Annotated in this window: 104 protein-coding genes (1 of these 104 running past the window's edge); 79 read left to right on the forward strand and 25 right to left on the reverse strand. The window is 37.9% G+C overall.

The genetic code is table 11. The features are described from left to right. Window positions 1-337 carry the 5' end (the start) of a M3 family oligoendopeptidase gene (locus IGK27_RS02030; protein ID WP_002399760.1) on the reverse strand. 1490 nt of this gene lie to the left of the window's left edge, so 337 of the gene's 1827 nt are visible here — the first part of the coding sequence; its start codon is at window positions 335-337; the stop codon falls past the left edge of the window. Between the two features lie 127 nt (window positions 338-464). Here IGK27_RS02030 and IGK27_RS02035 point away from each other — a divergent pair, with 127 nt between their 5' ends. From IGK27_RS02035 to IGK27_RS02045, 3 genes are all read left to right on the forward strand, one after another. After that, window positions 465-974, forward strand: coding sequence for a VanZ family protein (locus IGK27_RS02035; protein ID WP_002366143.1), 510 nt, complete (start codon window positions 465-467; stop codon window positions 972-974). A gap of 130 nt (window positions 975-1104) precedes the next feature. Continuing rightward, complete coding sequence (locus tag IGK27_RS02040) at window positions 1105-1833, forward strand: YebC/PmpR family DNA-binding transcriptional regulator (protein ID WP_002361233.1); 729 nt, start codon at window positions 1105-1107, stop codon at window positions 1831-1833. Window positions 1834-1885: 52 nt separating this feature from the next. After that, complete coding sequence (locus tag IGK27_RS02045; RefSeq protein ID WP_002384891.1) at window positions 1886-2356, forward strand: C-GCAxxG-C-C family protein; 471 nt, start codon at window positions 1886-1888, stop codon at window positions 2354-2356. A 75-nt stretch (window positions 2357-2431) separates the two neighbouring features. On the opposite strand, the gene IGK27_RS02050 is transcribed toward IGK27_RS02045, so the two are convergent. Next, on the reverse strand, window positions 2432-2605 hold the full coding sequence (locus tag IGK27_RS02050) for a hypothetical protein (RefSeq protein ID WP_002355495.1): 174 nt from the start codon (window positions 2603-2605) through the stop codon (window positions 2432-2434). 112 nt (window positions 2606-2717) lie between these two features. Continuing rightward, window positions 2718-3692, reverse strand: coding sequence for a ring-cleaving dioxygenase (locus tag IGK27_RS02055; protein WP_002361234.1), 975 nt, complete (start codon window positions 3690-3692; stop codon window positions 2718-2720). A gap of 30 nt (window positions 3693-3722) precedes the next feature. Here IGK27_RS02055 and IGK27_RS02060 point away from each other — a divergent pair, with 30 nt between their 5' ends. Continuing rightward, window positions 3723-4295: an alpha/beta hydrolase gene (locus IGK27_RS02060; RefSeq protein WP_002358653.1), complete on the forward strand. Its 573-nt coding sequence runs from the start codon at window positions 3723-3725 to the stop codon at window positions 4293-4295. Between the two features lie 65 nt (window positions 4296-4360). Here the strand turns inward: IGK27_RS02060 and IGK27_RS02065 are convergent, their stop codons facing one another. Beyond that, the gene (locus IGK27_RS02065) at window positions 4361-5887 is read right to left on the reverse strand and encodes a UDP-N-acetylmuramoyl-L-alanyl-D-glutamate--L-lysine ligase (protein WP_075320380.1); all 1527 of its coding nucleotides are present in this window, start codon (window positions 5885-5887) and stop codon (window positions 4361-4363) included. 203 nt (window positions 5888-6090) lie between these two features. On the opposite strand from IGK27_RS02065, the gene IGK27_RS02070 reads away from it, so the two are divergent. The 4 genes from IGK27_RS02070 to IGK27_RS02085 all read left to right on the forward strand — a co-directional run bounded on the left by IGK27_RS02070 (window position 6091) and on the right by IGK27_RS02085 (window position 10510). After that, window positions 6091-7740 carry a putative polysaccharide biosynthesis protein gene (locus IGK27_RS02070; RefSeq protein WP_002364837.1) on the forward strand — a complete coding sequence of 550 codons (1650 nt, stop codon included), beginning with the start codon at window positions 6091-6093 and terminating at the stop codon, window positions 7738-7740. Window positions 7741-7848: 108 nt separating this feature from the next. Next, entirely contained in the window at window positions 7849-8583 is a 735-nt protein-coding gene (locus IGK27_RS02075) for a pseudouridine synthase (protein WP_033626587.1), read from the forward strand. Window positions 8584-8716: 133 nt separating this feature from the next. Beyond that, window positions 8717-10132, forward strand: a complete 1416-nt coding sequence (pepV, locus tag IGK27_RS02080) for a dipeptidase PepV (RefSeq protein WP_002358655.1) — start codon at window positions 8717-8719, stop codon at window positions 10130-10132. 144 nt (window positions 10133-10276) lie between these two features. Then, window positions 10277-10510 carry a hypothetical protein gene (locus tag IGK27_RS02085; RefSeq protein ID WP_033626586.1) on the forward strand — a complete coding sequence of 78 codons (234 nt, stop codon included), beginning with the start codon at window positions 10277-10279 and terminating at the stop codon, window positions 10508-10510. A 164-nt stretch (window positions 10511-10674) separates the two neighbouring features. On the opposite strand, the gene IGK27_RS02090 is transcribed toward IGK27_RS02085, so the two are convergent. Further along, window positions 10675-11694, reverse strand: a complete 1020-nt coding sequence (locus IGK27_RS02090; RefSeq protein WP_002355505.1) for an acyltransferase family protein — start codon at window positions 11692-11694, stop codon at window positions 10675-10677. Window positions 11695-11930: 236 nt separating this feature from the next. On the opposite strand from IGK27_RS02090, the gene IGK27_RS02095 reads away from it, so the two are divergent. From IGK27_RS02095 to IGK27_RS02115, 5 genes are all read left to right on the forward strand, one after another. Beyond that, the gene (locus IGK27_RS02095; RefSeq protein WP_002361238.1) at window positions 11931-12884 is read left to right on the forward strand and encodes an ABC transporter ATP-binding protein; all 954 of its coding nucleotides are present in this window, start codon (window positions 11931-11933) and stop codon (window positions 12882-12884) included. Further along, window positions 12885-14402 (forward strand): ABC transporter permease/substrate-binding protein, encoded by a 1518-nt coding sequence (locus IGK27_RS02100; protein ID WP_002355507.1) that lies wholly within the window; start codon window positions 12885-12887, stop codon window positions 14400-14402. Between the two features lie 141 nt (window positions 14403-14543). After that, window positions 14544-14999, forward strand: coding sequence for an arginine repressor (argR, locus tag IGK27_RS02105; RefSeq protein WP_002355509.1), 456 nt, complete (start codon window positions 14544-14546; stop codon window positions 14997-14999). Between the two features lie 33 nt (window positions 15000-15032). Further along, window positions 15033-16553, forward strand: a complete 1521-nt coding sequence (locus IGK27_RS02110) for a phosphoglucomutase (protein ID WP_002386142.1) — start codon at window positions 15033-15035, stop codon at window positions 16551-16553. 10 nt (window positions 16554-16563) lie between these two features. Beyond that, window positions 16564-17118, forward strand: coding sequence for a GNAT family N-acetyltransferase (locus tag IGK27_RS02115; protein WP_002361240.1), 555 nt, complete (start codon window positions 16564-16566; stop codon window positions 17116-17118). Between the two features lie 123 nt (window positions 17119-17241). Here IGK27_RS02115 and IGK27_RS02120 read toward each other — a convergent pair whose 3' ends face one another. Continuing rightward, on the reverse strand, window positions 17242-18105 hold the full coding sequence (locus IGK27_RS02120) for an RluA family pseudouridine synthase (RefSeq protein ID WP_002364824.1): 864 nt from the start codon (window positions 18103-18105) through the stop codon (window positions 17242-17244). A 342-nt stretch (window positions 18106-18447) separates the two neighbouring features. Between IGK27_RS02120 and IGK27_RS02125 the strand changes: the two genes are divergently transcribed. From IGK27_RS02125 to IGK27_RS02145, 5 genes are all read left to right on the forward strand, one after another. Continuing rightward, a complete protein-coding gene (locus IGK27_RS02125) occupies window positions 18448-20634 on the forward strand; it encodes a PBP1A family penicillin-binding protein (RefSeq protein ID WP_002355517.1) in 2187 nt (728 codons plus the stop codon). Window positions 20635-20696: 62 nt separating this feature from the next. Next, window positions 20697-21038 (forward strand): YlbF family regulator, encoded by a 342-nt coding sequence (locus IGK27_RS02130; protein ID WP_002355518.1) that lies wholly within the window; start codon window positions 20697-20699, stop codon window positions 21036-21038. Window positions 21039-21193: 155 nt separating this feature from the next. Beyond that, the gene (locus tag IGK27_RS02135) at window positions 21194-22429 is read left to right on the forward strand and encodes a DNA repair exonuclease (protein ID WP_002364822.1); all 1236 of its coding nucleotides are present in this window, start codon (window positions 21194-21196) and stop codon (window positions 22427-22429) included. Then, window positions 22426-25137, forward strand: a complete 2712-nt coding sequence (locus IGK27_RS02140) for an ATP-binding protein (protein ID WP_033626380.1) — start codon at window positions 22426-22428, stop codon at window positions 25135-25137. Before IGK27_RS02135 ends, IGK27_RS02140 begins: the two co-directional genes overlap by 4 nt. Next, a complete protein-coding gene (locus tag IGK27_RS02145; RefSeq protein ID WP_002355522.1) occupies window positions 25134-26078 on the forward strand; it encodes a 3'-5' exoribonuclease YhaM family protein in 945 nt (314 codons plus the stop codon). Before IGK27_RS02140 ends, IGK27_RS02145 begins: the two co-directional genes overlap by 4 nt. A 39-nt stretch (window positions 26079-26117) precedes the next feature. On the opposite strand, the gene IGK27_RS02150 is transcribed toward IGK27_RS02145, so the two are convergent. The 3 genes from IGK27_RS02150 to IGK27_RS02160 form a co-directional block, all read right to left on the reverse strand. Further along, window positions 26118-27146 (reverse strand): peptidylprolyl isomerase, encoded by a 1029-nt coding sequence (locus IGK27_RS02150; protein WP_002371473.1) that lies wholly within the window; start codon window positions 27144-27146, stop codon window positions 26118-26120. Between the two features lie 163 nt (window positions 27147-27309). Further along, a complete protein-coding gene (locus IGK27_RS02155) occupies window positions 27310-27654 on the reverse strand; it encodes a YtxH domain-containing protein (protein ID WP_002355526.1) in 345 nt (114 codons plus the stop codon). Beyond that, window positions 27655-28080: an HIT family protein gene (locus IGK27_RS02160; protein WP_002355527.1), complete on the reverse strand. Its 426-nt coding sequence runs from the start codon at window positions 28078-28080 to the stop codon at window positions 27655-27657. 215 nt (window positions 28081-28295) lie between these two features. On the opposite strand from IGK27_RS02160, the gene IGK27_RS02165 reads away from it, so the two are divergent. From IGK27_RS02165 to trmB, 4 genes are all read left to right on the forward strand, one after another. Further along, window positions 28296-29033 (forward strand): ABC transporter ATP-binding protein, encoded by a 738-nt coding sequence (locus IGK27_RS02165; protein WP_002363160.1) that lies wholly within the window; start codon window positions 28296-28298, stop codon window positions 29031-29033. Window position 29034: 1 nt separating this feature from the next. After that, window positions 29035-30246 carry an ABC transporter permease gene (locus IGK27_RS02170; RefSeq protein WP_002371475.1) on the forward strand — a complete coding sequence of 404 codons (1212 nt, stop codon included), beginning with the start codon at window positions 29035-29037 and terminating at the stop codon, window positions 30244-30246. 128 nt (window positions 30247-30374) lie between these two features. Beyond that, entirely contained in the window at window positions 30375-31154 is a 780-nt protein-coding gene (locus IGK27_RS02175) for a phosphotransferase family protein (protein WP_002355531.1), read from the forward strand. Window positions 31155-31227: 73 nt separating this feature from the next. Beyond that, window positions 31228-31872 (forward strand): tRNA (guanosine(46)-N7)-methyltransferase TrmB, encoded by a 645-nt coding sequence (trmB, locus tag IGK27_RS02180; protein WP_002355532.1) that lies wholly within the window; start codon window positions 31228-31230, stop codon window positions 31870-31872. A 60-nt stretch (window positions 31873-31932) separates the two neighbouring features. Here the strand turns inward: trmB and IGK27_RS02185 are convergent, their stop codons facing one another. After that, window positions 31933-32679 carry a MurR/RpiR family transcriptional regulator gene (locus IGK27_RS02185; RefSeq protein ID WP_002363162.1) on the reverse strand — a complete coding sequence of 249 codons (747 nt, stop codon included), beginning with the start codon at window positions 32677-32679 and terminating at the stop codon, window positions 31933-31935. 177 nt (window positions 32680-32856) lie between these two features. Between IGK27_RS02185 and pfkB (IGK27_RS02190) the strand changes: the two genes are divergently transcribed. From pfkB (IGK27_RS02190) to bph, 5 genes are all read left to right on the forward strand, one after another. Beyond that, window positions 32857-33783: a 1-phosphofructokinase gene (gene pfkB / locus IGK27_RS02190; protein ID WP_010818275.1), complete on the forward strand. Its 927-nt coding sequence runs from the start codon at window positions 32857-32859 to the stop codon at window positions 33781-33783. A gap of 4 nt (window positions 33784-33787) precedes the next feature. Continuing rightward, window positions 33788-35206, forward strand: coding sequence for a PTS fructose transporter subunit IIC (locus IGK27_RS02195; RefSeq protein ID WP_002355535.1), 1419 nt, complete (start codon window positions 33788-33790; stop codon window positions 35204-35206). Window positions 35207-35232: 26 nt separating this feature from the next. After that, window positions 35233-35694 carry a fructose PTS transporter subunit IIA gene (locus tag IGK27_RS02200; protein WP_002358680.1) on the forward strand — a complete coding sequence of 154 codons (462 nt, stop codon included), beginning with the start codon at window positions 35233-35235 and terminating at the stop codon, window positions 35692-35694. Then, entirely contained in the window at window positions 35691-36668 is a 978-nt protein-coding gene (gene lacD / locus IGK27_RS02205) for a tagatose-bisphosphate aldolase (protein ID WP_002413705.1), read from the forward strand. The genes IGK27_RS02200 and lacD overlap by 4 nt, the downstream gene beginning before the upstream one ends. Before the next feature lie 188 nt (window positions 36669-36856). Further along, complete coding sequence (bph, locus tag IGK27_RS02210; RefSeq protein WP_002355538.1) at window positions 36857-37390, forward strand: biofilm phosphatase Bph; 534 nt, start codon at window positions 36857-36859, stop codon at window positions 37388-37390. Window positions 37391-37477: 87 nt separating this feature from the next. On the opposite strand, the gene IGK27_RS02215 is transcribed toward bph, so the two are convergent. Continuing rightward, window positions 37478-37909, reverse strand: a complete 432-nt coding sequence (locus tag IGK27_RS02215) for a GNAT family N-acetyltransferase (protein WP_033626381.1) — start codon at window positions 37907-37909, stop codon at window positions 37478-37480. Window positions 37910-37984: 75 nt separating this feature from the next. Between IGK27_RS02215 and IGK27_RS02220 the strand changes: the two genes are divergently transcribed. From IGK27_RS02220 to IGK27_RS02245, 6 genes are all read left to right on the forward strand, one after another. After that, window positions 37985-39199: an AI-2E family transporter gene (locus IGK27_RS02220; RefSeq protein ID WP_002384914.1), complete on the forward strand. Its 1215-nt coding sequence runs from the start codon at window positions 37985-37987 to the stop codon at window positions 39197-39199. Window positions 39200-39373: 174 nt separating this feature from the next. Beyond that, on the forward strand, window positions 39374-40753 hold the full coding sequence (locus IGK27_RS02225; protein ID WP_002363168.1) for a hemolysin family protein: 1380 nt from the start codon (window positions 39374-39376) through the stop codon (window positions 40751-40753). Window positions 40754-40926: 173 nt separating this feature from the next. Next, the gene (locus IGK27_RS02230; protein WP_033626382.1) at window positions 40927-42501 is read left to right on the forward strand and encodes a peptide chain release factor 3; all 1575 of its coding nucleotides are present in this window, start codon (window positions 40927-40929) and stop codon (window positions 42499-42501) included. A gap of 175 nt (window positions 42502-42676) precedes the next feature. Further along, entirely contained in the window at window positions 42677-43120 is a 444-nt protein-coding gene (locus IGK27_RS02235) for a DUF3290 domain-containing protein (protein WP_002355544.1), read from the forward strand. Window positions 43121-43135: 15 nt separating this feature from the next. Continuing rightward, window positions 43136-43783, forward strand: a complete 648-nt coding sequence (locus tag IGK27_RS02240; RefSeq protein WP_002355545.1) for a DUF421 domain-containing protein — start codon at window positions 43136-43138, stop codon at window positions 43781-43783. 66 nt (window positions 43784-43849) lie between these two features. Beyond that, window positions 43850-44920: a hypothetical protein gene (locus tag IGK27_RS02245; protein ID WP_010820664.1), complete on the forward strand. Its 1071-nt coding sequence runs from the start codon at window positions 43850-43852 to the stop codon at window positions 44918-44920. Window positions 44921-44962: 42 nt separating this feature from the next. Here the strand turns inward: IGK27_RS02245 and IGK27_RS02250 are convergent, their stop codons facing one another. Both IGK27_RS02250 and IGK27_RS02255 read right to left on the reverse strand, forming a co-directional pair. Beyond that, window positions 44963-45277, reverse strand: coding sequence for a DUF1827 family protein (locus IGK27_RS02250; protein ID WP_002355547.1), 315 nt, complete (start codon window positions 45275-45277; stop codon window positions 44963-44965). Window positions 45278-45471: 194 nt separating this feature from the next. Beyond that, the gene (locus IGK27_RS02255) at window positions 45472-47712 is read right to left on the reverse strand and encodes an ATP-dependent Clp protease ATP-binding subunit (protein ID WP_002386935.1); all 2241 of its coding nucleotides are present in this window, start codon (window positions 47710-47712) and stop codon (window positions 45472-45474) included. Between the two features lie 301 nt (window positions 47713-48013). Between IGK27_RS02255 and IGK27_RS02260 the strand changes: the two genes are divergently transcribed. The 3 genes from IGK27_RS02260 (at window position 48014) to ptsP (ending at window position 50369) form a co-directional block, all read left to right on the forward strand. Continuing rightward, complete coding sequence (locus IGK27_RS02260; protein ID WP_002366170.1) at window positions 48014-48205, forward strand: hypothetical protein; 192 nt, start codon at window positions 48014-48016, stop codon at window positions 48203-48205. 170 nt (window positions 48206-48375) lie between these two features. Next, window positions 48376-48642: a phosphocarrier protein HPr gene (locus IGK27_RS02265; protein WP_002355551.1), complete on the forward strand. Its 267-nt coding sequence runs from the start codon at window positions 48376-48378 to the stop codon at window positions 48640-48642. Then, window positions 48642-50369: a phosphoenolpyruvate--protein phosphotransferase gene (gene ptsP, locus IGK27_RS02270; RefSeq protein ID WP_002361251.1), complete on the forward strand. Its 1728-nt coding sequence runs from the start codon at window positions 48642-48644 to the stop codon at window positions 50367-50369. The genes IGK27_RS02265 and ptsP overlap by 1 nt, the downstream gene beginning before the upstream one ends. A gap of 44 nt (window positions 50370-50413) precedes the next feature. On the opposite strand, the gene IGK27_RS02275 is transcribed toward ptsP, so the two are convergent. The 3 genes from IGK27_RS02275 to IGK27_RS02285 are packed head-to-tail and all read right to left on the reverse strand — an operon-like array spanning window position 50414 to window position 54693. After that, complete coding sequence (locus IGK27_RS02275) at window positions 50414-51493, reverse strand: DUF916 and DUF3324 domain-containing protein (RefSeq protein WP_002404767.1); 1080 nt, start codon at window positions 51491-51493, stop codon at window positions 50414-50416. A 35-nt stretch (window positions 51494-51528) separates the two neighbouring features. Next, the gene (locus IGK27_RS02280; RefSeq protein ID WP_002358689.1) at window positions 51529-52266 is read right to left on the reverse strand and encodes a WxL domain-containing protein; all 738 of its coding nucleotides are present in this window, start codon (window positions 52264-52266) and stop codon (window positions 51529-51531) included. Window positions 52267-52320: 54 nt separating this feature from the next. Further along, window positions 52321-54693: a hypothetical protein gene (locus tag IGK27_RS02285; RefSeq protein WP_430596426.1), complete on the reverse strand. Its 2373-nt coding sequence runs from the start codon at window positions 54691-54693 to the stop codon at window positions 52321-52323. A 263-nt stretch (window positions 54694-54956) separates the two neighbouring features. On the opposite strand from IGK27_RS02285, the gene tig reads away from it, so the two are divergent. Together tig and IGK27_RS02295 are read left to right on the forward strand one after the other, a co-directional pair. Next, the gene (tig, locus tag IGK27_RS02290; RefSeq protein ID WP_002355556.1) at window positions 54957-56240 is read left to right on the forward strand and encodes a trigger factor; all 1284 of its coding nucleotides are present in this window, start codon (window positions 54957-54959) and stop codon (window positions 56238-56240) included. Window positions 56241-56351: 111 nt separating this feature from the next. Further along, window positions 56352-57014, forward strand: coding sequence for a hypothetical protein (locus IGK27_RS02295; RefSeq protein WP_002355557.1), 663 nt, complete (start codon window positions 56352-56354; stop codon window positions 57012-57014). 46 nt (window positions 57015-57060) lie between these two features. On the opposite strand, the gene IGK27_RS02300 is transcribed toward IGK27_RS02295, so the two are convergent. The 4 genes from IGK27_RS02300 to IGK27_RS02315 form a co-directional block, all read right to left on the reverse strand. Beyond that, window positions 57061-58983 (reverse strand): PTS fructose transporter subunit IIABC, encoded by a 1923-nt coding sequence (locus IGK27_RS02300; RefSeq protein WP_002382993.1) that lies wholly within the window; start codon window positions 58981-58983, stop codon window positions 57061-57063. Between the two features lie 23 nt (window positions 58984-59006). Continuing rightward, on the reverse strand, window positions 59007-59924 hold the full coding sequence (pfkB, locus tag IGK27_RS02305) for a 1-phosphofructokinase (RefSeq protein ID WP_033626384.1): 918 nt from the start codon (window positions 59922-59924) through the stop codon (window positions 59007-59009). Next, window positions 59921-60673: a DeoR/GlpR family DNA-binding transcription regulator gene (locus IGK27_RS02310; protein WP_002381250.1), complete on the reverse strand. Its 753-nt coding sequence runs from the start codon at window positions 60671-60673 to the stop codon at window positions 59921-59923. Before IGK27_RS02310 ends, pfkB (IGK27_RS02305) begins: the two co-directional genes overlap by 4 nt. A 138-nt stretch (window positions 60674-60811) precedes the next feature. Beyond that, entirely contained in the window at window positions 60812-62371 is a 1560-nt protein-coding gene (locus IGK27_RS02315; RefSeq protein WP_002368023.1) for a ClC family H(+)/Cl(-) exchange transporter, read from the reverse strand. A 164-nt stretch (window positions 62372-62535) separates the two neighbouring features. Here IGK27_RS02315 and pcrA point away from each other — a divergent pair, with 164 nt between their 5' ends. Together pcrA and ligA are read left to right on the forward strand one after the other, a co-directional pair. Then, complete coding sequence (pcrA, locus tag IGK27_RS02320) at window positions 62536-64794, forward strand: DNA helicase PcrA (RefSeq protein WP_002363179.1); 2259 nt, start codon at window positions 62536-62538, stop codon at window positions 64792-64794. 125 nt (window positions 64795-64919) lie between these two features. After that, window positions 64920-66950 (forward strand): NAD-dependent DNA ligase LigA, encoded by a 2031-nt coding sequence (ligA, locus tag IGK27_RS02325; protein ID WP_002358699.1) that lies wholly within the window; start codon window positions 64920-64922, stop codon window positions 66948-66950. Here ligA and IGK27_RS02330 read toward each other — a convergent pair. After that, entirely contained in the window at window positions 66947-67162 is a 216-nt protein-coding gene (locus IGK27_RS02330; protein WP_002382998.1) for a hypothetical protein, read from the reverse strand. The genes ligA and IGK27_RS02330 overlap by 4 nt on opposite strands. Here IGK27_RS02330 and IGK27_RS02335 point away from each other — a divergent pair. The 8 genes from IGK27_RS02335 to IGK27_RS02370 all read left to right on the forward strand — a co-directional run bounded on the left by IGK27_RS02335 (window position 67128) and on the right by IGK27_RS02370 (window position 74002). After that, on the forward strand, window positions 67128-67214 hold the full coding sequence (locus IGK27_RS02335; protein ID WP_306173767.1) for a hypothetical protein: 87 nt from the start codon (window positions 67128-67130) through the stop codon (window positions 67212-67214). The genes IGK27_RS02330 and IGK27_RS02335 overlap by 35 nt on opposite strands. A gap of 317 nt (window positions 67215-67531) precedes the next feature. Then, a complete protein-coding gene (gatC, locus tag IGK27_RS02340) occupies window positions 67532-67837 on the forward strand; it encodes an Asp-tRNA(Asn)/Glu-tRNA(Gln) amidotransferase subunit GatC (protein ID WP_002355569.1) in 306 nt (101 codons plus the stop codon). Further along, on the forward strand, window positions 67837-69306 hold the full coding sequence (gene gatA / locus IGK27_RS02345; RefSeq protein ID WP_002358701.1) for an Asp-tRNA(Asn)/Glu-tRNA(Gln) amidotransferase subunit GatA: 1470 nt from the start codon (window positions 67837-67839) through the stop codon (window positions 69304-69306). Before gatC ends, gatA begins: the two co-directional genes overlap by 1 nt. Then, the gene (gene gatB / locus IGK27_RS02350) at window positions 69306-70736 is read left to right on the forward strand and encodes an Asp-tRNA(Asn)/Glu-tRNA(Gln) amidotransferase subunit GatB (RefSeq protein ID WP_002358703.1); all 1431 of its coding nucleotides are present in this window, start codon (window positions 69306-69308) and stop codon (window positions 70734-70736) included. Before gatA ends, gatB begins: the two co-directional genes overlap by 1 nt. A gap of 18 nt (window positions 70737-70754) precedes the next feature. Continuing rightward, on the forward strand, window positions 70755-71843 hold the full coding sequence (locus IGK27_RS02355; protein ID WP_002355572.1) for a diacylglycerol kinase: 1089 nt from the start codon (window positions 70755-70757) through the stop codon (window positions 71841-71843). A gap of 199 nt (window positions 71844-72042) precedes the next feature. Beyond that, window positions 72043-73416 carry a 23S rRNA (uracil(1939)-C(5))-methyltransferase RlmD gene (gene rlmD, locus IGK27_RS02360; RefSeq protein ID WP_002366181.1) on the forward strand — a complete coding sequence of 458 codons (1374 nt, stop codon included), beginning with the start codon at window positions 72043-72045 and terminating at the stop codon, window positions 73414-73416. After that, complete coding sequence (locus IGK27_RS02365; protein WP_002355577.1) at window positions 73417-73545, forward strand: hypothetical protein; 129 nt, start codon at window positions 73417-73419, stop codon at window positions 73543-73545. A gap of 139 nt (window positions 73546-73684) precedes the next feature. Then, entirely contained in the window at window positions 73685-74002 is a 318-nt protein-coding gene (locus IGK27_RS02370) for a thioredoxin family protein (protein ID WP_002355583.1), read from the forward strand. 42 nt (window positions 74003-74044) lie between these two features. On the opposite strand, the gene IGK27_RS02375 is transcribed toward IGK27_RS02370, so the two are convergent. Beyond that, window positions 74045-74890 carry a helix-turn-helix domain-containing protein gene (locus IGK27_RS02375; RefSeq protein ID WP_002392183.1) on the reverse strand — a complete coding sequence of 282 codons (846 nt, stop codon included), beginning with the start codon at window positions 74888-74890 and terminating at the stop codon, window positions 74045-74047. 398 nt (window positions 74891-75288) lie between these two features. Between IGK27_RS02375 and ptcA the strand changes: the two genes are divergently transcribed. The 9 genes from ptcA to IGK27_RS02420 all read left to right on the forward strand — a co-directional run bounded on the left by ptcA (window position 75289) and on the right by IGK27_RS02420 (window position 84751). Next, window positions 75289-76308 (forward strand): putrescine carbamoyltransferase, encoded by a 1020-nt coding sequence (gene ptcA, locus IGK27_RS02380; protein ID WP_002355587.1) that lies wholly within the window; start codon window positions 75289-75291, stop codon window positions 76306-76308. A 66-nt stretch (window positions 76309-76374) separates the two neighbouring features. Beyond that, complete coding sequence (locus IGK27_RS02385; RefSeq protein ID WP_002355588.1) at window positions 76375-77751, forward strand: APC family permease; 1377 nt, start codon at window positions 76375-76377, stop codon at window positions 77749-77751. After that, a complete protein-coding gene (gene aguA, locus IGK27_RS02390; protein WP_002355589.1) occupies window positions 77744-78841 on the forward strand; it encodes an agmatine deiminase in 1098 nt (365 codons plus the stop codon). The genes IGK27_RS02385 and aguA overlap by 8 nt, the downstream gene beginning before the upstream one ends. Window positions 78842-78852: 11 nt before the next feature. Beyond that, the gene (gene arcC, locus IGK27_RS02395) at window positions 78853-79782 is read left to right on the forward strand and encodes a carbamate kinase (protein WP_002355590.1); all 930 of its coding nucleotides are present in this window, start codon (window positions 78853-78855) and stop codon (window positions 79780-79782) included. A 196-nt stretch (window positions 79783-79978) separates the two neighbouring features. After that, window positions 79979-81565, forward strand: a complete 1587-nt coding sequence (locus IGK27_RS02400) for an amidase family protein (RefSeq protein ID WP_002361263.1) — start codon at window positions 79979-79981, stop codon at window positions 81563-81565. Window positions 81566-82119: 554 nt separating this feature from the next. Continuing rightward, the gene (gene pnuC, locus IGK27_RS02405; protein WP_002413802.1) at window positions 82120-82818 is read left to right on the forward strand and encodes a nicotinamide riboside transporter PnuC; all 699 of its coding nucleotides are present in this window, start codon (window positions 82120-82122) and stop codon (window positions 82816-82818) included. Window positions 82819-82826: 8 nt separating this feature from the next. Continuing rightward, window positions 82827-83471 (forward strand): deoxynucleoside kinase, encoded by a 645-nt coding sequence (locus IGK27_RS02410; protein ID WP_002355594.1) that lies wholly within the window; start codon window positions 82827-82829, stop codon window positions 83469-83471. Window positions 83472-83829: 358 nt separating this feature from the next. Then, window positions 83830-84252 carry a hypothetical protein gene (locus IGK27_RS02415; protein ID WP_031323925.1) on the forward strand — a complete coding sequence of 141 codons (423 nt, stop codon included), beginning with the start codon at window positions 83830-83832 and terminating at the stop codon, window positions 84250-84252. A gap of 112 nt (window positions 84253-84364) precedes the next feature. Continuing rightward, on the forward strand, window positions 84365-84751 hold the full coding sequence (locus IGK27_RS02420; protein WP_002358717.1) for a DUF1149 family protein: 387 nt from the start codon (window positions 84365-84367) through the stop codon (window positions 84749-84751). 46 nt (window positions 84752-84797) lie between these two features. Here the strand turns inward: IGK27_RS02420 and IGK27_RS02425 are convergent, their stop codons facing one another. After that, the gene (locus IGK27_RS02425) at window positions 84798-85133 is read right to left on the reverse strand and encodes a hypothetical protein (protein WP_002358719.1); all 336 of its coding nucleotides are present in this window, start codon (window positions 85131-85133) and stop codon (window positions 84798-84800) included. 297 nt (window positions 85134-85430) lie between these two features. Here IGK27_RS02425 and IGK27_RS02430 point away from each other — a divergent pair, with 297 nt between their 5' ends. From IGK27_RS02430 to IGK27_RS02500, 15 genes are all read left to right on the forward strand, one after another. Continuing rightward, on the forward strand, window positions 85431-86822 hold the full coding sequence (locus tag IGK27_RS02430) for an L-cystine transporter (protein ID WP_002355598.1): 1392 nt from the start codon (window positions 85431-85433) through the stop codon (window positions 86820-86822). 132 nt (window positions 86823-86954) lie between these two features. Then, window positions 86955-87335, forward strand: coding sequence for a VOC family protein (locus IGK27_RS02435; RefSeq protein WP_002363195.1), 381 nt, complete (start codon window positions 86955-86957; stop codon window positions 87333-87335). A gap of 152 nt (window positions 87336-87487) precedes the next feature. Beyond that, complete coding sequence (locus IGK27_RS02440; protein ID WP_002355600.1) at window positions 87488-88654, forward strand: serine hydrolase domain-containing protein; 1167 nt, start codon at window positions 87488-87490, stop codon at window positions 88652-88654. Window positions 88655-88752: 98 nt separating this feature from the next. Beyond that, a complete protein-coding gene (locus tag IGK27_RS02445) occupies window positions 88753-89463 on the forward strand; it encodes a DUF1003 domain-containing protein (protein ID WP_002355601.1) in 711 nt (236 codons plus the stop codon). 590 nt (window positions 89464-90053) lie between these two features. Beyond that, entirely contained in the window at window positions 90054-91004 is a 951-nt protein-coding gene (locus IGK27_RS02450) for a rhodanese-related sulfurtransferase (RefSeq protein WP_002358723.1), read from the forward strand. Window positions 91005-91182: 178 nt separating this feature from the next. Further along, window positions 91183-91566, forward strand: coding sequence for an LPXTG cell wall anchor domain-containing protein (locus tag IGK27_RS02455; protein WP_033598624.1), 384 nt, complete (start codon window positions 91183-91185; stop codon window positions 91564-91566). Next, complete coding sequence (locus tag IGK27_RS02460; RefSeq protein WP_002355605.1) at window positions 91566-92297, forward strand: WxL domain-containing protein; 732 nt, start codon at window positions 91566-91568, stop codon at window positions 92295-92297. Before IGK27_RS02455 ends, IGK27_RS02460 begins: the two co-directional genes overlap by 1 nt. Window positions 92298-92313: 16 nt before the next feature. Beyond that, a complete protein-coding gene (locus IGK27_RS02465; protein ID WP_002355607.1) occupies window positions 92314-93093 on the forward strand; it encodes a WxL domain-containing protein in 780 nt (259 codons plus the stop codon). 19 nt (window positions 93094-93112) lie between these two features. Further along, a complete protein-coding gene (locus tag IGK27_RS02470; RefSeq protein ID WP_033626632.1) occupies window positions 93113-95212 on the forward strand; it encodes a lectin-like domain-containing protein in 2100 nt (699 codons plus the stop codon). Between the two features lie 22 nt (window positions 95213-95234). Beyond that, window positions 95235-95975, forward strand: a complete 741-nt coding sequence (locus IGK27_RS02475) for a WxL domain-containing protein (protein ID WP_033626631.1) — start codon at window positions 95235-95237, stop codon at window positions 95973-95975. 75 nt (window positions 95976-96050) lie between these two features. Next, window positions 96051-97145 (forward strand): DUF916 and DUF3324 domain-containing protein, encoded by a 1095-nt coding sequence (locus tag IGK27_RS02480; RefSeq protein ID WP_033626630.1) that lies wholly within the window; start codon window positions 96051-96053, stop codon window positions 97143-97145. Between the two features lie 201 nt (window positions 97146-97346). Continuing rightward, entirely contained in the window at window positions 97347-97796 is a 450-nt protein-coding gene (locus tag IGK27_RS02485; protein WP_002381257.1) for a hypothetical protein, read from the forward strand. A 3-nt stretch (window positions 97797-97799) separates the two neighbouring features. Beyond that, window positions 97800-99248, forward strand: coding sequence for a helix-turn-helix domain-containing protein (locus tag IGK27_RS02490; protein ID WP_002358731.1), 1449 nt, complete (start codon window positions 97800-97802; stop codon window positions 99246-99248). A gap of 109 nt (window positions 99249-99357) precedes the next feature. Then, window positions 99358-101262 (forward strand): heavy metal translocating P-type ATPase, encoded by a 1905-nt coding sequence (locus IGK27_RS02495; RefSeq protein WP_002391769.1) that lies wholly within the window; start codon window positions 99358-99360, stop codon window positions 101260-101262. 35 nt (window positions 101263-101297) lie between these two features. After that, on the forward strand, window positions 101298-102017 hold the full coding sequence (locus IGK27_RS02500; protein WP_002361276.1) for an MgtC/SapB family protein: 720 nt from the start codon (window positions 101298-101300) through the stop codon (window positions 102015-102017). A 47-nt stretch (window positions 102018-102064) separates the two neighbouring features. Here IGK27_RS02500 and IGK27_RS02505 read toward each other — a convergent pair whose 3' ends face one another. Continuing rightward, window positions 102065-102802 (reverse strand): amino acid ABC transporter ATP-binding protein, encoded by a 738-nt coding sequence (locus IGK27_RS02505; protein WP_002355616.1) that lies wholly within the window; start codon window positions 102800-102802, stop codon window positions 102065-102067. A gap of 1 nt (window position 102803) precedes the next feature. Beyond that, window positions 102804-104972, reverse strand: a complete 2169-nt coding sequence (locus tag IGK27_RS02510; RefSeq protein WP_002355617.1) for an amino acid ABC transporter substrate-binding protein/permease — start codon at window positions 104970-104972, stop codon at window positions 102804-102806. Window positions 104973-105250: 278 nt separating this feature from the next. Here IGK27_RS02510 and uvrB point away from each other — a divergent pair, with 278 nt between their 5' ends. The 7 genes from uvrB to IGK27_RS02545 all read left to right on the forward strand — a co-directional run bounded on the left by uvrB (window position 105251) and on the right by IGK27_RS02545 (window position 115325). Beyond that, window positions 105251-107248: an excinuclease ABC subunit UvrB gene (gene uvrB, locus IGK27_RS02515; protein ID WP_002355618.1), complete on the forward strand. Its 1998-nt coding sequence runs from the start codon at window positions 105251-105253 to the stop codon at window positions 107246-107248. Between the two features lie 117 nt (window positions 107249-107365). Continuing rightward, window positions 107366-110185: an excinuclease ABC subunit UvrA gene (uvrA, locus tag IGK27_RS02520; protein WP_430596427.1), complete on the forward strand. Its 2820-nt coding sequence runs from the start codon at window positions 107366-107368 to the stop codon at window positions 110183-110185. Window positions 110186-110356: 171 nt separating this feature from the next. Continuing rightward, complete coding sequence (locus tag IGK27_RS02525; RefSeq protein WP_033626628.1) at window positions 110357-111151, forward strand: YusW family protein; 795 nt, start codon at window positions 110357-110359, stop codon at window positions 111149-111151. Between the two features lie 165 nt (window positions 111152-111316). Then, window positions 111317-112204, forward strand: a complete 888-nt coding sequence (rapZ, locus tag IGK27_RS02530) for an RNase adapter RapZ (RefSeq protein WP_002355625.1) — start codon at window positions 111317-111319, stop codon at window positions 112202-112204. Next, the gene (locus IGK27_RS02535; RefSeq protein WP_002355627.1) at window positions 112204-113199 is read left to right on the forward strand and encodes a gluconeogenesis factor YvcK family protein; all 996 of its coding nucleotides are present in this window, start codon (window positions 112204-112206) and stop codon (window positions 113197-113199) included. Before rapZ ends, IGK27_RS02535 begins: the two co-directional genes overlap by 1 nt. A 33-nt stretch (window positions 113200-113232) precedes the next feature. Next, window positions 113233-114168, forward strand: coding sequence for a DNA-binding protein WhiA (gene whiA / locus IGK27_RS02540; protein WP_002358736.1), 936 nt, complete (start codon window positions 113233-113235; stop codon window positions 114166-114168). A gap of 233 nt (window positions 114169-114401) precedes the next feature. Further along, window positions 114402-115325 carry a PEP phosphonomutase gene (locus IGK27_RS02545; protein WP_002361282.1) on the forward strand — a complete coding sequence of 308 codons (924 nt, stop codon included), beginning with the start codon at window positions 114402-114404 and terminating at the stop codon, window positions 115323-115325. The last annotated feature ends 18 nt before the right edge of the window (window positions 115326-115343 follow it).

Here is a 115343-nt window from a genome sequence, read left to right on the forward strand (position 1 = left end):
TTTCAGCTAATTGAATCGCTGGCAACAGATTGTATAAATCGCCTGATAAAATTTTGGCCTTGGTATCATTAGTATTAGCAGAAATTAAAGCAGTTAAAAAACTATTACATTGTGAAAAGCCATTTGAGATTTTCCCTTGTAACGTTAAGATTTCAGCAAATTGTTCTTTGCCTTGGGCACTTTCTGGTGTCCATTCTGTGATTAATTGATGGTACTCTTTTGTCTGTTCGGTTAATTGAGTCATTCGTTGGCTAAGTTCTTTGGACTCGCTCCCATTGGGGAAAATACTGTCTAAATCCCATGTAATAGAATAGGTCATATCCAATCCTTCTTTCATTTTTTTCTTTTCAGTATATCATAAGACCTAAGAGAAGTTGTTTCTTTTTCCCTCGAAACCGACTATAATAAAAAAGAATTTTCCGTGGCAGGCACGGGGCAACTTGAAACCAAGAAAAGAGGATTATATGAAAAATTATTTGAAAGATAGTAATTTATATTTAGTCATTGCGTTTGTAATTATGGCCATTTTATTTTTCAGTTCATCACAGACGTATGAACAGCAATCACAAGTTGGTCTTTTAGATAAACTTCTGAGCAGTCATCCTTTTGAAGAACAATTAAAAAATATTTCTTTTCAATATGCTGGCAGTGAAGTGAGCATTCAAGCTAGTGGTTATAGTAAATTTGTTGAATTTTTTATTCGTAAGGGAGCCCATTTTGGTACGTATTTTCTATTAGGTGGTAGTTGGTTTATTGGATTAGTGCCAAGAATCAAAGGTCTGTTTTTAACAGCTGTTGTTTCCTGGCTAGCTGCTACTGGCTATGCAGGTTTAGATGAATTTCATCAAATGATCACAGGCGGAAGGACCCCTCTTTTTCAAGATGTTATGTTGGATGCCATGGGTGCTTTGACAGCCATCGTTATTTGTTTGGTGGTTCATGGTTTGAAGAAAAATAAAAAAAGAAGACGCTAATTTAGAAGAGCTTCGTTTATTCGTCAGAAAGATGGATAAGCGAGGGTCTTTTTTTGGTAGCGCTTGTTCCTAACTGAAAAGAAGAGTAGAATAAAGGAGAATAGTAACGAAAAGTCAGGAGGAATCAAGGATGTCAGGACACAGCAAATGGAGCAACATTCAAGGGCGTAAAAATGCGCAAGATGCCAAACGTGGGAAAATTTTCCAAAAAGTTTCAAGGGAAATCTATATGGCGGCAAAAGCAGGTGGCCCTGACCCCGCAATGAATCCTGCTTTACGTTTAGCAGTCGATAAAGCTAAGTCAGCCAATATGCCCAATGATAATATTGCGCGCGCCATAAAAAAAGCCAGTAGTGCTGGTGAAGGGGAACATTATGACGAGGTAACTTATGAAGGATACGGGCCAGGTGGCGTGGCAGTTTTAGTTCATGCACTAACAGATAACCGCAACCGAACGGCCACCAATGTTCGCGTCGCGTTTACTCGAAATGGTGGCTCTTTAGGTGAAACGGGTTCGGTGAATTATATGTTTGATCGTAAAGGCTATATTGTCATTAAGCGAGAAGATCATGCAATTGAGGAAGACGACATGCTAGAAGTCGTTTTGGAAGCAGGCGGCGAGGATTTAGAAACATCACCAGAAGTATTTGAAATTTACACAGCACCAGAAGATTTTACAGCGGTTCGCGATGCTTTAGAACAAGCAGGTTATTCATTAGCACAAGCTGAATTAACAATGGTTCCGCAAACCTTACTAACCTTGAACGATGAACAAAAAGCGCAATTAGAGCGCTTGGTTGACAAGTTAGAAGACGATGATGATGTGTCAGAAGTATTTACCTCTGCAGAAAATCTATAAAATAAAGGGATGCTTGGCATCCTTTTATTCATAAAATGAAAGCGGGTACAGAATGGAGGGCATTTTGAAAAAGAGAATTTGTTTACAAGCAATCAGGGAAGAAGCGGAAGCCTATTATCGTAACGGTGATTTTTATTGCTCGGAAGCGATTGTGGCGACCATTCGGCAACACTTCGATGCGGAGATTCCCATTGAAGCTGTGGCCATGGCTTCTGGGTTTCCTGTAGGTGTTGGAGGAGCGAAGTGTATTTGTGGTGCTCTTTCAGGCGGGGTTATGTGTCTGGGCTACTTTTTTGGTCGGACAGAAGCCAAAGGAGAACAAGTAAATAAAACGATGGCTTTAGCCAACGAATTGCATCAAAGTTTTCGACAAAAGCATCGAGTGGTTTGCTGCAGTATTTTGACAAGTAAAATGACGATGGGTTCACCTGAACATATGGAACAATGCATTGGCTTTACTGGAGAAATCGCTGAAACAACCGCAAAAATTATTGCACGAGAACTTGCTTACGAATTAGTCTAGTAAAAAATGAGAGAGGAGCAACCAGATTCATTCACCTGAATCTGGTTGCTCCTCTCTCATTTAATACGTAATCAATTAACCAAGTACTTTTTCATAAGCTTCCACTTGAGATAAGACACGTTGGAGCTGTAATTCATTTTCAATATAGTTGATTGAATTACCTAAATCTTCTTGGCGGTTTGTTTCTAAACGATCGACTTCTTTTTTTGCTTCGTTCAATAAGTGTAGAACTTCTTCCTTAGATAACATGTACTCACCTCCTTGCGCAGTTCATCTACTATTAGTGTACTCCTTTTTTTCAAAAAAGGGCAATAATAGGATATTAAAAAACAAAAATAGCGGTTCGAACCGCTATTTTTGTTTACTCATGGCGTTGTTGTGCTAAAATCGCTTCGATTCGTTCTCTTTGATCTGCCAAAAAGTGAGGCAAATAAAGGGGGATTTCATCAAAGTTTGAACTTTGATTTTCATAGGCTTCGGCATCTAGCAGGCCTTTTTGTGTGGCTACTTCAAATAACAAGTGGTTCGGTTCTCTAAAATACAATGATTTGAAAAATTCGCGGTCTTTAATTCCTGAGTTTGTAAAATTCTTTTCCTCTAACAGGCTATCAACTTGCGTTAATTCTTGCGTATCTTCCACCCCAAAGGCGACGTGATGAACGCCACCAATTCCTTCAATGGCAAGCGGATTGGTACGGTCATCAATGATATGCACCTCTTGATAAAACTGTGGATGATGATTTTCCAGAACGGTTACTTCATGCGCAGTTTCAAAAAAAGGTACTGTTTCTTTTTCATGCCAATGTAAATAATCCACTAAAGGTTGTTTGGTAGCTGCGGCATATTGGACGCGTAATTGAATTGCATCAATGCCTAAAATTGCATGTTCTACTGGAATTTCAGCATGTTCAGCTGGAAAATAATCTTCCGCATTTTCAAATTCACGTAACGGAACAAGCGCCATTTGCGTATTATCGGGCGCTTCAAAACGCAAAATTGGGTGTTGGTTAAATGTTTCCACACCATAGTGGCAGATACCCGCTTGCTCAAGACGTTCTGCCCAAAAATCCAAAGAGGCGCGCGTTGGTACTTTTAAAATAGTTCGTTCAATCGTATTTGTCCCAAAGGATTGATCTTGGCCATCATTCAATTCAAAAAAAGTTAATTCGGTACCTGTTCGTTGCTCATTATCTGAGAAAAACAAGTGATACATGGTGTGGTCATCTTGGTTGATCGTTTTCATTAGTAATTTTAATCCCAGTGTATTATGATAGAAGTCAAATGTAGGCTTTATCAATCGATTTAAAATAGAGATGTGATGAATTTGTGCATACATAGTAAAATTCCTTTCTTGGAGGTTTATTAAATGAAACAATTTTTTCAAAAAGGGTCGAAACCTAATCAATTAGTTGTCGCTTTCCATGGTACTGGTGGCAATGAATATCAATTATTAACGACCATCGCAACCCTTTATCCAGAAGCGAGTGTTCTAAGTTACTTAGGAACAGAAGGTGTAGGCGAACAGCGACGCTTTTTTGCGCCATTAGTCAATGGAGCATTACCTCGTGCTAACTTTGATGAGCGAGTGACTGCGTTTCTAGAAGAAGTTTGGCAACCGCAAAAGTTATACGATGAAGTTATTTTTATAGGGTACTCTAACGGTGCCAATTTTATTTTAGGCCTGTTAGAAAAGAACCCGACTATTGCTAACACTGTTATTTTACTGCATCCAAGCAATTTAGGCTATCAATATGTATCTGGTGAGTTTGCGACAAAAGTGATTGTCACAACAGGGGCTCAGGATGAGTTGAGTATTCCGGGACAAGTTCTTTCTTTAGCTAACCAATTAAAGAAACATTTTCCAGTTGACTTTTTGCTCGTTGATGGCGGTCATGGCTTATCAGAAGAAGAAGTAACGAAAATAAAAGAAGTTCTTTAAAAAACAAGCTGCAACCTTTGCTGATAAGTGGTTGCAGCTTGTTTTTTTATGTGTGTTTAAATAATTTAGTTCTTTTTATTAATGAAAGCTTCCGCAAGGGCAAAGTCTCCTGCGTAAGGTTCATCTACGCCGTTTACTTTTTGATAAAGGTCGGCGCCTTTACCAGCTAAGACAATCGCATCATCAGCCGTTGTGCTTAAAGATAATGCGTGAGCAATTGCTTCGCCACGATCTAAAACGGTGTAAACAGGCATTTCTTTGGTAATATGGGTTTGAATTTCTTGGCAAATTTTTGCTGGATCTTCACTGGCTGGGTCATCGGTTGTTAGGACTGCAACATCAGCCAATTCAGAAAGAACCCTACCAAAGTCTTTGCGGCGAGAAATCGCTTTGTCTCCCGTGCTACCGACAAGAACAATTAAGCGGCCGTCAGGATGTTCTTCACGGACAAAGGTTAAAAGATTCTTCAAACTGTCATAGTTATGAGCGTAATCAACATAGACGGTTGCACCGTTGGTATTCGTTAAAGATTCCATCCGGCCAGGGACGGTGGTTGCTGCGATCCCTTGTTGACACTCTTCTTTTGAAGCTCCCACAAGGACACTAGCAATCGCCGCACTTAACGAATTACCTTTGTTAAAATCACCACCTAAACGAAGGTGATAAGAGCCAGCCAATCCTAACGCATCTGCAGGACTTTCAACGATAAAACGTAAGGAATCCTCTGAAGAAACAGCGAATGAATAGTCAACTTCTGAAGCTGGCTGACTGCCATAGACAATGGCAGGGACTTTTTGCTGTTGTGCGGTTTCTTTAAGTAATGGAAAATAATCAGCTTCGTGATTCAACACAATGACTTTAGAATGTGTAATCAATTGACGTTTGCAATAAAAGTAATCGTCAAAGGTTGGATGTTCAATTGGACTGATATGGTCGGGGGTAATGTTTAAAAAAATGCCGACATCAAAAAATAACTTGTAGACACGATTAGTTTTGTAGGCTTGGGAAGAAACTTCCATAATAAAATGAGTCATCCCGTTAGCAACAGCGGTTGCCATCATTCGATACAAGTCCAAAGATTCGGGTGTAGTCAAGGCAGATTTAAAGAATGTTTTGCCATCTAATGTCGAATTCATGGTAGAAAGCAAGGCTGTTTTTTGTTGTGTAGCAACATCTAAAATATATTTGGTGAAATAAGCCGCTGTTGTTTTACCTTTGGTTCCAGTAAAGCCAATCAGTTTTAATTTATTTTGTGGATAATCATAAAAAGCCATGCTTAACACAGCCATTGCTTTTTTAATGTCAGTCACGATAATTCCTAGTTGTGCTGGAACCTCATAAGGCACCTCAGAAACATAGATTTCTAGGCCGTCTTTTACAGCATTTTCTAAATAGATTTCTTTAAAGTTTAATCCTTTACAAAAAAAGAGTGTTTCTGCTGTTACGTCTCTCGAATCGTAAGAAAGAGCCATTACTTCTCGTTGACCTAACGTGTCGGAAAGAGTCAAGTGCCAGCCTTCTGGTGAAATAAATTCTTTTAATAAATCTTCTTTTTCTAAGCAATCGCGAATTGCGAATAATGAAATCGTCACTTTTTTTGCCTCCAAACGTTTCAACGAAATTTCAAAACTGATGTCATTATAGCATTATTTTTCTTTTAAAAAAACCATCTCGTTAGCGTGAGAAAATCCATGAGAAATGTTAAAATAGGATAATTCTTCGAGAAAGTCGTTGCATATCCCAAGATGAACAATTAAAATAAAGAAAGCATACTCAAAGAATATTGGAGGACAAAATGATCAATCAACCAAATTCAGTTGATCAACCAATCCTGACGAACCAAGAAAAAATGGTCAAAGGCTCAGCTTGGATGACAGCTAGTAATATTATCTCCCGCATGTTAGGGGCGATTTACATCATCCCCTGGTACGCTTGGATGGGCGAGCACGGAAACGAAGCGAACAGTTTGTTTTCAATGGGGTATACGATTTATGCCTTATTCCTAATGATCTCTACCGCCGGAATTCCAGGTGCGATTGCCAAGCAGACCTCGCATTATAATTCATTGAACGAATATAAAATTAGTCGACAGCTTTTTTATCGTGCCTTACAACTAATGGGTGGCTTAGGTGTGGTTTTTGCTATTGTGATGTATTTGGCATCTCCGGCATTAGCAGCTTTGTCTGGCGGAGGACCTGAATTAGTTCCAACGATGCGTTCATTAAGTTTAGCCGTTTTAGTTTTCCCAAGCATGAGTGTCATTCGCGGTTATTTCCAAGGAAATCAAGAAATGATGCCCTTTGCTTTATCACAAATTGTTGAACAAGTAGCACGAGTTTTTTACATGTTATTAACTGCTTTTATTATCATGAAAGTCTTTGAAGGTAATTACGTTACAGCGGTGACCCAAGCCACTTTTGCGGCATTTATTGGGATGCTCGCAAGTTTTGCGGTTTTAGGTTATTACATGTACAAACAAAAACCATTATTTGATTATTTAGAAGAACACAGCGCCAATGAACATGAAATTGCTCCAAAAGAGTTATTGATTGAAACTTTTAAAGAGGCGATTCCTTTTATCGTAGTTGGCTCAGGAGTGACTGTCTTTAAACTTGTCGATCAGTTTACTTTCTCAAACTTTATGCGTTTGTTTACGGATTATTCAGATACCCAATTACGAGAGCTTTTCGGTATTTTTAATGCCAATCCGGACAAATTAACCATGATTGTCGTGGCTTTAGCAACTTCGATTTCGGCTACTGGATTACCGTTGATTACAGAAGCGGTCACCTTAAAAAATCACCGTGAGTTAGCGCGTTTGATTAGTAATAATTTACAACTTTTTGTGTTTGTAATGTTGCCAGCAACGTTTGGTATGATTGTTTTAGCGCAACCACTATACACTGTTTTTTACATGCCAGATGCTTTAGGCACTTCTTTATTAGTGCAAGCTTGTTACGCTAGTTTATTCTTGGGCTTGTATATGTTAGTGTCAAATATGTTGATGGGGATGTATGAAAATCGTGACGCAATGCGTTATTTAGGAATTGGTTTAGCTGTGAAATTAATCGTGCAATTCCCCGCAATCCGTTTATTTGAAGTTTACGGTCCGTTATTAGCAACGATGATTGGCTTTACGGTTTCTTGCGTATTGATTCTAAGAAGAATTCGTCAAGTGACACGTTTTAATTACAAATTAACCTTACGGCGAACATTGTTAATGTTCTGTATTACAGTCATCATGATGATTATCGCTTTGATTTTCCGTCAGTTCTTGTATCTATTTTTAGATCCAACTAGACGTTTCCAAGCCTTCATTATCGTTGTAATTGTGGCTGCTGCAGGAGGCGCTTTTTATGGCTATTCGGTCTTGAAGATTCGCTTAGCTGATCGTTTATTAGGGAAAAATGCCGCAAAATTACGTGCAAAATTCAATATTAAATAATAGCTGATTGAACTCCTTTCAGCAGATTCTCTTAAGAGACAAGGCTTGAGACATCGATCGATTCGATTTATGTCCCAAGCTATTTTTTTAAAGGAAAGAGGAATGACGATGCGTTTAGATAAATTTTTAGCCGATGTTGGTATCGGTAGTCGTAAAGAAATCAAACAATTGTTAAAGAAAAAAGTCGTTACGGTGAATGGTGACGTCGTAAAAGAAGCCAAAGCACAAGTAAATGAAGAAACAGATCAAATTGCCTTGGTGGGAGAAATTCTTACGTATCAGAAATTCTTTTATTACATGTTGCATAAACCACAAGGTGTCATTTCTGCGACGGAAGATCAGCGAGATGAAACGGTAATTGACTTGTTAACTGATCAGGATTACCGTGCCGACTTGTTCCCAGTTGGTCGCTTGGATAAAGATACTGAAGGCTTGCTTCTATTAACAAATGATGGCCAGTTAGCGCATCAATTATTATCACCCAAAAAGCATGTGGATAAAGAATATTTAGCTGAAGTTGAGGGACTTGTGACAGCGGAAGATTGTCAACTGTTTGCGCAAGGATTTGCCTTGAAAGATGGAGAAATGGTTAAACCAAGTCGTTTAGTCATTGAGACGATCAATGAGGAAGAAGGGACTTCCGTAGTCCGTTTAGTGATTCAAGAGGGGAAATTCCATCAAGTCAAACGGATGTTAGCCACTGTAGGCAAACCTGTGACGTATTTAAAACGATTACGAATGGGCGAACTATGGTTGGATGAAACGTTAGAACTAGGGGGATATCGGCCCTTAACAGAAGCCGAATTGCAACAACTACAACCTAAACAATCATACCTCAATTAAAATAAACAAAAACCCAGCCCTTTCTGCGGAAAAGATAAAAATTTTCTCGAAAAATAGTGTCGGGTTTCTTTCTTTTTCTGCATAAAATGGTATGATTGACTATGTAGAACTTTATGAATAGGAGTGACAACAAATGACAATTGATTGGACAAAAGAAGTCGAAGCACGTAAAGACGACTTATTAGAAGATTTACAAAACTTATTACGGATCAACAGTGAACGTGATGATGCACAAGCAACACCTGAAGCGCCCTTTGGACCTGGACCAGTTGCTGGCTTAAAACACATGTTAGCGTATGGTGAACGTGATGGCTTTACGGTGAAAAATGTCGACAATTACGCTGGACACATTGAATATGGTGAAGGCGACGAAACGTTAGGGATTTTTGGTCATATGGACGTTGTTCCTGCTGGTGATGGTTGGGAAACAGATCCTTATGAACCAGTCATTAAAGATGGCAAAATTTATGCACGTGGTGCAAGCGATGATAAAGGCCCAAGTATGGCTGCTTATTACGCAATGAAAATTATCAAAGAATTAGGCTTACCCGTGTCTAAAAAAATCCGTTTCGTAGTAGGAAGTGACGAAGAAAGCGGCTGGGGCGATATGGATTACTATTTCCAACATGAAGAAGCGCCAGACTTTGGTTTCTCACCAGATGCTGAGTTCCCAATTATTAATGGGGAAAAAGGAAATGTGACGATTCGTTTAACTTTCCGAGGCGGTAACGGTGCTGATTATAAATTAGAAAGCTTCAAATCTGGCTTACGTGAAAACATGGTTCCGGGAACAGCAGATGCTGTTGTAACGGCTGCTTCAGCAGACGAAGCGGCTTCACTAGCTGCTAGCTTTGAAACATTCATCAAACAAGAAGCAAAAATTTCAGGTAACGCAGAACTTTCAGATAAAACAGTGACTTTCCATGTAGTTGGTAAAGGTGCTCACGGTGCTAGCCCACAATCTGGAATTAACGCAGCGACTTTCTTGGCAACTTTCTTAAATGATTACAGCTTTGCAGAAGGCGCATACAGCTTTATTAATACCATTGCTGAATTTATCCATGAAGATTTTTATGGCGAAAAATTAGGTGTGGCTTTTGAAGACGAAAAAATGGGTAAATTGACAATGAACGCTGGGATTGTTAACTTTGATCCAGAAAATCCTGAAAATAGCTTAGTAACATTAAACTTCCGCTATCCAAAAGGAACTTCAGCAGAAGAATTACAAGCAAAAGTTCAAGCAACAGTCGGTGAAACGGTCACTGCAACACAAGGAGATCGCAACCAAGAACCGCATTATGTACCAGTTGATGATCCATTGGTGGCAACGTTACTACAAGTTTACGAAGACCATACAGGCGAAAAAGGCCAAGAACAAATCATTGGTGGCGGTACTTATGGCCGCTTATTAAAACGTGGTGTTGCCTATGGCGCAATGTTCCCTGGCTACACAGACACAATGCACCAAGCCAACGAATTTATGGAATTAGATGACTTATTCCGAGCAGCTGCTATTTATGCAGATGCGATTTATCGTTTAGCGAAGTAAAGTAAAAAAGCTGTTTTCGATTTTCGAAAACAGCTTTTTTTTGCAATTTTTGCCTTTTAAAAACCCAAAATCAGAACCGTCAATTTACTGAAAATTTCTTGCAAATCAAAGGATCCCACGATACGATAAATAGGAGAAAAGGCAATGAGTGAAACACTTATTGTTAACTATTTAATCAAAGGACGTGTGAAAATGAACGTAGAAGAATTAGTTCAAAAAGCAAAAGATTTAATTGGAGAAGGTAACGTGGAACATGCGCAACAATTCATTGAAGAACATAAAGATGAGTTAGGCGAACACTATCATAAAATTACAGCGATGTTAGCTGATACAACGGCCGATGGTTTGTTTGATAAAATTAAAGGATTGTTTCAATAGTTGAAAAAAATCTGAGATAAAAGTGTTTAGCTCCAAAAACCAAGTAGGTACGATGATTTCATCTGTTCATGCTTCACAGTGAAACATTGCAACTCTCGCCGTTTAACAGTTTTTGAGCGTGGAGCAAAAATCCAAAGTGATTTTTGTCCCACGCTCTTCTTTTTTTATTTAACTTTTAACCATTGTTTTGGCAACACATACGCAATTGGATTAAAAAGATAATCCGCTCCCCGTTTCACCACAGGCATATTCGTAATAGCTAAAATGAAGAGGGCTAAGAAGAAAAGTGCCAGGATTCGGAAAGTAAACCATTCTTTAAAGAGTGTGTCTAATTGCAAACCACTTTCCAACAGAATAATTAAGGGCATATGCAAGAGATAAGGGTAGAGGGTATCTTTTCCGAGGGCGCTTAAAGGTAACTTTCGTTTCGGCAATAATGCAAACCAAGAAAGAGACACCAATGCTGCAGCAACGTAAAAGAACAGCTGAATGAAACTACTGTATTCAAAGGCCGGACTAATTTCAGCGTAGGAAGCCCAACCAGTTAAGAAGCCCCAAAATTTCGTTGCCAATGACCATTGACTATTTACAAATAAAAAGGAGCTTAAAATTACGCCTATCGCTGCCCATTTGACTTTGCGATGATCTAAAAAGGTTTGTAGCTTTTGAATATCCATTAAGTAGCCACAATAAAAGAAAGGGAAGAAGCCCAGAGTCCGTCCTAAAGACAAGAAACCTTCCACAGGTAAATAGCCTGAGGCGCAGCCGATAACAATGATGATTGGCAACATGATTTTCGGCTGAACGCGCTGAAGAAAGATGGTAATTAAGTAGAAACTTGCTAAGGAAAGTAAGTACCAAGGAACGCCTGTTTCGTTCAGTAAATCAAAATTCATTTTATTTGCAAAGGCGAAATTAGCAAGCGTAATCAACAACTTCGCTAAGAGATAAAGCCAAACAAAGGAAAGTAAGCGTAGATATTTTCGTTGTTTAATTGCATGTTTACTAAAGAGTCCAGAGACAAAAATAAAGGCTGGCATATGGAATGAATAGATCCAAAAGTTGATCGTTTCCATGAGTCGTGAAGGAGAAGCTTCACGATCTAAAATATGCCCAAAAATCACTAAGAAAATTAAAAAAAGTTTCACGTTGTCCCATTTATAAATTCGCTTGTCGTTTTCCATAACGATCACTCCTTTTAGTAGAAAACAGTTCACTTTTGTTTAAGGCAGAAGAGGACAATTTTTCCATTCATTGAGTAGATAATTGTAGATACGAACCGGCAGCTGTTAAATGAGCCCCCACATACTTGCGCTTAAAACAAAAAATTAGGCAGGATGTTAGTCTTAAATTATACTGAAAGAGTGACGATCCTCCAAAGATTTTGTTTATTAAGAAGTGAAAGATGCGGTGAAAATAAATGATAAAATTTCAAAATGTTTCAAAAGTATATCAAGAAAATGCCGTTTTGTCCGATGTGAATTTAACAATCCAACAAGGCGAATTTTTTGTATTAGTAGGGCCGAGTGGTAGTGGAAAAACGACGACTTTGAAAATGATTAATCGGCTCATTGAGCCAACGACAGGTGAAGTGGCTCTCAATGAACAAGCGGTAACCAACTACCCTTTACGTGAATTACGACTAAAAATTGGCTATGTTCTTCAGCAAATTGCCTTATTTCCTAACTTAACCGTGGCGGAAAATATTGAGTTGATTCCTGAAATGAAAAAATGGCCCAAAGAGCAACGCAGAGAGCGAACCATTGAACTATTGAAAAAAGTTCAGCTGGATCCTGAGGAATATCTGCATCGTAAGCCAGCAGCGCTTTCAGGAGGCGAACAACAACGTATCGGGATTTTACGCGCCATTGCAGCCGAACCAGAAGTGATTTTAATGGATGAACCTTTTAGCGCGCTAGATCCGATTTCAAGACATCATCTTCAACGTTTGGTGAAAGAACTTCATCAGGAATTAGCGAGTACCATTGTTTTTGTGACCCATGATATGACTGAAGCTTTACTGTTAGGGGAGCGCATCTGTATTATGGACGCTGGCAAAATTATTCAAGTCGATACGCCAGAAGCCATTCAAAAACATCCGAAAAATAATTTTGTCGGTCAATTTTTCAAACAATCTTCGCCAGAACTAGCGAACTATTGTGGCGCTGACTTGACTGCATTTTTAGAAGCCGCAGATGAGACGATTGAGCCAGTGCCAACTGTTTTCATGGAAACCAATTTAAAAGAGATTGTCCAACTCATTAATGCACAAGAGAAAGCAAATTTAGTAGAAAAACAACAAGTTTTAGGGTGTATCACCTCAAAAACGATTACTCGTTTTATGGAACAGCTGTTGGAAAGCGAGGGACAGTAGATGCAAGCACTGATTGAAACTTTTTTCGCTCGAAAAGAAGAATATCTGCAAGCGTTAATCGAGCATATGCAATTGTCCTTTATCTCGTTATTATTCGCTGCGCTGATTGCAATTCCTTTAGCCATTTATTTAACAAGTCATCGTAAGTTAGCGGAAAGTCTGTTACAAGTGACTGGGATTTTCCAAACCATCCCTTCTTTAGCCTTGCTAGGCTTACTGATTCCGTTAATTGGTATTGGTCGACCACCGGCAATTGTTGCGCTAGTGATTTATGCCTTATTCCCAATTTTACAAAACACCTATACTGGTTTGACGGAAATTGATCCTTCGTTAGAAGAAGCTGCAGAAGCATTTGGGATGAGTAAAAAAGAAAAACTGTTTAAGTTTGAGTTGCAAATGGCGTTACCATTTATTATTTCTGGGATTCGAACGGCTACCGTTTTAATTATTGGTACGGCCACGTTGGCGGCGTTAATTGGAGCAGGTGGTTTAGGGACCTTCATTTTATTAGGAATTGATCGAAATAATTTATCGTTGATTTTTATTGGAGCCCTTTCATCGGCTGCACTAGCAGTCTTATTTAATTATGGAATTCATTGGTTGGAAAAAGCGAATGGGCGGCGACTAATCATTGGCGGTACTATTTTAGGCCTTTTGTTAGGTGGTTCATTTTTCTGGAATCAACAAACTTCTTCAAAGGAAAAGCAGCTGACAATTGCTGGCAAATTAGGAGCGGAACCAGATATTATTATTAATATGTATAAAGCCTTAATTGAAGAAAATAGCGACATTCAGGTGACGTTAAAGCCAAACTTTGGCAAGACTACTTTTTTATATAATGCCTTGAAATCAGATGAAATCGATCTTTATCCGGAATTTACAGGAACAGTGATCGAAACCTTTTTAAAAAATCCTCCTCAGCTAGACAATCAACCTCAAGTAGTCTATGAAGCGGCACGCGCTGGCTTGAAAAAACAAGAAAACCTTACTTTGTTGAAACCGATGCGCTATGAAAATACGTATGCCGTCGCAGTTAAGCGCTCATTTGCAAAAGCGCATCAATTAAAAACGATTAGTGATTTACAGAAAATTAGCAATCAGTTGAAAGCAGGTTTTACGTTAGAATTTATTGATCGGCAAGATGGTTATAAGGGATTACAAGAAAAATATCATTTAAATCTGAATGTCCAATCGATGGAACCGGCGTTACGCTATCAAGCGATTAATAATGGTGAGGTAAATGTGATTGATGCCTATTCAACGGATAGTGAATTGAGACAATACGATTTAGTAACGTTAGAAGATGATCAAGCGCTATTTCCGCCTTATCAAGGAGCACCACTTATTAAAACAGCAACGTTGGAAAAATATCCAGAATTAGCAGAAATATTGAATAAATTGGCAGGAAAAATTAGCGAAGAAGAAATGAGTGAAATGAATTATCAAGTCAATGTGGAAGGGCAAGATCCTAGCATAGTGGCGAAAGACTATTTAAAAGAAAAGAATCTTCTTAAATAAGTATTTTTTACTGAAAAAGACTGGTATATAAACATTTATCCAGTCTTTTTCAGATAAATAAAGAGTTTAATGTGAAAAGTACCTGTATTTTTACTCATTTTTGGATATAATAAAAGAAATGAATGGAGAGGAGTGGTCTATATGAAAAAAGCAGAACGTCAACGTTTGATTAAACAATTAATTATGCAACAAGAAATTGAAACACAAGATGAATTAATCACTCGTTTGGAAGAACTTGGCGTCCGAGCCACTCAAGCGACTGTTTCAAGAGATATCCGTGAAATGAGTATTGTTAAAACACATGGTGCAGATGGTCGTGTCAAATATGCAATTTTTTCTCAAGCACAAGGCACAAGCAGTGAAGAGAAATTACGAGAATCAGTAAAAGATTCAGTTGTTCGAATGGAGCGAGTACAATTTATTGTCATCTTGCATACAGAGATGGGAAATGCCGATGTGGTGAGTAACTTTTTAGATGAAGTAGCTTATCCAGAAGTGGCTGGTACAGTGGCTGGTGCGGATACAATTATTGTGATTACACGTTCAGAAGAGGATGCGGAACACTTTATCGAACGCATCGAAAATATGATTTTTTAAAATTGAAAGCATCAATAGAAGGGAGTTTTTTTCTTGGTAGAATTGAAAGCGCTACAAAATGGTTCGGATATTCGGGGAATTGCTTTGGATACGGAAGAGCAAACTGCAACATTAACCGCAACAGCAGTAGCCGAGATTGCGGTGGGCGTGGTTCGTTGGTTACAGGATAAAAAACAGCTGCCACGAAAGGCACAACAGCGCCTGACAATTGCAATCGGACATGATAGTCGTCTAACGGCGGAGCCGATTAAGCAAGCATTAGTAGATACGTTTCTTTCATTAGGTATTCAGGTGATTGACGTTGGTTTAGCTACGACGCCTGCTATGTTTATGGCTACTCAATTTCCAACGCTTCAATGTGATGCAGCGATTATGATCACAGCTAGCCATTTGCCTTACTACTTTAATGGCTTGAAGTTCTTCACAGCAGAAGGTGGAGCAGAGAAAGAAGATATTCGGTATATTTTATCTCATACTGATCCGCTGACAGCCAATGAAAATGGCACACTGATGAAGCAAGAGTTACTGCCAATTTATGCGGAGCATTTGGTGGCAAAAATTCGCCAAGGAATTCATTCGCCAGAAGAGAAACCTTTACAGGGCTTTAGAATTATCGTTGATGCGGGTAATGGGGCTGGGGGCTTCTTTGCGGAGCAGGTTCTTCAAGTTTTGGGCGCTGATACGACGGGATCACAGTTTTTAGAACCAGATGGGCATTTTCCTAATCATGTACCTAATCCAGATAATTCTGAAGCAATGAAAAGTATTCAAACAGCTGTTTTAGCTAATCAGGCAGATTTGGGCATTATTTTTGATACAGATGTAGATCGTTCGGCCGTAGTGGACCAATCAGGTGAGGTACTAAACCGAAATAATTTAATTGCTGTTTTAGCGGCAATTGTTTTAAAAGAAGCGCCTGGTAGTTATATTGTGACAAATTCGCCAACCTCAAGTCATTTAAAAACATTTATTGAAGAAAAAGGCGGCCAACAGATTCGTTATATTTCTGGTTACCGAAATGTCATTAATAAAATGATTGAATTGAATCATGGGGGCTTTCAGACGCCGTTAGCCATTGAAACCAGTGGTCATGCAGCGTTTCAAGAAAACTACAATCTGGATGATGGTGCATATGTCGTGGCGAAAATTTTAATGTTGTTACCAGAATTGAAACAAAACAATCAAACGTTAGGTGATCTGATTGCTACATTGAAGCAACCGGCAGAAACCAACGAATTTCGCTTCAAAATTACTGCGGAGGATGTGACTTGTTATGGGCAACAAGTCTTGCGAGACTTTGAATTGTTTGTAGAAAATCAAGCAGACTTTGCTGTGGACCGTGAAAACCAAGAAGGTGTTCGGGGAAACGTGTCTGGTCAATATGGCAGTGGGTGGTTTTTGCTACGCTTAAGTCTGCATGAACCGTTGCTTGTTCTTCAGGTAGAGAATGACCAAAGCGATAAAAATGCGTGTGTCATCGAAAAAATTGCCACTTTTTTACAAAAATACGAGGAAATAGATAGTCAGCAAATAGAAAATAATTTAGGAAATTAAAGGTGTTCTTATGGAAAATGTCTTAAAAGGAAAACACATTGGCTTTTCTCATTTTAGAGAAGAATATATCGAACATATTGCAAAACAGCAATGGGATAATGAATTGCTTCGGCATTTGAGCTGGGATGCTTTACATCCGTGGGGGCTTGAAGAATGGAAAGATTTCACGATTAATAAAGGAGAAGATGATCGATTTCTATTTGCTATTTTAGAAAATACGACAGAGAAATTTATTGGTTGGGTCTCGTTGTCTGATGTACAGTTGAAAAATAGAGGGGCCAATTTAGGGATTGCTATTTTACAAAAAGAGCAACGTGGTCAAGGATATGGCTTTGAGGCGGTGTCTTTAATTTGTAAATTTGCTTTTTATGAATTGGGCTTGCACAAAATCAGATTAGCTGTCAATAGTAACAATCAAAAAGCGATTCATGTTTATGAAAAAGTAGGCTTCAAAAAAGAAGGAATTGATAGAGAAGCGTTATTTCAAGATGGCCAATGGCTGGATATCTACAATTACGGAATTTTACAAAAAGAGTGGCTACAAATGATTAAGGCTGAGAGTTAGCTCAGGAACTGTTTAACACCAAGACACTGAGCAAACGCAGATATGCCGTTCTCAGCAGTGAATGTGCGGTAAAATAAAAAAACAGAAGAAATCGGCGGTTACCGTCCGATTTCTTCTGTTTTTTTACCATAGGCCAGGCGCTGCAGTCACAACGATTTGTTTTTTTGTAAACGGATGGAGTAAATGAAGTTGTGAAGCATGGAGCATTAAACGAGCTGCCTGCGATTTTGGGTTGTATAACGGATCACCAATAATTGGATGCCCTTCGCTAGCTAAATGGACCCGAATTTGGTGCGTCCGACCTGTTTCTAAAACACAGGTAACTGCGGTTTGATTGTTAGAAAGAGCTTGGACCACTTGGACATGTGTAATCGCTGAATCCCCTTTTTGAGGATCAATCCGTCGTTTCCGGCGATCATGTCGATCACGACCAATCGGCTGATTGATTGTCTGTTCTTTTTGGTTAAAGTGACCAGCTACAATCGCTTGATATTGACGGTAAATTTGTTTTGTTTCTAATAAACGCCCTAAAATAGGTAAGACAAAAGGATTTTTAGCAAAGACAATCGCACCACTGGTTTCTTTATCTAATCGATGAACGACATAAGGGACCTGATTTTTCTCAGCTAAATAGGCAGCAACATGATTTAACAAGGTGTCTGTTTCCTGTGGCTGATTTGGATGGGTTTTAATGCCATAAGGTTTATTTACAATCATTAAATGTTCGTCTTCATATAAAACCTTCACACGCGTTGCTTCCCCCAAATGAATAGTGGGACGCACATAATCGGTTTCTTCAAACGTTAAGGTGACACAATCGCCAGCTTGGACTGGAAAATGAAAAGCAGCTGTTTCTCCGTTGATTTTGACATTTTTTCGCGTGCGTAAAAAATGGCGCACTTTTCGAGGGACTAGCCACTCATTTTCTAATAGTTCTTTTACAGTCATTGTTGAAAAATTTTCAGGTAATCTCATTGAATATTCCACCAAATCCCACCTTTCACTGATTCGCTATTTAGTGTAACAAAGCTACTCAAAAGGTCAAGTCAGAACGGAAAAAAAGCTGAAATTTGTTAGAAAGGCAGTTCCTTGAGAGATTCTTAAACAAATTTACATAAAAAACGAAGAAAAGCATGATAGAATAGAGGCTAAATAAAGACTCGTTTCTAAACGTAAGCAATTATTTACCTCTAGTGAAGGCCACATTTCCTTTGCTACAGCGAAAAGATCATTGAAATTGTTTTTCAAGAATTTTTCATGCTTTAGACCTAGGTCGTACCCACAAGAATATGGTAGACTTAGCCAAGAAACGTAAATAGAGGGAGTACTATGGACAATCTTAAACAATTTTTTAGTAAAGTCGGTGTCGGATTACGTCATTTTTGGACGTGGATAAAGCCTTATTTAATACAATTCCATCAAGCCAGAAAGCGGATTTGGAAAAAGTATCAAATCAATAAAATTTTCTTGTTAATTGGTTTGGTAGTCGCTTTAGGTGCCAGTATTTATTTATTTTACTTAGCCAAGTCCGCAAACGTTGAGACCCTAAAATCGGGGCTAAGTGAATCAACACGTGTTTATGATGAATCAGGAGAGGAAGTCGGAAAATTATTCGGGCAAAAAGGGACTTTTGTGGAACTGGATAATATTTCTCCTTATATTCAAGATGCGGTTATTTCAACTGAAGATCGCGGGTTTTATCAACATAAAGGGTATTCCATCAAAGGGATTGCCCGTGCGGTTGTTGGAAAATTGACCTTTGGGAAAATCGGTGGCGGTGGTGGCGGAAGTACAATTACGCAGCAATTAGCCAAAAATGCTTACTTAACGCAAGAGCAAACGTTAGATAGGAAAGCCAGAGAATTATTCTTAGCGATTGAAATCGAAAAGAAATATTCGAAAAAAGATATCTTGGCAATGTATTTAAATAATTCTTATTTTGGTAATGGTGTCTGGGGCGTGCAAGATGCAGCTCGTAAATACTTTGGCGTGGATGCGTCCCAAGTTACAGTGGGGGAAGCCGCAACGCTAGCGGGCATGTTAAAAGGGCCAGGAATTTATAACCCAATTGATTACATTGACAATGCCACAGCGCGACGGAATACCGTTTTACAACTAATGGTCGACAATAAAAAACTATCTCAAGAAGAAGCCAATCAAGAAGCGAGTGTTAACTTAGCGAGTCTATTAAATGACACCTATGTTGGCGACGAAAATAGTTACAAATATCCATATTATTTTGATGCGGTAATTGATGAAGCGGTCAATCGTTATAAATTTAAAGAAGAAGATATTTTAAATAAAGGCTACAAGATTTACACGTCTTTAAATCAAAAATATCAAGATGCGATGGATGCAACTTATAAAAATGATGCACTATTTCCACCCAATGCAGAAGATGGTGCCATGGTTCAAAGTGGCTCTGTAGCCATTGATCCGAAAACCGGCGGCGTGCAAGCACTGGTGGGCGGTCGAGGGGAACACGTTTATCGAGGCTTTAACTTTGCAACGCAAACAAAACGTTCACCAGGCTCGTCCTTAAAACCAATTTCTGTCTATACACCAGCTTTAGAGGCTGGCTATAAACCAGACTCTGTTTTAGAAGATAAACCACAAGATTATTATCCAGCGCAAAACTATAGCCGCACGTACAGTGGAGAAGTTCCTATGTATCAAGCCTTAGGAGAAAGCTTAAATTTACCAGCGGTGTGGTTATTACATCAAATTGGTTTAGATAAAGGCTATGAAAAAACAGAGAAATTTGGCATTCCGTTATCAGAAAAAGATCGATATTATGGTTTAGCACTTGGGGGATTACAAACGGGTGTTTCGCCACTAACTATGGCGGGAGCTTATAGTGCCTTTGCCAATGAAGGCTATAAAACTGAAACGCATTTAATTACAAAAATCGTCGACTCAACTGGCGCAATTGTAGTTGATAATACTAAAGTCAAGAAAGAACAAGTCATTACCAAAGATGTTGCAGACGGGATTACAAGTATGTTACTAGGGGTCTTTAGTTCTGGGAGCGGGGTCAACGCACAACCAGCAGGCTACGTAATGGCTGGTAAAACAGGTACGACAGAAACCAACTTCGATAGTAGTAAAACGAACGATCAGTGGGTGATTGGTTATACACCAGAAGTTGTCATTGCTACTTGGTTAGGCTTCCAAGAAACCAGTAAAACCCATTATTTGGAAGGCAGTAGCGCTACGTATGCCTCACAGGTGTTCAACAGTCAAGCCAGTGGCATCTTGCCACAAGTCAAACAAGCACAATTTCCTGTCGCGGATGCTTATGCCACAGGTGGGAAAGTTGTTGATAGCAACGATAGTTTAACTGGTGGTGCCAATTCTAATTGGCGGGATAACTTGAAAGACTTTGGAAATTCTGTTCAAGACGGCGCTAGCAATTTCGGAGATACATTGAATGAAGTTGGGGGACAAATTAAAGACGGCGCGAAAAAAGTCAAAGACAAGATTGAAGGAATTTTCGGAGGCTTATTAGGAAATTAGTTGGGAAAACCTAAGAGAAATGGTACAATAAAGATGAAACTATTGAGAAAAGAGGGATTCCATTGAGTAACATTTATGATACAGCCAATCAGATTGAACGTGAACTACGTGAGTTAGACGAATTTAAAGCATTACAAGCAGCGTATGAAGAAGTAAAAGCAGACGAAGCAGCTTACACATTGTTTAAAGAATTCCAAGGATTCCAACAAGGACTTCAAGAAAAACAAATGCGCGGCGAAGAATTCACGGATGAAGATGCTGAAAAAGCACAAAGCATTGCAACGAAAGTGCAAGAAACAGCAGTTATCAACGAATTAATGCAAAAAGAACAAGCGTTTAGCTTAGTTGTCAATGATTTAAACCGAATTATCATGACTCCTGTGCGTGATATGTATAACGATTAATTTACGTAATTGAACTCTGACAAGTTGTCTATAAGACAATTTGTCAGAGTTTTTCTTTTACTGAAAATAAAAAAACGAACAAATTTTCGTATGTTTTTACTGACCAAGCTGGCAGAAAATGATATGATAAAGGGAGGAGAAAAGGAGGGGAAACGATGAAACTATTGCATACAGCTGATTTACACATGGATCGGTCTTTTGAAGGGTTAACTGGGATCCCGACAGCCTTAGCGAAGCGCTTAAGAGAAGCTAATCAACAATTGTTAATGAATATCGTAACAGTTGCCATTCGAGAAGCGGTGGACTTGGTTATTTTTGCAGGAGATACGTTTCATCAAAGTCAGACCTCTATTTCAATGCAAGCCCAATTGATGGCTGCATTAGAACAGTTGAAACAAGCAGAAATCCCTGTGATTCTAACATTTGGGAATCATGATTACTATAAAAAAGACCGCTATTGGTTTTCTTTTCCAGACAATGTTTTTTTATTTGAAAAAGAAATGGTTGAGACACTGTATTTTGAAACGAAAGCGGGCGAACAAGTGGCTGTTTCAGGGTTTAGTTATGAGCATCCCTGGATTGATGAAAATAAAGCACTAGAATTTCCTATCAAACAAGCAGAATCTGATATTCATATTGGGATTTATCATGGAGACACCAGTCGGAAAGCGCAACAAAATTATGCTCCGTTTACATGGAAGGATTTAAAAGCCACTGGCTATAATTATTGGGCATTGGGCCACATTCATCAGCCGCAAATTGTTAGTGAACAACCGCTAATTGTTTATCCTGGAACACCTCAAGGACACACGAAAAAAGAACAGTCTTTACAAGGGGTTGCAGTGGTCACACTTTCCCAAAATCAAGCGACTGTTCAATTTGAAAAAGTCGCAGAAATAGATTGGACGAATGAAGAAGTATCTCTTGCGCAATGTCGTGACACCCAAAGCGTTTTGTCTTATCTTGAAACCAGTTTGCTGACGAAGTGGCATGCGCATCAGCAACAGCAATTGATGGCGTTGACACTGAAAGAAACGCAACATTTGGATGTGACCGTGGTGCAAGCCATTGTCAATGGTGAACTATTAAGCTACTTACAGCAGCAGCTTTTACAAAAAACGCAAGGTGATTTTTTTGTTTATCGCCTAATATTGCAAGCAGAGGAACCAACGAAAGAACCGATCTATTTATCCGCTAGTCCCAACTTATTAACGGCATTAGAAAAAACATACTTAGATCCAGTTATTTTTGAAGATACCACCAAGGAATTGTTACGTTATCCAGAATTTGCTGGAATTTTTTCAATGGATGAGCAGTGGCGATTAGAGAGCTTGCGCCTAGCACATGAGCAAATTAATGAAGACTTTACTATTCAGGAGGACCCACTATGAAATTACTTGCAGTAGAGATTGTGGGCTTTGGAAAATGGCAACAACAGAAAATTACATTTGAATCTGGTAATCAATTGCTGTACGGCGCAAATGAAGTTGGCAAGTCCACATTGTATCAATTCATTCAAGCAATGCTGTTTGGTTTTCCCACAAAGGGCAAAAGAAAACGCGATTACGCACCTAAAAATGGTGGCTCGTATGGTGGTCGTTTGTGGTTGGCACATCCTGTGTTTGGGGAAGTTCAAGTCGAGCGTTTTAAAGAAAAAAATAAAGGGCAAGCAATCATTTATTATCAACAACAAATGGGAGATGAAAAAACCTTACAGCAAATGTTACATCCGCTAACGAAAAAGTTATTTCAAGAGGTTTTTACTTTCCAACAAGAACAATTAATTACGAGTGACAAGTTGACAGAAGAGGAACTGCAAACATCCTTGTTAGCCATTGGTGTTTCTGGTAGTCAACAACTTTTGACTTACCGAAATGCGTACTTTAAAGAAGCACAAAAAATCTTTAAAGGTAAAGGACAGCAGCCATTACTCAATCAGAAGTTGGCGGCTTATCAAGAACTAAAAGAGCAAATTCAAGAGAAAGAAGCGCAGCAACAAACTTTTCAAAAATTAGAAGAAACGATTCGCGAAACAGAACAACAGCGAGTGACACTGCAACAGCAATTAAAAGAAACGCAACAGGACTTGTTACAGGTTGCGGAACAGCAACGTCACTTTCCCTTGTACGAAGAATGGCAGTCGCTACCTGAAGAAACAGAGAACGTTGTTTTAGTAAAAGAAGACCAAGTTCAATTAGAAGAAACCTTTCAAGAATATATGTACCTAGACAAAGAACGACAACGTTTGACCAAAGAGTTATCTCTTCAGTCAGAAGCGCTCGATGTTCCAGAAGGGTATGCTTTTTACCTAGAACAAGAAGCATTGATTCAACAATTGTTGAATCAACGCTATGATATGCAACAATTGATGACGGAATCGGAATGGATGACCCAAACCTTTGAGCAAAATCGTCAAGAAATGGTCCTTTTAGAGAACGAATGGTCATGGTCGCCTGAACGACCACCACAGCTTTTTTATGACAACGAAACCGTTCAAAAGTGGCGCCAACAACAAGTTGCGTATACGCAAGCTCTTCAAAAAGGACAAGAACAGAAAGCATTCTTGGCTTCTCAAATTGAAAATCTGGAAGACCAGTTAACGGATTTTGAAAAAGCGCATGCCGCATTTTTTGGTGAAGCGACGCGTGCCCAAAAAGCGCAGAAAACAAGTCAACCACTTTGGTTATTGCTAGGAAGTATCCTTGCATTACTCGGTTTCTTTTTGCCAAGCCCTTTAAAATGGGGCCTAGTTCTCGTGGGAGTTAGTTTTATCGCGAAAGAAGTGCTTAGCTACGCTACTAGAAAAGAAGCTTCCTCTGATGAAGTGAAAGAAGAGTGGCAGACGAAACTTTCGCAACTAGATTATTTAAATGAACAGTTCCAACAGGCGCTGAATCAAGAACGTGAGGCACAACTGCAAGTGGAACAACTTGAACAAGCAGTAGCGGAGCAAGCCCAAGTCCATCAATTAGGAAAAATGCAACAAATTGATACTTTAATGAATCAGCGGGAATTGATTACGCGCTATTTATTGCTTGTTCAAACAAATGAAGAACTCATGAGTCAATTGAAGGAAAATCAACAAAAACGCCAAGTATTTGAAGAACAAATCTTCCCATTGATGACGCATTTACCCTTGCAAGGAAAGAGCCTTTCCGAAAAGTTACACTTTTTAGAAGGATTTGCTGAAGAAATGGAGAAGGTTCGCTTTGCTCAGGAGTATCAAGCAGATGGCTATCTCAAACAGCAGTTACGAGAGTTGAAAACTAAACAGCAAGAAGCATTAACACGAATTCAGCCTTTACTAATTCGTTATCGGATTCTATCAATCGCTGATGTTCCAAGTAGGATTCAACAGCTGACCACTCAGCAAGCTCAAGTTGGTCGTGGGCAAGAATTAGCGACACAATTAGGCAATCTGTTTCCAGAAGCGGTAACAGAAGCAGCGTTAAAAGACCGTTCTTTACAACTGGCGCAGCAACAAGCACTGGAAGAAAGTCAGTTAAATAAAATACAAGAACAGTATCAAGCGCTGATTTATGAAAAACAACAATTAATGACGGATGGTACCTTAGATGAGTTGTATCAACGACAAGCAATTTTAAAAGCGGAAATCAAAGAACTAGCTCAACGTTGGTCTGGGTATCAACTAGCGGGACAACTGCTAATGGACCTATTAACAGAGCTTTCGGAACAACAATTGCCCAGCTTATTACAGTATGCATCAAGCTACTTTGCACTTTTAACAAATCAGCGTTATCAATCAATCCAAGTAGCCGAAGGTCAACTAGTTGCGGTGACGAAAGAACAAGAAATGTTTTATTTACATGAATTATCAACTGGCACTAAAGATCAATTGATGATGGCTGTTCGTTTTGCCTTTTTAGCAGTCCAAGGCGAGCAACTGATTTGTCCAATTATCATTGATGATGGCTGGTTACACTATGATCATCAAAGAAAAGCCCAATTAGCTGAATTATTTACTAAATTTGGTCAAAAACAGCAAGTCATTTGTTTTTCTTCTGACCAAGAAATGGTAAGCTATTATCAGGACTTACAACAAAGAGTAATTGCGTTAGAAGGAGGAAGCGTCAAGTGAAAAAATTACGTGAATTAACAGTAGAAGAACTTTTTGAATCATTTGTTCTAATTAAAAATGCCGATGTACGTGTAGCTAAAAATGGGAAAAAGTTTATTGCCTTTACCTTTCAAGACACATCTGGCACGATTGACGGAAAATATTGGGACGCCTCTGAGGATGAAATTACACGATTTACTGCGGGAAACGTTGTTTTACTGAATGGGAAACGAGAAGTTTATCAAAATAAACCCCAAGTAAAAATTTTACACATGCGTTTAGCGACAGCAGAGGAACCAAGCCAGCCAAGTTTATATATGGAACGAGCGCCTTTGAAAAAAGAAGAGATGGTCGAGGAAATCAATCAAGTGATTTTTGAAATTACCAATGCTCATTGGAATCGTATTGTGCGCTATCTCATGACGAAATACCAACAAGAATTTTATGAATTTCCTGCAGCCAAACGGAACCATCATGCTTTTGCGAATGGCTTAGCTTACCACACTGTCTCAATGTTGCGCCTAGGCAAAGCAATTGCTAAGGAATATCCTGAAATTAACACGTCACTATTATACGCGGGGATTATTTTACATGACTTAGGAAAAGTTTTAGAACTATCTGGTGCTATTACGACAGAATATACGGTGGCAGGGAACTTAATTGGTCATTTAGTTTTGGTGGATGAGGAAATTACCAAGGCGTGTTTGGCTTTGAAAATTGATGATCGAGAAGAAGACGTTGTCGTTCTTCGGCACATGGTCTTAGCCCACCATGGATTGTTGGAATATGGATCACCTGTGCGACCAAGAATTATGGAAGCGGAAATCTTACATCAAATTGATACCATGGATGCGTCCATTCAAATGATGCTAGGGGCCATTCGTCAAACACAGCCTGGGGAGTATACGGAACGAATCTTTGGTTTAGATAACCGCAGTTTCTATGTTCCAAAAGATAAATAAAAAAAGGGAGTGGTCAATCGACCACTCTCTTTTTTATGCTTATTTAGAAGAAGATTCTGTTGTTTTGCTTGAAGAATCTGTTGCTTTTTCAGAGTCGCTTGTTTTGGTATCGCTTGTTTTAGAATCACTTGATTTTGATTCTTTTTTCTCTGAAGAAGCGCTTGAAGATTCAGTTTGCATGTAGCCTGCTAAAGCGTTCTTGAAGGCATCATCTTTAATTTTCACATTGGCCGCTTTTAATTCGTCACTAATGACTTTCGAAACAAATGTTTGATCGGCTAATTTTGTTTCTTCAGCAATTTTCTTGATCTCTTTTTCATAAGGTTTCATGTCATTGCCTTTTGCTTTGTTTTTCGTCATTTTCACTACATAGTAGGTTGTTTGGTAGGTTTGCATATTTGTTGCAGCAATTGGTTCTGACACTTCGCCATCTTTTAATTTGAAGGCAGCTTCTTTAACTTCGGCAGGAACAGTTGTTGCTTGTGAATCAAATTTAATTTTACCGCCATCTTTTTTCGTAGCAGTATCTGTTGATTTTTCTTTAGCAATTTTTGTGAAATCGCCGCCGTCAGTGATTTCTTTCTTGACAGCTTTGGCATCATCTTCTGAAGCAACTTGGATAATTTGTGCTTCTACTTCTGGATGGAAACTTGCCCAAGCTGTTTTTAAGTCTTCATCTGTAATTTTTAAGTGGGCTTTTAGACCTGCATCATAGGCTGCTCTTTGTTTTAACTGTTTCTTGAATGTTTTTTCAGTTAAACCAGCTTGTTTTAATGCATCAGAGAACTTTCCACCTTGTGCTTCTACTTGTTCTTTGGCTTCGTCAAAGTTTTTTTGAATATCTTTGTCAGTTACTTTGTCGCCATATTTTTCTTCAAAGACTTTATAAATAACCATTTGGCTAAACGCTTGTTGGCTAGTGCTTTGTTCTTTAATTTGGTTATAAAAATCATCAACAGTAATTGTTGAACCTTTCATTGTTGCGATATCTTTTGAACCGCTTGAACACGCTGCTAAACTAAAAACGGCCATTGCGCCCGCTGCAGCTAAGATTAGTTTTTTCTTCATTCTCTTATGCACTCCTGTTTTTTTTAGTTTTATTTCTGTTATAACTATACCATACCTTATTTTGAAAAAGAAAGAGTCTCAGGCATAGTTTCAAACAAAATTCGTATTTACGTCACACTTTTTATTTTTTTAATAACAAAAGAAATAATTAACATAAAAGACTTTACTTTTGCTTGTTGGTTTGTGTGTCAGGTAATTCAGCCGTGATTTTAGCAATTTGTTCTTTAATTTGAGCAATCCGAGGTTCCGCTTGGAATTTGAAATCAGTGATTTCTTGTTGCAGGTCTTTTGAAAATTCAGTTGCCAGAGGAACGTTTTCTTCGACAACTGCCAAATTTCGTTGCACCTGATCCCAGTCATTCGTGACTTGATTTTTCAGTGAACGATAGTCCTCTAGCTCATTGATTAAATGTTGGCGTGTTTCTTTCCCGCTTCTTGGAGCAGCCAACAAGCCGCCAATGGTACCAGCAGCTGCGCCAAAAAAGAGACCTTTAATAAATTTTTTCATTTAGTTCACCTGCTTTGCAATGGTCTCAGCAATTTCTTGCATCGCTTCGGCGGAATAGTCCTCTTGATGGTTGCCAAAATGAATAGAGAAATCATCTTCTTTTGAATAACGGGGAATCAAATGAACGTGGGAATGGAAAACGGATTGATAAGCCACTTCCTTATTGTTATTTAAAATGTTTAATCCTTCCATTTCTGGAAAAGCTTTTTCTAATGCTCGTGCTACTTTAGGAATACGAGCAAAGACGTCGCTTGCTAAAACGTCATTATATTCAAAAATATCAGCAACATGTTGTTTTGGAATCATTAAGGTATGCCCTTTGGTCACTTGTGTAATGTCTAAAAACGCGTAGACTTTCTCGTCTTCATAGACTTTATAACTTGGGATTTCGCCGTTGATAATTTTACAAAAAATACAATCATTCATGAAAAATTCCTCTTTTCTCTAGGTTCTTTCCTTTACTTTACCACAAGTTGATTTCTCTGTGGATGAAAAAGTACGTGAGTTCGCTAAAAAGTTCGTTTCATTTCGTGTATAATAAGAGAAAGAAAAAAATCCATTTAATTAAGGGAGTAATTTTTGAATTCTTGGTTCGCTTAGGGTTTAATAATGGTAGAGAGAAAAGGTTGGAGGCAAAAGAAATGAGCTTAACAATTGAACATTTAACAGGAGGTTACGGCCATATTCCTGTCTTAAAAGATATTAATTTTGACGTCAAGTCTGGTGAAATGGTTGGTTTAATTGGCTTGAATGGTGCGGGGAAAAGTACCACCATCAAAAATATTATTGGGTTACTTACGCCGCAAAAAGGCAAAATTATGATTGACGGGGAAACATTGCAACAAGCCCCTGAAGAATATCGTAAAAAAATCGGGTATATTCCGGAAACACCTTCTTTATATGAAGAATTAACATTGAAAGAGCATATCGAAGTAACGGCCTTGGCTTATGATATTCCATTAGAAGAAGCGTTCAAACGAGCAGAACCATTACTAAAAACGTTCCGTTTAGACAATAAATTGGAATGGTTTCCTGCTAATTTTTCAAAAGGCATGAAACAAAAAGTCATGGTACTTTGTGCATTCTTAATTGAACCGAGTTTATATATTATTGATGAACCTTTTCTAGGCTTAGATCCTTTAGCAATTCATGCTTTATTAGAATTAATGGATACGATGCGTAAGCAAGGGGCAGCGATTTTAATGTCCACGCATATTTTAGCAACAGCTGAAAAATATTGTGATCGCTTTGTGGTGCTACACGAAGGGAAATTACGGGCAAACGGTACAATGGCTGAATTACGTGCAGAATTTAATTTACCAGAGTCTTCTTTAGATGATATTTATCTTGCCTTGACGAAGGAAGAAAAGGTGGGGTAACATGGGCGAATTTTTTAGTCAACGTTTGTCACGGCATTTCAAAAAAATGTCCAAGTACTTGCGCTATATTTTAAATGATCATTTTGTTTTAGTCTGTATGTTTTTATTAGGCGGATTAGGTCTGTACTATTCCCAGTTGTTAAAAGAATTACCTCGTGATTTTGTTTGGGGCAGACCGTTAATTCTATTGGGCTGGCTGCTACTCATTCAAGTTGGTAAGTTGGCTACTCTGACAGAAGAGCCAGACAAGGTTTTTTTATTACCAAAAGAAAAACAATTCGCTGCTTATCTGAAACGAGCGCTACGCTACTCTTTACTTTTACCGATTGTGGTCAGCTTTCTAGGAAGTGGCCTATTGATGCCGTTGATTGTAGTCACAACAGGTTGGTCGTTTCAAACCTTCTTTTTATTTTTGGTCATGCTAGTTTGTATGATTTATACACATCTTAGTTTACAAAGCTATGGGCTCTATCATCTTTCGTCAACCACTTACCGTAGTTGGTGGTTCGTTTGGTTGATCAGTAGTCTCTTGATTATGACGGGAGCTATTTACTGGACGCCTTGGGTTGGTGTGATTGGTGGCATCATTCTGGCCGTTTGTTTATCGAGTATTTGGCAAAATAAGATGAAACAGAGTTTCTTGGATTGGGAAAAAATGATCCAAAAAGAACAAAACAGAATGCATAGAATTTATAAATTCATTCAGCTGTTTACAGATATTCCTGAAGTGAGTAGTACAGTGAAACGCCGTAAATACTTAGATCCTCTCCTCGGAGTAGTCAAAAAAACATCTGAGAACACGTATGCTTACTTATTCATTCGGAGCTTTTTACGAGGTAGCGAATATAGTGGCTTATTGTTTCGTTTGATTTTGGTTGGTGGCGTGCTACTCTTCTTTTTACAAGAATTCTGGATTGCGTTGGTAGTTGCTTTATTGTTTGTCTATTTAATCGGGTTCCAGTTGATTCCCATGTACACGCAATTTGATTATATGGTGATGACACAGTTATATCCAATTTCAATAGAAAAAAAACAAGCAGCGATTCGCCGGTTAATTAGCGGCGCATTATCTGTTGCGGCCATTATTTTTGGTGGGATTGTCTGCCTTCGTTTAGGCAGTTTGCAAAATAGCTTGATCATTCTGGGTGCTTTAATTGTAGAAGTTGTGATTTTCACTAAAATGTATGTTCCAATGCGCTTGAATAAGTTATAAAGATGAGAAAACCCAGCAAAATTTACAAAAGAACCACATAGAAGCTTGACGAAGCAAGGTTTGGCGACTAAAATGGTAATTGCTGTAAAAATTGCAATAAAATTGTGTTGAGATAGGAGATAATTTCCATGGAATTTCAGTTGGATAAAGACTGGCGTCTGCAGCCGATAAAGGGCGCAACTGGTCAAACATACATGGGAATAAAAGAAACAGAGAAAGTGTTCATTAAACGAAACACTTCTCCACTTCTTGCAGCATTGTCTAAAGAAGGGTTAGCCCCGAAGATGATTTGGACAAAGCGGACAGCGAATGGCGACGTACTAACAGCCCAAGAATGGCTGGAAGGACGTTTATTACATGCGGACGAAATTGGCAAACGCAATGACGTGATTGACGTGTTATACCAATTGCATCATTCCAATTTGCTGAAAGACATGTTGAAAAAAATTGGTGGCGAAGTTTGTACCCCGCTAACAATGTTGAAAGAGTATAAGCGTCAACTACCTAAAGAATTAAAACGAAACAGTTATTTAAAAGAAGTAATCACTTATTTATATAATCATTTACCAGAATATCCAGAGACTAGTTATGTAGCTGTCCACGGCGATGTGAATCATCGGAATTGGTTAGTCTCGAATAATTATCTCTATTTAGTAGATTGGGATTCTGTGATGGTCGCGGACCCAGCGGTAGATTTAGGAATGATTTTGAGTCATTATGTCCCTCGTTCCGGCTGGAATCAATGGTTACTATCTTATGGTTTAATCCCGAATGAAAGTACGGTTCAACGAATTTATTGGTATGGTTTATTTAGCTTTTTACAAGAGATTGTTCGTCATCACCAAGAGGGCGAAAGAAGAGCAATGACTGCAGAAATTTTACAATTAAAACGAATGTTTAGTAGTTAAACTAATTCATTATAACATCCACACAGGCTGGCGAATTTCACCAGTCTGTTTTTAAAAGAAAGGAATTTTAAATATGCGTGTAAGAAATAGACCCGGAGCAGCAGAATATATGGCAAAATATCCACAATATGTGGTAGAAGGTCCTGAAAAATGGCAAGGGAAATGGCAAGAACGTTTTGGCAATAATCATCCCATCCACATTGAAATTGGTTCAGGTAAAGGTCGTTTTATTTATGAAATGGCTAAAGCACATCCTGAAATTAATTATATTGGTATCGATATGCAATTAAGTATTTTATCGATTGCATTAGATAAGCTAGTGGCCGAGCCGTTACCTAATCTACAGTTATTGCGAGTAGACGGCGAAGCATTAACAGAATATTTTGCTGAAAATGAAGTAGATTTAATCTATTTAAATTTTTCAGATCCTTGGCCAAAGAAAAAACATGAAAAACGTCGTTTAACGTATAAAAACTTTTTAGCGACAGATGAAATTATCTTAAAACCAAATGGAGAAATTCATTTTAAAACGGATAATCAAGGGCTCTTCGAATACTCATTAAGTAGCTTTTCTAAATATGGCATGATTATTGAACGTGTGTGGCTAGATTTGCATAATAGCGAGTTTGAAGGCAACATTATGACAGAATACGAAGAAAAATTTTCTAGTCGTGGTCAACGAATTTATCGAGTAGAAGCACGTTTTGTTGCAAAATAAAAAACAAGCATTCCTTTATTTTAAGTGAAGGAATGCTTGTTTTTTATTATTTAAGAAAGCCTAAGTTGTCGTTCTTAAAGCATAGGCGTCCAATAAAATTCTTGCCAGAATGGATAGTGGTAACCGTGAACGCACTTCATAATCGGGGAAAAAGGAGCCTTCTGATTTGAAGCCTACGAACGGAATTTCAATGTATTTCATTAAACTAGAGTGTTTGCTTGCAGTTAAAAGGATAGTCCCAATTTCTGAGTCGTAACAGTTTTTACCAGCGACAACTAATTCTTGGGTTTCTCCGTTTAAAGAAACAAAAAGAGCCACATCTTTTTTTGATAACTTTTTACTAATATTTTTAATAATTTCTGGATCCGTATGCAGTTCACAGTATTTGCCAGCCAATTGAAACTTAACCATCATTTCCTGAGCAATTAATTCTGAAAAACCTCTAGCAAAGATAATAATCCGTCGAGAAGCTTTGATTTTTTGGATCGCATCTTCGATATTACCAATTTCAATCATGTTAATCGTGCGAGTTACTTCTTCTTCATTCTTTAAAATGGCTGTCCGAATTCCTCGGTCTACTTTTTCTAATGCTGAAAAATTTATATTTTGGTTTTCTTTATCTTTCAAGTGATGCTTGAAGGATGTGAAACCTTCATAGCCTTTCTTTTTCATGGTTCTTACAATCGTCGCAGTTGATACGTTGGCTCGTTCGCTTAATTTTACAATGGAATAATCAGGGATTTCTAAAATATGTGTTTCGATAAAATGCCAGAGATATTGCTCCGACTCACTCAATTTTTGTTCCATAATGGCCAGCCCTTCTTTCTTTCACTAAAAAACATTTATAAGCCTATTTTTAATGAAAAAAAATAAAAAAGCTAGAGAAATTATGAAATTGTAAATGTTTTCTATATTTTTGCGAAAGAATGAAAACCTTTACATGGTATTTTGAGACATAATAAAGAGGAGAAAGGAGGAACTACAGTGACTATTTATACATGTACATTAAATTTAGCCATTGATTTATTTATCGAAACAGAAGAGCTAGTTCCTTTTGTCGTGAATCGCACGAAGGAAGATGATATTCAAGCAAACGGGAAAGGAGTCAATGTTTCCCTAATTTTAAAGATGTTAGGGATTGATAATACCGCTTTGGGAGTCAAAGCTGGTTTCACTGGGAACTATGTCGAGGATTATTTAAAAGAAAAAGAGATAACCACTGATTTTATCGAAGTCGCTGGCACAACGAGAATCAATGTGTTTACAAAAGTTACCCAAGATCAAAAGGAATACAAATTAGTCAATAAAGGACCAAAATTATCTGAAGAACATGTACAACGTTTTTTGAAAAAAATTTCAGAGTTACGTAAAGGGGATTATTTGTGCGTATCAGGAAGTTTACCACAAGGGGTTTCGCCAAGTATTTTGATTGAAATTAGCCGAATTTGTTTTGAAAAACAGGTGTTCTTAATCTTAGACAGTAGTTATGAAGAAATTTTAGATTGTTTGCCTTATCAACCATTTTTATTGAAACCAAATGAAGAAGAACTTCAAGAGTGGTTTCATACAGAAGTGCAGACTAAGGATGATTACATTTTTTACGGACAAGAATTACTGAAGCGGGGAGCCAAAAATATTTTACTTTCTTTAGGTAGTGAAGGGGCTTTATTTATGAACAATGAAAAGGTTCTTTCAGGTAATTCACCAACTGGAATGGTTGTAAATACAGCTTGTTCAGGGGATGCAATGTTAGGTACCTTTTTAGCTGGCTGGCATCAAGGATTTTCATTGGAAAAAAATTTAAAAAGAAGTATTGCAGCAGGTAGTTCAACAGCATTTCGCAAAGGATTGACAGATTTTTCAGATGTTCAGGAGTTAGAGCAACAAATAAAGATTCAAGAGGAGGAATAAACAGATGGCTACGTATCAATTAATAGCTGCTACAGGTTGTCCGACGGGAATAGCGCACACGTATATGGCACAGGAGGCATTGGAACAAGCTGCGAAACGTAAAGGTATTACGATTAAGGTTGAAACACATGGTCAGATTGGTATAGAAAACGAGTTAACACCTGCAGAAATCCAAGGAGCGGAGGCAGTCATTATTGCCGCCGACAAAGACGTTCAAGCAGAACGTTTTGCTGGGAAACGAATTATTGATGTCCCTGTCAGTGTGGGGATTAAAGAAGCAGATCGCTTAATTGAAGAAGCGCTCGCAGGAAAAGGATCGATTGCGGCCGAAAACCAAGCAGTGGATGAACTTGAACAGGAAACACAAATTTCTTCAGGAAATGTTGGACATAGTATTTATAAAAACTTAATGAATGGCGTCTCTCACATGTTGCCGTTTGTAGTAGCAGGCGGCGTTTTAATTGCTCTTTCTTTTGCTATTTGGGGTATTTATTCATTTGATCCAGAAAGTAGTCAGTATAATGCTACCGCTGCTATGTTAAAAAGTATTGGTGATGCCTCAATGGGCATGATGGTGCCAATCTTATCTGCGTATATCGCAGAGGGGATTGCCAAACGACCTGGTTTGGTTGTGGGCTTTGTCGGTGGTTTGATTGCTAACACTGGTGGTACTGGCTTTTTAGGAGGGATATTATCTGGTTTCCTTGCTGGGTATTTCATTCTTTTATTACAAAGAGTATTTAAAGGTTTGCCTAAATCATTAGATGGTTTAAAAGCAATTTTCCTTTATCCAGTCATTGGCGTTGCAGTTATTGGTATCACTATGTCTTTATTAGCAGATCCGATGAAAGCTGTTAACGAAGGAATGATGAGCTTTTTAGCTAGTTTCCAAAACTCCAGTCCGTTGGTTTTAGGAATTATTGTGGGTTGTATGTGTGCCTTTGATATGGGAGGTCCAGTTAATAAAGCGGCCTATGTTACTGGGACGGCACTCTTAGCTCAAGGAAATACTTCTTTTATGGCAGGAGTTTCTGCTGCCTGCATAGCGCCACCTTTAATTACAGGCTTTGCTACATTATTCTTTGGAAAATACTTTGACACAAATGAACGCAATGCGGGGCTAGTGAACTTTATTTTAGGCTCCACACATATTACAGAAGGCGCTATTCCGTTTGCGGCAAAAGACCCATTGAAGGTTTTACCAATTATGATGCTCGGATCTTCAATTGCGGCAGTCTTAACGTATATGTTTGGGGTACAAGTGCCAGCACCTCATGGAGGCTTTCTTGTTTTACCAGTTGTTACTCACGCTGTTCAATGGGTTCTGGCAATTTTAGCTGGTTCATTGGTAGGCGGTTTATTGCTAGGTTTTGTACAAAAAAGTAGAATCGCCAAACAAGAGCAATCGTTATCAAAAAAATGAAATAACAGGAATTAGGAGTGGATGGAATGGCTTTTATTAAAGAAAATCATATTTTTTTAAATCAACAGTTACAAACGCAAGAGGATGTTTTTCACTTTTTAGCAAAAAAATCAACAGAATTGGAAGTTGCTCAGGACGCACAGGAAGTTTTCGATAAACTGAACGAGCGAGAACAAGAAGGAACAACGGGGATGATGAATGGATTTGCGATACCTCATGCAAAAGCAGCAACGATTCAACAAGCGGCCATTATCATCGTTACCTTGGACCAAGGTGTTGAGTGGCAGAGCCTTGACAACCAATTAACGGAGTTTGTGATTGCGCTGTTTATTCCAGATGCCGAAGCTGGCACGACACATTTGAAATTACTCTCTTCTGTTGCGCGCCTCTTATTAAGAGAAGAAGTTACTTCTGGACTGAAACAAGCAAGTTCGCCAGCTGAAATTGCTACGTTACTAAATAATCAATTAGGAGAGGGAACAGAATGAAAAAAATTAGTGAACAAAAACGTAAACATTTAGAAAATCTGGTAGATGATCAAGGGATTATTGGCGCACTAGCCATTGATCAACGTGGGGCCTTAAAACGCATGATGGGAAAATACAAAGAGGTGACTGCGCAAGAAATCAGTGACTTTAAAGTATTAGTATCTCGTTGCTTAACACCAGAGACTTCAGCAATTTTGTTGGATCCAGAATATGGCCTAGCTGCTGCTGAAAATCGAGCACAGACTTCAGGTTTGTTACTTGCGTATGAAAAAACGGGCTACGATGCTTCGACACCAGGACGGTTACCCGATAGTCTTGATGTTTGGTCGGTTAAGCGTTTAAAAGAAACGGGCGCAGACGCGTGTAAATTTTTACTTTATTACGATGTTGACGAAAGTGAAGCAATCAATGAACGAAAGAAAGCTTATATAGAACGGATTGGTTCAGAGTGTTTAGCCGAAGAAATTCCATTCTTTTTAGAAATTGTCTCTTATGATGCAAACAATTCGGATAGTGCTTCAAAAGAATACGCTAAAGTAAAACCGCACAAAGTAATTGAAGCGATGAAAGAATTTTCAAAGGATCGCTATAATGTTGATGTTTTAAAAGTAGAAGTCCCTGTGAATATGAATTTTGTAGAAGGTTTTGGCACTGAAAGTCTTTATAGCCAAGATGAAGCGCAGGCTTTTTTCAACATGCAAAGTGAAGCAACACAACTTCCATTTATTTTCTTGAGTGCAGGGGTTAGTGCTACGATGTTTCAGGAAACATTGAAATTTGCAAAAAAAGCAGGTTCCTCGTTTAATGGAGTCTTATGTGGTCGCGCAACTTGGGCAGACGGCGTGCTTCCATTTGTTCAACAAGGTGCTGAAGCAGCCGTTGCGTGGCTTGAAACAACTGGTAAAACAAATGTTGACGAATTAAATCAGGTTTTAAGAGAGAGCGCAGTATCAGTCTTTGAAAAAATCCAGTAATTAAGCTGAAAATATTTACTGAATTTGAACTATTTGGTCATCTGAATTAAATTTTTTCAGAAATCGTCTTCTTTAAGTGAACTCAATGTACGCAAACTCAAAAGATATGATATAATTATTTCGATATCGATGTATGAACACCCAAAAAGTAACATTGCTTTACTTTATTTGGGGAAAGTTGGGGTATTATGGGAATTCCTAAAGAAGGCGAGTTTGTAACCATTCAGAGTTATAAACATGACGGACATTTACATCGAACGTGGCGTGATACGATGGTACTAAAAACGAGCGAGTATTCTTTAATTGGTGTGAACGATCACACGTTAGTAACGGAATCCGACGGACGTCGGTGGGTGACTCGTGAACCAGCCATTGTTTATTTTCACAAGAAATATTGGTTCAATATAATAGCAATGATTAGAGAAAAGGGGGTTTCGTATTACTGCAATCTGGCTTCGCCATATGTTTTAGATGACGAAGCGTTGAAGTATATTGATTATGATTTAGATATCAAGGTTTTTCCAGATGGTGAAAAACGTTTACTAGACGTTGATGAATATGAATTTCATAGCAAACTAATGGATTATCCAGAAGATATTGACTTCATTTTAAAAGAAAATGTCAAGACTTTAGTGGATTGGATTAATAACGAAAAAGGCCCCTTCTCGCCCGAATATGTAGATATCTGGTATCAACGTTATCAACAGCTATCAAAAAAATAGCCGATGTAAACAGCCCACAAAAGGAGCTTGGAGCATTAGCCAAAATGGCTAATGCTCCAAGCTCTAAATTTTCCGATTTAATTGGTGTTATAGTTCTTTATTCATTTCGTAGTGTTCAATGCCAGCATCCATAAAAGGTGCTCCTGTTTTTTGATAACCTAAACATTCATAGAAGCCTACAGCGGTGACTTGTGCTCCTAGAGTAATCTTGTGGTAGCCTTGTTCTTTGGCAAAATTTTCCGCCGCTTCCATAATCATTCGTCCATAGTCGGCGCCACGGTAAGCTTTTTCAACGGCCATTCGTTGTAATTTCATAACGCCATTTTCTAGTGGAAGCAAGCGACAAGTTGCGACAGCTACATGATCCGTGTACAAAACAAAGTGAATACAACGTGCTTCATATTCATCGATTTCCATCTCTTCTGGTACCCCTTGTTCCGCTACGAATACGCGTTGACGAAGCCGGACAGCATCTAAATAAAGATCACTCATGGTATCTTTTGTTTGAGCTACATGCATAGAAAAACCCCCAAGTTCAGAATCTGTTTCTATTTTATTATACCACGAAAAAGTTCTAGCAATGAAGTATTCTCAATGACTGAGGGGGGAAGGTGTGATAAAATAAAACAGCAACAATTGAATAAAAATAAAGGAGGAGCCGCTGTGATTAATCGATTTAAAGAATCGAAATTATTTTTCTGGTCAGTTGAATTACTTGTCGTGGCCATGCTATTATTTATTGCTTCGAAAATTAATTTCTTATTTGCACCGATTGGGACATTCTTTTCAACGTTGTTTGCCCCAGTCTTAGTAGCAGGCTTTTTGTATTATTTACTAAATCCTGTGGTCAATCTACTAATGAAGACGAAAATGAAACGAATTTATGCCGTCTTACTAGTATTTTTATTACTAATCATCGCATTAGTTCTGATCTTATTAACAATTATCCCTAAGTTGGCAGATCAGCTAGCTAGTTTAGCATCAAGTATGCCGGATTTCTTTAAACAAGTGGAGACCTGGATTTATGAGATTGCGGAGTTACCTATTTTTAAACAAATTGATTTAACAAGCTATATTGAAAAAATGGATATTTCTTATGCAAATATTATCCAACAATTTTTAAGTAGTTTATCAAGTAGCTTAGGTTCAATCGTATCAACTGTGGCGTCAACCACCATTGTTTTGGTCACTGCGCCATTTATTTTATTTTATATGTTAAAAGATGGAGACAAGCTAGTACCAGCGATTCAACGTTTTTTACCTGAAAAAAGAAAAGATGATATCGTGGATCTTTTAGGACAATTGAACCAAACCTTATCCAGTTATATTAGTGGACAAGCGATTGAATGTTTATTTGTCGGTACATTTACGATTATTGGGTATTCATTGCTTGGCGTTCGTTATGCCTTTTTATTTGGTGTCATTGCCGGCTTTACGAATTTGATTCCCTATCTAGGACCTTATCTAGGATTAGCGCCTGCTGTCTTAGTGACCATCTTTAATGAACCCGTCAAAGCAGCCTTATGTTGTTTAGTGGTGCTAGTGGTTCAACAATTGGACGGAAATATTATTTATCCAAACGTTATCGGAAAATCTCTAAAAATCCATCCATTAACGATTATTTTAATTTTATTGGTAGCAGGAAATTTAGCAGGTTTGCTAGGTATTTTCCTCGGTGTCCCATTTTACGCAATCTGCCGGACCATTATCTACTATGTTATTGATATGGTCAAAGCGGGTCGTAGTGAAAAAGTTACCAATGCTGTTCTTTTAGGGAATGAAACAAATACGAAAGAAAATAACGGTTAATGATTGAATCCGCTAATCTTTCGTGCTATGATTTTATGGATTAGGATAGAAAATAACCTGTCATAATACTGATTGTGTCTGTTTCTAAGCCTAACCATAAAAAGAGGAAGAACGTTAAAAGAGTACGAAAGTACAGCCTCGGAATTATCAACAATTAAGGAGAGAGAGAACATTATGAATAATGCTGACCCTGAGAGTCAGTCGCTAATTGCGCAACTTCTATTATTAGTCGTGTTGACGTTTATCAATGCCTTTTTGGCAGCGGCGGAAATTGCAGTCGTATCTGTTAACAAGAATCGTGTGGAACAAAAAGCGGAAGACGGCGACGCAAAAGCTCAAAAATTGCTTAAGGTATTGCAAGACCCCAATAACTTTTTATCCACAATCCAAGTAGGGATTACTTTGGTTAATATCCTATCTGGTGCTTCATTAGCAGAGACTTTATCTAGTCGTTTGGCCCCTGTATTAGGTGGCGGCGCCGCAGCTAAGAGTCTTGCCAGTATCATTATCTTAGCATTGTTAACGTACGTTTCTATTGTATTTGGTGAATTATACCCTAAACGAATTGCTATGAATAAATCAGAAGAAGTCGCTCAATTGACTTCTGGTGCAGTCCGCTTTTTAGGAGTTATCGCGCGTCCCTTCGTTTGGTTGCTATCGGCTTCGACCGATTTATTATCCAAAATCACACCAATGACTTTCGATGATGCCGATTCGAAGATGACACGAGATGAAATGCGCTACATGCTTGAAACAGAAGGTGTTTTGGAAAACGAAGAACTAGAAATGCTACAAGGTGTCTTTTCATTAGATACAAAAGTGGCACGAGAAGTAATGGTTCCTCGGACAGACGCATTCATGGTTGACATCCAAGATGATGTCCAAGAAAACATCAATTTAATTTTAGGAGAAAATTATTCTCGGATTCCTGTTTATAGTGAAGACAAAGATAAAATTGTTGGTATTTTACATACCAAAACGTTACTAAAAGCTGCACGTAATTTAGGCTTTGAAAACATTGAATTAGGCGCGATTATCCAAGAACCATTATTTGTCCCAGAAACCATTTTTATTGATGATTTACTTTATGAGTTAAAACGAACACAAAACCAAATGGCGATTTTACTAGATGAATATGGCGGTGTTGTCGGTTTAGCAACACTAGAAGATTTACTAGAAGAAATCGTTGGTGAAATTGACGATGAAACAGATGAAGTAGAAAATTTATATACACAAGTGGCCGACAATGAATATTTGGTTCAAGGACGCATGTTAATTGACGAATTTAATGAAGTATTTGAAACAGATTTACACATGAGCGATGTTGATACAATGGCAGGTTACTTAATTACAGCATTAGGAACCATTCCTGATGAAGGGGAAAAACCTTCTTTTGAAGTGGGCAATATTAAGTTAACTGCTGAAGAAATGGAAGGCACACGTTTGCTAGTCTTACGCGTTCATTTCTACGATGAAGAAACTGTCGATGAAGAACCAGAAGAAAATCGTCGTTTTTTCCGTAAAGAAATGGAAGATGACGAACCAAGACGTTAAAAATAACCTGTGACATCAGTCGTTTTGACTAATGTCACAGGTTTTCCTTTTAAAAAACAGCCAACAGCAGCTCTTTATTCTCATGGCTTGACATGATATACTAGCAAAGGTTAATCAAAAATTATGCTGAAGAAAATAAATAAATAAACATCACAAGTGATAAGGAGATTTTTATGACGATCAATCAAAAAGAAGCAGTCGATAGTCGCCGTACGTTTGCGATTATTTCCCATCCGGATGCTGGGAAAACAACGATTACTGAACAATTATTATTATTTGGGGGCGCCATCCGCCAAGCTGGAACAGTCAAAGGGAAAAAAACAGGGAACTTTGCCAAATCTGACTGGATGGAAATTGAAAAACAACGGGGAATTTCGGTAACGAGTTCTGTGATGCAATTTGACTATCAAGACAAACGGATTAATATCTTGGACACCCCAGGGCATGAGGATTTCTCAGAGGATACGTATCGGACCTTAATGGCCGTGGATAGTGCTGTGATGGTTATTGATAGTGCCAAAGGGATTGAAGCACAAACGAAAAAACTTTTCCAAGTTGTTAAAAAACGTGGTATACCAATTTTTACTTTTATTAACAAATTGGACCGTGACGGACGGGAACCATTGGAACTTTTAGAAGAATTGGAAGAACTATTGGATATTGAATCTTACCCAATGAACTGGCCAATTGGTATGGGAAAAGGCCTAGAAGGTCTATACGATATTTATAATGAACGCGTGGAATTATATCGTCCAGAAAATAATGGCGGGGAGCGTTTTATTCCTTTAAAAGATGGCGATATCCCAAGCGATTTATCATTGCACAATAACAGCGTTTATCAACAAGTGTTGGAAGATGTTGAGTTATTGGTAGAAGCAGGCGATGAATTTAGCGAGGAAAAAATCGCTCGTGGTGATCAAACGCCAGTCTTCTTCGGTTCTGCTTTGACAAACTTTGGGGTTCAAACATTTTTAGAAACCTTCTTACAATTTGCGCCTGCGCCACATGCGCATAAAACAGAAGAGGGTGGCGAAGTAAGTCCTTATGAAAAAGAATTTTCAGGCTTTGTCTTTAAAATTCAAGCGAATATGAACCCAGCCCATCGTGATCGAATTGCCTTTGTTCGAATTTGTTCAGGTGTTTTTGAAAGAGGCATGGACGTGACTTTAGGTAGAACAGGCAAAAAAGTCAAATTAAGTAACGTGACGCAATTTATGGCGGATGCCCGCGAAAACGTCACAGAAGCTGTTGCAGGCGATATTATCGGCGTGTATGACACAGGAAATTACCAAATTGGCGATACTTTGTATGAAGGGAAAATGAATGTTCAATACGAAGAGTTGCCGTCATTTACACCTGAATTATTCATGAAAGTGACTGCCAAAAACGTGATGAAACAAAAATCTTTCCATAAAGGAATTTACCAACTGGTTCAAGAAGGAGCCATTCAATTATACAAAACATATTTAACAGAAGAATATATCATTGGCGCAGTAGGTCAATTGCAGTTTGAAGTTTTCCAATACCGAATGTCCAATGAATACAATGCTGAAGTGGTAATGACGCCAATGGGTTCTAAAATTGCCCGCTGGATTAATCCAGAAGATTTAGATGAACGCATGAGCTCTAGCCGAAACATTTTGGCACGGGACCGCTTCGACCAACCATTGTTCTTATTTGAAAACCAATTTGCGGAACGCTGGTTTGCGGATAAATATCCAGATGTTGAACTGAAAAGTTTGATGTAAAATTAATTTGTAATCAATCAGTAGCTGAATCTTTAGAAGATTGAAGCTCGGCGCAGTCATTCTCAAGATGATTGCGCTGAGCTTTTTCTTGTTATAAGGTATTAAAGCAGGCGTGATTGTTTTTTTTGAGATAGAATACTTATTATAACGAACCTATCAAGGAGTGGACAAGAACATGAATTTTTATGGCATCGAGTATTTAAAAAGCCAATCTAATTTAAATGATTACTTAAAGTATTTTTTTATTTTTGCTTTGTTAATCGGGCTAGTCATTGTATTTAGTTTTTATGTGCGACATCAAATTCAAACGAAATATCGTGAATTAAGTATTATTATTTTTTTATCATTATTATTTGTTTTAGGGGTTCAATATTCCAATTATCAACTGAACCAAAATCAGCATTCACAATCTTCACAAATGGTACATTTTGTCGAACAAGTGGCACAGGAAAAAAAGGTTTCTCCAGAAAAAGTTTATGTCAATGGTACACAATTGGCTGACGGAACCATAGTTAAAATTGACGAAGTGTTTTATAAAATGAGTTTAAGTACGGATCAGCAGTCTTATACGTTACAAGAAACGTATTTATTAACACCAACGATTGAAATCATAAAGTAAAGTGAGGGAAAATTAATGCAGTTTTATAGTCCAATTATTATTAAATTTGCTTTAGGTATTATTTGTTTAATTGTCCAAATTAATTTGATGGGAAAAGGCAATTTGGCGCCCACATCGGCTATGGACCAAGTGCAAAACTATGTATTGGGGGGTATTATTGGTGGTGTTATTTATAATGATTCAATTACGGTGCTCCAATTTGTATTAGTGTTAATTTTGTGGACATTATTAGTCTTAATTTTAAAATTTGCAAAAGAACACAATCGCTATGTGAAGCAAATTGTGGATGGTAAACCCATTACTTTAATCAAGGATGGACAGGTTGTGGTGAAGGAATGTTTGAAAAATGGTATTTCTGCAAATGATCTAATGTTTAAATTACGAGCAAATGGTATTTATGAAGTCCAGCTTGTTAAACGGGCGGTTTTAGAACAAAATGGTCAATTAACAATCGTCGAATATGGCGATGAAAGTATTCGTTATCCGATTATTGTGGACGGTCAAGCCAACATGGATGTCCTAGAGTTAATCAAAAAAGATGAGCACTGGCTATTAACGCAAATCCAAGAACAAGGATTCCAAAGATTACAGGAAATCTATTTAGGTGAGTATTTATCTGGACAGTTAAGTTTATCGCCGTATGAAGAAAAAACGATTTCTTAGCTATACTTTTCATTCTACTTATATTAAAATTAAATGGTAATTCAATGAGTTTTAAAAGGAGGAAAAATGAAAACTAAAAAGATAGTTGTCGGGTTATTTTGTTCAATGATTATTTTAATGGGGTGCCAACCAGATCAACGAACTGAAAAAATGAAAGAAAGTACTGAAGCAGAAGCAGTCCAAGTAACGAGTGGTGCCTCGGCAGCCACTAATGCCACTTCTGTAAAGCAGGAGGAGCAGACAAACACGAATGATCAACCGAAGGAGAGTGCTGCCAAAGTGAGTTATGAGCGTAATGGACATACCTTTGAAGTTGATGCTGTTTCTGGCGCTACAGTAGAAGCTAATAATGGACAATCAGGAATTAGTCCAGAAGAAAAAGCTCAGAAGATGTATTGGTCAGGTCGTCCAGAAATCGGGGAAGTTCAAGGGGATTATTATCATCATGAAGTCGTGTTTGATGGCGGCTATACGGCTTTAATTGATGTAGTTGTTAAGGATCAACAAATTCAGTTAGTAGAATTTGATGAACGTGGACCTAAAAACTATTATTCTGAAGAATGGGCAGGAGTGACAAAACGTTTATCCGGCTATGCAAATTTTCAAGCGAACAACGCCCGAACCGATCAATCGTTAGTGACCGTTGTTAATACGATGACTTTTCTAGAAAATCAAATGGTTACCGAAAATCGTCTAGATGGCGCATTCCAGACAGCCAAAGGTCAATCCAATAGCGCTAATAATGGCTATCTTCCTGCTGCTAGGGCTTTAGCCAAGGAAATCAAAGAACCTTCAAAAGAACATTATACAAGTCTAACAGAAGATTTTGGGGAGGGGCTTTCTGGACGTTTAACGGTTATTACGTTAAAAGATTCAGGGAAAATAACCGATCTTCGTTATGATGAATATTTTGCAGATACAGAAGAAGAGATTAAAGATGCGAAACTGAAGGCTTATTCTCGCCAATCAAAATACTTTTCAAAAGATTATGCTCAAAAATCGGGGGAAAATTTCAAAAAAGAAGTGGATGACTTAAGAAAAAAAGCAATCGAGGAAAATAAATTAGTCAGTCCGACAAATGAGGAAGCCTGGTCGGAAAATTATCAAAGGCTTGTAAAAAAAATAACGTCACAATAAATTAAAAAAAATGCCGAAGTGGGGAAACTTCGGCAGTTTTTTTTAGTTTTCCATGAGGGAAACTTTTAATGGAACAGACACTTCGGTCACATGGTTTAACTCAATGATAGAAATTTCATCTGGGTCATAAGCCTCTTTAGGTAATCGTTTTAACAGTTTTGCTAAAATTTCTTTTACTTCTGTCGGACGAATGCGACGATTTTTATTCATAATCAGAACTTCCACATGGTGAGCTGCTTCTGAATAGACAGCGGTCGTGTTTCCTGCTGAGTAGACTTTTACAAAGTAAGCATCCGTGTTTTCCAATTGTTTATTTACTAATTGTTTGTAGCTATTGGTCACATTCACTAATTTCATTTTATCACCTCATTATAGTTGTGTGCTGCAAAAGAGCGTTTCCAATTATGTACAGGAGTTCCAGATTGAATTTTTTCTATGAGGAACAAGTATACGAATATCTTTCTTCTATTATAGTTTTTTTTGATGAAAATAAAAAGTGAAAAGCATAAAAAAATCCGCACGCATTGTTATTAATGCGTGTGGATTTTTGATTATTCTGCTTGGTCAGATGTTGAAGTTTCTGTTTTAGTCACTTCTTGTGCGCCAGTTACGATAATTTTACCTTCGTTATCTAACGCTGCGACTAATTGATGATTTTCAGGATGATCTAGATAGTATTCAGCAATGCCGTCTTCAATTTGTTCTTGAATCGTTCGGCGTAAAGGACGAGCGCCCATTGCAGGATCATAACCTAAATCAACGAGTTTCTCTTTGACTTCTGTTGGAACCTCAATGTGTAATTTTTGTTTAGCTAATAAGCCATTTACTTCTTCTAACATCAAGCTAACAATGTTCATCAGGTTTTCTTTGCTTAATGCTTTGAATTCGATAATACCATCGAAACGGTTAAGGAATTCGGGGGTGAAGAAGTTGTTCAATTGACCTAAAACAGATTTAGTCACACCTTCACGGGCAGCGCCAAAGCCAACGTTGGCTTCCACAGCACCTGTTCCAGCATTACTTGTCATGATAATGATGGTGTCTTTAAAGCTGACCGTACGACCTTGTGCATCTGTTAAACGACCATCGTCGAGAATTTGTAAAAACATGTGTAAAACATCAGGATGCGCTTTTTCAATTTCATCCAATAAAATTAAACTATAAGGATTACGACGGACTTTTTCTGTGAGTTGTCCAGCTTCGTCATACCCAACATAGCCTGGAGGAGAACCAATCAGTTTAGAAACACTGTGTTTTTCCATATACTCACTCATATCAAAACGAACCATCGAATCTTCTGAACCGAATAGCTCAAAAGCTAATTGTTTTGCTAATTCTGTTTTACCAACGCCTGTTGGCCCAACAAATAAGAAGGAACCAATTGGGCGGTTTTGTTTGCCTAGGCCTACACGATTGCGACGAATCGCTTTAGCTACTTTATCGACGGCATCATCTTGTCCGACAACATGAGCTTTTAAGTCAACAGCTAAATTTTTCAATTGGGTTTGTTCTTTTTCTTTTAAGTCACCGACAGGAATGCCAGTTTTTTGTTCCACAATGGCTTCAATATCTTTTTCAGTGATGACGGGTGTTTCTTCATCGCTGATTTGTTTTTCTTTCATTGCTTGTAATTTATTGATTTGATCACGATAATAAGCCGCTTTTTCAAAATCTTCTTCTGCGGAAGCTTGTTGTTTTTGTTGTTCCGCTTCTGCTAATTTTTTATCAATTGTTTTTGGATCGACGAGTTGAATAGTTAGATTCATTTTTGAACCAGATTCATCTAACAAGTCAATCGCTTTATCTGGTAAAAAGCGATCTTGAATGTAACGATTGGATAAGTTTGCTGCTGCGTTAATCGCTTCATCTGTATATTTAACATGATGATAATCTTCATAACGTTTTTGCAAACCATGTAAAATCGTTATGGTTTCGGCAACGGTTGGCTCATCTACTTGGACTGGTTGCATCCGACGTTCTAAGGCAGCATCTTTTTCAATAATACGGTACTCATTTAAAGTTGTGGCACCGACTAATTGTAATTCACCACGTGCTAAGGCTGGTTTTAAAATATTGCCAGCATCCATATTGCCATCACCAGCAGCACCAGCACCCACAATTTCATGGACTTCATCAATAAATAAAATGACATTTTCAGCTTCAGTGATTTCTTCAATCAATTTTTGCATCCGTTCTTCAAATTGTCCGCGAATACCAGTTCCTTGAACAAGTGAAACCACATCTAAACGAATGACTTCTTTGTCCAATAATTTTTGGGGCACATCGCCATCGACAATTTTTTGGGCTAAACCTTCGACAACGGCTGTTTTACCAACACCTGGTTCACCGATTAAAACGGGGTTGTTTTTTGTACGGCGATTTAAGATTTCAATGACACGCTTAATTTCTTGGTCACGTCCTACCACAGGATCGATATCTCCTTGGCGTGCCGCTTCGGTGATGTTAATCCCATACTCGCCTAGTAAACCTTGACCAGCGCCAGCGCCTCCGCGAGGGGGTTGACCTCCATTACCACCATCACCAAATTGAGTGGGTGGTGTTTGTTGTTCATAAGGATTACCTTGTTGCATTTGGCGAGAAAGAGAACGATATAAATCGTCTAAACTCCCAAAGCCAAAAGGGTCTTGTCCCATATTTTGAGGGGAATTATTTGCTTGATTTTTTAATTTTTGATAGCAGCTTTGGCAATAGTCCAGTTGTTTTCTTTGACCATTCACATTTGCATATAAATGAATTGTTGCTTCATTTTGTTGACAATTTTGACAAATCATTGAATGAAACACATCCTTTCAAAATAACTGAGGCCAGAAAAATAGCTGTTTGCTCTATTATTTCTAGTAAACAAACCATTTTTCCTCAAACCAGCCAAGTACTAGATAGCAAGAATAAATTCTGTCTATAAAACCACTTGACCATTTTTGACCTTTGAGGTTATTATAGCATTTTTTGTAAGAGAATCAAGTAAAAGACCTTGTTTAAAAAAAGGCAAAGATTCGATTTTTTTACAGACAATTGCGCCATTTTCAAGTAAACTATAAGAGTTGATATTTAAGAGAAAGAGTGGTGAAATCAATGGCTGAAAATCCTTTTGTAGAAAAAATTGCTTCATTAAAAGCTGGAGAAATCTCTGAATTAATCGTGGAGCAAAATGAATTTTTCCAATTTCGTGATGCTTGGATTTCTTTACCTGACCGCGCGGAAATTGTTGGAGAAGCGGGGTTAAATGGACGAATCATTTATCGTTACCAAAAAGAGGAAGAATAGTCAGTGCAAAACATCACGAAATTTAAGCAAAAAGTGTTGTGTAAGATAGAAAAAAATGGTAATCTTAGAAACTGAAAGGGTCTTTTTTCGAGTAGACGTTTGATTTTAGCGTATCAAGAAAGGAAAACCCTAACATAAAAATTTTTTATTTACGAAGGAGACCGATTTATATGGAAAAGAAAGAATTTCACATTGTAGCAGAAACAGGAATTCACGCACGTCCAGCTACTTTATTAGTACAAACTGCAAGCAAATTTAACTCAGATATTAACTTAGAATACAAAGGTAAATCTGTTAACTTAAAATCAATCATGGGCGTTATGTCTTTAGGCGTTGGTCAAGGTTCTGACGTAACAATCACTGTTGATGGTGCTGACGAAGCTGAAGGAATGGCAGCAATCGTTGAAACATTACAAAAAGAAGGATTGGCTGAATAATGTCTGAGATGCTAAAAGGGATTGCCGCAAGTGATGGCGTTGCTGTTGCTAAAGCTTACCTGCTAGTTCAACCTGACTTGTCTTTCAACAAAACTTCCGTAGAAGATACTGATGCAGAAGCAACTCGCTTAGACGATGCTTTAGCAAAATCTACTGAAGAGTTGCAAGCAATTCGCGACAAAGCAGCTCAAAGCCTTGGTGAAGCAGAAGCGCAAGTTTTCGATGCTCATTTAATGGTTTTATCTGACCCAGAAATGGTTGGTCAAATCAAACAAAATATCCAAGACAACAAAGTCAATGCAGAAGCTGCCTTGAAAGAAGTTACGGATATGTATATTGGTATGTTTGAAGCAATGGACGATAATGCTTACATGCAAGAGCGTGCAGCAGATATTCGTGACGTTGCCAAACGTATCTTAGCACATTTATTAGGTGTGACTCTTCCAAATCCTTCAATGATTAACGAAGAAGTAATCGTGGTTGCCCATGACTTAACACCTAGTGATACTGCACAATTAGACCGTACGTATGTTAAAGCCTTTGTTACAGACATCGGCGGACGTACTTCTCACTCAGCAATCATGGCTCGTTCGTTAGAAATCCCTGCAATCGTTGGTACAAAAGAAATTACTGACAAAGTAAAAGCAGGCGATATTTTAGCAGTGAACGGAATCATTGGGGATGTTATTATTGACCCAACAGATGCTGAAAAATCTGAATTTGAAGCAGAAGCAAAAGCTTATGCAGATCAAAAAGCAGAATGGGATAAACTAAAAAATGCAGAAACAGTGACAGCTGACGGCAAACATGTTGAGTTAGCTGCAAACATTGGTACACCAAAAGATTTAGAAGGCGTACACAAAAACGGCGGCGAAGCTGTTGGTTTATATCGTACAGAATTCTTATACATGGATTCATCTGACTTTCCAACTGAAGAGGACCAATACCAAGCGTATAAAGCAGTTCTTGAAGGAATGGAAGGAAAACCAGTTGTGGTTCGTACAATGGATATTGGTGGGGACAAAGAGCTTCCTTACCTAACATTACCACACGAAATGAACCCATTCTTAGGTTACCGTGCATTACGTATTAGCTTATCAGAACTAGGTGACGGCATGTTCCGTACACAAATGCGTGCATTATTACGTGCGTCTGTTCATGGTAACTTACGTATCATGTTCCCAATGGTTGCTACTTTGAAAGAATTTAGAGCAGCGAAAGCAATCTTTGAAGACGAAAAACAAAAATTAGTCAACGAAGGTGTTGAAGTTTCAAACGATATCCAAGTAGGTATTATGATTGAAATTCCAGCAGCTGCCGTATTAGCTGATAAATTTGCCAAAGAAGTAGACTTCTTTAGTGTTGGAACCAACGACTTAATCCAATACACAATGGCGGCAGACCGTATGAATGAACGCGTTTCTTACTTATACCAACCATACAACCCATCAATCTTACGTTTAATTAAAAATGTAATTGATGCAGCACACGCTGAAGGTAAATGGGCTGGTATGTGTGGTGAAATGGCGGGCGATCAAACAGCTGTTCCATTACTATTGGGTATGGGCTTAGATGAGTTCTCAATGAGTGCTACATCTATCCTTAAAACACGTAGCTTGATGAAACGTCTAGACACAACTAAAATGGCTGAACTTGCTGACCGCGCATTAAAAGAATGCGACACGATGGAAGAAGTCGTTGCATTAGTTGAAGAATATACAAAATAATTAAGTGATTATGAAAGCACATCGACAATTGTCGATGTGCTTTTTTATTGTTGCGCTTCACGTATTTTTTTCTTGAAATAATAAATCGTGCTTCCCAAAATGAATAGAAAAACCAGCGTGATGCTACTCACCAGTTTCCAAGGGAAATTGGTGTGTTTTTCAGGTGGGAGGTTGACGGCGGTAGCATTGTATTTTTTAGCTTCTTTTTCTTGGATGACTAAGTGTTTTTCCCACGAATAGTCTTGATAGCCATCGTTTACTTTGATTTTTACAGTATAATTTCCAGGAACAAAAGGTTGTTCCTTTAAGTCAATCCGATAATTAAAATTTGTATTAGGGGCCATTGTTAACGACTCTTGGTGATTTTCGTAGCGAGGTTTAGCTTCTTTTTCATAATATAAAGAGGCATCGACTTGTAATTTTTTAATCATAGCCGCTTGTTTGTTTTGGAGATTCATTAATACGCGGTTACGACCGTTAGCTTGATCGGTTTTTACTTCATTTAAAGATAATTCTGGCTGAACAGGTTCATCTGTTTCACTAAGTAAGACGCCGACTACATAAGAAAAACGATTATTGATGGCCACACCGTTTTCTGAGTGAGCAGGTTGTTCATCTGACTTTTGTTCAAAGTAGAGTCCTCCTAAAACATACCCATTAAATGGTTTTTCCGGTAAAATAAGCTGACATTCAACAGTCTTGGTTGAGTGTTTAGGTAGTTGGATTTCTTTTGGTAATTGCGCAATCTCATTAAAAGTAAAAGGTGCAGATGGGTCTTTTTTTGTTTCAGCATGAGAATAATCTGCCAAGCCATTATCATTAGTAATCGCTGCATTGGCTGAAGCTAGCACGGTAATGTCGTTGGCTGTTTGATTCGTTAGTTCGATTTGTAGCTTTTGTGTTTGGTTTGGAGCGACACGTAGATCAAAATAACTTGTTTCTTTGGTTCGTTGATTGTCGGGTAAAATGGCTTTTACAGAAAAAGTCATTTCGCTTGCTTCTACAGAATAAGAGCCAATAAAAAATAAAAAAATGATGATGCTAACAGCATGAAGCCATTTAAAAAGCTGCTGATTCATAGTGTGCACTCCTTTTTGACAATTTTTTATAACAAGGTATTGCATGAAACAACTTCATGCAATACCTTGTTTGTTTTCTTTTAAAGTGGTGTATCATCCAAAATCCAAGTAAGCGTTGTTTTATATTGTTTAGCTGCAACTTTTTTCGTTGTCGCAGGAACAGTTAATTGAATGCCTTGAGCAGCGGTCGCTCCGCTACCAAAAGCTAATGTCCAAGTGCCCATTCCTGTTGAAAGAGCGGCAGTCGCCACAGGAGAAGTGGCGGCACCAGTTGGATCCAAGGTTACTGGGACCGTTAATGGCGCCAAAGAAAGTAACTGTGTTGAATTGGGTGTTGCTGCTAAAAAGGTCAAGGACGCATTATCCAAAACAGCGGGTGTTGAATCACTTGTAGCAAATTGCGCACTCTGTTTAACTGATAATTTCCAGCCAAGATTTAGACCACGTTTGTCAGTTACTTGGACATAGTTTGGCACGCTAATTAAATCGCCAGTACTATTTTGTACTTGGTCCAGTTGTGCCGAATAGATTGCTGTTCCGGCTTGAATTTGTTTTGATCCAAAATGGATATTTGAAACATAGTCAATACTAAGGGGTCCGGCTGTACCAGGTTGATGAGGATCAGCAGGATTAGGTGTCACAGGCTGAGAAGGGTTCGTCGGGTTGACAGGTGGCGTGACAGTATTATCAAGAGCAAACGTAATATCAGCGTTGGATTGAATAGAAGCGACTTGAGCTGCTTCAACTTTTGGACTATTTAAAAGCATAAGAGGCGTAGCAACGAACAAAATGCTTGAAATGCGCACGATCTTTTTCATTTTTTATTCCTTCTTTCTTGTTTATTTTTAACTTTTAAAAAAGCTAAATCCTAATTAGAGGGGTGTATCAGAAAGAATCCATTGTAATTCGGCAGTGTAAGATTCTTTGACCGTTAAATTAAGGTCAGGAGCAACGCTTAAAAAAAGTCCATTTTGTTGGTTCCAAGGAATTTCTACATTGTTATCGTCCGTTGCGGTGTATTGATAAACTTCGGTTGCTAAAGAGGAGATAGGAAAATCACTGCCATTTTTTCGATAAATGAAAGCTTGCTGGATCGTTTTATTTGTAGAAGTTGAATGCATGGGCTGACTCTCTCTTACCAACAAATGCCATGGTGTTTTTGCAACACGACCATCGGCAATGAGGAAAGGAGCGCTAATGGTCGATGGTGAGTAGAGGGTTCGTTTGCTGGGAAAAGGTAAATTTTTAAAGGAAACTGTAGTTGGCATCTGCACAAAACGGAGGGTACCGTTTTTGATAGGTAAAGACTGTTCTTTAGTGATTGGCGTAATTGGCGTTCCGCCACCATCATTGCCAGTAACCGTGCTAGAAAATAAAAGAAATTGGTTTATCCATTCTTCTGTAACCGTTGCTGTATATTGTAAGGTGAATTGTGTATTGGCTTCCGTAAAATTATCTGCTGGCAGCGAATTATGATAACTCCAATACGGCAAACCAGTGGAACTATCAGTTAAAAGTTGAAGCCCAGCTATTGGCGTACTTAAACCTGCTGCTGATTGTTTTGTTAATGTAGCAGCTGAAAGTTGGGACAGTCCTTTAGGCACCGTTGCTCGTAATTGCTGATTCATCCACGTTGCTTGTTGATTGGTTAAACGTGTGGTTAACGTAAAACGAATGATTTGACCACTTACGACAGAGTTTGCAGCTTCCCAGAGCCCTTGTGCATTTTTCCGCTCAATGATTTGCGTGACCGTTAGTTGAGGCACAGAATAAGCAACTGTTTGAGAAACAGTAGAACTGGTTAGCAAAGGCAGGCCAGTGCGATTGCTGAGCCCTTGGACCCACAAGCTGACCGTTTCTCCTCCTTGGAAAGTGGGTAAATTAGCAAATTGAAAATGGCCATTGGAATCTAAGGACGTTGTGTAAATAGAACCACCATTTATTTGTACTTTAACTTGATAGGTTCCGTTAGATGCTTGAGAAGCTTTACCTGAAAGTTGAGTTGAGCCGGCATTAGCGACTACGTTTGTGACTGGTTGGATTGACCAATTGACACTTTGGTCAGCTGAGGGGCTGCTTTGAATATAGTCGGTTGACGTTTTTGAACGAGCAAAGACAATTGTAGAGAGCGTGTCGCCATATTCTAATGGTGAAGCTAAAGAGGTCGAGAAATTTCCGGCTGCATCGACAGAAATCCCTTTCACCACAATGGGGGTAGTGGTGCCATCATGGCGGTTCAAGGTTAATTGAACAGAGTAGTTATAGTTTGGGTCTTGTACTTGTTGAATGGTCCCTGTTACAGTAGTGTCCAGATGATTTGGTTGAGTTAGTTTGGCTGGTGTGACTTGAGGAACGGGATAATTACCTAAACTAAGTTGAGCTTTGCTAATTACGCCTGTTTTTGTATTGTTCCCAATAATAATATTAATTGCACCTAATCCAGTGCCGACATCTGTAAAGGTTCCTCGAATCGGATAGTCTTTGCCGTTAAGAGCAGGAGGGATTGAAATTCCTCGTTTATAAAGTGCGCCGACATCAAACGAAATGGCGGCAGACCATTTGGTTCCGGGAAGTAACACCAAGGTGCTACTTGGAAAAGTCAGATAAACAGAATGATAAGTGCTACTATAAGAGAGGCTGACGCCGTTAGTTGAACTGTGAATATCTTGAGTGGCTGTTCCTGGATAACTGACAGTCCCTGTTAAAAGAGTCAGAAAATCTTGTTGCTTTAGAGTGTCGTTATCTAACTGGCTTGAAATTTCTGTAGGAAGTTGAATAGCAATAATCGGTCGATCATTAATTGCTAAGCCGATAAGTGTCACACTGTATTCATACGAAAGTGTGATAATATCTTGGTTATACGTTCCCGTGCTTAAGGTACTTTTTAAGGTGCTATTACCAACAGAAACACTAGCTGGCGTAGGTGCCATAGGTTCATCGTTTTCAGAGGAAGCATGGGTTTGCTCGGTTTCTTGTTCCACGATATCGGTTGCTTGAGTTGTTTGTTTTGTTGAAACTGAAGTAAATGTTTCACTAAAAGTAGAGGCGTGAGTTGTAGGGTTCAGTGTTTCAGAATGAGCTATCAAAGGTTGAGTCAGCGATAAAAAAAGCCATGATATGATGCAAGAAAAGATTCCCCATACGAACTTATTCAAAACCATCCTCTCCTTTTTTGATATTATATGTATAATGACGAAAATATATAATGTGTAAATATTGAGTACATACATTCTATAATGGGCCATTCATAAAGTAAAGCGATTACATCCAATTGTGAACAAGATATTTTGTTCACAATCTTTTAGTGTTTTAAGAAGGAAATTTCTCGAAATTCAATGCTTTTTTAATCCGAAAAAATTAAAAAACTGATAGTTTGCTAAAAATCGAGTCTTTCTTTCACTTCTTAGCACTTAAAATATTTACATTTTCCTAGGGATAGTGTACTATTTAAAGGTATGCATAAATAAAGTTTGATGTATAAAATTAAATGTTATTCGGAGGGAAACAAATGTCTGCGAAATGGGAAAAAAAAGGCACTAATGATGGTGTATTAACTTTTTCAATCGAACAAGCAGTAATCGAAAAAGGATTAACGCAAGCGTTCAATAAAGTGAAAAAAAACTTAAACGTACCTGGTTTCCGTAAAGGAAAAGTATCACGTACTGTTTTTAACCGTATGTATGGAGAAGAAGCGTTATACGAAGATGCGTTAAACGCTGTTTTACCAGAAGCATATGAAGCGGCTGTTTTAGAAGCAGGAATTGAACCAGTAGCACAACCAAAAATTGATGTTGAAAGCATGAATAAAGGGGAAGACTGGGTTATCACTGCTGAAGTAACTGTAAAACCTGAAGTAAAATTAGGCGAATACAAAAACTTAACAGTGTCTAAACAAGACCGTGAAGTAACAGATGAAGACGTGGAAGCACGTTTGAAACGCGAACAAGAATCTCAAGCTGAATTAGTAATCAAAGAAGATGCCGCTGCTGAAAACGGCGACACTGTAGTTATCGACTTTGAAGGCTTCTTAGGCGACGAAGCATTTGAAGGCGGCAAAGGCGAAAATTACTCATTAGAATTAGGTTCTAATTCATTTATTCCAGGCTTTGAAGACCAATTAGTTGGCAAAAAAGCTGGCGAAGAAGTAGAAGTAAACGTTACTTTCCCTGAAGATTACCAAGCAGAAGATTTAGCTGGTAAAGAAGCAGTCTTCAAAGTAACTGTTCATGAAGTAAAAGCAAAAGAATTACCAGAATTGGATGATGAATTTGCAAAAGACGTTGACGATTCAGTAGAATCATTAGACGAATTAAAAGAAAAATTCCGTAAAGAATTGACAGAAGCAAAAGAAGCAGCAGCTGAAGAAGCAAAAGACGAAGAAGCAATTCGTTTAGCTGTTGAAAATGCTGAAATCGTTGAATTACCACACGTAATGGTTCACGACGAAGTTCACCGTTCAATGGATGAATTCTTAAACAACATGCAACGTCAAGGAATTTCTCCTGAAATGTACTACCAATTAACTGGTTCTACAGAAGAAGATTTACACAAACAATTTGAAGGCGAAGCAGAAACACGCACAAAAACAAACTTAGTGATTGAAGCAGTTGCCAAAGCTGAAAACATCGAAGTAACACAAGAAGACATCGATGCTGAAGTGAAAGATTTAGCAGAACAATACAACATGCCTGAAGCGCAAGTACGTAAAGTATTAAACAACGACATGTTAGAACACGATATTCGTATGAAACGTGCTGTTGAAACAATTACTGAAACAGCTGTTGAAAAATAAACATTTTTAATAAGCTCTTCATTCGATAGAGTTTTCTAAAACTGTAGATGGAAGGTGTCTTTCATCTACAGTTTTTTTCATATAAAATAACTTTTGAAAGGGTGTGTCAAAATGGATAAAAATTATTCGAAAATTAAATATGGATTAGTGGTGTTTGGCATCTTATGCTTGACGTACAATCTCTGGGAATTTTTTACGGCTAAGTATTCAACAAAACAAGGTGTGACGTTTGTTATCGAATGTTTACTTGGAATTGGGCTGATCTTTTTACCAGATCTTGTCAATAAATTTTTAAAAATTATTATGCCACCGACTATCGTTTATTTTTACTGGTTTTTCTTATTTATTTCAGTATTCCTAGGAACTTCGTTGCATATGATTTCAATCATTTCGTTCTGGGATAAAATTTTACATTTTGTTAGTCCGATGCTGTTAACTGCTGTGGGTTATGGTATTGCTGCTTTCCTATTGAAGAAAACGAAGTACGCCGATGTTTCCCCGTGGTTATTTTTATTATTTGGGTTTGCATTTGCAGGGCTTTGTGGCGTCTTCTGGGAATTCTGGGAATTTATCTGCGATTCATTAGGGAACATGAACTTACAACGCTATAATATGTCCAACGGCCAACCATTTATTGGGCGTGCTGCTTTAATGGATACGATGGGGGATTTATTTACCAATACCCTTGGGGCCTTTGTGATGGGCGTGTACACGTATATCAGAAGCAAAGGAAATCCTGAGTATTTAGAAAATTATGCGATAAAGAGAAAATAATAAAAAAGCGATTCAACCATGGTTGAATCGCTTTTTTGCTGTTTTTTTAAGCAGGTACTTCGACAGGTTTTTTCAAAAGTCCGTAGACAATTCCTGAAATAATCGCCCCAATTAAGATGAACAATAGATATAGTAATGGATTACTTAATAGGAAGACGACGAAGATTCCTCCATGTGGTGCCAATAATTTGATACCAAACGCACCAACCAACGCACCAGTAAAGGCAGAACCTACCACAAAACTTGGAATCACACGTAATGGGTCAGCTGCTGCAAAAGGAATTGCCCCTTCAGTGACAAAAGAAAGTCCCATTACAATATTGGTTAAGCCGGCATCTTGTTGATCTTTTGTAAATTTATTTTTAAATAAACGAGTTGCTACGAAAATTGCTAATGGAGGAACCATTCCGCCAGCCATTACAGAAGCCATGACCACGCTGCCACCTTCTGCAACAGTACTTGCTAACGTAGCTGTACCGAAAACATAAGCAGCTTTGTTAACTGGTCCACCTAAGTCGATGGCCATCATACCAGCTAATAAGGCACCAAGTAAAGCTGCATTTGTGCCATCTAAGCCAAGTAGGAAATGATTTAACGCATCATTAATTGCTTTCATCGGGATGTTAATGACTAACATTAATAAGCCCGTAATAATCAAACCAAAAACTGGATAGAATAAAATGGTTTTAATTCCATCTAATGATTTTGGCAAGCCTTTGAAGACTTTACGTAAAAGAACCACTACATAACCAGCTAAGAAACCACCGATTAGGGCCCCAAGGAACCCAGCTCCGCCAGCATTTGCTAATGCACCAGCCGCGAAACCAGCAACTAAGCCTGGACGATCCCCAATACTAGAAGCAATAAAACCAGCTAAGACAGGTAACATAAAGCCAAATGCTGCGCCACCAATTTGATTAAACCAGCTAGCTACGTCATTGTAATTACCTAAGTTGGCTAATTGATCTTGAGGAACCCCGATAAATTGATCAATCATAAAGGAAAGAGCAATGGCAATTCCGCCACCAATAACGAAAGGTAACATATGAGAAACACCATTCATTAAATCTTTATAGATACGAGAACCGATTGAACCTTCCGCTGAATCCTCTTGGTCGCTTGCAGCCGAGTCACTGCCATGGAAAGTAGGAGCTTCACCACTAATGGCTAAGTTAATTAGTTCTTCGGTTTTACGAATTCCATCACTGACGGGACGATTGACTAATTTTTTACCATCAAATCGATTCATTTCTACTTTTTTATCGGCTGCAACAATCACGCCATCAGCACGAGCAATATCTTCAGCAGTTAAACGATTTTTAATTCCTTCTGAACCGTTTGTTTCTACTTTAATGTCTACGCCCATTTCTTTTGCTTTTTTCTTCAGTGCATCTTCGGCCATGTAAGTATGAGCAATTCCTGTAGGACAAGCAGTCACAGCAATAATATATTTACGATTGCTTTCTGGTGCTGGCGTTGTTTGTTCTTGTTCTGCTTTTTCTTCCGCTTCTTTTTGATCTTCCGCTGCTTGGAAAAGTGCTTGTACTGCTTCTGGAGTTTCCGCTTCTTTCAATTTGCCAACAAAGTCTGGATCAATAAGTAATCGAGAAAGGGCCGCAAGCGCTTGGAGATGTGTATCATTGGCGCCTTCTGGAGCAGCAATCATGAAGAATAGATAAGTAGGTTGTCCATCTAGTGCTTCATAATCAACACCTTTTTTACTTTTAGCGAAAAGAACTGTCGGTTCTTTTACGGCACTATTTTTTGCGTGAGGCATAGCGATGCCGTCGCCTAAACCAGTCGATGTTTGTGCTTCGCGTTTTAAAATTCCTTCTTTGTAAGTGTCAATGTCAGAGATGCGGCCACCATCGTATAATTTTTGGACCATTTCATCAATCGCGCCTTTTTTATCAGTAGCTTGTAAATCCATAATCATGACATCTTTTATTAATAAATCATTAATGTTCACTCTATTTTCCTCCCTTAGTGGATTTATTCTGAAATTTTTTCAATTGTTACTTCGTGAATAAGTTCTTGGATAAAATCTTCTGAGGCTAAATCATCAGAAAAAGCAGTCGCGCTACCGCAAGCGACACCCCATTTGAAAGCCTCTAAAGGATCTTGTGTTTTTGAAAAGTTGCCAATAAAACCAGCAATCATTGAGTCGCCAGCGCCGACAGAATTTTTCAGTGGACGTTTTAAAACGTTGGAACGATAAACACCTTCTGTTGTGAAAAGTAATGCACCATCACCAGCCATTGAGATAATTACGTGTTGTGCTCCTTCTTCTAGTAACCGATGTCCATAAGGTAAAATGTCTTCAACACTTGTAAAGATTGTATGATATAATTCTGCCAACTCATGATTATTTGGCTTGACCAATAAAGGCTTTTGTGACAAAGCGTTCATTAAATCTTCACCTGTCGTATCAATAACAAATTCTGCGCCTTTTTCCTTCACAATTTGGATTAATTCTTCGTAAAATCCTTTGCGTAGAGAAGCAGGTGTACTTCCTGAAAGAACAACAATATCACCAGCCTGAACACGACTAACTGCTTGTTTTAGTTCTTGAATTTCTTCGTTTGTTAGGGCAGGTCCTAAGCCGTTAATTTCTGTTTCAGTATCTGATTTCAATTTAATGTTGATTCGTGTATCAGCAGACACGGGAGTGAAATTCGTTTGGATTTCTTCTTTTTTCAACCAATCGGCAATGAATGAGCCTGTAAAACCACCTAAAAAACCTAAGGCAGTGGATTCTGTCTCCATACGTTTTAAAATACGTGAAACGTTGATTCCTTTGCCGCCAGGTAATTTAAAATCATTCGTCATCCGATTTAAATCACCAATTTGTAGATGATCGACATGAACGATAAAGTCGATAGAAGGGTTTAAAGTCACTGTGTAAATCATTTGTTTGCCTCCATTAAAATAGTTTTTTGCTGAAATCCTTGAAGCGATTCAGCAGGGCAGTAGTCAGTTAGTAAAGTAACTGACTCTAATTCTTCCACTTTGGTAAACGTTACTTCATTAAATTTTGTATGATCCAGTAAAACATAGGCTGTTTCTGCTTGATGAATAGCCAAGGCTTTTAGCGCTGCTTCTTCGGGATCAGGCGTTGTTAAACCAAACTCTAAATGTGCGCCGTTAGTTCCTAAAAAAGCTTTGTTAAAACGAAAATGTTGTAGCTGTTCCATACTAGTGGCACCAATGATTGCTTTAGTGGAGAGCTTCAAAGTACCACCAAGCATAATAGTGGGAATTTCCATATCGCTAAGTTTTGCAGCGTGATGCACGGAATTCGTCACTACATGGATTTGTTTCCCAACTAAAAAAGGGATCATTTCTAACGTGGTTGAACCAGCATCTAAATAGATCATATCGCCATCTTGTACACAACTAGCGGCTAAAGAAGCAATTTTTTGCTTTTCGTGCGTGTTTTTGATTGATTTTTCCGTCATGTTTTGTTCAAAGCCTAAATTAAGAATACGCTTAGCGCCGCCGTGAATGCGTTCTAACAAATTGGCGTCTTCTAATTCTTGTAAATCGCGGCGGATTGTGGATTCTGAAGCATTGAACAAGCTAGCAAGTTCTTGCGATTTGACGACTGATTTTTGATCTAACAATTGTAAAATTTTTTGATGTCGTTCTTCCGTAAGCATTTTCATCCCTCATTTCATGGATATAATAGCACAAATGAAAACGCTAATCAATCTAAAACGGTCAAAAACATTCAAAAAAATTAAAAAACAGTCATAAGAAAAAAAGAAAGCTGCTGAACTCAGGTTCAGCAGCTTTCTTTAATTCACTAAATCATTCGGTAAAGTTTTTTGATAAATCTCTTTTTTGACTTGGTAAGCGAGTTTTTCATCGGTCAAAATAATGAGCACATCGCCAACATGCATAACAGTATCACCATGTGTTAAAATTTCCGATTCGCCACGGCGAATGGAAGTGAGCAACATTTGTTTAGGCCAGACAAAATCACGTACCATCGTATCATCTAAGGAACTTTCTGCAGTGATAGGTAATTCAATAATCGTTTTGTGGCCACGAATATTACTTACTTTAGAAGGAACCAAACGTTCTAATAAGCTTTCATAAATTGGCTTGCCGCCAAGACTATCGATGGTAATATAACTAACTAAAGCGACAACTCCTAAAGACATTAAATGAGAAAAATTGCCGACCATTTCTGTTACTAAAATAATCGCTGTTAACGGTGCTTTACCAATCGCAGTAAAATAACCAGCCATGGCAAAAATTAAAAAGTTTTTCACAAAAATTGGATCCATCCCTACGTATTGGACAAGTAGACTGCCATACAATGTTCCGATAATGGCACCTAAAGTTAGAATAGGCAAGAAAATACCACCAGGGAGATTCGAACCGTAAGAAACCATTGAAAAAACAAAACGTAAAACCAGTAAGCCGACTAAAGCCCAAATAGTGGCCGGTTGATTGCCTAAAGCTAAAACAATTTGATTCCCACCGCCAAGTAAATGTGGAAAGAAATAACCAATCGGTAAAATCAAAATAAAAGGAATAAAACCATAATAATTAGAAGAAAGGCCTTTGATTTTTCCATATACTTTTGGTAAGGACAACAATGTTTTTTGATATATCCAACCTAATAATCCTAGCAAAACGCCCAGCAGGACTAATGTCCAATAGTACTCTAAAGGCAAAGATTTAACCGGACCAATATAAAGAACTGGTTGCAATCCGAAGAAATGCAAAGAAACAAAGTTAGCGGAAATGGCCGCAGAAAAAGAGGTTAACCAAACTAAAGGTGAAAAGGAATGGTGAACCTCTTCTAGAACAAATAAAAGTCCTGCGATTGGTGCATTAAAAGCGGCGGCTAAACCAGCACTGGCACCACTACTGATTAAAATTTTTTCTTCAGACTTGGTGCTTTGCCGCCATTGACTATAGCCTTGTCCAACCACTGCACCTAGTTGAATTGAAGGACCTTCACGTCCCAAAAATAGCCCAGGACTAATCGCTAAGATCCCACCGATAAATTTTTTCCAAAGCACTGGAAACCAGTGAATTTCTAATTGACCTTGAAGTTGTCCTTCCACTTGGGGAATGCCACTGCCTTTAATTGCTGGTTCGCTTTTGATCAGTCGTCCTAATAAATAAGCAAGCACGAGAGAAAATAAGAACCAAGGAATCATCCAAAAGGGTTTTTCGTGAAACGTTTGATACAGATGCACGACTTGTTCGCCAATTTTTTCAATGCCTAAGCGAAATAAGCTGACAACAAAGCCGACCAGGATTCCGACGACGATGCCTTTAAGGATAAAGCCGATTCGGGTACCATCTAATTGTTTAATTTCATGTACATCATTATTCATTTCATTTTTAGCCTCCATCACTACTTACTAATGTACTGCGGTTTGACTTGATTTACAAGAAAATTTCATATAAAAAGAAAAAGATTTTTTGTTCTTTTCTAAAGAACTTCAAAGGGATTTTTGGTATACTGTATAAGATTGAAAAAAGAGAGAGGACGTTTAATATGACACAAAAACATGCCTTGGTTCAGGGAATGAATCCTCGACAAGAAGAAGCCGTTTTGCATACAGAAGGACCACTGTTAGTCATGGCTGGTGCTGGTAGTGGAAAAACGCGGGTTTTAACACACCGAATTGCCTATCTAATTGAGGAAAAAGAAGTAAATCCATGGAATATTTTGGCGATTACGTTTACCAATAAAGCTGCTAAAGAAATGAAAGAGCGTGTAAATAAATTACTGGAAACGGGTGGCGAAGATGTATGGGTCTCCACTTTTCACTCTATGTGTGTAAGAATTTTACGTCGTGATGTGGATCAGATTGGTTACAACCGTAATTTTACAATTATTGACCCATCGGAACAAAAAACATTAATGAAACGCATCTTAAACGACTTAAATATTGATTCAAAAAAATATGATCCTCGCTCAATTTTAGGTACGATTAGCAATGCCAAAAATGAATTACAAACGCCTGAAAAAGTTGCTGAAATGCAAGGTTCCTTATATGAAGAAATTGTCGCAAAATGCTATGAAGCCTATCAAAAAGAATTACGTAAAAACCAATGTATGGATTTTGATGATTTGATTATGAATACGATTCGTTTATTCAATGAACAACCAGATACGTTGGCGTTCTACCAAAATAAATTTCACTATATTCATGTGGATGAATACCAAGATACCAATCATGCACAATATACCTTAGTCAATTTATTGGCTGCACGTTTCAAAAATCTGTGTGTCGTAGGTGATGCCGACCAAAGTATCTATGGTTGGCGCGGGGCGGATATGCAAAATATCTTGGATTTTGAAAAAGATTATCCAGATGCCAGTGTAATTTTGCTAGAACAAAATTATCGGTCCACCAAAAACATTTTGGCGGCTGCGAATGATGTCATCAAAAATAACCGTAACCGCCGCGAGAAAGAACTGTGGACAGAAAATATAGACGGTGAAAAAATTGTCTATTATCGCGGGGACACAGAACGGGATGAAACACAATTTATTGTGAGCCAAATCCAAAAAGAAATGCGGGAAAATGACCGAATTTATGGTGATTTTGCGGTATTATATCGGACCAATGCCCAATCCCGTGTAGTGGAAGAAATGCTCTTGAAATCTAATATTCCGTATACCATGGTGGGCGGACATAAATTCTACGACCGTAAAGAAATTAAAGATATTTTGGCTTATTTAAGTTTGATTGCCAATCCAGATGATTCGATTAGTTTTGAACGAATTGTCAATGAACCAAAACGAGGAATCGGTAAAAGTTCAATTGAAAAATTACGACTATTTGCGGATACGCATGGTTGGGCTTTGCTGGAAGCTGCCCAAAATGTTGATTTGGCAAATATTTCAGGAAAAGCGGGTAAAGAGCTTGGTAATTTTGGCATGATGATTCAAGACTTAACGAAAACAGTGCCCTATTTAACGATTACAGAATTGGTGAAAGAAACTTTACAACGTAGTGGTTATCGGGAAGCTTTGATGGCGCAAAATAATTTAGAGTCTCAAGCTCGCTTAGAAAACTTGGACGAATTTTTATCTGTGACACAAGAATTTGATAAACGTTTTGAAGCGCAAAACAACGACGATCCAAATGGCGAAGAAACAAAATTGGCGGATTTCTTAACAGATTTAGCCTTGGTTTCTGATTTAGATAATTTAGAAGAGAGCTCTTCGCAGGTAACCTTAATGACGTTGCATGCGGCCAAAGGGCTGGAATTTCCAGTGGTCTTTTTAATGGGCTTAGAAGAAGGGGTTTTCCCATTATCACGTGCCATGCTAGAAGAAAGTGAACTGGAAGAAGAACGGCGCTTGGCTTATGTTGGTATCACACGAGCGGAAGAAGCCTTGTTCTTAACGAATGCTTATTCGAGAACATTATATGGTCGCACGCAATATAATCGACCAAGTCGCTTTTTAGAAGAAATTGAGGCGGAGCGTTTAATGAAACAAGGGGCGGCGGCCAATTTACAGAAAGCTCCAGCGCGCACCTTTGATCCTAAAGTATTCAAGCCCAGCGCAAGTAAACCAGCTTATACACAGCCAGCTACAAAATCAGTTAGCAACAAAGTGGCAAGTGGTGGCGAAAAAGTTTCCTGGCAAGCAGGTGATAAGGTCCAACATAAAGCATGGGGCGTTGGTACAGTCGTTCGTGTAGGCGGTTCGGCCAAAGACTTAGAGTTGGACATTGCTTTCCCAGAAAAAGGCATTAAACGGTTGTTAGCGGCATTTGCACCAATTGAAAAAATTTAACATGCAAAATAGGTCAGCGATTTAATGAGAAATCATCATTAGATAAATTCTTTTTATTTTCTATCTTAGTGTAAATGTGTTAAAAAGACGATGAGAGCATTACACTTATGAGGAGGAGTTCTACGATGGAACAACAACCATTAACATTAACGGCGGCGACAACTCGTGCGCAAGAATTAAGAAAACAACTCAATCAATATTCCCATGAATATTATGTCAAAGATCAACCATCCGTAGAAGATTATGTTTACGATCGTTTGTATAAAGAGTTAGTAGATATTGAAACGGAGTTTCCTGATTTAATCACGCCAGATTCGCCGACACAACGTGTAGGTGGCAAAGTTTTATCTGGTTTTGAAAAAGCTCCGCATGACATTCCAATGTATAGTTTAAATGATGGATTTAGCAAGGAAGACATTTTTGCTTTTGATGAACGTGTTCGTAAGGCGATTGGTAAACCCGTTGCTTACTGTTGCGAGTTGAAAATTGATGGGTTAGCAATTTCATTACGTTATGAAAACGGGGTGTTTGTACGCGGAGCAACACGAGGCGATGGAACGGTTGGTGAAAACATTACAGAGAACTTACGAACGGTTCGCTCTGTACCGATGCGTTTAACGGAGCCCATTTCAGTGGAAGTTCGTGGCGAGTGCTACATGCCTAAACAATCCTTTGTCGCATTGAATGAAGAACGTGAAGAAAATGGCCAAGATATTTTTGCCAATCCTCGGAATGCAGCGGCGGGAAGCTTGCGCCAACTAGATACAAAAATTGTGGCGAAACGGAACTTAAATACGTTTTTATACACAGTTGCTGACTTTGGGCCAATGAAAGCGAAGACGCAGTTTGAGGCATTAGAAGAGCTTTCTGCAATTGGTTTTAGAACCAATCCCGAACGGCAATTATGTCAGTCAATTGATGAAGTCTGGGCCTACATTGAAGAATACCATGAAAAGCGGAGCACTTTGCCATACGAAATCGATGGAATTGTGATTAAAGTGAACGAATTTGCGTTGCAAGATGAATTAGGTTTCACTGTCAAAGCACCTCGCTGGGCGATTGCCTACAAATTTCCACCAGAAGAAGCAGAAACAGTAGTGGAAGATATTGAATGGACAATTGGGCGCACGGGGGTGGTCACTCCTACTGCAGTCATGGCTCCTGTACGAGTCGCGGGAACCACGGTTAGTCGGGCAAGTTTGCATAATGCAGATTTTATTCAAATGAAAGATATCCGTTTAAATGATCATGTTATTATTTACAAAGCCGGCGATATTATCCCAGAAGTAGCGCAAGTCCTAGTTGAAAAACGTGCAGCCGATAGTCAGCCTTATGAAATGCCGACACATTGTCCAATTTGTCATAGTGAGTTGGTGCATTTAGATGAGGAAGTGGCGTTACGTTGTATTAATCCAAAATGCCCTGCGCAAATTAAAGAAGGGCTGAATCACTTTGTCTCACGAAACGCAATGAACATTGATGGCTTGGGGCCACGAGTGTTAGCACAAATGTATGACAAAGGATTAGTGAAAGACGTAGCGGATCTGTATTTCTTAACAGAAGAACAATTAATGACTTTGGATAAAATCAAAGAAAAATCAGCAAACAACATTTATACTGCCATTCAAGGGAGTAAAGAAAACTCTGTCGAACGTTTGATTTTTGGCTTAGGGATTCGCCATGTGGGTGCGAAAGCGGCGAAAATTTTAGCGGAGCATTTTGGTGATTTACCAACCTTAAGTCGTGCAACTGCGGAAGAAATTGTGGCTTTGGATTCAATTGGCGAAACAATCGCAGACAGCGTTGTGACGTATTTTGAAAATGAGGAAGTTCATGAATTAATGGCTGAACTGGAAAAAGCCCAAGTGAACTTGACATATAAAGGTCTCCGGACAGAACAATTAGCAGAAGTGGAGTCACCTTTCAAAGACAAAACAGTTGTTTTAACAGGAAAATTAACGCAGTACACTCGCGAAGAAGCCAAAGAAAAAATTGAAAATCTTGGTGGAAAAGTTACAGGGAGTGTTTCGAAAAAAACTGACATTGTGGTTGCTGGCGAAGATGCTGGCAGTAAATTAACCAAAGCTGAAAGCTTAGGCGTGACCGTTTGGAATGAACAAGAAATGGTCGATGCGTTAGATGCAAGTCATTTTTAAGAAGAAAAATTAACGTTGTCAGATTTTATGTAGTAATTTGATGGTATACTTATTTTAGTCATAAAAGTTATATGAACGAGGACTTTCTGAGTTGAGAAAGGAGGTTGATGCTTATGCGCAATTCTTCTTACTTTAACGAAAGGAGCAATGTTTTTGTCCGTTGAAGCAGCGCTAGGACTGATGATTGGTTTTGCAACACTTGTTGTGACCATTATCTTCGGTATCTTAGCGCTTGTCTTAGACAACAAAAATAACCGTTCATAAGCTTTGAGGAGCTGAACGGTTAAGCGTTTGAAATAAAACCAATAACTCAGTAAGCCGCTAGTTCTTATAACTAGTAGTGGCTATTAGAGAGGTATGTTCCTGCATATCTCTCTTTTCATTTTCATAATAACATATTTCCGTCATTTTTGCGAGCGACAAATTATCAATGAAATTCAAGGTTTCATCTAAAATATCCGACCATTTTATGGTAGAATGGGAACAGAGTGAACAGCTGTGCTAAGCTGTTTAAAGAAATACAATCCAATTGATTAATCTGAAAATGAAAATTTCAGTAAATGATAGAAAGAAGGGTATCTATGGCAATTACAGAAGAACAAGTCAAACATGTCGCTAAATTATCAAAATTATCTTTCTCCGAAGAAGAATTAGCGGACTTTACCAATCAACTAGATAAAATTATTGATATGGTGGAATTACTAGAAGAAGTAGATACAACAGGGGTTCCTTTTACTTCAAATGTGAATGAATCAATCAATGTCATGCGTGAAGACGTAGCGACACCAGGAATGGACCGTAAAGAATTAATGCGGAATGTTCCGGAATCAGAGAATGGTTACATTAAAGTGCCTGCAATTATGGATAACGGGGAGGCAGGAGCCTAATGGAAAAATTATACGACAAATCGTTAACAGAGTTACATGATTTATTGGTTTCAAAAGAAATCACTGCAGTTGATTTAACCGAAGAAACATTAAATCGTATTCAAGATACAGAAGAACAACTAGGTTCTTTTATTACAGTTAGTGAAGAAAAAGCAATGGCATTAGCCAAAGCGATTGACTTAAAAGGCATCACTGAAAGTAATCCATTAGCTGGGATTCCAATTGGGATTAAAGACAACATTGTCACAAAAGATATTTTAACAACAGCTGGCTCAAAAATGTTACACAATTTTGACCCAATTTATGATGCGACCGTGATGGATAAAGTCTATCAAGCGGATATGATTCCAGTCGGAAAATTGAACATGGATGAATTTGCCATGGGCGGAAGTACGGAAACGTCTTACTTCAAGAAAACAAAAAATGCTTGGGATCAAACCAAAGTTCCTGGTGGTTCTTCTGGTGGTTCAGCTTCTGCTGTCGCAGCCGGACAAGTCCCAGTTTCTTTAGGGAGCGATACAGGTGGTAGTATCCGCCAACCAGCCGCATTCAACGGTATTGTGGGCCTAAAACCAACTTATGGACGTGTGTCTCGTTTTGGTTTGATTGCTTTTGCTTCAAGTTTAGACCAAATTGGTCCATTGACACGAAATGTTAAAGACAATGCCTTAGCTTTAAACGCAATTAGTGGTTATGACGAAAAAGACGGCACTTCTGCAGGCGTTTCTGTTCCTGATTTTACGGCAGATTTAACTGGCGACATCAAAGGCATGAAAATTGCTTTACCAAAAGAATACTTAGGTGAAGGGGTACAACCTGATGTTCGTGAAGCGGTATTAAAAGCAGCAGAAACATTTAAATCTTTAGGAGCAACGGTGGAAGAAGTTAGTTTGCCACATTCTAAGTACGGCGTAGCGGTTTATTATATTATTGCCTCTTCAGAAGCAAGTTCAAACTTACAACGCTTTGATGGCATTCGTTACGGGTACCGTTCAGACAATGTACAAAACTTAGAAGATGTCTATGTTAATTCACGTTCTGAAGGTTTCGGAACAGAAGTTAAACGTCGGATTATGTTAGGAACCTTCTCTTTAAGTGCTGGTTATTATGATGCGCACTTTAAAAAGGCTGGTCAAGTCCGTACACTAATCAAACAAGATTTTGAGAATGTCTTTGCGGATTATGACTTAATCATTGGCCCATCCACACCAACAGTTGCCTTTGGTCTAGGGGAAAACATCAATGATCCAATCACAATGTATATGAATGATATTTTAACCATTCCTGTCAACTTAGCAGGACTACCAGGCATGTCCATTCCAGCAGGCTTCTCAGAAGGCTTGCCAGTTGGTTTACAAATTATTGGAAAACATTTTGACGAACATACAATGTATAAAGCAGCCTATGCTTTTGAACAAGCGACAGATTTCCATACGAAAAAACCAGTCATTTTAGGGGGGAACGATTAATGAACTTTGAAACTGTCATTGGATTAGAAGTCCACGTAGAATTGAAAACCAACTCTAAAATTTTCTCCTCTGCGCCAGCGCATTTCGGAGCAGAACCAAATAGCAACACAAATGTGGTTGACTGGAGTTACCCAGGTGTTTTGCCTGTCATGAATAAAGGTGCCTTAGAATTTGGTATGAAAGCAGCACTTGCCTTGAACTGTGAAATTTCAAAAGAAACACATTTTGACCGTAAAAACTATTTTTACCCAGATAACCCGAAAGCATACCAAATTTCTCAATTTGATCAACCAATCGGACATGATGGTTGGATTGAAATTGAAGTCGAAGGCAAAAAGAAAAAAATTCGCATTGAACGGGTGCATTTAGAAGAAGATGCTGGGAAAAATATTCACGGCACAGATGGCTATTCTTATGTAGACTTGAATCGTCAAGGTACGCCTTTAATTGAAATCGTTTCTGAAGCAGACATGCGCTCACCAGAAGAAGCGTATGCTTATTTAGAAGCGTTGCGTTCAATTATCCAATTTACAGAAGTTTCTGATGTGAAAATGGAAGAAGGTTCTATGCGTTGTGATGCCAATATTTCTTTACGTCCGTATGGTCAAGAAGAATTTGGTACTAAAGCGGAATTAAAGAATTTGAACTCTATGAACTTTGTAAAAAAAGGTTTAGCTTATGAAGAAAAACGCCAGGCCAAAGTCCTATTATCTGGTGGCGAAATTCAACAAGAAACACGCCGCTTTGATGAAGCAACTAGTACAACGTTGCTTATGCGTGTTAAAGAAGGCTCAAGTGACTACCGTTACTTCCCAGAGCCAGATGTTCCTCGTTTTTCAATTGATGATGAATGGATTGAAAAAGTTCGCGCTAGTTTGCCAGAAATGCCAGCCTCACGTCGTGCCCGTTATATCAGTGAATTAGGGTTACCTGAATACGACGCAATGGTCTTAACTTTAACGAAAGAAATGTCAGATTTCTTTGAAGCAACTTTAGCAAACGGTGCAGATGCGAAACAAGCATCAAACTGGTTAATGGGCGAAGTTTCTGCTTACTTAAACAGTGAAAAAGTTGAATTAGCCGATACTAAACTAACACCAGAAAATCTAGCGGGTATGATTACTTTGATTAACGATGGCACAATCAGCTCGAAAATTGCGAAGAAAGTGTTCAAAGAGTTAATTGAAAACGGTGGAGACGCTAAAGAAGTTGTCGAAGCAAAAGGTTTGGTTCAATTATCTGATCCAGCGCAATTATTACCAATGATTAACGAAGTTTTAGACAACAACCAACAATCAATTGATGACTTTAAAAACGGAAAAGACCGTGCAGTTGGTTTCCTTGTTGGACAAATTATGAAAGCAACTCGTGGACAAGCAAACCCAGGTGTGGTTAACAAGTTATTGCAAGAAGAGCTTTCAAAACGATAAGAAAGTAGCAGGCAAACCATGAAAAAAGCTAGAGTGATTTATAATCCAACGTCAGGAAAAGAGTTAATCAAAAAGAACTTAGCCGATATTTTATCTATTTTAGAAGAATGTGGTTATGAAGCCAGTGCATTTGCGACCACACCAGAAGAAAATTCAGCACGCAATGAAGCACATCGTGCTGCGCGTGCAGGATTTGATTTACTAGTAGCAGCAGGTGGAGATGGGACCATTAATGAAGTCGTGAATGGGATTGCTCCGTTGAAGCGGCGCCCTAAAATGGCCATTATTCCTGCTGGAACGACGAATGACTATGCACGGGCATTGAAGATTCCTCGTGATAATATCGTTAAGGCAGCAGAAGTGATTAAAAAAAATCAAACTGTCAAAATGGATATTGGCCAAGCCGGCAAAAATTACTTTATCAATATTGCGGCGGGTGGTCATTTAACGGAACTGACTTATGAAGTTCCATCAGAGTTGAAAAGTATTTTTGGTTACTTAGCGTACTTAGCCAAAGGAGCCGAAATGTTGCCGCGAGTGAAGCCGATTAAAATGCGCATGACGTATGATGAAGGTGTGTACGAAGGCAACGCATCAATGTTTTTCCTAGGGCTGACTAACTCGGTGGGTGGCTTCGAGCAAATCGTACCAGACGCTAAATTAGATGATGGTAAGTTTTCATTAATCATTGTAAAAACAGCCAATATTTTTGAGATTCTTCATTTAGTTGCGTTAATGTTAAATGGTGGAAAGCATGTTGAAGATCATCGACTAATCTATACAAAGACCAGCTATTTACATGCAGAAACGTTAGAAAAGAACAATAAAATGATGATTAATTTAGATGGTGAATATGGAGGCGATGCTCCAATGACCTTTAAAAATATGCATCAACACATTGAAATTTTTGCAAATGGTGATGCACTGCCGTCCAATGCAATTATGGGTTCTGTCTTAACTGGTAGCGATGAGATTGTCGTAGAATCAGAAGACGAAGAGGAAGAAGCATATAACGAAGCTAGCAAAGAATTTGTCAAAGAAGTTGAACGACTAACAGACGAAGATATTGATGGCGATGGAAAGATTGCCGAAAAAGAAAAGCACTAGGTAGTCCGTGAATAGCTAATGAAAGATTTAGTTGATAAGATCTTTCATTGGCTATTTTTTGACTAAGGGAAAGGGTCTCATTCTTTTATTTACCTAAAAAGTTCAAACGGAATTGCTAAATCGCCATGAAAATTCGTTGTTGCTTTTCTTAGGTATTTTCATTAGAATGAGTGAAGTGTATAAAAAGAAGGAGCGACTTATGAAAAATTATCCAGTAAAGAAAAATGACGTCATTGAAGTAGAAATCATTGACTTGACGCATGATGGTTTAGGCGTGGCAAAAGTGGACCATTATCCATTGTTTATTGAAAATGCCTTACCAGGTGAAAAACTTGAAATCAAAGTCTTAAAAACAGGCAAAAGTTTTGGTTATGGGAAAGTATTGACTGTCCTAAAAAGCAGTGAACAGCGTGTTCCCGTGAAAGATGAAAACTTTACAAAAGTCGGAATCAGTCCGTTGCAACATTTAGCGTACGGCGCCCAACTATCATTTAAAACGCAACAAGTCGAAAATGTTATGCAACGTGTCGCTAAATTGCCAGAAGTCCCTGTTTTACCAACAATTGGGATGAACGATCCGTGGCATTACCGGAACAAAGCACAAATTCCCGTGCGTAAAATTGACAACCAACTACAAACAGGTTTTTTCCGGAAAAATAGCCATGATTTAATTCCAATGGAACATTTTTATATTCAAGACCCAGAAATTGATGCAGCAATTGTTAAAATCCGTGACATTATGCGTAAATATAGCGTAAAACCTTATAACGAATCTGATAATACAGGGAACTTACGCCATATTGTCGTTCGTCGTGGCTACCATACTGGGGAGATGATGGTTGTTCTAATTACGAGAACACCGAAATTATTCCCAATTAGTAAAATTGTGCCAGACATTTTGGAAGCTATTCCGGAAGTAGTCAGCATTGTACAAAATGTAAATCCAAAACGAACCAATGTCATTTTTGGCGACGAAACCATCTTATTACATGGGTCTGAAAAAATTACAGATACTATTTTTGATTTGAAATTTGAAATTTCCGCGCGTTCATTTTATCAAGTAAATCCACAACAAACAGAAGTGATGTATCAAAAAGTTAAAGAGTATGCGGCTTTAACAGGCAATGAAATTGTGGTGGATGCCTATTGCGGGATTGGAACGATTGGCTTAACTTTAGCCCAAGATGCAAAGCAAGTTTACGGTATTGAAGTGATTGAAGAAGCGGTCAAAGATGCAGAAAATAATGCTAAATTAAACAACATTGAGAATGCCACTTTCACGGCTGGTTTAGCGGAAGAATTATTGCCAAAATTAGTTGAAAATGGCTTGCAACCAGATGTTGTGGTGGTGGATCCACCACGGAAAGGGTTAGACGGTCAATTAGTAAACACATTAATTGAAACGCAACCTGAACGAATTGTTTATGTCAGCTGTAATCCAGCCACACTCGCTCGCGACATTGCATTATTAACAGAAGGTGGCTATGAAGCAAAAGAAATTCAACCAGTGGATAATTTCCCACAAACGACCCACATTGAATCTGTCACGTTATTAACAAAGGCGGTGGATTAAATGAATGAAAAAGAAAAAATGTTAGAATTAATTAAAAAGAAACAAGGTGGTGGCCGTTCTAAAAAAATGGAAACTCCCAAAAATGATCGTAAAAACATGCGCAAAGGGCCTAAAATTTTTAATAAATAAGTGGTTATCAGTAAAAAGTTGTCGCCCATTAATGAAATGGGCGACAACTTTTTTGTTAAAGCATTCCTAGCCAAACAAATAAGTTGTTATTTTGCTAGTAAATCTGTTATTTTAGACAAAAGACAAGGAGGGCTATTCAGTGGAATATGTAACAACATTAGAAGAATTAGAAGAAAAAATTACAGACAATCGTCTACAAGCCGTCTTTTTGACAGCAAAAAATTGTAGTGTTTGTACAGTTGATAAACCGATTGTCGAAAAAATTGCAACAAAATATGAATTTCCTACATACATTGCAGAAGCTGATAAAAGTCCAGAAATAATTGGACAATTAAATGCTTTTTCTGCACCGACCATTATCTTATACTATGAAGGAAAAGAAATTCATCGCCAAGCTAAAATTATTAACTTTCAAGAAATTGAAAAGAGAGTTCGACAAGTACAAGAAAATAGTTAATCAAAAAGGAAGCCACCGATCACGGAGAGGCTTCCTTTTTAATTATCTCGCTAAATGTTCAGTTTGTTGTTGAGAAAAAAGTTGATAACTGACAAAAACTTCTGCTCTTTTGTTTACTTCTAATTTAACGAAAATATTGTGGATATGTGTTTTTACTGTCCCGATTGATAGGAATAGTTCGTTGGCTATATCTTGATTTGTTTTGCACTCTAAAAGTAACGAAAGCACTTCTCGTTCTCGCTGCGTTAATTGATAGGCATCACAAAAAGGCGCCAAAAGTACGGGTTCATCTGATTGATTTTCTTCCAATTTAGCAGCGTCTTTTTCAAGAACCGACAGAGGAAAATCACGATTACAGAAGTAGATAATGGCGATGGAGAGAATGATTGTATAAATATCTTCAGAAACGTTTCGGTTGTTAATTTTAAAGACAATATCAGAATATTGGTCAATGTTAAAAATAACGAAGGTATCTTCCAAAAGAATCGCCACACCGAAACCAATGCTTAGCCAACCAATAAAACGAAGATATTTTTTCGCAAGGGCTGATAAAGGATCTATTCGTAGTTGATAGAGCGCATAGCATCCAAGGTAAATTAAAAATAGCTGATTGGGTAAATAGTACAACCAAACTTTTAAGGCGGAATTTTGTGAAAATGGAATAGCTAGCATCCATAAACCAATTAAAAATAACCAGACAAATTGATAATTTTTAAAAGGACGACCACTAATAGTATTGATAATAGCCAGATAGGCAAAATTACAACAAATAAAAATGATGGTCTTTAAAAAAGGTGCGGTCATAAAGGTCTGATTATATTCGGTTGCAAACGAATTAATGAACTCAGTCATATAAACAATCACATTGTCACAAATAAAAATAACCATTAAAAAGAGAAGCAATAAAAAAATCGGTTGTTTATTTTTCAAGTAAAGATTTAAGGTAAAGGTTGAAGTAAACGAATATAAAATAATCAACAAGATGTTATAAATAAAAACAAATGTCACGATTGGAAACCCCTTTCATCTTTTATTTTAAGTGAATGATTTTTCAAAATAATTATACCATTTTCAAATCTATGATTGGTCAGAAATTAGAGAGAAATCCGCCTAAACTTTTATAAACCCCTGGTGTACCAACGGTTTATAACCATAAATAAACTTTTTTTACTGAAAAATCACACCAAAAAAGAAAGCGTTTTCTAACTTTTGGCGGATAGTAAACTCTTCGCTAAACTTGGTAAAGTCAATGTGTAAACAAAAACAACTTTTAGGAGGAACACATCATGAAAAGAGATTACGTTACAACAGAAACATATACGAAAGAGGAAATGCACTACTTAGTCGATTTATCATTAAAAATTAAAGAAGCGATTAAAAATGGGTATTATCCGCAACTGTTAAAAAACAAATCTTTAGGAATGATTTTCCAACAATCTTCAACTCGAACACGAGTATCTTTTGAAACTGCAATGGAACAATTAGGTGGACATGGCGAATATTTAGCACCTGGTCAAATTCAATTAGGGGGACATGAAACGATTGAAGATACCAGCCGTGTATTGTCACGTTTAGTAGATATTTTGATGGCTCGTGTGGAACGTCACCATAGTATTGTTGATTTAGCTAATTGTGCTACCATCCCAGTCATTAACGGTATGTCTGATTACAATCATCCAACCCAAGAATTAGGTGATTTGTGTACCATGGTTGAGCATTTACCAGAAGGCAAAAAATTAGAAGATTGTAAAGTTGTCTTTGTCGGAGATGCGACACAAGTTTGTTTTTCTTTAGGATTAATCACAACAAAAATGGGCATGAATTTTGTTCACTTCGGTCCAGAAGGCTTCCAATTAAATGAAGAGCATCAAGCGAAATTAGCAAAAAATTGTGAAGTTTCAGGCGGTAGCTTTTTGGTCACAGATGATGCAAGTTCTGTTGAAGGCGCTGATTTCTTGTACACGGATGTTTGGTATGGCTTGTACGAAGCGGAATTATCTGAAGAAGAACGTATGAAGGTTTTCTATCCAAAATATCAAGTGAATCAAGAAATGATGGATCGGGCAGGTGCCAATTGTAAATTCATGCACTGTTTACCAGCAACACGTGGGGAAGAAGTAACTGATGAAGTGATTGACGGTAAAAATTCTATTTGTTTCGATGAAGCAGAAAACCGTTTAACATCTATTCGTGGCTTATTAGTATATCTTATGAATGATTATGAAGCAAAAAATCCTTATGATTTAATCAAGCAAGCAGAAGCGAAAAAAGAACTAGAAGTTTTCTTAGACACTCAAAGCATTTAACGGCCAACTGTCCACTGATTGAAAAAATGAATCAGTGGACAGTTTATAAAGAGAGGAAGAGTCTTCATGGAGGGGAAAAAGAAATTTAGTTTAACGAGTGCCATTTTATCAGTGATCTGTGTGGTTTTCGTTGCTGAAGCAGCGGCGCCTGTTGCTGCAATTGGTAATTCTCAGTTTTTTTGGTGGATTTTCTTATTAATTGCATTCCTATTGCCATATGGGTTAATTTCATCAGAATTAGGAACAACTTATATTGGTGAAGGGGGCATCTATGATTGGGTGACCAAAGCATATGGTCATCGTTGGGGTGCCAGAGTTTCTTGGTATTATTGGATTAATTATCCATTGTGGCTAGCTTCATTAGCCGTTATGACGCCAGAACTATTAACGACAATTACAGGTATTAAGTTTTCAACACCGATGATGATTATTGTTGAATTAATTTTTACTTGGATTGTGGTTTGGATTAGTTTTTATCCAGTCAGCGACAGTATCTGGATTCTAAATGGAGCTGCCGTAATCAAGATGGTTTTAGCTGTCTTAATTGGTGGGCTAGGATTGTATGTAGCCTTGACGAAAGGTGTTGCCAATGAATTTACCTTGAAATCAATGCTGCCAACGTTTGACTTAAGGAGTTTATCTTTTATTTCTGTAATCATTTTTAATTTGTTAGGGTTTGAAGTCATCTGTACGTTTGCAGATGATATGGAAAATCCTAAGAAGCAAATTCCACAAGCTATTGTAGCAGCGGGGTTAGTCATTGCGGCCATTTATATTTTTTCAGCCTTTGGAATTGGGGTAGCGATTCCCACCGATCAAATTAGTACCGGCAGTGGTATGATGGATAGCTTTAAACTATTGACAGGCTCGACAGAAGGTTGGTTCATTATGTTGATGGCTTTCCTATTCCTTCTTACGTTGTTCGGCAACATGATTTCTTGGTCATTAGGAGTCAATAATACAGCTTGTTATGCTGCTGAAAATGGTGACATGCCTAAATTTTTTGAAAAACGTAGTAAGAAAAATGACATGCCAATTGGGGCTGCTTTGATGAATGGCATTGTGGCATCGGTGGTCATTGTATTAGCACCAATTTTACCTAATCAAGATTTATTCTGGGCCTTTTTCTCCTTGAATGTCGTCCTATTCTTGTTATCGTATATCCCAGTTTTCCCAGCTTTTTATAAGCTTAGAAAAATTGATCCCGATACACCACGTCCGTTTAAAGTTAACGGAAAACCAGGATTTTTAAAAGTTTTAGTGGTTTTGCCAATGATTATGATTATTATTTCACTGATTTTCACAGCAGTGCCTTTAGATTTTAGTCCCGCAGCATTAAATGAAAAATTACCAATCACAATTGGGGCAATCATTTTTATTCTGTTTGGTGAAGTAATTATTTACGTGAAAAAAATTAAGAAGGGAACGAAAGAAAATGGCTAAACGAATTGTAGGAAGTACCCCTAAACAAGATGGCTTTAGAATGCCAGGAGAATTTGAACCACAAGAGAAAGTTTGGATGATTTGGCCAGAAAGACCGGATAATTGGCGCGATGGTGGTAAACCTGTCCAAGAAGCTTTTACTAATGTGGCCAAAGCAATTAGTCAATTTACACCGATGAATGTGGTGGTTTCTCAACAACAATTTCAAAATTGCCGTCGCCAATTGCCGCCAGAAATTACGGTTTACGAAATGTCAAACAATGATGCCTGGGTTCGTGATTGTGGACCATCATTTGTCATTAACGACCATGGAGAAATCCGTGGTGTGGATTGGACATTTAATGCTTGGGGGGGATTAGTAGATGGTTTATATTTCCCTTGGGACCAAGATGATTTGGTTGCACAAAAAATTTGTGAAATTGAGCATGTAGATTCTTATCGTACAGATGATTTTGTTTTAGAAGGCGGTTCATTCCACGTAGATGGACAAGGAACAGTCTTGACTACAGAAATGTGCTTATTAAGTGAAGGTCGAAATCCACAACTTTCAAAAGAAGCAATCGAACAAAAATTATGCGACTATTTAAATGTTGAAAAAGTTCTTTGGCTAGGTGATGGAATTGACCCAGAAGAAACTAATGGTCACGTGGATGATGTAGCTTGTTTTATTGCACCTGGTGAAGTGGCTTGTATTTACACCGAAGATCAAAATAGCCCATTTTATGAAGCGGCACAAGATGCGTATCAACGTTTGCTTAAAATGACTGATGCTAAAGGACGCCAATTAAAAGTCCACAAATTATGCTGTCCTGTCAAAAATGTAACCATTCAAGGTTCCTTCAAAATTGATTTCGTGGAAGGAACCATGCCAAGAGAAGACGGCGATATTTGTATCGCATCCTATATGAACTTTTTAATTACAAATGATGGCGTGATTGTGCCACAGTATGGTGATGAAAATGATCGTTTGGCTTTAGAGCAAGTTCAAGCGATGTTCCCAGATAAAAAAATTGTCGGCGTTAATACGGTAGAAGTTGTTTATGGGGGCGGCAATATTCACTGTATCACACAACAAGAACCAAAGCGCTAGGAGGGAAACAGATGTCAAAAATAGTGATTGCATTAGGTGGAAATGCGTTAGGAAATTCTTCGAAAGAACAATTGGCAAAAGCACAAACCGCTGCAAAATCCATTGTTGATTTAATTGAACAAGGCCATCAAGTGGTGATTGCTCATGGCAACGGGCCACAAGTTGGCAAAATTCGCTTAGCTTTTGAGGAAACGAGTCAATCTCCAGAAGATGTCGTGCCGTTTCCTGAATGCACAGCAATGAGCCAAGGCTATATTGGCTATCATTTACAACAAGCAATTGATGAAGAACTAGTAGCCAGAAATTTAGGGGAACAACCAGTTGTTACGTTAATTACACAAGTCGTGGTGGATCCGAAAGACCCAGCGTTTACAAAACCAACAAAACCAATTGGTGGTTATTATGACGAAGAAACAGCCAAACAGTTGATGGCGGAAACTGGGAACGTCTATCAAGAAGATGCGGGTCGAGGCTGGCGACGGGTAGTTCCTTCACCAAAACCAGTTGATATTTACGAAAAAGTTAGCTTGCGAACACTTGTTGATGCAGGACAAATCGTAATTGCTTGTGGTGGTGGCGGGGTTCCTATTGCCTATGATGGTCCAGTCTATCATGGTGTAGATGCAGTCATTGATAAAGACTTTGCGGCAGCAAAAATGGCTGAACTCATTGAAGCAGATGTTTTTGTGGTATTAACTGCAGTGGAACATGTTTTTGTTAACTTTGGTCAAGCAAATCAACAAGCTTTGACCGATGTTACGGTTACGGCAATGCAACAATATATAGAAGAAAATCAATTTGCGCCAGGTAGTATGTTACCTAAGGTAGAAGCGGCCATCAGTTTTGCAGAAAGTAAACCAAACCGCCAGGCGATTATCGGGCTTTTAGAATTAGCTTCGGAAGCAATCAAAGGAGAAAGTGGTACACGAATTACACAATAAATTCTCAGTATTTAACTTTCACAAAAGACTAAAACAAACGCATTTAGCGGACTATCTTAATCGTTAGAGAGTAGGACATCGGTCGTTTTGACGGATGTCCTACTCTCTATTTTGTCTTTTTAACGAACAAAACTGTTAGTTGTCATGCAAAAATAAACATAGTAAGATAATCTTTAAATGGTATAGGAGGATAAAAATGTCTAAATTTTTAAAAGTAATCGGAATAATTGCTGTTTTGTTAGTCATAATAGGCGCTGCAGCGTATTGGTTTATACTCAAAAAGTTCACTCCTGAGGCAGAAACCCCAGCAATGTACAATCAAGAGAGAATCGTTAAAACGATTGAAGACCAATTAAAAGAAACAGATGTACAAAAAGCTCGGACCAAAGCACCGTTGATTATTGAAAAAAATATCACTGAATTACAGCAAGCGATTGCCGAAGGAACATTGACCTATGAAGAACTTACGGCGTTTTATTTGGACCGTATTTTACAGTTCGATCAAATAGATAATGGCATGAACAGCATCTCTGAAATCAATCCGCAAGCAATTAAGGAAGCCAAGGCATTTGACCAGCAAGCCTCTCAAACACCGAAGAAGCCTTTGTATGGTATTCCTGTGACTTTGAAAGAAAATATAAATACGACCAACATGATTTCGAGTGCAGGAGCTTATGCCTTACGCACGTTCAAGCCTAAGGAAGATGCGGAAGTAGTTAAGAAGTTAACAGAGGCGCAAGCTTTGATTTTAGGAAAAGTAAACTTATCTGAACTAGCGAATTATATGTCAATGAAAGCACCAAGTGGCTATAGTTCCAAACATGGACAAACACTTAATCCTTATGGGCCGCTCAAAATAACACCTTCAGGTTCAAGTTCTGGGAGTGGGGCTAGTGTGACGATGAATATCGGCGCCTTCTCTTTAGGCACTGAGACGATGGGATCGATTGTTTCCCCCGCTTCTCATCAATCAGTGGTTGGTTTTAAACCGACCCACAGTTCAGTAAGTGGCGAAGGTGTTTTGCCATTGGCACCGTCATTAGATACAGTTGGCCCGATTGCCCGAAGTGTCGTTGATGCTGCGCAAGGCTATAATGCGTTTAAGAAAGACACGGTTCCGAGCATTGATTCAACGAAATTTACTAAAAATAACTTACAAGGTCAACGCATTGGGTTGCTAGAAATGCCAAGTGCTGAAGAAGAATTTGCGACTGCTAAAAAGGCCCTCCAAAAAGCTGGAGCAGAAGTGATTCCGGTAACGCCAGACATGGAAGGGATTGATGGCGGGAAAGTTATTTCCAATGAATTTAAGTTTGCATTGGAAGAATTTGCGAAACGTTATGACTTACCATTTAAAACACTGGAGGAACTAATTGCGTATAATCAACAAGATAAAAAGGTTCGTGCCAAGTATGGGCAAGATTTATTAGAAGCAGATGTTAAAAAGAAACAACCAGATAAAGAAATCATTCAAACAACCATTAAAAAAGCACAGCAAACGTTTGATGCGTTGCTAAAAAAACAACAATTAGACGGATATGCTTTTATTGATTCTGAAGGTACGGGTTTAAGTGCCGTGGCAGGATATCCTGAATTGACGGTTCCTTTGGCGAAAAACAGTGAAGGACAACCTTATGGGCTGACTTTTACACAAACTGCCAATAATGAGCAAACGTTATTTGAGCAAGCTTACAGCTTTGAACAAAGTACCAAAGGACGGATAGTACTTTCAGACAACGAGCTGTTGGCAAACAGTAAAAAAATAAATAGAGATGAGCAGTAAAGGGAAACTAGGAATGGCGAAATATCTGTATCAAACCTAATAAAGATAATCGACCTACAAATGAAAGGAATTGTTTGTAGGTCGATTATTTAGGTGAGTCGTTTTTTTTGCTTTTTTAGGCGAATGTTTTCATGTAATAAGTTAATAAGTGGCCAGATTCGAGAAATAAGGCCGTCAATTTTTAAGCATTTCAATAAAAAGAGTGAACGATGGCTGTGTTTGAAGCATAAATATGTACGATTGCTTCCGCTTTCGCAACATTAATTTGGAGCGCTACCGTCGTAAAGGGTTCTGCCGCAGGAATCATTAGATGGAAACAAATCCATGAATACATAGAAGATTAAAGCAAGATGAAGAAAATATTGTGGCAATAAAGGATACCAGAAAGCTTACGAAATAACTATATGTAGTGTGTTTTTATTTTTTTGATCAATATATAGTATTAAAATCTTCTTTTTATTCCGAAATCTGATTGACTTGTTTTTTAAAACGGAGTACTCTTATTGAGACGTCAACAGAGAAAAGTTTGGTTTTAGGAAGGTCGGAAATTTGTTGTGAATAAGAATTTTTTGGTGAATGATTTTAAAGGTTGGGAAACGAGAAGTTACTTGTTTTTAGCTTTGATGGTGGGGGTACAGTTGATTGCATTTGCTATCAATCCATCGAATTGGATTACGTTAGTAGGTGGTTTAGCCGGCATCATTTGTGTGAATTTAATTGCCCAAGGAAAAGTCAGCAATTACATTTTTGGGTTAATCAGTGCAGTGATTATTGGCTATTTTGGGTTAGTGACACGGGTATATGCGGAAGTTCTTTTACAAAGCTTCTATATTATTATGGACATTACAGGGCTTTATGCTTGGCTTCGGGCTAGCGAGGATGGCTCAGGTCAAGTAACCGACGTAAAAGTTTTAAAAGGTATTCAGTGGTTGTATGCCTTTTTAACGTGGCTGCTCATTGGCGTAGCTGCATATATTTTGTTAGGTTTTGTAAATGATGCGCAACAAACATTAGATGCAATCACGTTTAGTGTTTCAGCGACAGGGATGTTATTGATGATTAAACGTTATCAATCGCAATTCGTGTTTTGGCTACTAGGAAATATTTTTTCAATTTTGTTATGGTTCCGAGCAGGGACGCACGCTGGTGGTGATTATGCGATATTTGTTATGTATTGTATGTATACTTTTAACTCAATTTTTGGTATGTTTAATTGGTTGAAGATAAAAAATAAAATGGAAAAAAATAGGTAGGGAGTTCGATGGCAGTGATTGTTTTAGCAGGTACGATTGGCGCTGGTAAATCTAGTTTAACAGCTTTAATTGCAAACCGTTTAGGTTCAGAAGCCTTTTACGAATCAGTTGATGATAATGAGGTATTACCTTTATTTTATGCGGAACCGGAAAAGTACGCATTTTTATTACAAATTTATTTTTTAAATAAACGTTTTGATAGTATTAAACAAGCATTAACGCATGAAAATAATGTATTGGATCGCTCGATTTATGAAGATTCATTACTTTTTCATTTAAATGCAGATTTAGGTCGTGCAAACGAAACAGAGGTCAAAGTGTACGATGACTTATTACAAAATATGCTCCAAGAATTGCCTTATGCTGCGCATAAAAAAAGACCTGATTTGTTAGTTCACATTCGTATTTCATTTCCCAAAATGTTGGAACGCATCAAAAAACGTGGCCGTCCTTATGAACAAATTGAGACAGATCCAACGTTGTATGATTACTATCAAATGTTGAACGAGCGTTATGATCAATGGTACGAAGACTATGATGAAAGTCCTAAAATTCAAATTGATGGCGATAAATATGATTTTGTCGAAGATCCTGAAGCGTGTCAATATGTCTTGGCGTTAATTGAGAAGAAAATTGAAGAATTAGAAAGATAAATAAAAAGAAGCAAGTCCGGACTTGCTTCTTTTTGACTTAAAATGTGGATAGATAGGCTAAAGTTGCTACTAAATAAAGGAGTGTAGTGCTAAATTATAGAATCGGATTTTAACCTTCCCCTAAGTTAAAATCGGATAATCTATCTATCGACAGTTTAAGTTTGTATAAAATAGCGGTAGCTATTATCAACGAAGTCATTCATCGGTTGACCTGACTTCTCTAGAAGTATACCATCGAAAATAACCAACAGTTGTTCAAAATTTGGACTTAGTAAGTGTAAATTTTGATTGAAAGTTTCTGTAAATCAATCATTTATTCAAAAAATAATGCTCGAAAGAAGGAAGATAAATGGGCTAAATTTGGTTTGAACGCATTCTACGTTGGCGCAAAAAAGCGCAACGATTTTTACAAGGACGTTATGCCCGGTTCGATGAATTGAATCGAACGCTGTTGCTAACAAGTGTCGTGCTGGCGCTCATCAATATTTTTACTGGCTATCTTTGGGTTCGGTTATTGATTTTAATCACAGTCGCCTACGTGTATTATCGCTTTTTTTCAAAACATATTCACCCGCGATTGAATGAAAATCAACGGTTTATTCTTCGAAAACAACGCCTAATGCAAAAGGTTCATGCTTTTCGCAAGCGACACATGACTCAGAAAGAGTATCGTTATTTTAAATGTCCAAAATGTCAGCAGTCATTACGTGCGCCGAAAGGACGAGGAACAATCAAAGTCACTTGTTCAAACTGCCAAAATCAATTTATCAAAAAAGTCTGATCTTCTGTGTTTTTTGGTCTAGGCAACTTTTGGACTTGTGGTATACTTGAGAAAAGAAACCATTGGATATTCTAAAAGGGGAATATCTTGTTAAAAAAGGAGAGAAAAAACAATGGAAATTAAACGCCAACAAGAAATTGTTGAAGCGTATCACTATGATATGCGAGTACCTGATTCAGAAGTAGAGACAGATTTACGTGTCAGTTTTTCACCAATTGAAGTAGAAGAAGAAAATTATCCAGAAAACAGCTCAGCACTTGTTGCTCGCTTAGAATTTCGAATTGTCTTTGACGAATTTGTTTTATCAGGGGCGATTAGCCAAATTAATCACATTATTGATCGTAAAATTGAAAAACAAGAAGATATTTCGCAAGAAGAAGTCGATGAACTTGTACGTCCTTTATTTAGCATCGTCGAACGTTTATCTTATGAAGTAACTGAAATTGCTCTGGATCGTCCAGGTGTCCAATTGAATTTTCAACAATCAGAAGAAGCTTAAACTTTAAAAACAGCGTTTATAACGGATTCCGTTATAAACGCTGTTTTTATTCTTGTGAAGATTTAGCAACCAAAGCTTTTTTAAACTGTTCATAATTTTTTGTAGCGATATCCACATAAGCAATCGGCTGACCAACTTTGGTGATTTTTTCGGGAAGATAGGGAGCGAGCATTTCATTGTACAAAATGAACGCAGCTTCTGGTACTTCCTCTGAAAGAACATCATAACTGATAAAGTCAATTTCATAGGTTGGTTGAAAAAAGGCTTTGATGTTTTGCTGCTCTTTATTTGAAAAGAGCCAAGGACCTCCATTTGCAGGGCTCCCCACAAACAACGTCGCTCCATCACGGTTGACAGAAAGGATCCAACAAATTTTTTGCATACGCTTACACCTCCTAGAACTAAGTATACCACGTCAGCTTAAAAGAAAGAGGACAAAAAACAAATTATTTTTACAGTGACTAGTAAAACAACGCTTGGTGATAGTTTTAAACTATCACAACGGTTATTTTCTATCAAAAAGTAAGCAAATTATCCCACTATTTGCTATAAAATAAGGTACAATAGAACTATCACTGGAAACAGTTTGCTGTTTTCAGGGTATTTACTGGAGAGTGAGTACCGGGAACCTTTACTTCCTTTGATGTACTTGTCATTAAAAACATAGGGAGGAACTAAAATGACAACATTCATCACTGTATTAGTGATCCTTGCATTTATTGCTGTGTTATTCGGTTTCTACCAAATGCAAAAGAAACATTTAAAATTCTCAACACGTGTCTTTTCAGCATTGGGCGTGGGGATTGTTTTAGGTGCAATTATTCAATTTGCTTTTGGTACAGACAGTAAAATTACTACGCAATCAATGGAATGGATCGGGATTGTAGGTAATGGTTATGTAGCGTTTCTACAAATGCTCGTAATTCCGTTAGTATTTGTATCTATTGTAGGTGCATTTACAAAAATGAAAGAATCCAATAAATTAGGAAAAATTAGCTTTAATGTGTTAGCCACCTTACTAGGAACAACAGCAGTAGCTGCCTTGGTGGGGATTGGAACAACCTTAGCGTTTGGTCTTCAAGGGGCAAAATTCACGCAAGGTGCTGCAGAAACGTCAAGAATTGCCGAGTTAGCGACGCGTCAAGATGCGATTCAAGATTTGACGATTCCCCAACAAATCGTTTCATTCATTCCTAAAAATGTCTTTGCTGACTTTGCGGGAACACGACCAATGAGTACCATTGGGGTGGTAATCTTTGCTGCGTTTGTTGGTGTCGCTTATTTAGGCGTTCGTCGTAAAGCGCCAAAAGAAGCTGAATTTTTTGCAAATTTAATTGATAGTTTATATAAAATTACCATGCGAATTGTTACCTTAGTTTTACGCTTGACCCCTTATGGCGTGTTAGCGTTAATGATTAATGTTGTAGCAACAAGTGATTTTGTTGCGATTATTAACTTAGGTAAATTTGTGTTGGCATCGTATGTGGCCTTAATTATTGTTTTTGCCATTCACATGTTGATTTTAATTACTTTAAAAGTCAACCCAGTTACGTATCTAAAAAAAGTTTTTCCAGTCTTGAGCTTTGCTTTTACTTCTCGTTCAAGTGCAGGCGCTTTACCATTAAATATTGAAACACAAACCAAAGCATTAGGTGTCGATGATGCCACAGCAAACTTTGCTGGTAGTTTCGGTTTATCTATTGGACAAAATGGTTGTGCCGGCGTTTATCCAGCTATGTTAGCAACCATCGTTGCACCAACTGTTGGAATTGATGTCTTTAGTTTACAATTTATTTTAATGTTAGTAGCAGTTGTCACAATCAGTTCATTTGGCGTAGCCGGTGTCGGCGGCGGAGCAACCTTTGCTTCTCTAATCGTTTTAGGCGCAATGAACTTACCAGTTGCAATTGTTGGTTTAGTAATTTCAGTTGAACCACTTATTGACATGGCGCGGACAGCTGTTAACGTTAACGATAGTATGGTTGCAGGCGTGTTAACAAGTGCTCGTATTCATGAATTAGATCGTGATGTCTTAAATGATCGCGACGTTGTCTTAGATGCAAATATCTAAATCAATAAAACGAAAAGTGTTTGAGCAATGTCTTGCTCAAACACTTTTTTTGAATTTTAAGCGAAAGTGCAGTAATTATTTAAAAGAACGTATATAATAAGTTGTTAACTAAATTCAAAAGGACGTGAAGGAATGTTTTCAAACCAAGTAAAGATTATGTTATATGTGAATAATGTTGAGGAATCTAGTCAATTTTGGCAAACGTTTGGCTTTGTTGAAAAGGAAAGAGAGGAAGTTGACGGTACATTGGTGGTAGAAATTGCACCAAGTGAATCGGCAGAGACGATTATTGTTTTATATGATTTGGCCTTTATTCAAAAACATTCACCAGAAGTGGCGGGGAATACCCCTTCTCTAATGTTTGCTAGCGATGATATCATTGGTCTCTATAAAAAAATGCAAGAGGCTGGGGTTACTGTCGGTGAAATGGTTCAATTGCCAACAGGCTTAGTTTTTAATTTTGCAGATAACGATGATAATTACTTTGCTGTGATGGGGCAAGAAAGTAAATAAAAAACAGCTTGGCACCAGAATCAATCTAGATTCCGGTGCCAAGCTGTTTTTTATAAAAGTTGAAAGTTTTATAAATTTTACTGAAATCTGTAATTTTCATGAAAATATAGCGTATGATAATGCTGTTAATAGAATAGGCGGAGGTAAGCAGTATGCGTAAACGACATGCAAAGAAAAGACATGGAGGAGTGAATTGGCTTTTTATAGTATGTTTGTTGGTGGTGATTGGTGGTAGTGGTTATTTAATAAAAACGTTCTTTTTCACTAGAGATTCACAAGTTAGTCAAGAATCGAAAGTGGTCTTGGAAGAAGATCGCCGAAGTGATAATTATGCGAATTTAACGAAAGAAATAGTTGCACCAGATAGTGGCGAACTTGATCAAAAAATTCAAGAAACAAATTATATTGGTTCGGCTTTGATCATTAAAGATGATCAGGTTTTAGTAAATAAAGGATATGGCTTTGCCAATTTTGAAAAGCAACAAGCCAATACGCCAAACACAAGGTTTCAGATTGGCTCAATTCAAAAATCTTTTACCACAACCTTGATCTTAAAAGCGATTGAAGAAGGTAAACTTACATTAGATACAAAACTCGCTACGTTTTATCCGCAAATTCAAGGTGCTGAGGATATTACGATTAGCGATATGTTGAATATGACAAGCGGTTTAAAGTTATCAGCAATGCCTAATAATATCGTTACCGATGAAGAAATTATTCAATTTGTTAAACAAAATACCATTCAAGTCAATAAAGGAAAATACAATTATTCCCCAGTAAATTTTGTCCTTTTAGCAGGAATGTTAGAGAAAATGTATCAACGTACCTATCAAGAATTATTTAATAATCTTTATCACAAAACGGCTGGTTTAAAGAATTTTGGCTTCTATGAAACCTTATTGGAACAACCCAATAATTCAACAAGTTATAAATGGACAGAAGACAATTCGTATAATCAAGTGCTCTCAATTCCCGCAGCTAGTTTTGCCCATGAATTTGGAACTGGGAATGTGGATATGACGACAGGTGATTTGTATTGGTACTTACATCAATTAATGAGTGGGCACTTAGTTTCCACCGCACTTTTGCAAAAATTATGGACGTCTTCTCAGCAAAGTTCTTATCATGGCGGCATCTATGTTCATGATAATTATTTACGCTTACACGGCGTTGAAGCGGGTCAACAAGCCCTGGTTTTATTTTCAAAAGATATGAAAACCGGGGTCATATTGCTAACTAATTGTGTGAATCCAGCGAAATACAAAGAATTAATTGGTTCGTTGTTCCATGATGTAACCAATTTAACTGTTAAATTTTAAAGCAGAAGCAACAACGATCACTCCAAGGCCTTTTTAGGTTTCTTCTGAGAGACTTTATATTAAAATAAAGGGAAGAACGATCAAAGGGAGTGACGAAGATGAAGCAATCAAAAAATAAACAAGTTGTTATTGGTGAATCAACGAAAAAAAACATTTATCTTCAAGATATAGAACAGGAAACGCAAGCTTTTATTCTCCAAAACAATCCACAATTGACAGCTGAATCGATGATTACATTGGCGGAGTTACTTAATTATCGTTTGGATTACATGAAACAATTGGTCGCAAATGATTCTGAAAAAATCCAACAACTGAATGAATTGGTGGTTCAACATATCAAAGAAGATAAGCTGATTTCCAATAATATGAATGAAAAGATGGAAAAGAAATTAACCTTTGGCCAACGAGCAGCGGATACCATTGCTAAATTTGGCGGTAGCTGGGTGTTTATTGGCTTCTTTTGCTTCGTGTTGATTGCTTGGATCGTGATTAACTCTACCACTTTATTGGGACAACCATTTGACAAATATCCTTATATTTTGCTAAATCTCGCCTTATCTTGTTTAGCAGCTATCCAAGCACCGATTATTATGATGAGTCAAAACAGACAAGAAGCCCGTGACAGAGAACAAGCGAATAATGATTATAAAATTAACTTAAAAGCAGAAGTAGAAATTAATTTATTACATGAGAAAATGGATTATATTATCAATAATCAACTAGAAAATTTGGTAAAAATCCAAAATATTCAAATTGAACTTTTAGGTGAATTGCAAGAACAACTCGCCGCGACTTCTGAAAAGGAGTAGTATATAGAAGAGGTCGGGACAGAACCGTTTAGCTCCGAGAACCAAGTAGGTACTGATTAACATCTATTTGCTTTGCAAATAGTGTTTCTCAGCAATAAGAAGAAATTTCCGAAAATTGTCATAAAACACAACGAGGAACGAGTTGATGTTGCATGATACCTACCCGGTGTTCTTTAATTTTTGGAGACCAAGTAGGTATTGTTCATCATCGAATCACTACGTTCTTCGTGATTCTCAACACTTGGAAGGATTAAGATACGCCGAACACTTGTGTGAGAAAGTCAATTTCGGCTTATTTCCGAAGGACCTTCACCAAGTAGGTACGATGATTTCATCTGTTCATGCTTCACAGTGAAACATCGCAACTCTTAGAGCTGTAGCTCTTTTGAAGGGTGTACTGTGACGAGACGCATGTCGAGAAAACACCTTAGAAGTTGTTGAGATCGGAGCAACGCGTAGTGTTGGTTCTGTTCCCGCCGTTTATCAGGCTTTTTTTATTGTGTGTAAATACACAAGCAAAATAATCGCTTTCCCTTTTTTATTCACCGTATAATGGGATAGAATGACTTTATACAAAAGGGGAAAACAAGATGAAATACCAAGTATTACTTTATTACAAATATACAACAATTGAAGATCCAGAAGCTTTTGCGAAAGAGCATCTAGCTTTTTGCAAATCATTAAATTTAAAAGGCCGTATTTTAGTAGCGACAGAAGGGATTAACGGAACGTTATCTGGTACTGTCGAAGAAACAGAAAAGTACATGGAAGCAATGCAAGCAGATGAGCGCTTTAAGGATACATTCTTTAAAATTGATCCAGCAGAAGAAATGGCGTTCCGCAAAATGTTTGTTCGCCCACGTTCTGAATTAGTGGCGTTGAACTTAGAAGAAGACGTTGATCCATTAGAAACGACGGGGAAATATTTGGAACCTGCAGAATTTAAAGAAGCCTTATTAGACGAAGACACTGTTGTAATCGATGCTCGTAACGATTATGAATATGATTTAGGTCATTTCCGTGGTGCCGTGCGCCCAGATATCCGTAGCTTCCGTGAGTTACCACAATGGATTCGCGAGAACAAAGAACAATTTATGGATAAAAAAATTGTTACCTATTGTACTGGCGGGATTCGCTGTGAAAAATTTTCTGGCTGGTTATTAAAAGAAGGATTTGAAGATGTTGCTCAATTGCATGGTGGTATTGCCAATTATGGGAAAAATCCAGAAACACGTGGCGAACTTTGGGACGGCAAAATGTATGTCTTTGATGACCGAATCAGTGTCGAAATTAATCATGTTGATAAAAAAGTTATTGGGAAAGACTGGTTTGATGGAACACCTTGCGAACGCTACATTAACTGTGCAAACCCAGAATGTAATCGTCAAATCTTAACTTCAGAAGAAAATGAACATAAACATTTAGGTGGCTGCTCATTAGAATGTAGCCAGCATCCTGCCAACCGTTATGTAAAAAAATATAATTTAACAGAAGCAGAAGTTGCTGAACGTTTAGCTTTGTTAGAAGCGGTTGAAGTATAAAAATAATAAAAAAATAAACAAAAAAACTTCGAAAATTATTTTTTGAAGTTTTTTTGTTTATTTTTTTGTCTTTAAAAGTGTTGATTTTAAAGCTTTCTTAGCTGAAACCATTTTATTTTTTAAAAGCGTCTGAAAAAAATAAAAAAATCTAATAAATATTTCTTTTATATAATGTTTATTGGCTGGGCCAGTCAATGTTGAAAATGGGGAAGGAGGAATTCAGATGAAAATCATAAAAAGGTTTAGTTTGGTATGTTTAGGGCTATTGATCATTGGGTTGCAAACAAAAAGCGTTATGGCTGAAGAAAATAATTATGAATCAAATGGTCAAGCGAGCTTCTATGGCACCTACGTTTATGAGAATGAAAAAGAGTCAAATGACATAGCGTATACCCAACAATCAGAAGAACAGGGAAGAAACAATTTAACTGCTTCTGGACAAGCAGTTTTACCTAAAACAGGCGAGTCTGAAAATCCGCTGTATTCCTTGATAGGAGTTAGTTTGTTTGGGGTAGTCATTTATTTAATTAATAAAATGAAACGAGAGAAGGAGCTTATTTAATGAAAAAAACTGTTTTACTTACATCGGCAACCATACTTTTAGGCGTAGGGTTTCAAGCAATAAACGCATCAGCAGCAGAAACTTTTCCGAAAGAATACAATACGGAAGGCACAATTACTTTTGAAGCAGGCGATAACGAAATCACACCGCCAGTTGATCCAGAAAATCCCGATCCTACTGATCCAGTAGACCCAATTGATCCTCCAGGGCCAGGAACGGGTGGTGCCTTATCAATTGATTATGGGTCAAAATTTAAATTTGGCACACAAAAGATTTCTACGGCAGATCAAACGTATTATGCTGCGCCAGATGAAATGAAAGATGGTTCAAAAAAACCAACCTATGTACAAGTAACTGATAAAAGAGGAACGTTAGCAGGATGGAAACTAACGCTTTCCCAACCTGAACAATTTAAAACAGCTACTGGAGAGGAACTAGTCGGCGCTCAATTAACGTTTACAAAGGCAGAAGCTGCCTCAATGGTGGATGAAAAATATAAACCTACTGAAGTCAGTAATACTATTTCCTTAACACCTGGTGTAAATAATAATCTAGCGATGAACGCTAAAAAAGAAACAGGTGTTGGGACTTGGGTTTATCGCTTTGGTTCAAATGAAGCAACAAATAAAGAAGCTGTCCAACTATTCGTTCCCGGAAAATCTGTAAAGCTTGCACAACAATATTCAACGAAGTTAGTTTGGGCATTAGAAGATACTCCCGCTAATAATTAAATAAAGGAGAAAAGCAATGAAAAAACAATTCACAGGAATCGTTCTATGCAGTACATTTGCAGTTGCTGGTTGGTCCTTACAAGCGAAGGCAGAAGAGCCAAAAGAGTATCGTTCGAATGGTTTAGTAGAATTTATTCCGAACGTAGATCCGACAGAGCCAGTTGATCCAGAAAATCCCGATCCAGAAAAGCCAGTCAAACCAATTGATCCGACAGACCCAGAAGGTCCCAATCCTGGTACCCAAGGACCGCTGTCTATTGATTATGCTTCAAGTTTTGACTTTGGGAAAAATCGTATTTCGAATAAAGACCAAGTATATTTTGCAAGAGCACAGCAATATCAAGAAAATCAAAAAGAAACACCAAATTTTGTGCAAATTTCTGATAATAGAGGAACCAATAGCGGTTGGTCTTTAACGGTTACTCAAAAGGAGCAATTTAAAGCAACAAAGGCTACTTTAAATAGTCAGTTGACAGGTGCGCAAATTTCTTTAGCTAACCCGACCGTTAATAGTAATGCGCAAAATGTTGTGAAACCAGAGGCAACAAATAAGATTGCCCTTGTTCCAGGGACCGCATCGCTAGTGGCAGCTGCGAAGCAAGGAACCGGTGCAGGAACTTGGGCTACTTATTGGGGCAAAGTAGAAGTGGTTGCAGAACGCGATGAAACCAATACGGTACACAATGTTAATGTTACAAAAGATGTTGCGCTATCAGTACCAGGGTCAACCCCTAAAGATGCCGTGAAATATCAAACAAAATTATTGTGGACGTTGACGGATGTACCAGGAATTTAAAAAGTAGAGGTGAAGAGAGATGCGAAACAAACAAAGCCTAGTCTTTTTGGCAAGTAGTTTATTCTTACTAATCCTTGCGCCTATTACTAGCGAAGCGATTAGTAATCCTTCGACAAATATCAACAAAGTCAATCGGGAAATAGTGGAGGAATCGGCCAATGATCAGGCAACTAGCGCTCCTTCTCACTCGGAAACATTAGAGCAAGAACCTTCCCTAGAAACGACAACAACAACCGATAATCATCCAGCAGAAACAGACCAATCAACGGCTACTTTAGAACCTAGCGAACAACAAAAGGATGACGATAACAGTGCAACGGAATCGGCGATAGTTGAACCACAGCCGCGCATGTTGGCTGCGCCATACGCTACTTCATTGCCTGATGATCCTAATATCATTCCAATCGACAAGGTGTTTCAAGAGCCAATTGGAAATGCAACAAGTATTTTAGAAGGTGGGAAGTTATTACAACTAAACCCAGCTGTTAAATCACAAAAAGGAGCTATTTGGTCAAAAAAACCAATCAGTTTATTGTCGGATTTTACCTTTAAAAGTTATTTGTATTTAGGAAACGAGTATGCAAATGCTGGTGATGGTATGACCTTTACCTTAACGAATGATCCTAGAATGTCCACAACGCCTCAAGAAGTCATTGGTTCACCTGGGATGGGAATCGGTGCATACTCCACGAAAGCGGGTCAACCTTATGTTAGAAATGCCTTATCGATTGAGTTTGATACCTATAAAAATACTGGTAGTTCCAACCGAATGGACCGAGAAATTTCACAAGATAAGGGAAATGGGCATTTAGCTTTTGTCACTCCGAAAGCTAATAACAACAGCTATACAGGGGAGCATTCAGGCGTCACCGTTGCGCCAACCTATCTATCTAATGGAACCTGGCGCATGTTGACTGTTCATTGGAATGCCGCAGCCAAAGCATTAACATATGATTTAGAAGGTGTGGGCACGAATACGTATGTAGTTTCAGATTTAAATGCACAATTTGGCGCAACAACGGTTTATTGGGGCTTTACATCCTCTACAGGTGGCAAATACCAAGAGAATGCTTTAGCAATGACACAAATTCCTACCAACGTTACGTCACAAGCAGCCCTTAGCGTGAATGGTCAGGAATTTAGCTCAGCTGTTGAAGCAGTGAAAAATGATCAGGTGAGACTACGGAATACGTTGAATATTGACAATGACTTTATCGAAGATCGTCAACCGCAAGTAAGCATTGACTTACCTGATGAATTAGCATATGAAGAAAATTCATTAACGATTGATGGTAAAAAGGTAGCAGCCAAAGATCTGACACAAACAGGGAATCACTTAACAATTGCTTTAAATGACTACCTAGTTTTAAAGAAGGACATGATTATTGAATTAAAAACAACCCTTCAAGATAATACGCCCGAAAAAGTTTTAACTATGAACTTTGACTATTATGAAGAAGGAACCTTACTGCAAAAGTCAAATAATGTAACGATTACTATTCCTAAACCAACAGAAAAAACAGTAACCGTTTTTTATAAAGACGCGGAAGGTAAAGATATTGCTCCACCTAAAAGTGTAACAGGGAAAATTGGTGCATCCTATCAAGAAAAACCCCTAGATATTTCTGGCTATGTTTTTACAAAAGACTCAGGCAATGCGGAAGGAACAATGACAGAGGAAACAAAAGATATTTATTTTTACTATCGTTTAGGGGAACTATATTTTAAAGAGGCACCAAAACAGATTACTTTTGGTACGGAAAAGATACGTAATCAACCACTAATTAAACTTGGGCATCCCACCGAAGGACTCAAAGTTGTGGATGAACGTAACGCAAATAATTGGCGCTTGCAACTAAAGCAAACGCAACCGTTAACGAATGATTCAATTGTAATGCCAGATGTTTTTTCTTTCGTTTCAACTGCTGGAAGCTCTCAGATTACAAATGGGGCAATTACGCTTTTAGAAAGTAATCAGAAAGGTGAAACAGATTTAACAGCATTACTTGATGAATCAAAACAACAAGGAATTCAAATCAATGTTCCTGTAGCTTATCAAAGAGTTGGAACATTTAAAGCTCGTTTATCTTGGGCGTTAGAAGACGTACCAGGAAATTAAAGAAAAGAATGGAGAAAAGAAAATGAAAAAAGTAACAACAGTATGTTTATCCACATTTATTTTAGGGAGCTTAGGCATGACTTCTCAAGCCTTTGCAGAAGATGGCGGTAGTTATACATCTAATGGTATCGTAGAATTTACACCAAGTGAAGAGCCAACTAATCCGGTTGACCCAACGGATCCAACTAATCCAGTTGATCCTATTGATCCAACAGATCCTGAAGGTCCTAATCCAGGAACAAACGGTCCGTTGTCAATTGATTATGCGTCAAGTCTAGACTTCGGTGTTCAAAAAATCACGTCGAAGGATCAGACTTATTTTGCTGCTACCCAAAAATACAAGACGGTAGGCGCAACCGATGAAGTCAAAGAAGGTCCTAACTATGTCCAAGTAACAGATAACCGTGGAACCGAAGCTGGCTGGTCATTAAAAGTGAAACAAGAAGGACAATTTAAATCAACTTCTGGTAAAGAATTGACTGGGGCAACTATCACGTTTAAAAACGGAAATGTAGTGACTGCTTCAGATTCAGGCAAACCAACAGGCCCAGCCACAATCACGCTAAATTCAGATGGTAGTCAATCAGATGTAATGAGTGCAGCGAAAGGAAACGGTGCAGGAACTTATTTATTTGATTGGGGAACCGATGCAACTACAGCTGCTAAAAGTATTGAGTTAACTGTTCCAGGTTCTACAACCAAATACGCTGAAAAATACGCTACAAAATTAACATGGACGTTGACAGACGCTCCAGGAAATTAAACGAGTTTTAAAAAGAAGAATAGCGGGGAACATAGTTACCTGCTATTCACTACATATAGAAAAGGAGTAAATAATTTGAACAGAAAAAAACAACGATTTCTTTTTTTTCCGATACTACTAATTCTTTTAGCGTTAGTACCTAGCAATGGTTTTGCCAGTGAATTTAATTTTGCGGTTACGCCTATTCCATCAGAAAAACAAGTAGATAAAGAAAAAACTTACTTTGATTTATTACTAGCACCAAATGAAGAAACTGAGTTGAAAGTGAACTTGCGCAATGATACAGATAAAGAAGTAAAGGTAGGTATTTCCATCAATAGTGCCATTACCAATTCAAATGTAATCGTGGAGTATGGTGAAAATAAGGGGAAAAAAGATCAAAGTTTAGCGTTTGATATAAAAGACTACGTTCAATACCCTAGCTCAGTTCGTTTAAAACCGAAAAGTGAACAAACGGTTTCTATTAACGTCAAAATGCCTAATACACCCTTTGATGGAGTGTTAGCTAGTGGTATCACTTTTAAAGAAGAAACGTCGGATGAAGGCAAACGCCAAGACGATAAGAGTCAAGGGTTATCCATTAAAAATGAATATTCGTATGTCGTTGCATTATTGATGCAACAAAATAAAAAAAAGGTTGAGCCGAATTTACTTTTGAAAAAAGTCTCACCAGGACAGATTAATGCTAGAAATGTGATTTTAGTCAATCTACAAAATGATCAAAAAACATATATTAACCAAGTTGCATTTTCGGTAGAGATTACCAAAAAGGGGCATGAAGAAGTTTTATATAAAGAGGAAAAAGCAAACATGCAAATTGCGCCAAATACCAATTTTTCTGTTCCTATTGCGCTAAAAGGGCAACCACTTAAGCCAGGAGATTACCATTTGTCTATGACCGTTGTTGGGAATAAAGATGCTGCAGGCTCATTTAAAAAATCAATAAACAATGAATCGATATCTTTTAGAAATCAATGGCAATTTGAAAAAGACTTTACAATTAATGGTGAAGTTGCCAAAGAATTAAATGAAAAAGATGTCACCTTAAAAGAAAATCATTCGAATTTATATTTGATGATTGGCTTACTACTATTATTGATAGTGATTTTAATCATTGCCTGGTTGATTTGGCGAAAAAAGAAACAGGAAAAAAACGAAAGAGAAATATAAAGAGTAGTTAATTTTTGATTTGATCATCGGCAACGTTTTTGTTTGTTTTTACTTATCAAACATGCAGTTTATTCAACAAACCTAACTCAAAAAAAGAAATAATAAGAAGGAGTATTGTTAAATATCGTCTGATACCACTTTACTAGTTATATTTTTTGTTTTGTTATGTAGCTAAAGTATTTGGCAATATATGTGAGAAAAATGGATAAATACAAACATTTACTATTATGGAGTACATTGTTACTCTCGTTTTTTCAAGTAACCAATGTGCAAGCAGCAGAAGAACGGAATCCAATTTATAATCCGACCAATCCAACAGAAGAAATTTATCCGATTGAGAATACTGGCACACCAGAAAAAATGGAAGAAACAAATGAAAGTACTATTACTAGCGAAACGCAAGCGGAAGAAAGTAGCGAAGACGTTAGTAAAAAAGAAGTGACAACCAATAATCCAAAAACAAATGAAGAAAGGCCTTCTTCCAAGAAAAGTCAGCATCAAGTATTTTTCACGGATGAATTATTTGATGCTAGCCATATCACCATTGTACCAAATAGCACAGGCGGTGCTGGAACGGAGGGGCAAAACACTTTTTACTTGAATTTCATACGGGAATTAGTAGGAACGGCTATTTATGGGAGAAAGAACTGATAAATGATGAATTATGAAATTTTTTTAAATAAAGAAGATCAACGAAGTTATTCCTTGCTAAGGCATTTAGAAGAAAGTCCCACGCTATCAGGTACTTTTATTGCACTTCGCGAAGAATTATCAATGTCGAATTTTTTAGTCAAAAAAACATTAGAAAAATTAAAAGCAGATATTGACAATCTAAAGTTAAGCGACAGCTTAACTTTAGTCGTTTCTGATGTAGATGTTACACTTGAAATTGATGGAAACTATTCAAGTAAACTTTTGCTCACGAAATACTTAACAGAATCGCTCTCTTTTAAATTAGTGTTGTCTTACTTTAGAGGAAATTATAGTTTGACAAAGTTTGCTGAATGTAATCATGTCAGCACCTCTGTGGCGTATAGTACCTTACAGCGGCTAAAAAAAGCCTTAAAGGAGTATCAGATCTATTTTAGTAAGCGGGAAATTGTCGGCAATCAAAAAGCAATTTCATTTTTTTTGTATAAATTGTTCACGCTTTCCAATCAACCAATTTCCGAACTATATTCGGTAAAAGTCTATAATGAAGCGAAACGTGTATTACAGTCTGTTGAGTTAAACTATACTTTCACCACCTATGAGCGACGCAATTTTTTCCATTATTTAGCTATTATGATTAACAACGAAGGACGTGCGGTGGAAGGAATCGATACGCGTGCACTGAATACATTTTCAGAGGAACTAATAAAAAAATCGCAAGTGGCATGGGCATTGGCCTCAAAATCATTAACGTATACGATTGTTTTTTTCTTGTATTTGCATGGCAAACTAGAGAAAAAATATGTCATTCACGAAGATCCTACGATTGAAAGCCTAACTCGTGTTTTCATTGGAAGTTTTGAAAAAGCATTTAATTGTTTAGAGGAGTCAACAAGGAATACTCTAGAAGAAGGGTTAGCAATTATTCATTTCAATGTTATTTACTTTCCGATTAATATGTTTGACGATTTTGAAATGGATTTACAGTTTTTTAAGCAAACATATCCGGAATTTTATTTTTATTTAATTGAATATATTCGTTGGTTAACAGCAAAACATAAAAAAATTGCGAAAGCCAATCACTGTTTGTTTTTTAACTATCTATTGTTGCTAATTAATCATGTTCCGGTTCATTTAATTGCAGAGCCAGCCAAGGTCCTAATTGATTTTTCTTATGGAAAAGAGTATAACCAATTCATCAAAAAAAATTTATCCGTCTATGTGAATTTAAATGTAGAAATTATTGACCCGTTATCAGATACTTTACCAGATGTGGTGATTACCAATTTAAATAACTTGTATCAAGAAGAACAGAGTAAAGTTATGGTTTGGCTGGATCCACCTCGTTCGATTGATTGGGTCAATTTAACGCAATCATTATTGACTATTCAAGAAGAAAAATATCAACAACAAAAAGAATCGACAAAGACAAGCGGTGATCCTATCGAATAGAATCATCGCTTGTCTTTGTGTTTAAGTCTTTACAAAACCACCCAAGTGTTTTATAATATGAATATACATTCATATGAATAGAAAAACATTAATAAGGAGGCGTATAACAATGTCAAAACAAACAGGTGCACACACACATGAAGAAAAAGGTAAAAACGTTCCAGTTATTCTCTTTTTTACAGGATTGGCTCTTTTCTTTATCGGTTTATTTTTAGGGAACATGCTCTTAGTGAAAAATATTCTTTTCTCGTTAGCTGCTATTTTAGCTGGTTATCATATTATTGGGGAAGGTTTTGGAGATACGTATCGGGATACGAAAAACAATCGAAAATTTTCGCCTAATATTCATTTGTTAATGACCTTAGCTGCAGTTGGTTCAGCATTAATGGGAAGTTTTGAAGAATCAGCATTGTTGATTTTGATTTTTGCGGCGGCGCATTTCCTTGAAGATTATGCTCAAGGCAAAAGCCAACGTGAAATTACAAAACTATTAAATTTAAATCCAACAGAAGCTCGCCTGATAACAGATGACGGCTCAATTCAAACTGTGTCAGTTGAACAATTGAAGATTGGTGACCGCGTGCAAGTCCTCAATGGTGCGCAAATCCCGACAGATGGCGTCGTGATTGAAGGAAGTACCGCTGTGGATGAATCATCTATTAATGGGGAAAGTATTCCCAAAGAAAAAAATAGTGGGGACCCAGTTTTTGGTAGTACTATGAACGGTTCAGGCACAATTGTTGTTGAAGTAACGAAAGATAGTTCAGAAACAGTTTTTGCAAAAATCGTACAGCTCGTGAACCAATCTCAAGAAAATCAATCAGAAATTGCAAGCAAAATTAAACGATTTGAACCGAAATATGTCACACTAGTTTTAGCAGTTTTTCCACTAATTGTTTTAGGTGGCGCATTACTTTTCCAATTGACTTGGGCTGAAAGTTTTTACAGAGGCTTGGTCTTCTTAATTGCTGCCTCACCTTGTGCTTTAGCAGCGAGTGCCGTTCCGGCAACTTTATCAGGAATTTCCAATTTAGCGAAACAAGGCGTGTTGTTTAAAGGTGGCTCATTCTTATCAAATTTAGCTGAAGTGAAAGCACTCGCTTTTGATAAAACAGGCACACTAACAAAAGGAAAACCTGAGGTAACAGATTATCTTTTTGTTGATGGCTTAGAAGATCGCCAAGACGAATTAGTAGCTGTTTTAACAAATATGGAGAAAAAATCCAATCATCCATTGGCGACGGCGATTGTTAATCGCTTTGAAGCAGAAACAACGGCTTTAAATTTAGAAGTAGAAAATATTGTCGGGGTGGGTTTAGTAACGACCATTGCAGACACAACTTTTAGAATTGGTAAACCATCTAGTTTCGAACAAGTGCCAACAATCATTGAGAAACAAACAACGAAATTAGCGAGTGAAGGCAAAACGGTAGTGTACTTTGCCGAAAATGAACAAGTGATTGGTTTGGTGGCATTGATGGATGTTCCTAATGAAGAAGCAATGAACGCCATTCACTATTTCAAGTCACAAAATATTGAAACAACAATGATTACAGGAGATGCAAAACTTACGGGTGAAGCAGTTGGCCGCTTAGTAGGCGTGGACCAAGTTTATGCTAATGTTTTGCCTGAGGAAAAATCAGCGATTGTTGATCAATTAAAACGCGAAGTAGGAATGACAGGGATGGTTGGTGATGGCATTAACGATGCGCCCGCTTTAGTGAATGCTGATATTGGAGTGGCGATGGGGGATGGTACAGACATTGCTATCGATGTTGCAGACGTGGTAGTGATGAAAAATGATCTTTCTAAATTAGGCTATGCTCACCGTGTCTCAAAACGCTTGAATAAAATTGTGCAGCAAAATATTATTTTTTCAATGTTAGTGGTAGCAACGTTAATTATCTTGAACTTTTTAGGTATTGCGAATATCGCATTTAGCGTACTTATTCATGAAGGAAGTACCTTAGTGGTCATTTTTAATGGCTTGCGTTTATTAGTTAATACAAAATAAGTCAAATAGTCACTTGCAAGAAAGGAGAGAAAGCGATGAATTCTTTAAAAATGATTGAACTTTCTCTCACCGACGTTGTCATTCGGATGGCTCTAGCCGTGGTTTTTGGAGCTTTGATTGGGTTAGAAAGAAGTATTAAAAGAAAAGGCTTCGGTATCAGTAGTAATGCCATTTTATGTTTGGCCTCTTGTACGATTTCCATTTTACAGATTCAATCGGTGGATATTTTAGTCGATGTGGTGAAACAAAATAGCGCCTTGGCGTCCATTATTTCTATGGATATTACACGATATGGCGCCCAAGTGATTAGTGGTGTAGGCTTTCTCGGTGCGGGGATTATCGTTTTTAGAGAAAGGAAAGTCTCTGGGTTAACGACAGCAGTAATGATGTGGAATGTTACTATTATTGGTTTAGTCATTGGGATGGGCTTTTTAACCATTGCGTTTATCAATCTCGTGGCGACTTTGCTAGTATTAGCTCTGGCCCATTTTAAACGAAAAACTCCTCTAAAACGATTGCAGCTTATCGTAAAAATGAAGGAACCCATGATTAAAGAAAGCCGACTGCATGAACAACTTCAAGCTTCTTTAGAAAAAGGGGAGCGCTTAGTAGAATTGACTTTGGAATCCGAACAAGAGGCAGTGACAGCAAAGATTTCTTATGTAGGCAAAGAAGATTTCTGGCATTCCAACTTGCACCATCTCTTGAAAGAAAAAGGGCACGTTCAATCTGTCTCTGTCACGGAAACAATTTAACCATAAAATAAAGCACTTGGGCGCTAGCGCGCGCCAAGTGCTTTTGTTTAAATATTTAATACTTTATCTAAGAAATCTTTTGTTCGAGGGTTTTGAGGATTTTCAAAGACTTGCTCTGGCGAACCATCTTCTAGGAAGTTACCGCCATCAATGAACATTACTCGATTAGCCACTTCTTTTGCAAAGCCCATTTCGTGAGTAACGATGACCATTGTCATTCCTTGTTTTGCTAAATCTTTCATTACACCAAGAACATCGCCAACCATTTCTGGATCAAGGGCTGATGTTGGCTCATCGAAAAGCATGATATCAGGATTCATCGCTAACGCACGTGCAATTGCGACACGTTGTTTTTGACCACCAGATAAAGAATCTGGATAGGCATCTTTTTTATCTGCCAACCCAACACGTTCTAAAAGTTCTAACGCTTTTTTCTCCGCTTCGTCTTTTGACAAGCGGCCTAAATCGGTTGGTGCTAAAACAATATTTTCTAAAATAGATAAATGTGGAAACAAATTGAAATGTTGGAAAACCATGCCGATATGTTGACGGACTTGGTTGATGTCCGTATTTTTATCTGTCAAGTTCGCACCATCAATAATAATGTCTCCGCTAGAAGCTTCTTCTAATTGATTCAAGCAACGTAAAAAAGTACTTTTACCAGAACCAGAAGGACCGATGACGCAGACTACGTCGCCTTCGTTAATAGAAACATTAATGTCGTTTAAGACCGTGTTGTCACCATATTTTTTTACTAAATGTTCAACTAAGATTTTTTCAGTCATATTAGTTCACCTTCTTTTCAAGGTTTTTCGCTAATTTAGTTAAGCTAGTAATTAAAATTAAGTAGATTAACGCAATAACGAAGTAAACCATTGTACTTTGTAATGTCCGAGCAACAATAATTTTTCCTGTTTGTAGTAGTTCGATTAAGCCAATTGCTGAAAGGATAGTTGTATCTTTCAATGAAATAACAAATTGGTTAATGAATGAAGGAATCATAATGCGAATCGCTTGTGGTAAAATAATTTTTTGCATTGTCCGATTATAGGAAAGACCTAAACTTCTTGAAGCTTCCATTTGGCCAACTGGAACAGCTTTGATTCCGCCGCGCACAATTTCAGAAATATAGGCACTGGCATTTAAAGTTAATGTGATAATCCCAGCAATGAAGACCGGGATATTAAAGCCAAGCACACCAGGTAATCCGAAATAGATGAAGAACGCTAAGACCATTAAAGGAATTCCGCGAATTAAATCAACATAAATGGTTGAAAGTACACGTAATGCTTTGATTGGTGAAACGCTGAATAGCCCAAAAATAACGCCGACAATTAAAGCAAGTACGAAGGAAATCAACGTTAATAGAATCGTCATCCATAAACCGTGTAACAATTGTTTCCAGTTGTTTTGCATGAAGCCAACAAACGTAGATTCGTCAGCTGTTTCTTCTTTGGCTTCGTTGCCATCTTTCACGTAAGTGCCGATAATTTTATCGTATTCACCTGTACGTTTCATTTCTTTTAAGCCTTCGTTAAACATTTCAAGTAGTTCAGGATTTTGCCCTTTTTTGACAGCAAAACCGTAAGAACCACCTTTTTCACGAGGAATTGGTGTCGCTAGTGGTTGATTTTGCGCAACCCCATAGCCAATGACAGGATAATCATCCATCATGGCATCAACTTCGCCAATTTCTAACGCACTGTATAATGCATCAGTTGTGTCTAAATACTTAATTGAGTAATCATATTTCTTTTTATTTTTTTCTAAGAAATCAGCACTTTCAGTACCAATTTTTACGCCGACTTTTTTGCCTTTTAAATCATCATACGATTTAATTTTGTCATTGCCTTTTTTGACCGCAATTTGAATACCGCTATCAAAGTAAGGAACAGAGAAGTCGAAGGCTTTTTTACGATCATCCGTAATCGTCATGCCTGCAACCATCCCATCTGCTTGACCAGATTCAACAGCTTGGACAGCAGAACTAAAGCCAATAAATTTAAATTCAACAGTAAAACCTTGCAATTCAGCTGCACGTTTGACTAAATCTACATCAATTCCGACATAATCGCCTTGGGCATTTTGAAACTCAAACGGAGCAAATGTAGAATCACTAGCAATCACATATTTCTCTTTTTTAGGAGTGATTTTTTTCATCTGTTCGCCAGCGTCTTGTGTGTTTGTTTCATCACCTGTCGCTAAGTAGTTGTTTAAAATTTTATCATAAGTACCATTGTCTTTAAGATTTTTCAAACCAGCGTTGAACTTTTTGATTAATTCAGGGTTTTGCCCTTTTTTTACTGCGAAACCATAAGAACTGCCTGTTTCTTTATCGCCAACTAATTGTAATTTTTGGCCATTTTTAACTGCGTAGCCCAATACAGGATAATCATCAACGATTGCATCCGCTTCACCGTTTTCTAAGGCTTTATAAAGACCCGTTGCATCGTCAAAATTTTTGATGGTGTAGTCATATTTCTCTTTATTTTTTTCAAGGAAATTGGCACTTTCAGTTCCAACTTTAGCCGCAACCGTTTTGCCTTTTAAATCATCATATGATTTAATTTTGTCGTTTCCTTTTTTAACCGCTAATTGTAAACCGCTATCGAAGTATGGATCTGAAAAATCAAAGGATTTTTTTCGCTCATCCGTAATACTCATTCCAGCAATCATGCCATCAATTTGTTTAGATTGAATCGCTTGGACTGCACTATCGAAGCCTAATGGTTTTAAATCCACTTCAAAACCTTGATCTTTGGCAATCGCATCTAATAAATCAACGTCAATACCAATGTATTTTCCTTTTGAGTCTTGGAATTCAAAAGGGGCGAATGTTAAATCCGTTCCAATTGTATATTTCTTTCCTTCTGCATGTGCTGAAGTGCCACTAATGAATGTTAGCAGAGTTACCATCATCACAAAGAAAGAAAGTAAAAAGTGTTTCCTTTTCATAAAATACCTCCTAGTTTTGCATATTGAACAATTATATAGTAAGAAATAGGAAGCTGACAAGTATTTGAATGCTAAAAAGAGAAAAAAACTCTAATTTCCTTACATTACATGTTATAAAATGTAACATCGGAATTAAGAACAAAAGATTAAGATCAGTTGAAGTCTGAAACAGCAAAAGTGGCGAAAATATGTTCGGTATGTTAAACTAATAAGTGGACATTCTGCCAGAATGGGCCGATAATTTAAGAGAAATTAGACACTTTGAGGGGGAGTTATAAATGATCGAAAGAGAAACTTCCAATACCTTTCATTTGGCTTCTAAATATGAGCCTGCCGGAGATCAGCCAGCCGCTATTGCTGAACTAGTTGACGGTGTCAAAGGTGGAGAAAAAGCTCAAATTTTACTTGGAGCGACCGGAACAGGTAAAACATTTACAATCTCTAATGTGATTCAAGAAGTGAACAAACCAACATTAGTGATTGCACATAATAAAACACTAGCTGGACAATTATACGGGGAATTTAAAGAATTTTTCCCAGATAATGCGGTCGAGTATTTTGTCAGTTACTATGATTATTATCAACCAGAAGCATATGTACCCTCAAGTGATACATATATTGAAAAAGATTCCAGTATTAATGATGAAATTGATAAACTACGCCATTCAGCGACAAGTTCTTTATTGGAACGAAACGATGTCATCGTGGTAGCGTCAGTTTCTTGTATTTTTGGTTTAGGGGATCCGCGGGAATACAGTCAACAAGTTGTTTCATTACGTGTGGGAATGGAAATGGATCGTAATGAGTTACTAAAAAGTTTAGTCGATATTCAATTTGAACGAAATGATATTGATTTTCAACGGGGGCGTTTTCGTGTCCGCGGTGATGTGGTTGAGATATTCCCAGCTTCACGGGATGAGCATGCGCTACGTGTTGAATTTTTCGGAGACGAAATTGATCGAATTCGTGAAGTAGATGCGTTAACTGGTGAAATTGTCGGCGAAACAGAGCATGTCGCTATTTTTCCAGCAACACACTTTGTGACGAACGAAGAACATATGGAACACGCCATTTCGCAGATCCAAGAAGAATTAGAGGCACGTTTGAAAGTGCTTCGCAGTGAAAACAAATTATTGGAAGCCCAACGTTTGGAACAGCGAACCAACTATGATATTGAGATGATGAGAGAGATGGGCTACACGTCAGGGATTGAAAATTACTCTCGACATATGGATGGTCGCCAAGAAGGGGAGCCGCCATATACGCTGTTGGACTTTTTCCCAGATGACTTCTTACTTGTAATCGATGAGTCTCATGTAACAATGCCGCAAATTAGAGGAATGTATAATGGCGACCGAGCACGGAAACAAATGTTAGTGGACTATGGTTTCCGGTTACCAAGTGCACTTGATAACCGACCGCTTCGTTTAGAAGAATTTGAACAACATGTAAACCAAATTGTTTATGTATCGGCAACACCAGGCCCTTATGAAATGGAACAAACAGAGACGGTTGTTCAACAAATCATTCGACCAACAGGTTTACTAGATCCAGAAGTAGAAATCCGCCCAATTATGGGTCAAATTGATGACTTGGTGGGCGAAATTCATGAACGGATCGAAAAAGATCAGCGGGTGTTTGTCACAACCTTAACGAAGAAAATGGCCGAAGATTTAACCGACTATTTCAAAGAATTAGGCTTAAAAGTTAAATATTTGCATAGTGATATAAAAACACTGGAAAGAACGGAGATTATTCGCGATTTACGATTAGGCGAATTTGATATTCTAATAGGTATTAACTTATTACGTGAAGGAATCGATGTGCCAGAAGTTTCCTTAATTGCGATTCTAGATGCGGATAAAGAAGGCTTCTTACGTAGTGAACGCTCGTTAGTGCAAACGATGGGACGGGCTGCCCGGAACGCTGAAGGAAAAGTCATTATGTATGCAGATAAAATCACCGATTCGATGCAACGAGCTATGGATGAAACGGCACGACGTCGGGCAATCCAAGAAGCATATAATGAAGAACATGGTATTGAACCAAAAACAATTATTAAAGAAATTCGTGATTTGATTTCTATTTCCAAAACAGCTGATAAAGATGAAACCGTGGTTCAATTGGATAAATCATATGAAGATTTATCAAGACAAGAAAAAGCTGATTTATTAATGAAACTTGAAAGAGAAATGAAAGATGCGGCCAAAGCATTAGACTTCGAAACTGCAGCCACATTACGAGATACCATTCTTGAATTGAAAGCTGCCAAATAAGTCAACCAACGGATTAAGTAAAAGATACGATGAACCATCGTATCTTTTACTAATCTTTTCTCTATAGAATGACTTGAAATGATTTGACGTAAGAGATTTAGTAAAAGGAGAACATATATGGCAAATGATAAAATTGTGATTCATGGTGCACGCGCCCATAACTTAAAAAATATTGATGTCACGATTCCTCGTGACAAAATGGTTGTTGTAACTGGACTATCTGGTTCTGGCAAAAGTTCATTAGCGTTTGATACGCTTTACGCAGAAGGGCAACGACGTTATGTAGAGAGTCTCTCTGCTTATGCGCGACAATTTTTGGGACAGATGGATAAACCAGATGTTGACAGCATCGATGGTTTAAGTCCAGCTATTTCAATTGATCAAAAGACGACAAGTAAAAACCCACGCTCAACGGTGGGGACGGTCACAGAAATCAATGATTATTTACGATTGTTATTTGCTCGGGTAGGTCATCCAATTTGTCCTAACGATCATATTGAAATTACCAGTCAGTCTGTTGAACAGATGGTTGATAAAGTCTTAGAGCTACCAGAGCGAACAAAAATTCAAATTTTGGCCCCTGTTGTGGTCAAGAAAAAAGGCCAACATAAAAAAGTGTTTGAAATGATCCAACGTGAAGGGTATGTCAGAATGCGGGTGGATGGTGAAACCTATGATGTTAGTGAGGCACCAGAACTTGAAAAAAATAAAAAACATGATATTGCGATTGTGATTGACCGTATCGTTGTGAAAGAAGGCATTCGCTCTCGCTTGTTTGATTCGTTTGAAGCGGCTTTGCGTTTAGCTGAAGGTTACGCAATTGTTGATGTGATTGGTCAAGAAGAGATGTTGTTTAGTGAACATTATGCTTGTCCTTATTGTGGGTTCACAGTCGGTGAATTGGAACCGCGCTTGTTTTCATTTAATGCACCATTTGGCGCTTGTCCCGATTGTGATGGTTTAGGTGTTAAATTAGAAGTGGACAAAGACTTAGTGATTCCAGATCCCACTAAAACCTTGAGAGAAGGAGCCATTGTTCCGTGGAACCCTATTAGTTCCCAATATTATCCACAAATGTTGGAGCAAGCAGCCACCAGTTTTGGGATTGATATGGATACGCCGTTTGAAGAATTACCTGCAGACCAACAAGAAATTATTTTAAATGGTTCTGGCGAGAAAAACTTTCATTTTCATTATGAAAATGACTTTGGTGGTGTTCGTGATGTGGAAGTGCCATTTGAAGGGATTTTAAAAAATATTAAACGACGTTATCATGAAACAAATAGCGATTTTACACGAGATCAAATGCGGTTATACATGACAGAATTGACTTGTCGAAGCTGTCAAGGGTATCGTTTGAATCCGCAAGCTTTAGCTGTAAAAATCAATGGCACGCACATTGGTGAAGTCAGTGAATTAGCAATAAAAAATGCGGTCCAATTTTTTGAAGGTGTGTCTTTATCTGAACAAGAAACAACGATTGCTCGGCCAATTTTAAAAGAAGTCGAAGATCGGTTAACCTTCTTAAAAAATGTCGGGTTAGATTACTTAACCTTAAGTCGAGCTGCTGGTACACTTTCTGGCGGAGAAGCACAAAGAATTCGCTTAGCAACACAAATTGGATCAAACTTATCAGGCGTTCTTTACATTTTAGATGAACCATCAATTGGTTTGCATCAACGAGATAACGACCGCTTGATTGACTCATTGAAAAAAATGCGGGACTTAGGCAATACATTAATTGTGGTGGAACATGATGAAGATACAATGATGGCTTCGGATTACTTGATTGATGTGGGACCTGGCGCTGGACATCTGGGCGGTGAAATTGTAGCCGCTGGTACGCCGGAAGAGGTTGCTAAAAATCCGCATTCATTGACCGGGCAATATCTTTCTGGGAAAAAAGTGATTCCTGTGCCAAAAGAACGTCGCAAAGGTAATGGCAAAGCGATCAAAGCCACTGGTGCCAGTGAAAATAATTTAAAAAATGTCAGTGTTGAATTTCCGCTAGGTGAATTTGTTGCTGTCACAGGTGTTTCAGGTTCAGGGAAAAGTACTTTAGTCAATCAAATTTTGAAAAAAGCACTGGCCCAAAAATTAAATCGTAATTCCAATAAACCTGGGAAACACAAAAGTATCACTGGTTATGAAGCCATTGAAAAGATTGTTGACATTGATCAAAGTCCAATTGGTCGAACGCCAAGAAGTAATCCAGCGACTTATACTAGTGTTTTTGATGACATTCGCGATTTGTTTGCCCAAACAAATGAAGCCAAGGTTCGTGGTTATAAAAAAGGCCGCTTTAGTTTTAACGTCAAAGGTGGCCGTTGTGAAGCTTGTCGCGGGGATGGTATCATCAAAATTGAAATGCACTTTTTACCTGACGTCTATGTGCCTTGCGAAGTTTGTCATGGCAAACGTTATAATTCTGAGACGTTAGAAGTTCATTATAAAGGCAAAAACATTTCTGATATTTTAGATATGACGGTGGAAGATGCCGTAGAATTTTTCAAACATATCCCTAAAATTCATCGTAAATTGCAAACAATTGTGGATGTAGGCTTAGGCTATGTGACATTGGGGCAGCCAGCAACTACTTTATCTGGTGGAGAAGCACAGCGGATGAAGCTAGCGAGTGAACTTCATAAAAATTCTAATGGGAAAAACTTTTATATTCTGGATGAACCAACAACAGGCTTGCATACCGATGATATTGCGCGATTGCTTCTAGTATTAGAGCGTTTAGTGGAAGCGGGCAATACCGTTTTAGTGATTGAACATAACTTAGATGTCATCAAATCTGCGGATCATGTGATTGATCTAGGGCCAGAAGGTGGCGACGGTGGTGGGACGATCGTGGCGACAGGAACACCAGAAGAAGTTGCTAAAGTCAAAGACAGTTACACAGGATATTATTTAAAACGTGTTCTGAAATAAACATTAATGATTAGATAAAGAACCTTGTTTCTATGGGAAACAAGGTTCTTTTATTATAAAATAACAAATATTTTTTAATTAAAATTAAAAATAAATGTTGACTTAATGTGTAATTAAAAGATATACTATGTTTGTTAACGAAATAACAATGAACACGAAGGGAAGTCTTAAATGAAAAACAAAAAAATAACAACAAGTTTATTAACAGCAGGAATGGTCTTAGCTATCGGAATCACACCTTTTATACATAGTAACACAATGGAAGCAGCGACTTTAATTTCACAATCAGACCATGAAAAAGTAATGAGTTTTACCAAGAAAGACTTAAAAGAAGCAACGGGCATTCAATTGGAGCCGGCGACAGTACAAGCCGTTCATCAGGAATTAAAGCAACAAATCACCTGGGAAACATTAGGCTATTCCACAATTGATGCGCAAAATATTGCGACACGTTTTACACAAAATACATATCAGGCTCTGGGGATTTTAACAGATATCGCCAACCATTCAGACCTTCAATTGAAAGTCATTACCATTAATAATCCATATCTAGCAACAGCTAAAATTGGTACCTTTAAGTGGGAAACCGTAACTCCTGAAGTTGGTGGGGACCATGAAACAGCAGACAATGAACTAACCACATCAACACCGACTGTTGCCAGTCTTCAAGAGATTGACGTAGAAATCGAATACGACGAAAATGAAATTGAGTTCACCTATGAAATAAAATCGAACGGAACAATTGAAGCAACGTATGAAGATGAATCTGCTGATTTAGAATTAGAAGGTAAGGCAGCACAAGACAAAATCATGACTCTTTTAGATGGATTGTCAATCAAAACAGCTACAAATGAACAAATTAAAGAACACATTACGAAAAAGTTAGCCGTGAATGAACAAGTAAAACAATTTGAGTTTGAAGCTAATTTTACTGATAAAACAGAAATTGAGTTTGTATTAAAATAACACACAGTTATATAATATAATTCAGCAATTAAAACAGCGTTGACAAAAATGTCAATGCTGTTTTTCTATGAAAGAATAGAAATCTTTATAAGAATGATTGAAAAGCTTTCTTTGATACGCCCGGGGTGTTATAATATAGTGATGCAAGTGAAGGGAGTGTTGAATATGCCAGAAAATTTACAACTGGTTATTATTACAGGAATGAGTGGCGCTGGAAAAACAGTCGCTGTTCAAAGCTTTGAAGACATGGGCTATTTCTGTATCGACAATTTACCACCAAGCTTAATCCCAAAATTTTGGGAATTAATTAAAGAATCTGGAAAAGTTACCAAGATTGCGTTAGTGATCGATTTACGTTCACGGACCTTCTTTAGAGAAATTCAGGATATGTTAGTCGAACTTGAAAATACTAATTTTATTGATACAACGATTTTATTTTTAGATGCCACCGATGAAGAGTTGGTTTCTCGTTATAAAGAGACACGGCGTGCGCATCCAATGGCGATGGATGGTTTAGTGACAGAAGGTATTCGTAAAGAACGTGCAATGCTGGAAGAAATCAAGGCGGATGCTCAGTTGGTTATTGATACCACGGACTTGTCCCCTCGTCAATTGCGGGAACGTTTGAATAAAGAACTAGCAACGAGAGAGACACACGAATTTCGAGTGGAAATGGTGTCCTTCGGCTTTAAATATGGTTTGCCGATTGATGCAGATATCGTTATGGATGTTCGCTTTTTACCTAATCCCCATTATATTGATGAACTACGGCCGTTAACTGGAATGGATCAACCTGTTTATGATTATGTGATGGGCTTCCCAGAAACAGATGAATTTTATACCAAATTTATCGATTTACTGCGAACAGTCTTACCGGGATATAAAAAAGAAGGTAAAAGTAGCGTCACCATTGCAATTGGCTGTACTGGCGGACAACATCGCTCTGTTGCATTGACAGAACGTGTTGGCGCTGAATTAAAAGAGGAAGATTACCATGTAAATATTACCCACCGCGACCGCTTAAAAAGAAAAGAAACGGTTAATCGCTCTTAATGAAAACCTATCGAATTCGTAAACCGAAGATTGTGGTTGTTGGTGGTGGAACAGGCTTGCCAGTAATTTTAAAAAGTTTAAGAAATCAAAGTGTTGATATTACTGCCGTCGTAACGGTCGCTGATGATGGCGGTAGTAGTGGCGAGCTTCGTTCCTCTATTAATAACATGACACCTCCGGGAGATTTAAGAAATGTTTTAGTGGCATTGTCAGATATGCCACAATTATATGAAGATATTTTTCAATATCGTTTTGATAAATCAGATAGTCATTTTGCCAATCATGCAATCGGTAATTTAATCATTGCTGCTGTCTCAGAAATGAGAGGAAGTACGTATGAAGCGATTCAATTGCTTTCAAAAATGATGCATGTTGATGGACGGATTTATCCATCATCAGAACGGCCATTAACGTTACATGCCGTATTTAAAGATGGCTCAGTGGCGGTGGGAGAATCAAAAATTGCACTGGATCGCAAGACGATTGACCATGTGTTTGTAACAAATACACACGGAGAAGAACAGCCAAGAGCTGCGCGCAAAGTCGTCAAAGCAATTGAAGAAGCAGACATGGTCGTGTTAGGACCAGGGAGTCTTTTTACAAGTATTTTACCTAATTTAGTTATTACAGAAATTGGTGAAGCCATCAAACAAACGGCAGCGGAAGTAGTCTATATTTGTAACATCATGACCCAAAAAGGGGAAACGGAACATTTTACGGATGCCGATCATGTTCGTGTCTTAAACGAACATCTACAAGCGCAGTTTGTTGATACAGTGCTGGTTAACACAGAAAAAGTACCAGAAAATTACATGGATCCTGAAATTTATGATGAATATTTAGTTCAAGTAAAGCATGATTTTCAAGGATTACGTGAAGAAGGATGCCGAGTCATTTCGACAGACTTTTTAGAATTAAGAGATGGCGGAGTTTTTCATGATGGGGAAAAAGTTGTTGAAGAACTTTTCCGTATCGTATTTGGAACGAAATATTAATTAATCAAAAGAATCAAGAGAGGAGGAGCTTAGATGTCTTTTGCCTCGGATGTCAAAAAAGAGTTGACTGGTTTAGAAGTCCATCGAGAACACGCGAAAGCAGAATTAGCAGCATTAATTCGGATGAACGGCTCACTTAGCTTAGTTAATCAACAGTTTGTCTTGAATGTACAAACGGAAAATGCTGCAATTGCTCGTCGAATGTATTCATTGCTGAAAGATCATTACCATGCACAAGCAGAATTATTAGTTCGTAAAAAAATGAAACTAAAGAAAAATAATGTTTACATTGTGCGTCTAAAACAAGATACACAAAAAATTCTAGCTGATTTGGATATTATGGATGGGGTCGTTTTTAATGGCAATGTGTCAAATGAAATCATGGGTAACGCGCAAAAAATGCGTTCCTATTTACGCGGGGCCTTTATGGCTTCTGGCTCAGTTAATAATCCGGAAACAAGTCGCTATCATTTAGAAATTTTTTCAATTTATGAAGAACACAATAATGATATTTGTAAGATGTTGAATTACTATGACTTAAACGCTCGAACATTGGGACGCCGAAATGGGTATATTTGTTATTTAAAAGGTGCTGAAAAAATTGCCGACTTTTTAACATTAATTGGTGCCACGAACTCTATGTTGAAATTTGAAGATGTCCGGATTGTCCGTGATATGCGGAATTCAGTAAATCGTTTAGTGAATTGCGAAACAGCGAATTTAAATAAAACCATTGATGCGGCTTCAAAACAAATTGAAAATATTCAATTTATTGAAAGTACAGTAGGGCTGACGTCATTACCGGAGAAACTTCAGGAAATCGCAGAATTACGGTTAGAGTATCCGGAAGTTAGTCTCAAAGAACTAGGGGAAATGATTCCTTCAGGAGCTATTTCTAAGTCAGGTATTAATCATCGTATTCGAAAAATTAATGAATTTGCAGAAAAATTACGAGAAAAAAGTGCGTAACTTTTCTGCTCCAGAAGTGAAGAATAACATTTCCGTTTGAAGTGCTATCCTTCACTTTTTCTTTAAGCGTGTAAAAAAAATTAAAGTGTGCAAAAAGTGTGTAGCGTTAAAATGTAGTGTTGACCTGTGGTTTAAAGAAACGACGTTGGCACGAATGTTGCATGTAATAAAATGCAAGCGATTACTTATTGCTGTTTTTAACTAAAACATTAAAAACTATTGGAGGGGTCAAAATGGTTCAACGATTAATTAGTGCAAATGCATCAGAAATCAAACGGATGTCAAAAGAAGAGCTGTTTCAGAGTATTAAAGCGAGCGAAGGGCGCGTAATTTTATCGGAAAATGTGGTAGTTCATCCATCCGTAGCAGGTGATATCACTTGTGCGGAAATGTCAAAAGCATATGGCGCAGACATGATTTTATTGAATGTTTTCGATGTTAATAAACCGATTGTAGTAGCCGCTTATGAAGGGCAATATACTGCGGAAACATGTGTCCCTAATGATGAGGTTGTTCATCGTTTGAAAGAACTAGTCGGTTTACCGATTGGCATGAATGTCGAACCTGTTGATGAAAATTTAAACTTAGCTTCAACGAGAGTTTCGATCGAACCAGGTAGAAAAGCATCAGCAGCTACTTTCAAAAAAGCCAATGAACTGGGTTTGGATTTTATCTTATTGACAGGTAATCCAGGAACTGGCGTGACCAACGACTTGATTGCTAAGAACGTGGCCTTAGCCAAAAAACATTTTGACGGCATCATTATTGCCGGAAAAATGCACAGTTCAGGCGTAGATGAACCAGTGGTCAGTTTAAAATCAGCTGAACAATTTATTGAAGCGGGTGCTGATATTGTCTTAGTCCCAGCAGTCGGCACGGTTTGGGGCATCGATGATCAACAAGTCAAAGAAGTTGTGGATTTTGCACATTCAAAAGGAAAATTAGTTATGAGTGCCATTGGAACTTCACAAGAAAGTGCTCAACCTGAAGTTATCCAAGCAATCGGCATTAGAAATAAAATTTTAGGCGTAGATATTCAACATATTGGCGATGCCAATATGGGCTTAGTTGGTATTGAAAATATTAAAGAGCTTTCTGATGCGATACGTGGGAAAAGACATACTGTTGCTAGAATGGCTCGTTCGATTAATCGTTAAAAAAGTGAACAGAGGCAC

The sequence above is a fragment of the Enterococcus sp. DIV0236 genome, assembly GCF_050558525.1.
In the GTDB taxonomy this organism is placed as follows: domain Bacteria; phylum Bacillota; class Bacilli; order Lactobacillales; family Enterococcaceae; genus Enterococcus; species Enterococcus faecalis.

Bases quoted from the DNA above. Each gene is read 5' to 3' on its own strand.
- IGK27_RS02035 (WP_002366143.1), top strand. From the start codon at position 465: ATGAAAAATTATTTGAAAGATAGTAATTTATATTTAGTCATTGCGTTT.
- IGK27_RS02040 (WP_002361233.1), top strand. From the start codon at position 1,105: ATGTCAGGACACAGCAAATGGAGCAACATTCAAGGGCGTAAAAATGCG.
- IGK27_RS02045 (WP_002384891.1), top strand. From the start codon at position 1,886: ATGGAGGGCATTTTGAAAAAGAGAATTTGTTTACAAGCAATCAGGGAA.
- IGK27_RS02050 (WP_002355495.1), bottom strand. From the start codon at position 2,605: ATGTTATCTAAGGAAGAAGTTCTACACTTATTGAACGAAGCAAAAAAA.
- IGK27_RS02055 (WP_002361234.1), bottom strand. From the start codon at position 3,692: ATGTATGCACAAATTCATCACATCTCTATTTTAAATCGATTGATAAAG.
- IGK27_RS02060 (WP_002358653.1), top strand. From the start codon at position 3,723: ATGAAACAATTTTTTCAAAAAGGGTCGAAACCTAATCAATTAGTTGTC.
- IGK27_RS02070 (WP_002364837.1), top strand. From the start codon at position 6,091: ATGATCAATCAACCAAATTCAGTTGATCAACCAATCCTGACGAACCAA.
- IGK27_RS02075 (WP_033626587.1), top strand. From the start codon at position 7,849: ATGCGTTTAGATAAATTTTTAGCCGATGTTGGTATCGGTAGTCGTAAA.
- pepV (WP_002358655.1), top strand. From the start codon at position 8,717: ATGACAATTGATTGGACAAAAGAAGTCGAAGCACGTAAAGACGACTTA.
- IGK27_RS02085 (WP_033626586.1), top strand. From the start codon at position 10,277: ATGAGTGAAACACTTATTGTTAACTATTTAATCAAAGGACGTGTGAAA.
- IGK27_RS02090 (WP_002355505.1), bottom strand. From the start codon at position 11,694: ATGGAAAACGACAAGCGAATTTATAAATGGGACAACGTGAAACTTTTT.
- IGK27_RS02095 (WP_002361238.1), top strand. From the start codon at position 11,931: ATGATAAAATTTCAAAATGTTTCAAAAGTATATCAAGAAAATGCCGTT.
- IGK27_RS02100 (WP_002355507.1), top strand. From the start codon at position 12,885: ATGCAAGCACTGATTGAAACTTTTTTCGCTCGAAAAGAAGAATATCTG.
- argR (WP_002355509.1), top strand. From the start codon at position 14,544: ATGAAAAAAGCAGAACGTCAACGTTTGATTAAACAATTAATTATGCAA.
- IGK27_RS02115 (WP_002361240.1), top strand. From the start codon at position 16,564: ATGGAAAATGTCTTAAAAGGAAAACACATTGGCTTTTCTCATTTTAGA.
- IGK27_RS02125 (WP_002355517.1), top strand. From the start codon at position 18,448: ATGGACAATCTTAAACAATTTTTTAGTAAAGTCGGTGTCGGATTACGT.
- IGK27_RS02135 (WP_002364822.1), top strand. From the start codon at position 21,194: ATGAAACTATTGCATACAGCTGATTTACACATGGATCGGTCTTTTGAA.
- IGK27_RS02140 (WP_033626380.1), top strand. From the start codon at position 22,426: ATGAAATTACTTGCAGTAGAGATTGTGGGCTTTGGAAAATGGCAACAA.
- IGK27_RS02150 (WP_002371473.1), bottom strand. From the start codon at position 27,146: ATGAAGAAAAAACTAATCTTAGCTGCAGCGGGCGCAATGGCCGTTTTT.
- IGK27_RS02155 (WP_002355526.1), bottom strand. From the start codon at position 27,654: ATGAAAAAATTTATTAAAGGTCTCTTTTTTGGCGCAGCTGCTGGTACC.
- IGK27_RS02160 (WP_002355527.1), bottom strand. From the start codon at position 28,080: ATGAATGATTGTATTTTTTGTAAAATTATCAACGGCGAAATCCCAAGT.
- IGK27_RS02165 (WP_002363160.1), top strand. From the start codon at position 28,296: ATGAGCTTAACAATTGAACATTTAACAGGAGGTTACGGCCATATTCCT.
- IGK27_RS02170 (WP_002371475.1), top strand. From the start codon at position 29,035: ATGGGCGAATTTTTTAGTCAACGTTTGTCACGGCATTTCAAAAAAATG.
- IGK27_RS02175 (WP_002355531.1), top strand. From the start codon at position 30,375: ATGGAATTTCAGTTGGATAAAGACTGGCGTCTGCAGCCGATAAAGGGC.
- trmB (WP_002355532.1), top strand. From the start codon at position 31,228: ATGCGTGTAAGAAATAGACCCGGAGCAGCAGAATATATGGCAAAATAT.
- IGK27_RS02185 (WP_002363162.1), bottom strand. From the start codon at position 32,679: ATGGAACAAAAATTGAGTGAGTCGGAGCAATATCTCTGGCATTTTATC.
- IGK27_RS02195 (WP_002355535.1), top strand. From the start codon at position 33,788: ATGGCTACGTATCAATTAATAGCTGCTACAGGTTGTCCGACGGGAATA.
- IGK27_RS02200 (WP_002358680.1), top strand. From the start codon at position 35,233: ATGGCTTTTATTAAAGAAAATCATATTTTTTTAAATCAACAGTTACAA.
- lacD (WP_002413705.1), top strand. From the start codon at position 35,691: ATGAAAAAAATTAGTGAACAAAAACGTAAACATTTAGAAAATCTGGTA.
- bph (WP_002355538.1), top strand. From the start codon at position 36,857: ATGGGAATTCCTAAAGAAGGCGAGTTTGTAACCATTCAGAGTTATAAA.
- IGK27_RS02215 (WP_033626381.1), bottom strand. From the start codon at position 37,909: ATGCATGTAGCTCAAACAAAAGATACCATGAGTGATCTTTATTTAGAT.
- IGK27_RS02220 (WP_002384914.1), top strand. From the start codon at position 37,985: ATGACTGAGGGGGGAAGGTGTGATAAAATAAAACAGCAACAATTGAAT.
- IGK27_RS02225 (WP_002363168.1), top strand. From the start codon at position 39,374: ATGAATAATGCTGACCCTGAGAGTCAGTCGCTAATTGCGCAACTTCTA.
- IGK27_RS02230 (WP_033626382.1), top strand. From the start codon at position 40,927: ATGACGATCAATCAAAAAGAAGCAGTCGATAGTCGCCGTACGTTTGCG.
- IGK27_RS02235 (WP_002355544.1), top strand. From the start codon at position 42,677: ATGAATTTTTATGGCATCGAGTATTTAAAAAGCCAATCTAATTTAAAT.
- IGK27_RS02240 (WP_002355545.1), top strand. From the start codon at position 43,136: ATGCAGTTTTATAGTCCAATTATTATTAAATTTGCTTTAGGTATTATT.
- IGK27_RS02245 (WP_010820664.1), top strand. From the start codon at position 43,850: ATGAAAACTAAAAAGATAGTTGTCGGGTTATTTTGTTCAATGATTATT.
- IGK27_RS02250 (WP_002355547.1), bottom strand. From the start codon at position 45,277: ATGAAATTAGTGAATGTGACCAATAGCTACAAACAATTAGTAAATAAA.
- IGK27_RS02255 (WP_002386935.1), bottom strand. From the start codon at position 47,712: ATGATTTGTCAAAATTGTCAACAAAATGAAGCAACAATTCATTTATAT.
- IGK27_RS02260 (WP_002366170.1), top strand. From the start codon at position 48,014: ATGGCTGAAAATCCTTTTGTAGAAAAAATTGCTTCATTAAAAGCTGGA.
- IGK27_RS02265 (WP_002355551.1), top strand. From the start codon at position 48,376: ATGGAAAAGAAAGAATTTCACATTGTAGCAGAAACAGGAATTCACGCA.
- ptsP (WP_002361251.1), top strand. From the start codon at position 48,642: ATGTCTGAGATGCTAAAAGGGATTGCCGCAAGTGATGGCGTTGCTGTT.
- IGK27_RS02275 (WP_002404767.1), bottom strand. From the start codon at position 51,493: ATGCAATACCTTGTTATAAAAAATTGTCAAAAAGGAGTGCACACTATG.
- IGK27_RS02280 (WP_002358689.1), bottom strand. From the start codon at position 52,266: ATGAAAAAGATCGTGCGCATTTCAAGCATTTTGTTCGTTGCTACGCCT.
- IGK27_RS02285 (WP_430596426.1), bottom strand. From the start codon at position 54,693: ATGGCCCATTATAGAATGTATGTACTCAATATTTACACATTATATATT.
- tig (WP_002355556.1), top strand. From the start codon at position 54,957: ATGTCTGCGAAATGGGAAAAAAAAGGCACTAATGATGGTGTATTAACT.
- IGK27_RS02295 (WP_002355557.1), top strand. From the start codon at position 56,352: ATGGATAAAAATTATTCGAAAATTAAATATGGATTAGTGGTGTTTGGC.
- pfkB (WP_033626384.1), bottom strand. From the start codon at position 59,924: ATGATTTACACAGTGACTTTAAACCCTTCTATCGACTTTATCGTTCAT.
- IGK27_RS02310 (WP_002381250.1), bottom strand. From the start codon at position 60,673: ATGCTTACGGAAGAACGACATCAAAAAATTTTACAATTGTTAGATCAA.
- IGK27_RS02315 (WP_002368023.1), bottom strand. From the start codon at position 62,371: ATGAATAATGATGTACATGAAATTAAACAATTAGATGGTACCCGAATC.
- pcrA (WP_002363179.1), top strand. From the start codon at position 62,536: ATGACACAAAAACATGCCTTGGTTCAGGGAATGAATCCTCGACAAGAA.
- ligA (WP_002358699.1), top strand. From the start codon at position 64,920: ATGGAACAACAACCATTAACATTAACGGCGGCGACAACTCGTGCGCAA.
- IGK27_RS02330 (WP_002382998.1), bottom strand. From the start codon at position 67,162: ATGGTCACAACAAGTGTTGCAAAACCAATCATCAGTCCTAGCGCTGCT.
- gatC (WP_002355569.1), top strand. From the start codon at position 67,532: ATGGCAATTACAGAAGAACAAGTCAAACATGTCGCTAAATTATCAAAA.
- gatA (WP_002358701.1), top strand. From the start codon at position 67,837: ATGGAAAAATTATACGACAAATCGTTAACAGAGTTACATGATTTATTG.
- gatB (WP_002358703.1), top strand. From the start codon at position 69,306: ATGAACTTTGAAACTGTCATTGGATTAGAAGTCCACGTAGAATTGAAA.
- IGK27_RS02355 (WP_002355572.1), top strand. From the start codon at position 70,755: ATGAAAAAAGCTAGAGTGATTTATAATCCAACGTCAGGAAAAGAGTTA.
- rlmD (WP_002366181.1), top strand. From the start codon at position 72,043: ATGAAAAATTATCCAGTAAAGAAAAATGACGTCATTGAAGTAGAAATC.
- IGK27_RS02365 (WP_002355577.1), top strand. From the start codon at position 73,417: ATGAATGAAAAAGAAAAAATGTTAGAATTAATTAAAAAGAAACAAGGT.
- IGK27_RS02375 (WP_002392183.1), bottom strand. From the start codon at position 74,890: ATGGTTATTTTTATTTGTGACAATGTGATTGTTTATATGACTGAGTTC.
- ptcA (WP_002355587.1), top strand. From the start codon at position 75,289: ATGAAAAGAGATTACGTTACAACAGAAACATATACGAAAGAGGAAATG.
- IGK27_RS02385 (WP_002355588.1), top strand. From the start codon at position 76,375: ATGGAGGGGAAAAAGAAATTTAGTTTAACGAGTGCCATTTTATCAGTG.
- aguA (WP_002355589.1), top strand. From the start codon at position 77,744: ATGGCTAAACGAATTGTAGGAAGTACCCCTAAACAAGATGGCTTTAGA.
- arcC (WP_002355590.1), top strand. From the start codon at position 78,853: ATGTCAAAAATAGTGATTGCATTAGGTGGAAATGCGTTAGGAAATTCT.
- IGK27_RS02400 (WP_002361263.1), top strand. From the start codon at position 79,979: ATGTCTAAATTTTTAAAAGTAATCGGAATAATTGCTGTTTTGTTAGTC.
- IGK27_RS02410 (WP_002355594.1), top strand. From the start codon at position 82,827: ATGGCAGTGATTGTTTTAGCAGGTACGATTGGCGCTGGTAAATCTAGT.
- IGK27_RS02420 (WP_002358717.1), top strand. From the start codon at position 84,365: ATGGAAATTAAACGCCAACAAGAAATTGTTGAAGCGTATCACTATGAT.
- IGK27_RS02425 (WP_002358719.1), bottom strand. From the start codon at position 85,133: ATGCAAAAAATTTGTTGGATCCTTTCTGTCAACCGTGATGGAGCGACG.
- IGK27_RS02430 (WP_002355598.1), top strand. From the start codon at position 85,431: ATGACAACATTCATCACTGTATTAGTGATCCTTGCATTTATTGCTGTG.
- IGK27_RS02435 (WP_002363195.1), top strand. From the start codon at position 86,955: ATGTTTTCAAACCAAGTAAAGATTATGTTATATGTGAATAATGTTGAG.
- IGK27_RS02440 (WP_002355600.1), top strand. From the start codon at position 87,488: ATGCGTAAACGACATGCAAAGAAAAGACATGGAGGAGTGAATTGGCTT.
- IGK27_RS02445 (WP_002355601.1), top strand. From the start codon at position 88,753: ATGAAGCAATCAAAAAATAAACAAGTTGTTATTGGTGAATCAACGAAA.
- IGK27_RS02450 (WP_002358723.1), top strand. From the start codon at position 90,054: ATGAAATACCAAGTATTACTTTATTACAAATATACAACAATTGAAGAT.
- IGK27_RS02460 (WP_002355605.1), top strand. From the start codon at position 91,566: ATGAAAAAAACTGTTTTACTTACATCGGCAACCATACTTTTAGGCGTA.
- IGK27_RS02465 (WP_002355607.1), top strand. From the start codon at position 92,314: ATGAAAAAACAATTCACAGGAATCGTTCTATGCAGTACATTTGCAGTT.
- IGK27_RS02470 (WP_033626632.1), top strand. From the start codon at position 93,113: ATGCGAAACAAACAAAGCCTAGTCTTTTTGGCAAGTAGTTTATTCTTA.
- IGK27_RS02475 (WP_033626631.1), top strand. From the start codon at position 95,235: ATGAAAAAAGTAACAACAGTATGTTTATCCACATTTATTTTAGGGAGC.
- IGK27_RS02485 (WP_002381257.1), top strand. From the start codon at position 97,347: ATGGATAAATACAAACATTTACTATTATGGAGTACATTGTTACTCTCG.
- IGK27_RS02490 (WP_002358731.1), top strand. From the start codon at position 97,800: ATGATGAATTATGAAATTTTTTTAAATAAAGAAGATCAACGAAGTTAT.
- IGK27_RS02495 (WP_002391769.1), top strand. From the start codon at position 99,358: ATGTCAAAACAAACAGGTGCACACACACATGAAGAAAAAGGTAAAAAC.
- IGK27_RS02500 (WP_002361276.1), top strand. From the start codon at position 101,298: ATGAATTCTTTAAAAATGATTGAACTTTCTCTCACCGACGTTGTCATT.
- IGK27_RS02505 (WP_002355616.1), bottom strand. From the start codon at position 102,802: ATGACTGAAAAAATCTTAGTTGAACATTTAGTAAAAAAATATGGTGAC.
- IGK27_RS02510 (WP_002355617.1), bottom strand. From the start codon at position 104,972: ATGAAAAGGAAACACTTTTTACTTTCTTTCTTTGTGATGATGGTAACT.
- uvrB (WP_002355618.1), top strand. From the start codon at position 105,251: ATGATCGAAAGAGAAACTTCCAATACCTTTCATTTGGCTTCTAAATAT.
- uvrA (WP_430596427.1), top strand. From the start codon at position 107,366: ATGGCAAATGATAAAATTGTGATTCATGGTGCACGCGCCCATAACTTA.
- IGK27_RS02525 (WP_033626628.1), top strand. From the start codon at position 110,357: ATGAAAAACAAAAAAATAACAACAAGTTTATTAACAGCAGGAATGGTC.
- rapZ (WP_002355625.1), top strand. From the start codon at position 111,317: ATGCCAGAAAATTTACAACTGGTTATTATTACAGGAATGAGTGGCGCT.
- IGK27_RS02535 (WP_002355627.1), top strand. From the start codon at position 112,204: ATGAAAACCTATCGAATTCGTAAACCGAAGATTGTGGTTGTTGGTGGT.
- whiA (WP_002358736.1), top strand. From the start codon at position 113,233: ATGTCTTTTGCCTCGGATGTCAAAAAAGAGTTGACTGGTTTAGAAGTC.
- IGK27_RS02545 (WP_002361282.1), top strand. From the start codon at position 114,402: ATGGTTCAACGATTAATTAGTGCAAATGCATCAGAAATCAAACGGATG.